This window comes from Pseudoalteromonas sp. CR1, assembly GCF_019392235.1.
GTDB lineage: Bacteria > Pseudomonadota > Gammaproteobacteria > Enterobacterales > Alteromonadaceae > Pseudoalteromonas.
Map to the genome: position 1 here is coordinate 1 of NZ_JAHXRM010000019.1, position 92887 is coordinate 92887.

The following is a 92887-nucleotide window of genomic DNA, read 5'->3' on the forward strand; positions in this document are numbered from 1 at the left end:
ATGATTGCTTTATATTGTTAAAGAACGTTTGAGCTGCCTTAGCGACTCAAGGGAAGCGAATCTTACGCTTTCCTGTGTTTTTGTCAACACTTAATTTTAAACTTTATAAAAATCTAAACCTAAGTTTTACTCGACTCACTAAGTGGTTTGCTTGGCTCGCTAAGCGTTGCCTGCTCTGCCGTCTCAGTGGGGTCGCATTATAGGGAGCCGCGAATTTAACGCAAGCCTTTTTTTACTAAAAAGTGATTTAAATTACACCCCAAGCAAGCGCACACCCTAAACACAAGTTACCCACAAAACCCTGTGCATAACTTTGCTTTTTCGGCATAAACTCCCTGCTTGCCAATTAATAACTACCAATAAAAAAGCACCTCTTGTAAAGGTGCTTCTATCTAGCCGTACTTAGAATCGGCTTTTAATATAAAATGCTGTATAGCTTTCTACGGTATTTAGCTGCGAGTGCATCTCCATCTGGTAACGAAGCTATAATGGCTAAAAAGCTTGGTTTAGCTTCATTATAATTGAGGTCCTTTTGTAATACGGTAAATAGTACCTCTAATGCTTCTTCTTTTCTTCCTGCTTCATTCAATAAAGTACTGAGTTCTTCTTTAAGTTCGAGATCGTTTGGGTACTTATCTACTTGCTGCTGCTTTAATTGTATCTCTGGTGAGTCTTTTGCATCTAGTGCTGCTTCGCACTTTGATTTGATGTTATTAAAGTATGCATCTTGATCTTGCGAGTCAATTGTTTCTATTAAGGCTTGAGCCTCATCTAATTTGTGAATTTGAATACAAATATCTGCAAGCACTAATTTAATACGTACATTAGTATTATCTATTTCGTATGCTTGCTTTGCATAATTAAACGCTGCATTGAGGTCAGACTTCAATAAAGCCTGTTTAGCTTGCTCTAATAATAAATCCTGTTGAGCGGGTAGATGTTTAGATAAGGCTTCGCGTATTTGTGATTCAGTTTGAGTACCGGCAAGCAAATCTACAGGGGCTGAGTCTTTTAAAAGCACAAGTGTTGGCAATGTTTGTAAGCCAACTTGTTGTGCTAATTGTGAAGCTAACGCTTGCTCTGCATCACAATCTAAATTCGCTATTACTATATGGCTTGTATATTCAGCCGCTATTTTATCTAAAATTGCAGCCTGCCCGATACAATCAGGACTTTGAGGTGAGAAAAAGTTAAGTAATACTAATTTTTGTTGTGATGTTTCTCCAAGGACTTGCTGAAGGTTTTGTGCATTAATACTTACTATATTGCTCATTGAATTGATTGCCATACTGATCTATTTAAGGTTTTATATGGTGATAAACATAATAAATACAAGTCGTATCACTAAATCACTCGGCGTACATAATCAATTAATGAGGCAAATCATGAAACTATCTTACCTTAGCGCTGCGCTTTTATTTGCAGCCCCGCTTTTACAGGCTAAAGGGCTCGACTTAGACCTAAGCAAAACAATGCCTAGTATTGAAAAGTTTTACCTCGATTTACATCAATCGCCGGAACTCTCATACAGCGAAAAGAACACAGGTAAAAAAATAGCCGGCAAGCTTAGTAAGCTCGGATTCGAGGTTACAGATAATGTAGGTGGATATGGCGTTGTTGGTATTTACAAAAATGGCAATGGCCCAACAGTTATGATACGCACTGATACGGACGGTTTACCTATTACCGAGCAAACAAATAAACCCTACGCTTCAACTGTAAAAGTAATTGACGAGCATGGTGCAAACGTTGGCGTTATGCATGGTTGTGGTCATGACATTCATATGAGCTCGTTTATAGGTACTTCTGAGCAACTCATTGCACATAAAAGTAAATGGAAAGGTACACTAATGATGGTTGCACAACCTGCAGAAGAGGTTGGAGGCGGAGCTAAAGCAATGCTCAGTGAGGGGTTATTTAGTAAATATGCCAAGCCTGACCACATTATTGCCCTACATGTAAGTGCTAGCGTGCCAGCTGGTAAAGTTACCATGAAAAACGAATATACCATGGCAAGTGTGGATTCCGTTGATATAAATATAAAAGGTAAAGGCGGCCATGGTGCATACCCTCACACCACTATTGACCCGGTAGTTATAGCTGCTCGTACAGTACTGGCTTTGCAAACGATTACAAGTCGCGAGCTTTCTCCTCTTGAACCATCCGTTATAACAGTTGGCTCTATACATGGTGGTTCTAAACATAATGTTATTTCTGATGAAGTGAAACTACAACTTACACTGCGAAGCTACAACCCAGATGTACGTAATGCGCAAATTGCTGCAATTAAACGAATAACCCGAGGAATTGCTCAAAGTGCAGGGCTTGAAGAGCCTGACTATCCTGCTGTTGTAGTTCATGAAGATGAATCAATTCCATCGACTTATAACAACCCTTCACAAACTAATATAGTACGAGGTGCTATTAAAAATGTCATAGGCGATACAAACGTACTTGAAACACAAGCAGTAATGGCAGGAGAGGACTTTGGCCTTTATGGCCGTACTGACGAGAACATCCCTATAACATTATTTTGGCTAGGCGGCGTTAATCAACAGCAATACGAAAAAGCAATAAAAAACAACGAAACACTTCCATCATTGCACTCAAGTAAATTTGCACCTGATTATAAAGTGGCGCTTCCTACTGGAATTAAAGCCATGAGTAACGCTGCGGTTGCGTTATTTAATAAAAGTGAATGACTTATAAACCAACAAGCCCTGCGGTTAATTTGTTACAGGGCTTTTTTTGTAGCCTGATTTTTTAAAAGGTGCTTTTTTAGCGCGCTTTGCAAAGCGCTTTTTGGCAGGCGTTTTAGGCAGCTTGGCAAATACCCGGCTGTCACAGTTAGCGGCCTGATCCACAAAATTAGTAAGATCAGCAAGTAGAGGTTGTAAAAACTGCTGATAACTCAAGGATTGTTGTGCAATATCACCTAGGCTTGACTCCCATTTTGCCGTTAAGTCAGGACTTGCTAAACCTTCAGGCAAAACACTAATTAATGCAAGACCTGTCTCTGTAGCTTTAATTGTTTTGCCTTCACGCTTTAAAAAGCGCCGTTTAAATAACAACTCTATAATGCCTGCTCGAGTAGCTTCAGTACCTAAACCATCGGTCTCTTTTAATATTTTTTTGATATGTGGATCTTTTACATAACGGCTAATCCCCGTCATCGCAGCCAACAATGTTGCATCAGTAAAATGAGCTGGGGGCGAAGTGTGCTTTTCTATTACACTTCCTTGAGTACATTTCAGGTTCATCCCTTTTTCAAGATAAGGCAACGTTGCCTCTTCTTTTAATTCTGATTTACCCATTAACACTTTAAAACCTAAGCTGACTTCTTGTTTAGCGTTGGCTTTAAATAAACCACCAGCAATTGTTACCTCTGCTTTAGTTTCGTTATAAACATAATCTGGGTAAAACTGTATTAAATAATGCCTACATATTAACTGGTATACTTTCGCTTCATCATTTGCCAAGTATGCGCTTTTTAAAAGTTTAGCCGTCGGTACTATAGCGTGGTGAGCAGCCACTTTAGAATCATTAAAACATTTACTCTTATGCTTTACGTTTGCTCCATCGACTAATTCTACTGGCTGTCCTTTGTTCTGTGCTATCGCTTTAAAGATAGCGGCGGCATCTTGGTGATGATCTTTTGGTAAATACCGATTGTCTGAACGAGGATAAGTAATTAATTTGTGACGTTCATATAATCCTTGGCAAATATCAAGCACTTGCTGGGCAGGCATGCAAAATGCTTTAGCTGCATCTATTTGTAGTGCGGATAGGTTATAAGGCAAAGGTGCACTTTGTTTTTTTTGTTTTTGTTCAAGCGCTGTTACCTCTCCTTTTTGATTAGTTATACGCGAAGCCACATTTTCGGCTAATGCTTTATTTAGCACTCGCCCTTCTTTATCTTGATAAGGTTCGCAAGCTTTACTCGGTACCCACTTGGCTGTAAATAGCTGCTGTTCAGGAGTAACTAAACTAGCTAATACCTCATAAAATGGTTTTGATACAAAATTAACTATTTCGTTATCGCGGTTAACCACTAACCCTAGAATGGGAGTTTGTACGCGACCAACTGATAGCACATTGCCAAACCCTGCTTTTTGCCCAGCTAACGTATAAGCCCGAGTGAGGTTCATCCCAAATAGCCAATCAGCACGGGAACGAGCAAGTGCTGAGACACTCAGTGGAATAAATTCCCGATTAGAGCGCATACTATTAAGCGCTTTTTTTACTGCCGCTAAGTTTAAATCACTTATAAGTAGACGCTGAATACTTTGCTTTTTAGTTTTACTTATTTTGGCTTGTTCTATCACTTCATCTACAAGTAACTGCCCTTCACGATCGGGGTCACCGGCATGTATAAGTGTTGTAGCCTGTTTAATTAACTTTTTTAAAACGCTAAGCTGCTTGCGAGTTTTTGTTTTAGCCTTTAACTGCCATTGTTCCGGTATTATCGGGAGGTGTTCTAATTGCCATTTTTTATAGCGCTCATCGTAATCATCAGGCTCAGCTTGTTCTAACAAATGACCAATACACCATGAAACACAATCACCATTAGCGACCTCAATGTAACCATCGTGTTTTTTGTGTGGTTTTGGAAGTGCATCAGCGATTGCACGCCCAAGTGAAGGTTTTTCTGCAATGTAGAGTTTCATACACTCGCCTACAACTGGTTATATAAACAGTAGTCTAGCATAGCAATTTCAAAGAGGGAGAGTTTTTAATGAATTGTCTGCATTAATGAGTATCAAGTGGTAGTGACTCGTAAAGCTTATAAGCTGGGCTGCTAATTAAGCCCAGCTTTATAATTAAAAGAGTTATCTTACATCAATAGGATCAGATTCTTTTGCCTTGCCTTGTAATATGGATATTTCAACTCGGCGATTACGGCGTCTGTCTTCATTGGTATCGTTAGGAACTAGCGGCCTTGTTTCCGCACGGCCAACGACCATCATTCGTGTTTTATCAAATCCTTGAACTGTTTGTAATTCGCTGGCAACGGCCACTGCGCGCTTAGACGACAAATCCCAGTTATTAACGTATAACTCATTCGATACTTGGAAATCATCTGTATGCCCTGAAACAGTAATTTCCCCTGGCACGTCTTTTAAAAGCACACCAATATCCTGAATAATGGGTTTAAACTTAGGCTGTAAAAAAGCACTGCCCGAAGGAAACGAACCATTCTCACGAATACGAATAATAATCTGCTGGCCCAAAGACTCAAGCTCTATTGCACCATCTATTATTTGCTTCTCTAACTGCTGCGCTATTTTTTTAACGAGTTCATTTGTTTGTTCTTGATCTGCTGCAGATGTTGCTTGTTCAGATGATTGTTCTTGCGATGTGCTTCGAGACTCACCACCGCGCTTATCACCCCGCTGCTCTTGTCTACCGCCAGCAGAACTTTCATCGCCGGCCTGAAACTCTAGCATTTGCTGGGTCATTTCAACGGTTTGCTGCTGAATGGTTTCTATTGGTGTAGGTTCTGGTTTACCTGGGGTGAATTCCATGGCGATAACTGATGTCCCTTTTGGGATATCTTTAACTTCAATTTTATTTTGTACACCAAAAGCAAACTTCATAGAGCCTGCTATTTGTTTAAATTTAAGTACATCCATTTCTGAGAATGCCAATAATAGTACAAAAAAGCACATCAACAACGACATTAAATCAGCAAATGTTCCCATCCACGCAGGTAAACCTGGGGGGGGGCATTTGCACTCTTCATCAGACATGGCTACTCCTCGGTATCAACTTTACGTTTAGACTCAGCTAAGTAATTTTTCAAAATACCTTCTATCACTTTCGGATTTTGACCATCTTGAATCCCTAAAATAGCATCAAGAATTAAACGCTGATTCATTGCCTCTTCGTCTTTACGCAGCTCGAGTTTTACCTGAATTGGAATTGCTACAACGTTTGCTAAAAATGCACCATACAGAGTGGTCAATAGTGCCACGGCCATTGCAGGCCCGATAGCTTTAGGGTCGTCCATGTTTGATAACATGGCAACTAAGCCTATTAATGTACCAATCATCCCCATTGCAGGAGCTATATCGGCAAGTGCTTTAAATAAGCCAGCACCGAGCTCATGACGGGTGGTGGTTAGGGAAATATCTTTTTGAAGTGTGGCGCGCACAACGTCAGCGTCATGCCCATCAACAAGCATGTCAACGCCTTTACGCATAAATGGGTTTGGAATTTCAGCTTCTTCAAGTGCTAAAAACCCCCCTTTACGAGCGGAATCTGCAAGCTCTACTGCTTTTTCAATTAACTCTTCAGGCGATTCAATTTTAAACATGAATGCCTTACCAACCACTTTACCTATCCCTAAAAATTGAGACATAGTGAAGTTTGATAAGACAATAAATAGCGAGCCACCAAATACAATTACACTTGAAGGTGCATCGGCAAACATGCCCATTTCACCGCTACTACTCATAAACATAGACATGACGATTAAGCCAATTGCGCCTAGGATCCCTATTATGGTTGCTAAATCCACATTTCCTCCAGAGATTTCATGTTTAAATGCCTTATCATAAACTTTTTATTATTAACTGCTTATCGGCAACATACTGAATTGCTTAAGTCGTTTTTGTAAATAAACATATAAAGTTATATTTATTATTTTATATCAAGTTAGGCACACAGCCTAATTATCGAGTTTTCCTAATAAATAACACAAACTAACACGCGATTAATCGTCCTAAATGTAAAAAACTCATATCATCCTTTGACCTAGTTTAGCATTCCCCCTAAAATTGGCTCCTAAATTTATTATGTAAGCTGAAATAAAGATGGCGACTAAAAAACCTGAAAACTTAAGTTTCGAAAAAGCACTAGAAGAATTATCAACAATTGTTAGTGAAATGGAACAAGGTGATTTATCGCTTGAACAATCATTGAAGCAGTTCGAGCGTGGTATCGCGCTCGCTGGAGCGTCATCTGAAAAACTACAGCAAGCAGAACAAAAAGTATCTATTTTAATGGGCAATAGCGAAAAGTCAGCACTTACAAACTTTAATAACGATATGGAATAGTTGTGAGCATAAAAGACTATATTGAACGTGCTCAGATAGATGTAGCCACTACACTCAACCGCTACTTTGAACAGCCGCTCGATAGCGATAAAACCATAAAAGAAGCCACTCATTACAGTTTATTTAATGGTGGTAAAAGGCTACGCCCTTTTTTGGTTTACGCTGTTGGTGAAATGCTCGGTGCTAAAAAAAGTGACTTAGACATTTTAGCTGCAGCCATAGAATGCATTCACAGTTACTCCTTAGTACATGACGATCTGCCCGCTATGGATGATGATGATTTACGCCGCGGCTACCCTACTTGTCATATTGTGTATGGCGAAGCACAAGCTATTTTAGCCGGTGATGCATTGCAAACTCTCGCCTTTGAACTTATAGCCACACACAACTTTAATTGCTCATCGCAATCGCAAGTAAAAATGATTGCTGCTCTTGCACATGCATCAGGTATTGAAGGTATGGTTGCGGGACAAGGCTTAGACATTGCCGCAACTGACACAGTTGTTTCGGTACAAGAACTTGAACGCATCCACAAGTTAAAAACCGGTGCACTAATTAACTGTGCTATAACACTAGGTGCGCTGTGCAGTGAAAACGCAGATGAACAAACTTTAGATAACTTGAGTATTTTTGGGTATGCTATAGGGCTGGCATTTCAAGTACACGACGATATTTTAGACGTGGAAGGTGACACCAATATATTAGGTAAACCACAAGGCTCAGATATAGAAGCGAATAAAGCGACATACCCAGCGTTATTAGGTATGCTAGGCGCTAAAGAAAAGGCGCAAAATTTAATAACACAAGCCCACGAAGCGTTAGCACTTATTGATGCAGATACAACGCTTCTTGCGTCGCTAGCAAATTACCTTATTGAACGTGACCATTAGTCGCAGCTTAAGCGTATTGCAAATAGCACTGACATTATTACTTAACATTCGTTATTCATTCCTAGTTGAAAACGAATGTGCTCGAAGGATATAAAAAAGCCATGACACTTGATAGTAGCAAGTATCCATTACTTAACTTGGTTGACAAACCAGTTCAATTACGAGACTTAGCGCAGAATAAACTTCCCGAGTTTAGCAATGAACTACGTGAGTATTTACTTAACTCTGTATCGCAAAGTAGCGGTCATTTAGCGTCTGGTTTAGGCACGGTTGAGCTTACAGTTGCACTTCATTACGTGTATAACACACCAGAAGATCGTGTAGTATGGGATGTTGGGCATCAAGCCTATCCGCATAAAATCTTAACGGGTCGGCGTGATTTAATGCACACCATTCGTCAAAAAAATGGCCTTCACCCATTCCCGTTTAGAGATGAAAGTGACTACGACACATTTAGCGTTGGTCATTCAAGCACTTCAATTTCTGCAGCATTAGGCATGTCAATTGCGGCGCAAAAAGAAGGCGCTGGCCGCAAAACTGTCGCTGTTATTGGTGATGGCGCTATTACTGCGGGCATGGCGTTTGAAGCAATGAATCACTTAGGTGATGTAAAATCAGACATGCTTATTATTTTAAATGATAATGAAATGTCGATTTCTGAAAACGTTGGCGCATTAACCAATCATTTTGCACGTATTTTATCTGGTAGCTTTTACACCAATATTCGCGAAGGGAGTAAAAAACTACTGTCTGGCGTACCGCCTGTTAAAGAGCTTGCCAGCAGAATGGAAGAGCACCTTAAAGGCATGGTTATACCAGGTACGTTTTTTGAAGAACTTGGCTTAAATTATATTGGCCCAATTGATGGGCACGATGTAAACATGCTGGTTGATACATTACGTAATATGCGTAATTTAAAAGGCCCACAACTTCTTCATATAAAAACGCAAAAAGGTAAAGGTTACAAGCCAGCTGAAGCAGATCCAATTGGCTATCACGGCGTACCTAAATTTGACCCCAGCACATCAAGTCTACCAAAATCAAAACCAGGCGCGCCTACTTTTTCAAAAGTATTTGGCGACTGGTTATGCGACATGGCAGAGCAAGACGACAAATTAATGGCTATTACACCGGCTATGCGTGAAGGTTCGGGCATGGTGCGCTTTTCAAAAGAGCATGCTGATAAGTATTTTGACGTAGCAATTGCTGAACAACATGCCGTCACCCTAGCTGCGGGGTTTGCTTGTGAAGGCTTAAAGCCTGTTGTTGCTATATATTCCAGCTTTTTACAACGCGCGTACGATCAATTAATTCACGATGTTGCATTGCAAAACTTACCCGTATTATTTGCCATAGACCGAGCAGGTATTGTGGGTGCCGATGGCGAAACACATCAAGGCGCATACGACCTAAGTTTTATGCGTTGTATTCCTAATATGGTTATTATGGCACCTAGCGATACTAACGAATGCCGCCAAATGTTATACACCGGTTACAAAGCTAATTGTCCGGTTGCTGTTCGTTACCCTCGCGGAAGTGCAGGTACGGCAGAGATTCAAAGCGATATGCAACTTTTCGAAATTGGTAAAGCAAATACAGTAAAACAAGGTTCAAAAATTGCCATTTTGTCATTTGGAACATTACTTGAAAATGCACAACTTGCTGCAACTGAACTTAATGCAACACTTGTTAATATGCGCTTTATAAAGCCGCTTGATACTTCACTGCTAAACGACATTATTAAAAATCACGATACCATAGTTACTCTTGAAGATAATGCCATTGCCGGAGGCGCAGGCTCTGCGGTTAACGAATACTTAGCTAGCCAACAGGCCAATGTTAAAATACTTAACTTAGGTATTCCTGATGAGTTTATTAAGCACGGCACGCAAGACGAAATGCACGATGAAATGGGCTTAGGCCAGCAAGGTATTTTAAGTTCAATTAGGTCATTTACCGCTTAGTTAATTATTCTAATTGTTTAAAGAAAGGAGCCTATTGGCTCCTTTTTCGTTTTTATTATTATTTTTTGCATCCAATTTAACTTTTTAACCGTTATTGCAGTGAGGTTAACATGTAAATAATCAGTGCTGCTTAGTATACGCTTTACGAGCAAGCCTTTATTTACCTAAATTTGATGGAATATTTAAAAGGTAAAAATGATGAATAACGTTAATTTAACAACTTACTCTGCACAAAAAAACATATTGAAACAAAAACTTAGTTTTTCAGCTTTAACACTTGCAGTATTAATCGGCATTACAGGTTGTAGCTCAGACGATGGTAAAAACGGCGTAGATGGTATTGCAGGCACTGATGGACAAAATGGTTCCGACGGTAAAAATGGCAACCCAGGTTTTGCAGCTGCAACATTTATTTTGGCTAACAATGGAGAAACCAACGCGGGTACCATTGACTTAATTAACCAAAGTGCTTCTAAATTAAAAACCTTTAATACAACAGCTAACGAAGGCGTCGCTTTTGATAGCCTAGGTAACTTATTACAAGCAAGCGACAATGAAAATGGCAGTATTAAAACTATCTGTCAGCTTGCTAACCGTGCTGACGGCGCCAGCTATGCTGCAAATACAGATCGCGAAATAACAGGTGCTAACACAACGCTAGTAAACCCTAAGGGAATTGCTACAGCACAAAAGAGTGGTCTTATTTTTATTGCTGACTTTGGCGCAATGCAGGTAACGACTTTTGGTGCTACAGCAGCCGGCAATGCAGCTCCTTTAGGTATAACCATTACAGAGGCTGCACCATGGGATGTTGATTATGATGAAACTAATGACCGCCTTTATGTAGCACTTACAAATGGTGATGTAGCCGTTTACGATAATTTTGTTAATAGTGAATTTGCCGCAATGCCAAGCCGCACAATTACCCCTGCCAATAATGATGGTACGCAAATATCTGTAAATATCCACGGTATTGTTTATGACCCAAGTACTAATAAACTTGTTTTGTCTGATGTAGGTAGTGCCTCAGATGCAACCGATGGATCGTTATTTGTAATCAATAATGCATCAACCGCAGAGGGTTTAGTAAGCGTTGCACGAAGTATTGCCGGCCCAGCAACAATGCTTGGTAACCCCGTTGATATTAGCCTTGAAGGTAGTGATTTGCGTGTAGCCGAAAAATCAAATGACGCTGTTCTTGTCTTTAGCAATATATTTTCAGGTGAAAGCGGCGATATTACTCCTGATTTAGTCACCTCAACGATTAAACCTGAGTCAATTACTAAACTGGGCATGCCAAATGAGAGGGCTGACATTTCAGATAGTGATACTGCTAATATGGGGCTTTTAGGGGTCGCTGTAAGCAGTAACCCAGGTACTGCAGGTGAAACAACTGGGCAAATTAGTCGATTAAGTTCACAACTTAATACTGAAATTGGCAATTATAACGCGAGTCAAACTATAGAAAGCACGACCTTCGACAAAGCGGGAAACAGTTATACAACGTTCGATAACAGTGCAACTTCTATTGGTGGTATTGTTATTTCAAATAAAGTAGCAATAAACCGAGATGGACAAACGTATAATACAAGCCAAGATAGTATTATTACTGGAGCGAACACAGGCCTTATATCTCCTAAAGGTCTTGATGTTGCTTCTGATAGCGGTATGATTTTAGTTGCAGAAAATAATGCAGATACGCCGAGCATTTCAATATTTTCAACGTGTACTACAGGGGATGCGTCCCCTTTGATGACACTTACTTTTGCAAACGGCGCTCGCCCTTGGGATGTTGATTACGATGCAAGCACTGACCGTGCTTTTGTAGCACTAACAAATGGAACCGTTGCTGTATTCGACGAAGTCAAAAGCAAGCTAATGGCTGGTAATACTAATATTGCCGTTGAAGATAGGCTTATAACACCTGCAAATGCTGGAGCCGCAATAGAAGCGCCAAGCAATATACATGGCATCGACTACGACTCGCTAAGCGGCTCGTTAATTCTCTCTGATGTTGGTAGCGCAGCAATTGCCGATGATGGCAAAATATACGTGTTGAATAACGTAGCAATGGCGTCGGGTTTGGTAAACATAAGCACCACTATTAGCGGTCCAAATACCCTACTGGGCAACCCTGTCGATATTATGTATACCGGGACAGATTTATACGTAGCTGAAAAATCAAATAATGTGGTTATGCGTTTTAACAATATTTTAAGCAGTGCCGGAGGCGACGTTAGCGCCGATGCAAGCACTGCATTTACAGCACCTGAGTCAGTGGCAATATTACCAGCTTGGCTTAATCAATAGAGTTAACCTCACCATACCTGATCAACAATGTTGGTCAGGTATTATCGCATCCACACTTTTATATCGGCTAAACCATTTCGCTGTAGCATACTCAGCTGCTGCTCTACATTAGAGTTTTGCTCAAATTCAAATGCATCTAGCTGCTCGTCAAAAGTAATATGGGCTACGCCATCACCACCGCGCTTTTTAACTTGATGAAGTGAAATATCAGCTAAATTAATAGAGGTTTCCCAACCAATTACCTGGCCACCGAGTAATGGTAATGGATAGAAAGACCACCCAATTGAGGCTGTTATATTTGTCATATTACCGTTAGGTAGTTGGAATGAATACTCTGCAATCGCTTTACAAAGTTCTGACGCGTAACTGTCTATTTTATTGCATTTAAAGTCACGTAATAGTAGTAAAAATTCATCACCACTCCAACGCGCTACATAATCAGAGCCTTGGGTACGCGAGTTTAGTAGAGCTGCCATTTGCTGCAAGCAGCTATCACCTGCAATTGGACCAAAGGCATCATTTATACGGCTAAAGTTATCAAAATTTATTATTACAAGCACCAGTGATTTACCCTGCGCCTGCAATGATTGCGAATTACGTTGAAAGTGTTCAATGTCTTTTGGTAGCTGATCAAACAAAAAGCGACGGCTACGCAAGCCTGTTAGCTCATCTGAGTGACTAACGAGCTTAAGCTGTGAATTAACTTGCCCTAATTTATCATTTGCTTGGCGCAGCTCTAAAGTCCGCTCTGTAATTAAACCTTCAAGCACTTTTTGTTTTCTGCGCTCTTGCGCCTTAAGCACCCAAAATACTAAATAAAGGAGTAAAATAAAGCCACTTGTGATCAGCAACCTAAAATAAATTGTTTCATCAAAACGCTCAGGCACAATAAAGCCATACTCTACATTTTGTGCCTTTGACCAATCTTCCCCTTGGCGTTTTGCTTCTAACTGAAACAGAAATGCCCCTGCAGGTAAGTTAGTATAAATAGCCTCACGACGAGTATTTGCATATCGCCAATCACTATCTAAGCCACTTAGTTTATATCTAAACTCAATACTATTTGGCGCGTAGTAATCGATAGCCGTATAAGTAAGCGTTATATCTCGTTCGTCGGTTTCAAGAGTTGGCTTATTACCCAACGCTGCTGTTGTGAGGCTTCGCTCAGGTGTGTTAATTGTTTCAATGGTCGGCTTTAACGACAGTACACCAAACAACTCTACGTTTTTAGGTATTTCTACAACACCCTGCAAGCTTGGATACCACATTGAGTTACCCATACTGACTACCGCATCATGACCCAATCCACTACAACATTGGTTTGCTTTGCCATCAAGCTGTCGGTCGAATGACGAAATCACCTCTTCTACTTTTAAGCTTTGAATATCTGTTTTAAACTGCCCTGCTGGCATTCTGTAAACCCCTTTCATGGTGCTTACCCAAACATTATTTAATTTTTCGTCGTATTCTAAGCTAAATATAGAACCATACGGCAAGCCATTTGCCGCATCAAGCTGTCGCCATTGACCCTGCGCGCTGCGGTAAAACAATCCATCATTAAGTGAACCAATTAAAATACCCACGCCATCAATATGCAAAACACTGGTGATATATGCACTTTCAAGCGAAGTTTGATCCCCTACTTTTTCAATACCACGGTCAGTAAAATAATAAGCGCCTTTACTCGTCCCAATAACACCAAAGTTTTCTTTGTCCAACACGTAAGTTATAAATTTACTGCCTAAAAACGCGTTGTAAGCAAAAGGAGTTAAACCTGCAAAATTAAGCCTATATAAACCTCGGCCTGTGCCTATCCAAAACCCGCCTTTACTTGAACGACTAATTGCAAACACAGGGTTATCACGCAGTGCACGCCCGGGTACAGTAAACAGTGTGTCGTTCTCGTAAACGAATAAACCTCGCCCTGTGGCAATGTATAAGCGGTCGCCATCAAACTGCAAATCATGTACTGAAGCACGGCCATATTGGCTGCTTGGAATTAAATTAATATAACTTTTATTTAAATCAAAATAACCAACACCACTTTTATTGGCCACCCATAACTTGCCATCGGGCGCTTGGCTAAGCGCCATAACAGCTTCGGTCATTTTTGAAACCGCCGCGTGTCTTTCGACCCGCCCTTCGTGAGCAAGCCATAGGCCTTCACTAAAACTGGCTAACCAAATATTATTTTTATCATCTCTAAAAATATCAGCAAACCAAATACTTTGATCTAACTGGCTAGGCTCTACCCATTGCCATTGACTCGCTTTATCTCTAAACAATAAACGCCCGTATGTAGAAATCCATAAGCCGCCATCGCTGTCACTCATAAATTTGTATACTGCAGAATTGTTCGCATTAGGTAATGGGAAAGGCCTTAGCTCATCGTCTAAATCTAAAAAATAAGCGCCAAGCTCTGATGCTAAATATAAATTACCATTTAAAAAAGCAAGATCATGAACAATAGTTTGAGCTAAACGCTCGGGCAAAGAAATTTTTGCAGTCAGCTCTAAACGCAGCTTAGCAAAATCAGAGGAGTTTTTAGTTAAGCGTAATAAGTGACGATCATTAACAAGCCAAATGCCTTCCGGCGAAAGTGCCATTTGGCTCACTGAGCCCACTATTTGAGTTATAACGGTTGCATTTGCTGTAGACAAAGTCCCACTGTATTGACCACGTAAATTAACTTGGCCACGGTCAACATAATATAACCCATTGGCGGCAATCCACGTGCCCCCTTTAGAATCTTCTAAAATATCTCTAACAGGGCCTTTAATATTAAATGCTTGTGCTGAAAAAGTAGCTGGGTTTATTACAACTAACCCACTTTTGGTACCCACCCACAGCAATCCGTTCGAATCGATTAAAAGCTTATTAATGCCATTACTCGGTAAAAAAGAACTATTTTGGGTGTTGTAGTTTGTGAACGTATTACCATCGAAGCGGCTTAACCCAAACTGCGTTCCAAGCCATATGTAGCCTTGCTGATCTTGCACTACGCTTTTTAGCGATTGCGATGGCAAACCATCTTTAATATTCCATTGTTTAACGACATAGTCCGTAATCGAAGCCCCACTTGGCATTGCGCACAACATAAGTACACACACCAGTAAAAATCGCATCATACGCTGCCACCTAGTTAAACTAATTAAATATAAACATTAAAACGGTAGTAAACCTGCTTTTATTAATGCTTGCAAACAAATCAATGAAAAAATACCCGCTAGCACGTCATCTGCCATAATACCAAAACCACCATGCACGCGCTTATCAAGCATTCGAATAGGGCCCGGTTTTGCTATATCAAAAAAGCGGAATAGTAAAAAGCCAACTAATAAAGTTTGCCAATTCAATGCTGCACCTATCATGGTGATGTAGTAGCCAGCGACTTCATCCCATACAATAGCGGGATGATCATGCACACCCAAATCGTCGGCTGTTTTACCACATGCCCATATACCAAACACACTGATCACAACAGCAAACACTATTTGCAACCATATTGGATAATGCATAGTTATAAATATAAATGGCAACGCAGCAAACGTACCAAATGTGCCTGGTGCTTTAGGGGCAAGACCAGTACCAAACCCTAATCCAAAAAACTGGTGCGGGCGTTTTAAATTAAATAATCGGTTTTTATTCAAACCTGCTCCTTTGTAAAATGTTCAAAGCCATGCTGCTCAAAGCTAAACATTTCACCATTGTGTAAAAGCTCAATCTTACCGTCTCCACTTTTTATTTGCCCAATGCAAGTAATATCAACACCATACTGGTTTAACTTTAAATCAAGCATACCTTTGTTGTTATCTGGAACAGTAAAAATTAATTCGTAGTCATCGCCGTAACCCAAAATAAACGGTAACTGCTTATTAAAATCAAGGCTTGCTTTCATTGCCTCTGAGGTAGGGATACTTTCAATATTTATTTCTGCATTAACTTGCGACATTTCAAGAATATGTGTTAAATCAGCAAGTAAGCCATCTGATACATCAATCGCTGATGTTGCTAGTCCTCTAAGCACTTGCCCAGCAGCCACTCGCGGGGTTGGGTAATCAAAACGCTTATTCAGGTACTCTAAATGTGTTGGGGTTATATTAAAGTCTTGCTTACGGGATTCAATAGCAAGCCCAGCATCCCCTAAAGGACCTGTAACATAGATCCAATCACCTACCTTTGCACCACTTCTTCGTAACGCCTTACCTTCAGGCACGGTACCTTTTGCACAAATAGTAATGGTAAGTGGTCCCTGCGTGGTATCACCCCCAATAATTTGTACATTAAAGTATTCTGCAATTTCATGCATGCCTTCAGTAAACTCTGCAATCCACTGTGAATCTATAGTTGGTAATGTTAATGCAACAGATACCCACGTAGGCTCTGCCCCCATTGCGGCTAAATCACTGAGGTTTACAGCGAGTGCCCTATGCCCTAAAGCGCGAGGAGAAATATCTTCAAAAAAGTGCACGCCCTCTACTAACGTATCAGTTGTGACTGCAAGTTGGCAGTTTTGTGGAACAGTGACAAGCGCGCAATCATCACCTATGCCTAGGTTAACATCACGACGAGAAATACCGCGACCTTTAAAGTAGCGGTTAATTAATTCAAATTCCTTCATACACAAAAAAGCCGACCTATGCCGGCTCTCCTTTTAACGGTTATATAAAGTAATCTTCTGATTATTTAACCAGAGAAAGTACTACTACTTGCGTAAATGCTTTACCGCTTTATCAAGTACACCGTTTACAAATTTATGGCTGTCTTCTGCGCCAAATATTTTGGCCAGCTCAATACCTTCGTTGATAGCAACTTTATAAGGTACATCTTCACGAAACTTAAGTTCGTAGCTGCTTAAACGTAAAATTGCTCGCTCAACCATATCTAAGTCATCAAACGGACGTGTTAAATGAGGTGATACCGCTTCATCAAGTTGCTTATAATTAACAGCCACACCTGAGGCTAAATCTTTAAAGTATTCAACATCAATTTTGGTAACGTCGTTCTCGATCAACATTTGTTGTTCGATATCGGCAATTGCATTGCCGCTTAATTGCCAAGAATAAACGGCTTGAAGTGCTAAGATACGTGCTTTACGTCTTGCTGCTGGTTTCACAAAAATTCCTTAAACTTAAATTTTATCTAACACATTAACCATTTCAAGCGCACCTAAAGCAGCTTCGCCGCCTTTATTACCCATTTTGGTGCCTGCACGCTCAATAGCTTGCTCGATGCTTTCAGTAGTTAATACGCCAAATGCAACCGGTATATCATACTCTAGTGATACTTGCGCAAGACCTTTGTTTGATTCGCCAGCAACTAGGTCAAAGTGTGGTGTACCACCTCTGATCACTACGCCTAAAGCGATGATTGCATCATACTCTTTTTTTGCCGCAACGCGTTTTGCCGCTAAAGGTAATTCAACTGCACCCGGTACATAAATAACAGTAATATCGTCATCAGATACACCACCAGTACGTTTTAGCTCATCAACAGCGCCTTCAAGCAGGCTACTACCAATAAAGTCATTAAAACGAGAGATGACAATGGCAAATTTTTTGCCCGGAGCGTACTTATTACCTTCAATAATTTTCATTCGATAACCCTAAAAATAAGTTCAAGCGGTTGCGATTGCGCAAAAATTGCTGCGCATCATACCATAATAATAATGAAATAGCCTAGTTTAAGCGTTTGCCTATTGTGGCTCAATGTAATCAACAACTTCTAAGTGAAACCCCGAAAGTGCATGGTATTTTTTTGGCCTGCTCATTAAGCGCATTTGCTCTATACCTAAGTCTGCAAGAATTTGTGAGCCTACACCAACGGTACGAGATGTTCCTTGAAATTTACGCGGTGTAACATTTTCACCCGCGTCTGCAGCTGCAAATGCTTTTACTGTTGCTTCAAGCTCTTCAGTACTTTCCTGCTTACCCAAAATAACGAGCACACCCTCGTTTTTAGCAATGTATGCCATTGCATCAGATAAGCCCCAGCTTCTATCCGCACTTCGATCAGAAAGTAAGATATCGTTAAACGTACTTTGCAAATGCACACGTACCAACGTTGGTTCTTGCGCTTTAATTTCACCTTTGAGTAGTACGTAATGTAACTGACCGTCGATCGTATCTTTATAAGTTACTAAATCAAACTCACCATGCTCTGTCGGTAACTTACACTTAGCTACTTTTTCAATTGTGGTTTCGTTTAAATTACGGTATTCAATTAAATCAGCAATAGTGCCTATTTTTATATCGTGCTCTTTGGCAAAAATTTCTAAATCAGGGCGACGCGCCATAGTGCCATCTGCATTTAAAATTTCAACAATAACAGAAGACGCTTCAAGGCCCGCTAATCGCGCTAAATCACACCCTGCTTCTGTATGACCTGCGCGTGTTAACACCCCGCCTGGCTGCGCCATAATTGGGAAAATATGACCCGGCTGTACTATATCGCCAGGGACAGCACCTTTAGCAATTGCAGCTTGTACTGTGCGTGCCCTATCTGCTGCAGATATACCTGTAGTTACGCCTTTTGACGCTTCTATCGACATTGTAAAGTTAGTTGAAAACGCAGCACCGTTATTTTTAACCATTAGAGGCAAATCAAGTTGTTCACAACGCTCTTGTGTCATCGTTAAACAAATTAAACCGCGGCCATGAGTGGCCATAAAATTAATTGCCTCTGCACTGATATGCTCGGCAGCAATAATTAAATCACCTTCATTCTCTCTGTCTTCGTCGTCCATTAAAATGACCATTTTACCGGCTTTAATGTCGTCTATAATTTCTTGTGCGCTGTGTAAATTCATAAATTCGCTCGTGTAAGTTGTCAGTTTCGTTATTTAATAAAGCCCGCTTTTGCGAGTAAGCTCATTGATATGTCTGCGCCGGTTGGCTGCTCAGCGCCTTTAATAAGACGCTCTAAATAACGTGCAATTTGATCGACCTCTAAATTAACTTGGGTGCCGACTTTAAAGTCGGCAATCGTTGTTTGACCACTGGTGTGCGGCACAATTGTTAATTTAAATTTATTACCCTCTACAGCGTTAACTGTCAGGCTTATACCATCAATACATACCGATCCTTTGTAAGGTATGTATTTCATTAAACTTTCATCGGTTGTAAGCCAATATTCAGTCGCTCTCGCATTTGGTGTAATTGCAGCAATGGTTGCAATACCATCAACATGACCAGACACTAAATGCCCACCTAAACGCGAAACCGGTTGCATGGCTTTTTCAAGGTTAACCGTTTGCCCTATTGAATAATGCGCAAAACCAGTTAAATGAATTGTTTCGTTAGATAAATCAGCACTAAAGCCATCAATATGTTTATCAACTACGGTTAAACATACACCATTTGTTGCAATACTATCGCCCAGCTTCACGTCACTCATATCAAGGTCGGCGCTTTGAATGCGAATGGCTAAGTCGCCTTGTTTTTTTTGTAATAAAGCAATTTTGCCTGTGGCTTCTATTATCCCAGTAAACATAGCGCTACTCTTCTTTGTTAAGTGATTTTAGTGAGTGCTTTTTTAACGCATTGATACGCAAATCGTCACCAACACGCACACACTCATTAAAGGATAAATCGATAGTATCTTGCATACTCGTCAATTCAGGGAAGTTTACTAAACTTTTAGCATCATAGCCCATCAGTTTTGGTGCGATATAAAAAACATACTCGTCAATTAAATCAAGCTCGGTCATTTTCCCCGCAAGGGTTGCCCCAGCCTCAAGCCATATATTATTAAATTGATGCTTAGCGAGTGTTTGTAATACATCGGTTAAATCAACCTTACCCTGTTGCTCACGCACCGCTATGTGCTTAACAAAATGCGGCCACAGAGTCGATTTATCAACCTCGGTGGTAAAAATTATTACTGGGTGCGCTATTTTAAATAGCGCAAGGTTGGGTGTTAACCTATTTTGCGAGTCTATTATAACACGCACTGGCTGGCGAAGCGGTAAGTTGGTCGGTAATGAATACGGTAATTCGCTTTGCCGAACATTGAGTTTTGCATCATCAACAAGAACCGTATCGGCCCCCGTTAAAATGGCACAGCTTTGAGCGCGGTATAGCTGCACATCTTTTCGTGCAGCAGGACCTGTGATCCACTTACTTTTTCCATTTTTTAGCGCTGTTTTACCGTCTATACTGGCTGCTAATTTGCAGGTTACGTAAGGAAGCCCTTGCTCCATTCGCTTAAAAAAACCAAGATTTAATGCGCGAGCCTGTTGTTCAAGCAATCCATAAGCGACTTCTATTCCAGCATCGCTCAGTATTTTAAGGCCTTTGCCTGCCACTTCTGGGTTGGTATCAACCATGGCAGCAATCACCTTTTTAATACCCGCAGCCTTGAGCCCTTCTGCACAGGGCGGCGTGCGCCCATAATGACTACAAGGTTCAAGTGTTACATAGGCGGTTGCACCCTTTGCTTTTTCACCGGCCACAGCAAGGGCATTTACCTCGGCATGCCCTTGCCCTGCTAATTGATGAAACCCTTCACCAATTATTTGATTATCTTTTACAAGTACACAGCCAACATTAGGATTAGGCGTTGTGGTAAATCGTCCTTTTTTAGCAAGCTCAATAGCACGCGCCATATATAGTTTATCATGCTCAGTAAATACGACTTGGCTGCTCACAATTATTCCCCTAAACGGGCAATTTCTTCGCCAAACTCGCGTATATCTTCGAACGAGCGATACACAGACGCAAACCTTACATAAGCTACTTTATCAAGTTTTTTAAGCGCCTCCATAATACATTCTCCCACCAAATGGCTCGAAATTTCTCGCTCACCCGTTGCACGTAATTGTGATTTAATTATATTTACCACTTCATCAACTTGCTCTGTGCTAACAGGGCGCTTTTCAAGTGCACGATTTAAGCCATTAAGTAACTTATCTTCATTAAAGGGTTCTCGGCTTCCGTCTTGTTTAACAACACGGGGCATAACCAGCTCAGCCCCTTCAAACGTCGTAAAACGTTCGTGGCAATCGTTACATTCTCGACGACGGCGAACTTGATGACCACCGCCAACAAGGCGCGAATCTATAACTTTGGTGTCTTTTGCTGTACAAAATGGGCAATGCATAAATCAAGGTATCCGTTTTAAAAACAAAAAAGCCGCTAAAAAGCGGCTTTTATAATAACATGTTTACTTATGTGATCTAAATTACCGTTTTACTTTGTTAAGCGTAAACAGGTAGTTTTGCACAAATAGCTTTCACTTTTTCTTTTACTTGTGCTTGTACAGATTCATCAGCAATATTGTCTAGTACATCACAGATCCAGCCAGCAAGCTCTTTAGATTCTGCCTCTTTAAAACCACGACGTGTGATTGCAGGAGAACCAATACGCAAGCCAGAGGTTACAAAAGGAGAACGCGGATCATTAGGTACTGAGTTTTTGTTAACCGTAATATTCGCATTGCCAAGCGCTGCATCAGCATCTTTACCAGTGATATCTTTATCGATTAAATCAAGTAAAAATAGGTGATTGTCTGTTTTACCAGAAACAACTTTATAGCCGCGCTCTTGTAGCACGCTAACCATTGCTTGCGCATTTTTAACAACTTGTGTTTGGTATTCTTTAAATTCTGGTTGAAGAGCTTCTTTAAATGCCACTGCTTTTGCAGCAATAACGTGACATAAAGGACCACCTTGGCCACCAGGGAATACTGCACTGTTAAGCTTTTTGTAGATTGCTTCGTCGCCACATGCAGAAATAATTAAACCACCACGAGGGCCCGCTAATGTTTTATGCGTTGTTGTAGTAACAACATGTGCATATGGTACAGGGCTTGGGTAAACACCCGCCGCAATTAAACCTGCAACATGCGCCATATCAACAAATAAATAAGCATCTACTTTGTCTGCAATTTCACGGAACTTAGCCCAATCAACAATGCCTGAATAAGCAGAAAAACCTGCAATAATCATTTTTGGTTTGTGCTCTAGTGCTAACGCTTCAACTTGTGCGTAATCAATTTCACCCGTTTCTTCATTTAGGCCGTACTGAATTGCATTGTACGTTTTACCTGAAAAGTTAACGTGTGAACCATGAGTTAGATGGCCACCATGCGCTAGGCTCATGCCTAAAACAGTGTCTAGCGGGCTTAATAATGCTTGAAAAACAGCTGCGTTTGCTTGAGAGCCAGCATGCGGCTGAACGTTTGCGTAATCAGTACCAAATAATTCGTTTGCACGGTCAATCGCTAATTGCTCGACCACGTCTACATGCTCACAGCCACCGTAGTAACGCTTACCAGGATAACCTTCCGCATATTTGTTAGTAAGTTGAGAACCCTGTGCTTCAAGTACGCGTGGGCTACAGTAGTTTTCAGATGCAATTAACTCAATGTGCTCTTCTTGACGTGATGTTTCTTTACTCATCGCGTCAAATAACTCTGGATCAAAGTCCGAAATATTCATGCTACGTTCTAACATTGGGGGCTCCTGGGCAACGTGTATGGTATTTTTTAGAGGCTATATTGTACGCTTAAAACCGCGCTTTGCCTACGTTCTTAAGTTGAGGATATTTAATCAGGGATTGAAACTATTTCACAGTCCTTTTAAGATGATATTTTTAAATAACTTACATAACTATTTTAAATGTTTTTCATTTATTACATTTAATTAGTTAATTGACAACGCTGTTTCACGGTTTAGAACAGACAAAAAAAGCGGCCTAAGCCGCTTTAACTTTTGCTTTTTATTTAACCTAACTTAGCCAGTATTTCTGTGCGTAACGCGTCATAATCGGCGTTTATATCGCTTGCTAGGCATGGTTTAGCCAATGCGTCACTTAGTGGTTTTGGCATATTAAGCTCGATATTTAATATATCTTCCACGCTTTCTTTAAATTTAGCCGGATGTGCAGTTGCTAAAAAGATACCCGCAGCACCTGGTGCTCGGTTATTAACTAAACCTTGGTATGCAATTGCTGTATGTGGCTCTGCAACATACCCTGTTTGATGAATATTTTTCATCACTGTTTGAGTGTTTTGTTCGTCAACACTAATTGAATAAAAGTTGTCGTAACTAAACCAGTTGTTATCCAACATAGTTTGCACTCGTGGCCAGTTGTTAGGCTTACTTACGTCCATCGCATTTGAAAGCGATTCAAGCGTTGTATTTGGTGCCCAGTTTTTGTCTAGCATAAAACGTGGAACTGTATCATTCTGGTTAGTAGTTGCACTTAGCTTTCCTACTGGTAACCCTATTACAGCACCAATCATGGCGGCGCATACATTACCAAAGTTACCACTTGGTACAGAAATATGTGCTGTTGCACGCTTTTCTTTTGGCAGTTGCGCAATTGCTTCAAAGTAATAACACACTTGCGCTACTAATCGACTTATGTTGATTGAGTTAGCAGAATTAAGGCCAAGTGTTGATTTTACCTCGTCATCTAAAAACGATTTTTTAACAAGCTCTTGGCAATCATCGAAACTACCATCAACTGCGTAACAATGAATATTACCGCCTAAAGTAGTGAATAGCTTTTGTTGAGCCAGCGAAATTTTGCCTTTAGGATAAAGAATAACCACATCGATATTTGGCTTATTATAAAATGCATGCGCTACTGCTGCACCTGTATCACCTGATGTTGCGGTTAAAATTGTAACCTTCTCGCCTTGGTTAAACTGCGCTAAACATTCAGCCATAAAGCGCCCACCAAAATCTTTAAAGGCAAGCGTAGGGCCATGAAACAGCTCCAAACAATAGATATTTTCCTCTACCTCGACTAACTTAACTGGAAAGTTGAACGCATTTTTAACCATGGCGGCAACGGTGTCACTTGGCAACTCATCACCAATTAAATGCGATAATATTTTGCCGCTACGCGTAACAAAATCCATATCAAGCAGTGCATCAACATCAGTCAATGGCGCTAAAGATTCAGGAAAAAATACACCTTGGTTACGCCCGAGTCCTGTTTTTACTGCTTCAACAAACGACACTTTTTGTGAGTTATCTTTTAAATTATGTAATTGCATGACTTCTTTTCCTATAAAACATTTAATTGACGCGTGCCGTCGTTATCTAACTTACAAATATGGCAAAAGCCTTGCTCATTTATATAATTATCTTTTAGCCATTTGGCGCATTGCTCAGCCGCTTCCAGTGTTTTACATACAGTAAATAACGTAGGGCCTGCACCTGAAATACTCACTATTTCAGCACCCAGTGCGGGTAAACTTGCTTTGGCCTCACTAAAGCCAGTAATAAGTGGCGCTCGATATGGCTCTGCTATTTCATCTTTCATAATGCTTAATGCATCGTCAAAACGTGCTGTTAGTAACAAGCTACTAAAGGCCGATAAACGCTGCGCAAACTCAATGCTTGCATGCATACTAAGCTCTTTAGGTAATACAGAGCGCGCTTTTGCCGTATTAAGCGAAAAGCCTGGAAACGCCGCGACATAATACCAATTTTCATCAACCGGAAGTTCTATCGATTTATTAGGAATTAAATCGCCAGTTAGCTGCAAGCCGCCTAAATAACATGGTGTGATGTTGTCGTAATGGCGCCCGCCACTTACAACGGCTTCAAAATCTGCCATCAACTCAATTAACTCAACTTGGTTCAACTGTGTTTTTGCAAATTTATCAAGCGCTGCAAATGTAGCAACAACCGAACAAGCACTTGATCCTAACCCTGAGCCAATTGGCAGGTTTTTTTTAAGTTCAAGCTTTACTGAAGGCATATCTGGAGCAACGTGCGCTCTGAAATGCACTAAGCACTGATATGCTAAATTCTCTTTCGCATCAATCGGTAATTTATGAGCATACTCGCCAGAACAGACAAACTCATCATTAGTCGCGGCACTTACAACCGCTACGTCACCCAATAAACTGCCATCAATTGGCGAAAGCGCGGCACCCAATGCATCAAATCCAACTGCAAAATTACCAATAGACGCAGGTGCATATACTTCAATCATTTTTCACTCCTAGCGCGATAAGGTTTTTAAAACATCTGCAAATACACCTGCAGCAGTTACTTCAGAACCCGCACCGTAACCACGAATAACAAATGGGCGTGGTTGGTAGTATTGGCTTAAAATAGCCAGTGCATTTTCACCATCACGAATAACATTAAGCGCATGTGATGAATCTACTGCTTCAATACCTACTTTACAGTGCCCTTCTTTAATTGTTCCAACGTAACGCAATACTTTTCCTTCACTTGCTGCCTGCTCTATACGGGTATTAAAGTCAGCATCTAAGCTTGGCAGTTTTGCCATAAACTCATCAATACTGTCTCCTTCGGCAAATCCTTGTGGTAATACCGACTCAACTTCAATATCGCTTAGCTCTAGTTTCATACCTGCTTCTCGCGCAATAATGAGAAGTTTACGCGCAACATCCGTTCCTGATAAATCGTCTCGAGGGTCTGGCTCTGTGAAACCACTTTCTTTTGCTTTTATGGTTGCCTCTGACAATGACAAACCATTTTGAAGTGCACCAAACATGTAAGATAACGAACCAGATAAAATACCGCTAAATTCAAGTAGCTCATCACCCGCGCCAAATAACGACTGTAAATTGTCGATGACTGGGAGCCCCGCACCTACGTTGGTTTCATATAAAAATTTGCGATTGTTTTTTTGCGTTGCTGCTATTAAATCTTGATAGTAAGTGTACGAGCTAGTTGTTGCTTTTTTGTTGGCTGCGACAACATGAAAACCGGCATTTAAAAAGTCAACATATTGCGCCGCCAGTGCATCAGACGATGTGCAATCAACCAGCACAGGATTAACTAAGTGGTTTTGCTTAACAAATTGCTCAACGAGTTTTAAGTCAAACGCCTGCTCTGATGCAGCTAATTTTTGTTGCCAATCACTAAACGCAATCCCTTCACTATCAAGGTGTAGCTGACGCGAGTTTGCAACGCCATACAAGTTAAGCTTTATATTGCGCTTTTCAAGCCATGCTTGTTGGCGCTCTAATTGAGATATAAGCTCTTGCCCTACTAAACCACACCCAAGTAAAAACACATCGATTGATGGCACATGTGTGAAAAAGTTCTCATGGCATATTTTTACTGCGTCGTTACATAACTCTCCATCAATTACAGCTGAGATAGCGCTTTCGGTAGAATCTTGTGCAATTGCCACTATATTTACTTGTGCTTGGCAAAGCGATGCAAAAAACTTAGCCGCTAAACCGCGGTGCGCGCGCATGTTATCGCCTACAAGCGTTACTATGGCTAAATTACGCTGTACTTGTACAGGTTCAATCAAACCTGCTTGTGATTCAAGCTCAAACGCAGTTTGTAATGCTGTTAATGCAAGGGTTAAATCGCTTTCATGTACACAAAAGCTAATGCTAAATTCACACGACGATTGTGTGATTAACACAATCGACACGTTGTCATGAGCCAGCGCATTGAATACTTTTGAGGCCATGCCCACTTTGCCTTTCATGCCTGGGCCCGAGACCGTTAGCATAGCAAGATCTTGCAGACTTGAAATTGCTTTTACCGGTTCTTCTGACGAATAATCATTACCGATTAGTGACCCTTGCGCGTCAGGGTTGTGCGTATTTTTTATTTCACAAGGAACGCCGGCTTTAGCGCACGGCAAAATAGTTTTTGGATGAAGAACTTTGGCACCAAAGTAAGAAAGCTCCATTGCTTCTTTGTAAGACAAAAAATCGACTTTAGTGGCTTTTTTGATATAACGAGGGTCTGCACTGTAAACACCATCAACATCAGTCCAAATTTGGCAAACATCTGCCTCTAAACAAGCCGCAGCGATGGCTGCAGAGTAATCAGAGCCATTTCGGCCAAGGGTAGTCAGCTCGCCTTTATCATTGCTTGCTGTAAAACCTGGCATAATATAAATCGTGGCTGGGCTTTCTTTTAACACAGCTTGGAAACGCGCTTTGCTTGTTACTAAATCAACCTCTGCATCTATGTAGCCACCTGTTGATGCAACACAGCTAGTCGCTTCTAAATACACTGCTTGATGTGAGCTTAATAATCGCTGCATAAGCGATACACTAACACGCTCGCCAAAACTAATAATATAAGCGCGCACCTGTTCAGGGCAGCACTTAATTAATGACACACCATTAAGCTTATTTTTTAGCGCGTCAAAATCTGGCCAACTTTCAATTGCGCCATACTTTTTTTCTACGGCTGATTTCAACTCATCACAACGTCCAGTTAACGCCTCCCATAAAGGGCCAAAGTCATGGCCTTGCTCTGCAGCACTTGCCAGTGAAACCAATGAATCAGTCATCCCACCGGGCGCAGATAAGACTAATAGCATTTCATCTTTTAATTGTGCTTTAACTAATTGAGCTACCTGCTCAAGACAAGCAAAGTCGGCAAGTGATGACCCACCAAATTTTAAAACGCGCATTGTTTATGTTCCTCATTCCATAAAACGAAAAAAGGCCTGTGTTCTAAGTGAACACAGGCCTTTAAATTTGTTGCACCGACCTATGCCACTATCCAGAAAGAATGGTGGTTGTAATAATAATGGTCAGTACGCGATTAAATGTTTTCATGGAGTAAGACTGCACTAACAAAGGCTATGCTGTCAAGCGCAAATTAAAAGATAAAACAGCCTTTTTTAACATAAAAAAACCTAGTGAATGCCAAATTTATGCAAAATACCATTCATTCGTGTTTTATCTATTGGTTTGTTTATAAAATCGATAGCGCCTAATTTAGCCACTCGCAACTTCATTTTCTCTTGTATATCAGCAGAAATAACAAGTACAAAACACTCAACCTTGTTTGCTTTTATGTATTCAAGAACGCCAACGCCGTCAACTTCAGGCATGGTTAAATCTAGGCATAACAAATCAAAACGGTTCGTTTTTAGTAGTTCAATCGCTTGTGCGCCATTTGTAGCTTGCTGAATATCGGCATCTATACATTGTTGCAAACATCTGATTACTTGTTTTCGTGCAACTGTTGAGTCATCACACACTAAAATAGAAAAATTCATATTATAAAACTACTAAATAAGCATAATTAATGTCGTTAAGGACAACGGTCGGTAGCAAGGTCGTATTTTTGTACAATGGTACCTATATTTACTACAAAATACCTGTGCTTTTTATCCACATTTTGTAACAATCTATTATTGAATAAACTTAACAAGCCAAAAGGGATAGTTTACTATTGCGAAAATGCATAAAAAACAAACAACAATTAGTTTATCAATAATATACAAACACTCCGATATAGGTAGTGTGTAATAAACAAAAACAAAAATCAGCCTTTATTTGTCATAAAATAAATCATTTATTATTTGTTTTTAAGCATTTATTGACTAGATTTTAAATAGTAGTGCAAATACTTAATTAAAGTTCAAGGAATTATTGATACCCCATGCTACAAAAAAGCCTTTCTAAAAGATTACTGACCAGTGTGTTATCGGTCTATTTTTTGCTTACCTTTGTAGTGACATGCGGGCAGGTACTTGCCGAGTACATAAATACTAAAGATTACATTAAAGATGAACTTGCCACTTTGCAAAAAACCTTTAGCCGCAGTTTAACACGAGCAATTTGGGAGCTTAATACAAAGCAAACAATAACGACCGCAGAGGGCCTGCTAGCTATTCCTATGATTGAGGGAATTATTGTGCGTGATGATAGTGGCGAGGTTATTTCACAACTTGGCCGCTCTTTAGATATCCATAAGCTCTACAGCCAGCAACTTGTTCAAGAAGAAGCCATGTTGGAAGACTCAAAATCAGGGTTATTTGGCTATACCTTCCCACTCATTTTTGAATTTTCAGGACGGGCTACGCAAGTAGGTGATGTAACGTTATTCTCCAGCAGAGAAGTGGTACTGAGTAGAATAATGGTATCAATCTACTTTTTGATTGGTAATGCCATGATTAAAACAACATTTTTAATTATTTTATTCTTAATGGCGTTTAGAAAATTACTCACCGACCCACTTTATCAACTCACCGAACAAATCGAAAACCTACAACTCGATGAGCTAGAAGGGCAACACATCGAAATTGAGACCGAAGAGCACAATGAACTTAAAGTAATGGAGCAATCTTTTAATAACCTAATCGATAAGGTTGTTCAGTACAGAAAAGAGCTCGAGCGAACTCAAAGCAAATTAATTGTGAGCAACGAAAAATTAGACCAACATAATATTCAGCTAGAGCAAGATGTTGCCCGTAAAACGTCTAATTTAAGTCAAGCAATGATGGAATTACAACAGCAAAAATATGAATTAGAAAAACAAAAAATAGTCCTTACCGATGAAATAGACTTGCGCCGAAGCACCGAGCAAGAGTTGCTCACCAAACAAACAGAATCGCAACGTTACATTGACGAGCTAAAACTTGCTCAAGAACGACTTGTTGGTACAGAAAAAATGGCCGCTTTAGGAGGGTTAGTTGCGGGGATCACCCACGACATAAATACCCCCATCGGCATTGGTGTAACCGCGGTATCATTTTTAGAAGAGCGCTTAAATAAGCTTGAAAGTGCCTATGCTGAAAAAACACTTTCCCCTAAAGCATTAGAAGAATTCATTAACGAAGCTAAGCAAAGCACAAGCTTGCTTACAACAAATTTAGATAGAGCCTCAGACCTCATTGCAAGTTTTAAGCAAATTGCTGTAGACCAAGCCAGTGAGGCTGTGCGTACCATAAACTTTAAAGATTATGTAAATGAAGTAATACGCTCGCTTCACCCTAAATTAAAAAAAACATCGCACACTATCAATCTGCAATGCCCCGATGACCTAGTATTAAATTTGCCAGCCGGCGCCATAAGCCAAATATTTACCAATCTCATAGTTAATTCACTTATTCATGGTTTTGAAGGTAAAACCAATGGTGTAATGGATATTACTATTACCAGTGACGAAAAAAACTTAACCATTGACTACAAAGACAATGGTAATGGAGTACAACCAGATCAACTTGAAAAACTGTTTAACCCGTTTTTCACCACCAAACGCGATGAAGGTGGAAGTGGTTTGGGCACTCACATAATGTTTAATTTAGTTAAGCAAACTTTAAGCGGCTCAATTGAGGCAACAAGTGAACCTGGTGAAGGGTTGCATTACTTTATTCAGTTTCCTAAAAATATGGCTAAACCACTTTCTATATTCAATTAAAGTTAATTTAAATAGTCGTTAATCAGTCATTTCGAGGAACGATTTTTATTGCTATGATTGAGCAAATTTTTCAGATGGATTATCTCCCCTATGTGGTTTAGTAACCTTATTTGTTACCGCTTTAAACAAGATGTTTCGTACACACAAGAAGACTTTGATAAAGCTCTAGAACAAGACCTATTTCGCCCTTGTACAGGCCAAGAGCTCTCTACCTTTGGCTGGACTAAAGCATTTGGAAAGCATAGCGAAGCACTTTCTCACTTCTCTCAAAAGAGTATATTAGTATGTGCTAAACGCGAAGAAAAAGTATTACCGGCTTCTGTAATAAATGAATTAGTTGCCGAAAAAGTTGACCAAATCGAAGCTGAAGAAAATCGTCCAGTTAAAAAGAAAGAAAAAGACGAATTAAAAGAAAATATTCTTCATACCTTACTTCCTCAAGCATTTAAAAAGTCGAGCCTACAGTTTGCATTTATTGACCAAGAAAATGGGTGGGTTGTAGTAAATAGTGCAAGCTTTAATAAAGCTGAAGAGCTTTTAGCACTATTACGCAAATCATTAGGTACACTCCCTGTCGTGCCTGCATTTGCAAATTATGACCTTGATGTATTTTTAACTGATTGGCTAACTAACTTTACCACACCAGAAGGCTTTGCAATTGGCTCTGACGCTGAACTTGAAGAAGCTGATGACAGTGGCGCGCAAGTTAAATTAAAAGGCCATGATCTGTCGTGTGATGAAGTTAAATCACACCTTGAAAGTGGTAAACGCGTTACTAAACTAGCCCTCGATTGGCAAGAGCGTGTTAAATTCATGTTGCAAAATGATGGTTCAATCAAACGTTTGAGTTATTCAGATACATTAAAAGAAGAAAACGCTGACATACCTAAAGAAGATATGGCAGTAAAACTTGATGCCGATTTTATTTTAGCATCTGAAGAAATTAAACAATTGCTAGAAGAGCTAACCCAAGGTTTAGGCGATGCTGACGATTTAGTTACCCCCTAAGCACGCGTTAAATAGTAATAAAAAAGCACGATATTTAATCGTGCTTTTTTATTACGCTAAATTTAAGGCTTAATTAGCTAAACATGTCTTTTACGTCTACAAGCATTTCATTGTATTCATCGCTTGAGAACAACTGCATAGATGAAATAACACCTTTATCAATATAAGTTTGTAGAGCTGCTGATTTATCAGATACCTGTAAAGTCCCCTCTAAAAGAGCCCCAATTCGAATAAAATCTACATAACTTATTTGTTCTGGTTTATAGCTTGGGTCAGCCCAACTTAATGCCACATTTGAAAACTCAACAGGGAATTCCCACGCATCCATGATTGATGACCCAATTTTGCCACTTAGCTTTTGAATAGCATGTGCTAAAAAGCTAGGATTTGCAAACACCTCAGGGTGGCGCTCAGCTTCAGTTAATATAGGTAATACACCAATGTTATAAACTAAAGCCGCTAACGTAATTGAATCTCGATTTAACGACGTACGTTTATTATTTTGTAAGTAAAACTCCATTAACGTAATTGAATGACTCGCCACCGTTAATGTTTTTTGCCACGCTTTACCCATATAGCCTTTGATAAGATCATTGTTAGAAACAAATAATTGTTCCATAGCCATTGCTGTCGCTATGTTTTTAATTTGACGCAACCCAATGCGGGTAACTGCTTGATGTAAGGTAGATACCTTAACCGCACGTCCCATAATTGCACTATTAGCTACTTTAATCATACGAGCAGATAACGAAGGATCTTGTGAAATAACCTCCGACATTTGCATTAAATTAACTTCAGGGTTGTCTGCAGCTTGGCGAACTTTAACCGCAACTTCAGGTAATGTAGGTAATACAAGTGTATCGTTATTTATTCTATCAACTAATATTGTTAATAATGCATTCTCTGTAGACATAAAGCAGTCATCCTTTTAGTTGTAATAGTACTACACGCTACAACAGTTAATTTTTATAATAATGAACTTACAATCAGTATTGCCTAACTTACCGTTAAAGTTAAGGAAATTATATAATTTTATTTTGCTCTCTTATTTTCAACAACACAATTACCATACACCGCCTAATACTTGCTATTTACTGTTTAGGTTTGCTTTAATGCTGTCACAATATAGTAGCGTGCCGCCAATGAGCCCCAAAACAAGCGTCTACCCATTATTAAATTAACTTTTAAATAGGCAAAATAATGATCTTAAATAAAATTAGCCAAGCCATTATACTCTCTGGTGTTGTTTTTCTGAGTGCATGTTCAGAACAACCGTCATCATCTTCAGAGACCACATCGCAAACACCCGTAAAAGTAATGGGGCCTGAGCTTATTAATGTTGATAAACAACGCTTAGACATATACACCGACTTTAGCTTACAAAGCGATTTATCACACTTAAGTGACAATCAAAAGGCAATGGTTGCTATTCTGATAGACGCATCAAAAATAATGGATGTCTTATTTTGGAAACAAGCATTAGGTGAAGATAAAGATGCCTTTTTAGCAAAACTAACTGATCAACAAATTCGCAAATTTGCCGATATAAACTACGGCCCGTGGGACCGTTTAAATGGCGATGAAACGTTTCTTTCAGGCTATAAAGGAAAGCCACTGGGTGCACAGTTTTACCCTGCTGATATAACTAAAGAAGAGCTTAATAACGCGGACGTAGAAGATAAAACAGGCCTCTACTCAATTATTAAACGCGACGAACAAGGTAAGCTTTACAGCGTGCCTTACTCAAAAGAGTACGCAACAGAACTTGCAAAAGCAGCCGACCTACTTCGCCAAGCCAGCAAACTTGCCGACAATAAAGAATTTGCAAATTACTTAAATCTCCGTGCTGACGCGCTTCAAAAAGATGATTTTCAGGTATCTGACTTTGCATGGATGGACATGAAAAATAACCCAATCGATGTGGTTATTGGGCCAATTGAAACCTACGAAGACCAATTATTTGGTTATCGTACTGCCTATGAATCTTATGTATTAATTAAAGATTTAAAATGGAGCGAGCGTCTTGCCAAGTTTGCAGCCTTTTTACCTGAGCTTCAAAAAGGTTTACCTGTTGATGACAAATATAAACATGAAGTCCCCGGATCAGATGCAGACTTAAACGCGTATGACGTTGTTTATTATGCTGGTCATTCAAATGCCGGCAGCAAAACCATTGCAATCAACTTACCAAACGATGAGCAAGTTCAGTTAGAAAAAGGCACGCGCCGCCTACAACTTAAAAATGCCATGCGCGCTAAATTTGATAAAATATTAGTGCCTATTTCAGAGCAGTTAATTGTGCCTGAGCAACGAAAGCACATTACCTTTGATGCTTTTTTTGCTAACACCATGTTTCATGAAGTAGCGCATGGTTTAGGTATTAAAAATACGATCACAGGTAAAGGAACGGTTCGCCAATCATTACAAGAGCACGCAAGCGCACTTGAAGAAGGTAAAGCCGACATTTTAGGTTTATACATGGTTGAGCAGTTATTAAATAAAGGCGAGATCAGCGAAGGAACTATTGAAGATTACTACATTACCTTTATGGCCGGCATTTTCCGCTCAGTGCGTTTTGGTGCGTCAAGTGCACACGGGAAAGCGAATATGATTCGCTTTAACTTTTTTGCACAAGAAGGCGCATTTTCTAAAAATGAAGAAGGCTTGTACCGCGTCAACATGGAAAAGATGAGTATTGCTATGGCTAAGCTTTCTCGTCTAATTTTAACTTTGCAAGGTGACGGCGATTACCAAAAAGTCGACCAGCTAATTGCAACCCATGGTGATATTAAAGAGTCACTCACCAAAGATTTAGAAAAACTAAGCCAAGCTAACATTCCAGTAGATGTCACATTTAAGCAAGGTAAAGACGTACTTGGTCTTAACTAAAACTAAAAAGGCGTTACAATTAACTGTGTAACGCCTTTAGTTTCATTTGCTTATAACATCTCGCACTTTAGATTCCAGGCTCTTCATTCCCCAGCGCCTTCCTTTTTCAAGCGCCTCTTCAATACTTAACCCGTCTTCATGGGCTGAAATAGCAACTAAAGCCCCAACTCGATTACTACTAGCACAATGAACCAAAACCGGCTCACCGTTTAGTTTTTTAAGTAAATTTGCTAAGTTGCGTGCATTCGCGACTGTAATATCTTGGGCACCAGAAATAGGCAATGCGTGATAATCCATACCAAGCGCTTGAACAAACTCACCTTCATCCCAATCTTGTTCATTTGTCCCACGTAAATTTATAACGTGCTTCACATCTGCTTTAGATAATTGCTTTAATTGCTCTTTGCTGGGCTGTGCAGCCGAATACACAAGGTTGCTATGAACAGCAAAGTTCTTAATATCAGCTTTTTTTACAACCTCGGTATTATTTACCTGCTCAGTAGCAGCAACATAACCGCCCGATAACGCAATAACAAATAAGCTCGTAGTCAGGGTTTTAAGTAATTTCATTTTAATCCTCACTTGTGTAAATGTTTTCGCTTTTAAAAACGTGCTTTTATTTTTTCTATTTGTTCTTCAGTGTAAGGGACTGCCGCAAACTTACCCCATATTGGCGCAGGCCATGCCTTATCAGTTTTAAATCGTGCAATATGATGAATGTGTAATTGCGGCACCATATTTCCTAAAGCTGCGACATTTAATTTATCTGGGTTAAAAACCTCAATAAGTAACTTACTCAGTTTTGCAGACTCTTTTAAATACACCACTTGATCGTCTTCAGATAAGTCGATGATTTCTTTTAAACCAGCTTGCCTTGGTACTAATACAAACCAAGGATACAGGCTATCGTTTAATAAAAGCACCTTGCAAAGAGGCCAATCGGCTAACTCGATACAATCTCGTTGAAGTTCAACAGCCAGTTCAAATTGACTCTCAGTCATTGTGTTTATCCTTGTTAATCTTTAATAATTGCTACTTTATAGCATTTAGTTGCAGTTGCACACGCTTGGCTTTACCATTCAAAATAATATTGATACTGAGCTAAGGTAACCTTGTGCTAAAAAAAATAAAACACCTCTCACTTGCTGTACCACTTATTGTTGGTGCTATCAGTGTTCAAGCAAAACCTTTATCGCTAGAACGGATTTTTGATGACCCAAGCCTGTCAGGTAAATCTCCCGTTCAACTTAAATTTTCGCCAGATGGAAGTCGTGTAACCTATTTACAAGGTAAAACTGACGACTACAACCGTTACGATTTGTGGGAATATAACCTAGACGATAACACTAATCGCGTATTAGTCGATTCAGCCGAATTATTTTCTGGCCCTGAAAACCTATCTGATGAAGAAAAAGCACGCCGTGAACGCCAACGTATTTTTGGCAAAGGCATCCTAGAGTACACATGGTCAACCGATGGCAAAGCGCTTTTGTTTCCGCTTAATGGTGATCTGTATTACTACGACTTAGCCTCAGCTAAAAGTAAAAAGCTGACCAACACAGAAGCATTTGAAACCGACGCACGCTTTTCGCCAAAAGGTAACTACGTATCGTTTATACGAGAGCAAAATCTATATGCGTTAGAACTTAATTCAGGTAAAGAAATTCAATTAAGCCAAGATGGCGGCGGCGTTATTAAAAATGGCATGGCTGAGTTTGTAGCGCAAGAAGAAATGAGCCGCATGACAGGTTACTGGTGGTCTGGTGATGAAACTAAAATCGCTTACACCCGTGTTGATGAATCCCCCGTTAAAGAAGCTATTCGTAACGAAATATATGCCGACGAAGTAAAATTATTTAATCAGCGCTACCCTTTTACCGGTACCGACAACGTAAAAATTCAGTTAGGTGTCGTTAAATTAAACGATCAAAAAGTTGATTGGATTGACTTAGGTAAAAATCAAGACATATACATTGCCCGTGCTAAATGGTTAAAAGACAGCAAAACACTTTCTTACCAATGGCAAAACCGTTCGCAACAAACACTCGAGCTTCGCTTTTATGACTCGGAGTCTAAAAAGCAAAAAGTAGCCCTAACCGAAAACAGCGATACATGGATCAACCTGCATTTTGACCTCGTTTTTTTAAAAGACAAAAAACACTTTGTGTGGGCGTCTGAGCGTGACGGGTTTAAGCACCTGTACCTTTACCGCACAAATGGACAGCTGGTTCGTCAAATTACATCGGGTGACTGGGCTGTTGATAGCTTAAAAGGCGTTGATGAGAAAAAAGGCATAGTGTACTTTGCTGGCAGAAAAGATACACCACTTGAAAGCCATTTATACAGCGCGCCTTTATTTAAAAAAGGGGACTCTAAACGAATCACTGAAAAAGGCCAGTACCACAACGTCGTACTTGCAAAAGATAGTAAAACGTTCATCGATACAAGTTCTTCAGTGAACAAACCAAACTCAGCGGCACTGCGCAAAGTTAACGGCGAATTTATTACATGGCTTGAAGAAAACAAGCTAGATAACAACCATCCACTTACTCCTTACCTTAGTAATTTAGCTAAACCTGAATACGGGACAATTAAAGCTGAAGATGGTCAAATAATGCATTACCGCCTATTCAAACCAACTAATATGAGCGCGGGTAAGAAACACCCTGTCATTGTAAATGTATACGGCGGTCCACATGCTCAGCGCGTTACAAATAGCTGGCGTAGCAAAAATTTATACTTTCAATATATGGCGCAACAAGGTTATGTGATTTTTCAACTTGATAACCGTGGTTCGTACAACCGTGGTAAAAAGTTTGAAGACGCTATATACAAAAACCTAGGTGACGTTGAAGTAGCAGACCAAATTAAAGGGGTCGAATTTTTACGTACACTTGACTACGTAGATGCTAAGCGCATTGGCATATATGGCCATAGTTACGGTGGTTACATGGCATTAATGACCATGTTTAAAGCTGGTGACTACTTTAATGCCGGTGTGTCAGGTGCGCCAGTAACAGATTGGGCATTATATGACACCCATTACACCGAGCGTTATTTGGGTCACCCTGATACGAATGCAAAAGGGTATGAAGCCAGCGCAGTATTTCCATACACCGATGGCCTTAAAGGGCCACTGATGATTTACCACGGTATGGCAGACGACAATGTATTATTTACCCATGCAACTAAACTATTCAAACAACTGCAAGACAGTGAAAAGCAGTTTGAAATGATGACCTACCCAGGTTCAAAGCATAGTTTACGCGGTAAACAGGTTCAAACTCATTTACATCAAACTATTACGAATTTCTTTAACCGTCATTTTGATGTTAAATAACAAACAGTAACTTACTTATGAAGGCTGATTTTTAATCAGCCTTTTTTATTTAAAGCCAATCTTAAACTCAGCCTTTGTTCAATGGTTCCTATAAAGATTGAAATTAACCCTCAAAAGATAAACATCCCCTAGATTAAATGCATATTTTTACTAAACTTATCTGATGCACTTTTTTGTGCAAATAAATAAAGGATACGCACATGCTTAATCTTCGACGTTTTAGTATTTTTCAGCGTTTTGCTATGTTGGTTGGCATTGTTATTTTTGGCTTAATTGTGTTGAGTGTTTCTAGCTTAAATAACCAATATAAAGCCCTTAAATACGAACAATACCTAAAAACACAAAATGTAGTGGAAACCGCTTATAGTATTATTGAACACTTTTACACACTCGAACAAAACAATACACTCACACAGCAGCAGGCACAAACGCAGGCAATAAGTGCAATACGTGCCCTTCGCTACGATAAAACTAATTATTTTTGGATAAACAACTACCAACCAGAAATGGTAATGCACCCAATAAAACCTGCCCTTGAGGGTAAAGATTTAACAAACAATAAAGACCCAGACGGTAAAGCGTTGTTTGTTGAAATGGTAAACATTACTAAAAAAGACGGCGAAGGCTTTATCCCTTACAAATGGCCAAAACCCGGCGAAGAGCAACCCGTTGATAAAATCGCCTTTGTAAAAGGGTTTAACCAATGGCAATGGATAATTGGCTCAGGTGTTTACTTAGACACCATTGATGCGGCCTTTTCCTCTCAACGTAATCTTATTATTTTAAATGCTGTGGTGATGATTGTAGCTGTTATTGCATTTAGCTACTTTATAGGGCGAAGTGTGTTACTACCGACGCGACTTGCTGCCAATATGATGAAAGATATTTCGCAGGGTGAAGGCGACTTAACACGTACTTTAAATGAAGAAGGTAACGATGAAATTTCGAAGCTATCGCATTCATTTAATTTATTTGTTTCTAAAATGCGTGAATCTTTGGAACACGTATCAAAAAGTGCAAACGATGTTAACGAACACGCCCACACCGTTGACGATTCAACAAAAACTAGCCAATCATTCATAGAGCTACAAAACGACAGCTCGACACAAGTTGCAGCGGCAATGGAGCAAATGACCCACCAAATACATGATGTGAGTAGCAACGCAGAAGCCGCAGAGCAAGCAGCTAACGATGCAGCACAAAATGCATCAACGGGTAAACATGTCGTCGCAGAAACAATAACCGCCATAGAAACACTTTCAGCAAACATTGAAACAGTAAGCCGTGTAACTGAAGATTTAGCGAATGAAAGCCAAAACATAGGCTCTGTACTTGATGTAATTAGAAGTATTTCGGAGCAAACAAACCTACTCGCACTGAATGCTGCAATTGAAGCCGCACGAGCGGGTGAACATGGCCGGGGGTTTGCAGTAGTTGCTGACGAAGTGCGCACACTTGCCAGTAGAACGGGGCAAAGCACGGATGAAATTCAATCAATGATCAGTAAGCTACAAGAAGGTACCCGTGCGGCTGTAGACGCAGTAAAAGCTAGCCAAACACTTTCTGTATCAACTGTTGAACAGGCGTCCTCTGCTAATAACTCACTTAATGAAATAGAACGACTCGTTTCTATTATCACTGAAATGAACAGCCAAATTGCACGTGCAACAGAGCAGCAAACTCAAGCTGCAGATGAGGTAAACTTACGCATAAACGATTTATCTCAATCAACTGAACAGTCGTTAGATAACACCAAGCAACTTAACAGCGCAAGTGACAAGCTCAAACAAAGTAGTACAGAGCTTTCATCTATTGTTAATCGGTTTAAATTACATTGAGTATAAAAAAAGCCCTGTTAAACAGGGCTTTTTAATCTAAGCAGTTAACTACTTATAAGCAGTAACAGGCAAATAAACTAGCAACAGAAGCCGCTGTTGGTTTGCCATGTTGCCAATCACCGCCTTCAACACCGCTACCGGCAATATCCATATGCACGTATGGCAATGGCTGTGCAGCGTCAGTTCCGTGTTTATCAAGTCCACCAACAACAGCTAAAAACGCCATAGGGAACTGGTGACCACGTGCAGTAACCGCAGAAGCGGCGTTATTACTTGAAAGTACATCATCTGCTAGGGTACGTGGCTTAATAAAATCGTAATCTTCACGGCGCGAGCGCGATACTTCAGCACCATCTGCCCATAAATCACCACAATCAGCAATTTGGCGAGACACTTTAGCAAGCCGTGCTGGGCCATTTTCTACATAGGCACCATAAGGTCCCATAGCTCGTGCAGCATGACCTGTAAGCGTTGCCACAGTAAACAGTGTAGGATTAACTTCTGTTTTAGCTAAATCTTTCATTTCGCTTAATAGGTCACCCATTGCCAAACGCCCTTCTGCATCAGTATTACCAATGCGTACGCGCACACCTTCACGGCTGGTAATTATCTCATCAGGTACAAAACAATCAGACCCAATTGAATTACGCACTACCGCTAAGTAAGCAATAACCTTTACACCTTTTGGTTGATAATCAGCAACGGCCTTCATAAAGCCTGCAACCGACGCTGCCCCCCCCTTATCACGACTCATACCAGCCATGTAACCACCCACTTTTAAATCAGCACCGCCGGTATCATAAACAAGGCCTTTACCAACAAACATAAGTGTACGGGTCACTTCGCCCTCAGGTACATACTCAAGTTTTACAACGCGTGGGTGGTGGCGTTCAACCGCATAGGATGCACGCGCAACAGTACTCAACATAGGGTAGTTTTTGTCAATGTCGGCAATATTGTCAATAACATCAACTGCTATATTTGTGCCTTTAAATAAATCAACACAATAATCTGCAAAGCGAGGGGGCGCCATACGCTCAGGCTCAGTACCACATAAATCACGAGCAGCATACTGGCCAGCCGCAATCGCATTAACGGCTTTAACTGTTTGCGAGCTCGCATTAATTAATCCAATAGCGGCTATCGGTTCAATGCCCTCGCCATGGTGCTCACGTGCTTCTAATGGCTGCCAAAGCGCTTGGCACATACCTAAAAATGCAACTTCTAGCGCATACTGATAACGGCTATCACCTGACAAGCTAGGTAAAAATAAGGCCGGGTTTACACTACCTGATAACTTAGCTTCATTAATTGCAAGTTTAGCGGCATCAAAATAACGACGCACATCGTCGTAATCTCTATTTAATGGTCCTGTTGGTGCTAAAATCACGCGCTTATTGTCAATAACAAGTAAGGTTACTTGCTTGCCAATGCGCGCATCAATTTTTGACTGAGCTAAAACTGCATCGCGTAGCGAATTATTAGGTAATTGAGAAAAGTCATCACTTATGATGATCAGTGCGTCATGTGATGCACATTCAAGGCTAGCGCTTGTTACTTGGGCTAACACGGCTTTAGGGTATGCCATAAATACAGATCCTGTTAAAAACATAGACCTTTATTATCGTCGATTTGTATATTGAAGACCAGTAAGATGCGATAAGCGTTTAATTTATCTAAAACGCTTGTTAAAAATTTTACGCATTAATCCAAAATGCTCAATTGTAAGTTACGCTCTGGCTGGCTTTTAATACCGACGCCAATACCTAATAACCTAACAGGCTGCTGCAACCCTCGTTGGTACGCCTTAGTAAGTAACTGTACAAAAATTTCGGTATTTAATTGGTGATAAGCCTGATCGGCTGACGTAACCACAAAATTAGCAAATTTCACTTTTACACTCAGTTTGTTGATACGACTTTGTAATTGTTGCTTATCAAGCCTACGCGTTAATTCATCAATTAAGCTAGGGATCTGATCCAAACATTCTTGGAGGCTGGTTTTATTGTATTCGTAGGTGTGTTCAACACTTAGCGACTTACGTATCCGCTCAGTTGAAACGCTACCAATGTATTCTCCCGCACATTTTTGATAAAGCGATACACCAAAATTACCCACATGCTGCTGCATCCAGTTCACCCCTTTTTCACGCACATCCCTTCCAATATAAAGCCCTTTAAGATTTAACCTCTCTAATGTCACTTTCCCCACACCGGGAATTTTCCCTAGCGGCAGCTGTTCCAAAAATTGGTCAACCTCATTAGGTAGTACAACAAATTGGCCATTTGGCTTATTTTCGTCACTGGCTATTTTAGCAATAAATTTAACGGGGGCCACACCCGCAGAAGCTGTTAATCCTGTAGCGTTATATATGTCAGCCCTTATTTGCTGAGCAATAAGTGTAGCACTGCCTTTACAGGCTTGGCTGTCAGTAACATCAAGGTAAGCTTCGTCAAGAGAAAGTGGTTCTACAAAGTGGGTATAGCGACTAAACACTTCGCGTATTTGGCTCGATATTTCTTTATAAACAGCCATACGTCCGGGCACAATAACCAAATCAGGACATAATTGCTTAGCATGGTAATTAGACATCGCAGAGCGCACGCCAAACTCTCTGGCTATATAGTTGGCAGTAGATAACACGCCGCGCCGACTGTTGCCGCCAATAGCAAGCGGTACATTTGCAAGCTTTGGGTTGTCTCGCATTTCTACCGCCGCATAAAAGCAATCCATATCTATGTGTATAAACTTTTTCATCACCACAATAAACACTGTTTATTTATACAGTTATTATCATGTAATCACTATTGATAATCAAGCTTAGTGGCAATTAAAAAAGACGTTTATTGTTTTCTTGCTCTTTCATGCTTCGTAGCCAAAGCAAAACTTCAAAAAAGAACCCTGCCAAAATAAGAATAATAGCACCAGAGGCGTTACCCATTGCATAACAGGTAAACGACGCTATAAAAACCAAACTAGCTAATAACCAATTAATTATACTTTGCATGTGTGTGCTCCTGTGTGTGTTTTTTAACTGTATACCAAAATCAATTGGTTACAAAGTTTTTTAAAACCACCTAATTATAAATTCCCTTGAGCTCGCTAGTTCATATTGATAACCTAAGTGCTTTAAAGTTAAGAGCTATAAGTACATGCAAAGGTTCAAAGATAATCACCCAATTCATACCGACATCACTGTAGCATGGGCCGACATGGACGCCCTCCAGCACGTTAACAACGTGGTATACCTGCGTTATTTTGAAATAGCCCGAATAGACTTTTTAAATAAACTAAACTTATTCGACACCATTAAACCCGGTGGTATTGGCCCTGTAATAAGTGAAAATGCGGTTCGCTATAAACGCCCGGTTACCTTTCCAGACACCCTAACTGTTGGCGTGACTATTTCAGATATTAAAACCGACCGATTTGTTATGAATTACAGTATATTTAGTCACGCACAAAATGCCATAACCACTACAGGCACATCAAAAGTAGTCATGTTTGATTTTAAAACGGGTGCAAAAGCGCCTATTACAGAGCCACTTTTATCAGCCTTAGTAAAATACGCCCAAGACGAGTAATAAGGAATTTTTATGCAATACAGCCCACTTGGTAGTAGCGGTGTTGATGTTTCAAGAGTCTGCTTAGGCAGTATGACCTGGGGCGTTCAAAACACCCAACGCGATGCAGACGAGCAAATAGCCTATGCATTAGATCGAGGCGTAAATTTTATTGATACAGCTGAAATGTACGCTGTTCCTCCCTCACCCGAAACCTACGGTAAAACAGAACATATTATTGGCGACTGGCTTTCTCGTAATCAACAAAAACGTAGCGACATAGTACTGGCAACAAAAATAGCAGGTAATGGCCTATCGTGGGTACGAGGTGGTGGCGATATAACGCGCCAAGCAGTTATAGAGGCGGTTGATAATTCCCTCAAGCGCTTGCAAACCGATTATATTGATTTGTACCAACTGCATTGGCCTAATCGTTCAACGCCACATTTTGCAAGGCAGTGGCCAGGAGTACTTAAATTTAGTGATGTAGATACGCACGTTCACCAAGCTGGCATGCTTGATATTTTAGAAGGCCTTAACGATTGTGTTAAAGCGGGTAAAATCAAACATTGCGGGCTTTCTGACGATACACCTTGGGGTATAAGTCAATTTGTAAGCTTAGCCAAAGAGCATAACTTGCCACGCATGGTGTCTATTCAAAATGAATTTAGCTTAGCCCATGCTAAAGACTGGCCCTATTTAATTGAGCAATGTGTACACGAAGATATTGCCTATTTACCTTGGTCCCCCCTCGCGGCCGGTTTATTAACAGGTAAATACCTTAATGGTGCTCGTCCTGAAGGTTCTCGATGGAGCTTTGCACAGCGAAACGGAATATTTAGAGATACGCCCAATGCTCAGCAAGCAACTAAGCAATATGCCGAGCTCGCATATGCAAACAACATAACGCCTGCACAACTTGCTCTTGCGTGGTGTAATCAGGTTGATGGAGTAACGTCTTCTATCATTGGCGCTACGACTATGGCGCAGTTAAAAGAAGACATAGACGCATTTAGCATTACTTTAGATGACGAAACCTTAGCAGGAATAGGAACTATTTTTAAAAACTTCCCTATGCCTTATTAGCTTAAGTTTGTACCTTAAAATTAATATTAAAGCAGGTAAATCACTACCTGCTTTTTTTTAAAACTAATAAAAATGAATGTTTATTATTGTTAATTATTACCTATAGTAAAAGTATTACTTTTTAAAAAAAGTCTGTGCAATGGCAAAACGCGTATTATTAATTAGTTTGTTACTTATATCGTTTACAGCGCTTGGCACTGCTAAGAAAGTAGAGCCCATTAAAGAAATAATTTGGCTACAAAGCTACACCCCTCCGTTTCACATAACTAAAAGCGATAAAGCGCCACAGGGTGGCCTTTGCGATAACCTGACAGAGCAACTAATTAACACTATCACTGATGTAAAGCATACACGGCTTGTTGTTCCACAGCAGCGTATTAATAAGTATTTAAATGAAGGTAAAAATGTATGCTTTCCATGTGTTATTTATAAAAAGAATAATAATCACATACTCAAACTATCAAACCCAACAACGGTTTACCCACCATTTTCCGTATTAACAACTAAAGAATTAGCCCCTAAATTGACCAAAAAATATGGCTCACCAATCAATTTAATTAATTTATTAGCCGATCAACACTACATTTACGGCCAAGCTGCTGCGCGTAAATTTTCAAATAAAATAAACACAATTATTAGCAATACAAAAAGCAATAATAGCTCGTCACTTAGTTGGAGTAGTGAAAATGAAAGCCAGGCTGTCATTGCGCGCTTAAGTCATGGTTTTATAGATTACTCTATTGATTACCCATTTATGGCAGACTACTTTAATAAACAAGAAAGGTTTAATAACATAGTTAGTCTCCCTTTGGCTGGAAACGAAACTGACTTTATACGAGGTGCTGTGGGCTGTGCTGTAAAAGCAGAAAATAACTTTGCATCTCAAGCTATAAAAAAAATTAATGACGTATTAAAGGCGACCATTTTACAATCACCTGAATACATTAAAAGCCAGCATATTTTTTTAAACTCTAATTTTGCTGACTTTAATAAACATTATCAACAGCAGGTTATTAACTTTGAACAACCTTCCATTGCTGCTCCAACAAACACTGCTCATTAGCGAATAAAGCAACGGTAAAGGTACTGTTTGCAACAACCTCACCAACTCCTGAAGGTGTGCCAGTCATCACTACGTCACCATCATCTAAGTGCATAAACTCGCTAATCTCTTGTAAAATTGCATCGGGTTTATGCAACATAAAATGAGTATCGCCTTGTTGCGTAACAACACCATTAATTTTTAGCTCAAATGTAAATTGTTGAGTGCTATCACTTAGCGCAATAAAATCACTAAAAATAACAGAGCCATCAAATGCCTTTGCGCGCTCCCAAGGTAACCCTTTATTTTTTAATTTGCTTTGTACGGTACGCTTTGTTAAATCAAGGCCTAATCCTATACCTACAAACTTTTTATTTTTTACTACAAAGCATAATTCTGTCTCGTAGTGTAAAACAGCATCATTATGAAGCGCTTTTAAAGAGTGAGTAATGGCACTATTAGGTTTGTTAAATAACACCATTTCATCGGGAGTTTCGTTATTTAACTCTGCAATGTGGGCTGTGTAATTTCGACCCACACACACCACTTTTGAAGGCGTTAATCTTTCAGAGTCTAGTGTTATAAACTGCATATAATTTAAACCTTATGCTTTAACTTATAAGTGTTTCTAATAAGCCTAAATTAATAGGTTTTAATAAAACACGATCAATATTTAAATCTTTTATATCTGTAGGATCAGGTTCTGCACCACTTACAATAACTAATCGCAGCTCAGGGTATCGTTCGTTAACCTGCTCACCTAAGTCAATTCCGCTGCCATCGGGTAAATGCATATCTAACAATACTTTATCAAATTGCTGATCGTGGTTAAGTATTTGCAAACACTGCGCACAGCTTGACGCTATAACCGTCTCTACTCCTAAGCTTTCTAAAAGCAACTGGGTTATTTGTGCAGCATCGTCATCATCTTCTACCAATAAAAAGCGCTGCCTTTTTTCATTTAACGCTTTAACTTGAATATCTTTTGCCTGAGGAGCATTTTCCGGCGACACTAAATAATCTTGAAGACATTGATATAGCGAACTGCTATCTACTGGTTTGGGTATCACATCGTTAAAACCAAGCGCGGCAAGCTCTTCGTGTATGCCTTTCATTGTGGCAGCCGTAAGCGCAATTATTGGCCCTTTGTAGCCCATTTTTCTAAGCTCGATGGTTGCTTCTTTACCACCCATTACAGGCATATGAATATCAATAAAAATGATATCGTAAGGTGCCTTGTAGGCGTCGGCTATACGTACTTTCTCAAGTGCTTGTTGGCCATGCTCTGCGTAGTCTACTCGCGCGCCGCAGCTACTGATCATGTGCCCAACCAGCATACGTAGGTCGCGTAAATCATCAACAACCAATACACGCCCATGCACTTTACTTGGTGTTAATTTACTTTGTAACTGCGGGACACTGCTAAAGTTAAGCACTTGCCGTTCAACATCACTAATGTCACCAGGGTACACCGAAATAGTAAAGGTAGAACCTTTGCCTATTTCTGAATGCAAACTTATACTACCTTGCATACGAGATAATAGCTCTGCACAGATTGCCAAGCCTAGCCCCGCACCGCCGACTGAGCGCGATTCAACATCCGCTATTTGTTCAAACGGTTTAAAAATCAGCTGTTGTTTTTCAGGGGCAATACCCATGCCTGAGTCTTTAATGCTAAAAAAGAGCATTTCTTTGTTATCAACATGCTGCGTCCATGCCTTAACAACTATTTCGCCTTTATCGGTAAACTTAACCGCGTTATTAATTAAATTTATTAATATTTGACGAACACGCGTCGCATCAAGGCGAGTAACAAGCGGGAGTGCTTGGTCGGATTCAAAGCGTAAAGTTAAGCCTTTATCAAGCACCGACACTCGCATTAACGTATATACATCAGCAAGCATGCTATCAAGGTTTACTTCACTGAGGGTAAGCTCTAGCTTATCTGCGGCTATTTTTGATAAGTCTAATACATCATTAAGAAGGCTAAGTAAGTGCTTACCATTTCGATAAATAACCCCTAGCTCGTTTTCAGCTTGCTGACTAAAGTCGCTTTGCATCAACAATTCTGTGTAACCTAAAATAGACGAAAGCGGTGTACGTAACTCATGACTTAGGTGTGCTAAAAAACGGTCTTTTGAACGGTTTTCAGCTTCCGCTTTTAATCGCTCTACCCGTTCTCCTTCAACATCTTTTCGGGCAAGGGCGTAACGAATTGCACGAGCAAAACGGCTTGAGCTCATTTCTCCTTTAATCAAATAATCAACGGCCCCGGCATCAAGTGCTGCAGAGTCTAACTCATCATCCGATTGCCCAGTTAGCATAATAATAGGCCCGCTAAAGCCATTTGCAATTGCCTCTTTTAAAACATCAAGCCCATTAGATGCACCCAAGCGGTAATCAAGCAAACAAATGTCGTGCTCGTTTTTACTGAGCGTTTCAATTGCTTGCTCTGGAGAACTTACCCATTGAACGTTAAACGTATGTGAGTCTAATTGTTCCAAATAGTCGCAGGTGAGTATGTAATCATCTTCATCGTCTTCTACAAGCAGCAATTGAGTCACTTTATCTAACATACAATCTCCATTAATCGTTAAAAGTACTTGGTAGCTCTACAAATTCAACCCAGTATTTGCCTAGTGTTTTCATTAAATCAACTAAGCCGTCAAAGGTAACTGGCTTGGTAATGTATGAAGCCGCACCTAAGTTGTACCCTTTAACCATATCTTCTTCTTGTTTCGATGTAGTTAAAATAACAACTGGAATCCCTTTTAAATTTGGGTTTGCTTTAATCGCTTCTAACGCCTCACGGCCATCCATTCTTGGCATGTTTAAATCAAGCAAGATAAGTCCAGGGCGAGGAGAAACCTCTTTATCAGCAAACTTGCCCTTTCGCTCTAAATACTCAAGAAGCTCAACACCATCTTCAACAAAGTGAAGCTCATTGAGCACTCGACTTTCCGCGAGTGCATCTTGCGTTAATAAGCGATCATCTTCGTCGTCATCTGCCATTAAAATAGTAATTGGTTTAACTTTTGTGTAGGGCATTTAAGCCTCTCCTTGCAAAGTGAAAAGCGCAGCTTCCACAGGTAATTTTATAATGAAGGTTGCCCCTTCACCGTCTTTACTTTTAGCCGTAATAGTACCGCCATGGCGTTCTACAATTCGTCTGCACACAGAAAGGCCAATACCCGTTCCTTTATACTGTGAACGACCATGTAAGCGCTGAAATGGTACAAATATTTTGTCGGCATAGTCTTGAGAAAACCCTATACCATTATCTTTTATAGTAATAACTTGAAAGCTTAATTCTGCATTGTGATCTTCATTAAAAATAGCTTCGTGTTCGTAGCTAATTTTTATATGCGGGCTCGCATCTGGGCGTCTGAATTTAACCGCATTGGACAGTAAATTTAAAAAAAGCTGCTGCATTTGGCTTTTATCTGCCTGAATAACCGGTAGTTCGGCCACTTCAATTTGCGCATCTGACTCTTTTATTGCAATTTCCAAATCGCTAAGAATGTCGTCTACTACTTCATTTAAGTTGGTATCATCAAAGTCCTTACCTCGTGTAGTAACACGCGAAAACTCTAACAAGTCGTTAATTAAGTTCGACATTCGCTGTGCGGCATTTTTCATACGTCCAATATAATCTAAGCCTTTTTCACCTAAATCATCTTTAAACATGGTTTCTAATCGGTCACTAAATGCCTGAATTTTACGAAGTGGCTCTTGCAAATCATGACTTGCCACAAAGGCAAATTCCTCCAGCTCTCGGTTACTTCGGCTTAACTCGTCTGAATACAAAGTGAGCTCTTGTGTGCGCTCAGATACCTTACTAGCCAATGTTTCGTTTTGCTTTTCAAGATCAAACCGATATTGAGCCGCATTTCTCAGGTTCATACGCGTCATTACAAACATACCAATAATCAGTATTGCGCTAGTAATCGCGGTAATTGCAAACGTAATTTTAGCTTCGTTTTTAATTTGAGCGAGTTTAGAGAAATGGCTTACCTTAAACAGTAATTCACGGTCTTGAATATCATTAACACGTTCACGAATTTGCTTATAAAGCTCTCGGCCTTTGTGGGTGTTTAAAATAGCGAGTGCACGGCGCTCTTTATCATCAAGCGCTAAATTAACGGTGTTTTTTAGCTCTTCAATTTTACTTTCTGTCAATACAAGCAGCTGAGCTATCCGCTCTGATTGGCCATCAATTTCTGAGTGCAGAGACTTAACATGATCGGTTTGCGCTTCAAGCTGCCCAACTGCATCGTAGTAAGGTGTGAGGTAATCATCTTCCTCTGTCAGCAAGTAACCACGCTGCCCAGACTCTGCCTGTACAATAGATAAGTGCAATTGCTCTATTGCCGAACTTAGCATGTTGGTGTTATCTAAGCTTTTTTGTGTTTGAGTTAACCCTTGAATGGTATTTAATGCTAAAAATGCATTACCCACAATAATAGATAACACCACAACTATAAAAGCCGCCCACGTAACGTTTGCTTTACCTTGTTGTTTTTGCATGCTTATTTTACTTTCCTGTTTGCGTATAAAACACGCATTAATTATTGAGAATCAACAATTTGCTGTAAGCTTTCACTGCATTGCTGGCAATTAACAATAATTTTATTAAGTGCCTCAAGTGCTTTTTCTTTTGGCATATCGTTTTCAAGTACCAACTTAATTAACTCTGCATTCATCGAAATGCGATTTAAAGGGGCTCTTGCGTCATGAACTAATTTATTAAGAGGCTCCGGTTGATTGCTCTGTGTCATGTTATCTCTCAACTTATTTATACTCGCCAATACCACCATAGGCATTCAGACGGTTGTAAAGTGTTTTAGTACTAATGCCCAGCATTTGTGCAGCAAGTGTTTTATTTCCTTGTACCTTATCGAGTGTTGCATGAATAAGCTCTTTTTCAACTTCTTCTATGGTTTGCCCAGCCGATACCGCGTTGTCAGTGGCTTGATTGTTCACGCGAGAGAATGGCGACTCAAGATTATCTGGTAATGTCACTTCGCCTGATTTAGGGTCACTCATGATAAAAGCACGGTGTATTGCATGGCGGATTTCACGCACATTGCCAGGCCACTCATAACTTTGTAGCTCTTTAAGCTGTGCAGCAGTCCAACTAAATGCGGTGCCATTTTCATCGTTTAACTGATCTAAAAATGCTTTGGCCAACAGTGGTATATCGTCTTTTCGGTCTCTAAGTGGCGGTATGTCAATAGGAAACACTGCTAACCTAAAGTAAATATCTTCACGAATAACGTTATTTTGTGCTAAATCTTCTAACGATCGGTTGGTTGCAGAAATGACTCGGCAATTAGTTGGAATTTCTTTATTGCCACCAACACGAGTTACTTTTTTGGTTTCGAGAACGCGCAATAAATTAGGCTGCATATCAATTGGCATTTCGGTTACTTCATCTAAAAACAAAGTACCGTCGTTTGATTGCTCAAACACCCCTTCTTTACGCGCAATTGCACCTGTAAATGCGCCTTTTTCATGGCCAAACAACTCACTGCCAATCAGCTCTTTTGAAAGTGCACCACAGTTACTAGCCACTAACGGGCCTTCGCATTGACTCGCATTATGTATTGCTTGAGCCACTACCTCTTTACCTGCGCCACTTTCGCCCATTAACATGACATTAGCGTTTGTTTTAGCCACGCGCTCAATCATATTGTACAGTTTGTGCATTGGCTCTGACTCGCCAATTAAGCTGCCAAAATGACGCGTAATACCACTGGTTTTTGCCTTTTTAACGGCTACTTTTTTAGGGCCGTTTAAAACAAGCTCTAAATCTTCGCGTTGGAGGGGTTTTAGAAGGTGCCCAATATTAGGCTCACACATATCAGCCAATATTCCCTTCACTGAAGGGTGGCCCGATATGAGTGTAATTTTTGGAGACTGGCCAATTATTTTTAAATGGTCAAGCAAATGAAGTCCGCTTCCATCAGGTAACATAAAATCAAGTAGCACGTGATCAAAGGTATTATTTTCAAACCATTGGTGTGCTTCTTTTAAACTGGTTGCGGTGCTTATATTGTGGCCGAGGAATTCGACTATGTGGCAAACAACGTCACTAAATTCAACGTCATCATCTACTAAAAGTATGTTTAACATGATAAATCCCTGTTCTTTTTTTTTATTCTACGCATCCTAAGAACTAATTTAAAGGTGCGTATTGAGCTAATCTTTTAAAATAACTTAAATGATTTATTGTCCTATTATATCAACCCTCTATTTACGTAAGCTGAAAGCATAACGATCACAATAAAAACAATTTTTATTTGCAAGTAACACTTATACAGCTGATATACTCGTATGTTAATAAAAGGAGATGAAATGCAGCAATTAAAAACCTTAATCCACTCTGGCATTAATATAAACCAAGGCACTCATTTCACACGTATTACCGCTCGTGCCATTGTAATAAAAAACAATAAAATATTACTTATGTACACAAATCGTTATGACGATTACAGCCTACCGGGCGGAGGTGTAGATGAAGGTGAAAGTATTGAAAAAGGCTTAATTCGCGAGCTAAATGAAGAAACCGGTGCGCAAAATATCACGGTAATTAAAGACTTTGGGCTCTACGAAGAATACCGCCCTTGGTATAAAGACGACTTTGATATTATTCATATAAAATCGTATTGCTATGTGTGTAACATTGCAGATGAGTTTGGAAAAGCAAAATTAGAACACTACGAACAGCAAAATGGCATGACTGCCAAGTGGGTAGATATAAACGATGCAATTGCACACAACGAGCGCACATTAGCAAATAGTGAAAAACAAGGCCTATCTATTTTACGAGAAACGTACCTGCTCAAACAAATTGCACAAACACTTTTCTAACGCTATTTAACTCCTTTATAGTTTGTAAATTTTGCACTGACCAGTATTTTTTACCTTCCCTAATTTAAAAAAGCTATAAAAAAAAATAAAACAACAATTTAAAAACAAAATAGCCATTATTAATCAGAAAGTTAACCTTAGATTATTTATTAGATTATATTGGCCTTTGTTTTGCACCTACTTGCTTACATAAATTGTAAGGAGATAGGAATGAGCAATACAGTTAAAACGATTAATCCGGCAACTGAGCAAACCATCGATACCTACACGCTACTTTCTCAACATGAGGCTGAGCAAGTAATCGAAAAATCTCACGAAACATATTTAAAATGGCGTTTGACGTCGTTTGAAGAACGTGCAAAACATTTAAATGCCCTAGCAACACTTTTTGAAGAACAAAAAGAAGCCATTGCTAAATTAATGACCGAAGAAATGGGTAAAGTGTACGAGCAAGGTTTTCAAGAAGCTGAGTTGTGCGCGGGCATTTGCCGTTATACCGCTGAAAACGGCCCACTGGTGCTTGCAGATGAAGAGCGCGACATGGACGGCGGCCGCGCCATAATTAGTTACCAACCAACAGGCGTATTGTTAGGTATTCAACCTTGGAACTTTCCGCTTTATCAAGTTATACGTTACAGCGCGGCTAACATTATGGCCGGTAATACCACCGTTTTAAAACATGCGGGTAACGTATTTGGCATGGCTGAAAAAATTGAAGCCTTATTTAAACAAGCTGGTTTTCCTGAATACTGTTTTAGTAATTTATTAATTGATGGCAAAACGGCAAGCAGCCTAATTGCACACAAAGCAATTAGTGGCGTGACCTTCACTGGTAGTGATGCAACGGGTAAAAAAGTAGCTGAAGAAGCCGGTAAACATGTCAAAAAAACAGTACTAGAACTTGGCAGTAACGACGCTTACTTAGTGTTAGACGATGCTGATTTAGAACTAGCCGTTAAAACCTGCGTAATGGGCCGAATTATTAACAACGGCGAAACCTGTGTTTCTGCAAAACGCTTTGTAGTGGTTGAATCACTTTATGATGACTTTAAAGCACAAATTAAAGAACAGTTTGAAGCGTTAAAAATGGGCGACCCAATGGCCGATGATACAGACCTTGGCCCAATGGCACGTGAAGACTTACGCGACGGTATTCATGACCAAGTCATGCAATCGGTTAAAGCAGGTGCAAATATTGTAACGGGTGGTGAAATTCCATCGCAAACGGGTTACTACTACCCGCCCACAATTGTTGATAACTTATCGCCGGGTATGCCTGCATACGACGACGAATTATTTGGCCCTGTCGCTTCACTTATTAAAGCAAAAGACAACGACGATGCCATGCGTATCGCCAACGACTCTCGCTATGGTTTAGGCGGTGGTATTTTTTCTAAAGATGAGAAAAAAGCTATCGAAATGGCTAAAAAGCACTTTGATACCGGTATGATCAACATTAACGGCTATGGTTTAGCGCAGCCAAACCTACCGTTTGGCGGTGTTAAAGAAAGCGGCTACGGCCGAGAGCATGGTGGCTTTGGGATGCGCGAATTTGTGAATATTAAATGTATTATGGTTAATAGCTAATTTAGCTACACACCTGAAATACACGTATTAAAAAAGTATTAATACGTATTTTAAAAATATTATTAAGCCTAAAGGTGAGCAATCACTTTTAGGCTTTTTTATGGGCGAATCTCCATGGTTTTATGCACGAATAGCTCCATCCTACAAGTGTATTTAAAGCCATAAACACAGTGAGAAAAATCAAAATAAATCTTAATTTTTACATTAAAAACAGATGCTTAGCTTACATTTCAGAAAGCCAGGCTTGGCAGGTAAGAGTGATGAGCAAACGGTCAGCAAACTCGTTTGTGGACAAAAACGAGTTAGAGCCGAAGGACGGCTCTGTAAAATGTATAGTGATAACAACACCCTGCTAAGCCGCAGAAACGTAGTTGATTGTTTGATAGCTGCCAGTACAATTAAGTATTTAGGAGCCTCATCACATAATTGCATTCCCCAGCCTTTATTTCTATGTAGGGCTAAATAAACTAATCAGTGTTTAAGGCTAAAGAGAATGTGATTTTTCTGTCACTAACTTCTGCACTTAATTGCGCATCAATTGCTTTACTAAGCGTTTTAGCGATTGATAACCCCAATCCAAAGTTATCATTCGATGTTCTTGAAGTGTCTTTTTGCCATAAAGGGTCAAATAATTGGTCTATATCATTATCACTCAAAGGTTCAATAAGGGAGTTAGTAACTGACAAAAGTAAAAGTTTTTCTTTTGAAATCATTGTCGAAACTAAAATTTTTGAATTTAGTGGGCTGTATTGTTTAGCGTTGTTAACTAAATTGCTAATAATTGATTCGAGGGCAAACAAGTTGCTTATAATTGCTGGTGCACTCTCATTTAACTCCAAATTTACACGCGATAAATCAGTGTTTTCTAAGACTCTGGTAATAACTTGATTTAAATCACAAGCATCTTGTTTTATTAGCTTACCATCACTGTATTTATGTAATAGCAATAAGTTCGAAACGATATTTTTAAGCCGTAAACTTATTTTCAACGCTTCTGGCTTAAAATCCTCATTGAGTTCTATCTCATTTGGAAACCTGATAGCAACTTCAGCCATATTAATCAATTCGGCAATGGGCGTTTTTATTTCATGGGCAATATCGGATGTAAGTCGCTTTTCCCTTAGGTAAAGTTGTCTATTCTCTTTAATAAAGGCGTTTAAACTTTCAACAATAGGCAAGAGTTCTTGAACTGGCTCTTGTATAAATATCTGTGAACCTTCACTGGTAATACTTAACTGACTAATATCTTGGTTGAGTTTAATTAATGGCGCAAGTGATGTATCTATCGCCTTCCTGACAAATAATCGAATAAATACAATAACTGCAATTGTGGTCACTATAAAAATAACGTCAATCAACCAAAGTACAAAATCAACTTCCTCAGAAGACGCTGCATAAGCTAAAGTCAGTGGCTCATCATTTGTTTTTTTATGTGTATCTTCTGATGTATTGTCTTTTCCTTTTGGTATAAAACGACTATAAAACACTCGACCATCTCGGCCATCAGGTAATTGTAAAAGGCGTATTTTTGATTCGCCAATCTCCAAGTCTTCAAATGGTAAGTTTTTAACCTCAAATAAATCTAAACTTTTGGAGCGAGTGAAAGTGCCTTCTTTGCTCCATATTTGAAAGTACTCAGGCTCTATTTCCCCTGCAAACTCAGGCATAAACTCACTAGAAAAGTTAAACGAAAAACCTTCATTAGTTTTATGTACTAAGGTCATTAACATACCTGCTTTTGATTGCAGGCTGCGATCAAACTCATTATCTATCCAACTATCAACAGCAATGTCGGTTGCCAACAAAATGCATAAAACAAAGCTAGTTATAGTTACCGAGAGTGTAACAACTAATTTACTGCGAATAGATTTCATTATTGTCCTTGTACAATATAACCAAAACCACGTTTGGTTTGAATTGGCAGCTCCCCTCCTGCAACTCTTACTTTTTTGCGAGCAGATGATAAATGGGCTTCAATCGAGTTCTTTGATATCAAATCATATTGCCCTGCAAGGTAGGTACTTAGCTTTTCTGCACTAAACACTTTATTTTGATTGCTAAATAAACATTCGACGATTTTGTACTCATTGGGTGTTAAGTCAATAACATTGTCAGCAACTTTTAGCAGTTTTAACTGTAAATTCAGTGCTAAATTATCAATGGTTATGATATCACTCATCATCTTCAATCCTCCACGGCGCATTAAATTTAGCAGTCGAGCGTGGAGCTCATCAAATGAAAAGGGTTTAGTCAGATAATCATCCGCTCCTGTTAAAAGCCCTAAAACACGGTCTTCAGGTTCTTGCTTAGCTGACAAAATTAAGACTTTAGAATCAAGCTGTTTGGTTCTTATGGTTTGCAATAAAGTAATACCATCGATACTCGGTAACATAATATCAAGTATTATAAGCTCATACCCACCTGTCATCGCCATACTCAGCCCTTGTGCACCATCACCGGTGTCATCAACCGCAAAGCCTAGATTTGCTAAGCCAATTCGTAAACTACGCCTTAGTGACGCTGAATCTTCAATTATTAATAACTTCATGTGTTACTCATTCACCTGAAATGCAACTTCATCATTAGGTTACGCCATATAGCTTAAGTTTTACTTAAGACTTGCTTAAGTTTCCATAGTTTAGCCAATATTAAGTTTAGACTCAGGATTTCTTAAGTTTCGGTTTTTAGTATTGCTGCAATTATTAAGATCGAGCACAACTATGACAGCAAATACTTCCGTTTTAAAACCCTTGTTGCGTTTTACTATTATATTGATATCAATCTTTATAACTTCCCGCATTGCTTTATTGTTTTGGCAACATTCAAGATTAAATGATGGTGATATTTGGCCGATCATATCAGGAGCAATCAGAATAGACTTAAGTAGCATTGGATACTTAGCAACTATTGGGGTTTTTATACTGATACTGAATGTAGTTGCACGCCATAAAACAGAGCTTTTCCAGCGTATTTTTACACTTTACGGTAGCAGCGTTGTAACTGTAGTTGTTATTGTTGAAGCATCAACACCTGCATTCATCAATCAATATGATGTAAGGCCTAACCGATTATATATTGAATACCTTGATTACCCACAAGAAGTCTTCTCAATGTTAGTGCATGGCCATCTTTTTGCAATGCTAAGTACATTGCTTTTGGCCTCGTTAACAAGCGTTTATAGCTATCGCCTTTTATGCAGGGCATTCACACAACCACAGTCACTGAAAAAAGCATCCAATTTACCCATTCTAATGGCTGCTTTAATAATCTGCTTATTTGCTGCTAGAGGTACATTGAGCCACCGGCCGCTTAATCCTGCATTAGTCTATTTTTCTCAAGATTCACTAGTAAACTCACTTGTTCTTAACTCCACTTACAGTGTTGCGTTTGCGCTGAAAAACATGGGTAACGAAAAAAGTGCCAGTAATTTGTATGGCACAATGCCTCGTCAACAAATTATAGATACGGTCAAAAAGGCTTCTTATCGAAAACAGTTTGTCACCGGAAATATTCCAACCTTGGCGCACAACAAGCCTTTTGTGTCTGGTGTTAAAAAAAACTTAGTTATAATACTTGAGGAAAGTTTAGGTGCCCGATTTGTTGGGGAACTTGGTGGGTTAGATATTACGCCTGAACTTGATGAGCTTTATCAACAAGGGTGGGGATTTGACAACCTTTATGCTACGGGCACGCGATCCGTAAGAGGTATTGAAGCAATTACCACAGGTTTTACACCATCACCATCTCGCTCGGTAGTTAAACTATCTAAATCGCAGCATAACTTTTTTTCACTAGCGGATGTATTGAGTCAAGAAGGTTACAAAACACAGTTTATCTACGGCGGTGAAAGCCATTTTGACAATATGAAAAGCTTTTTTCTAGGAAACGGGTTTAACGATATTGTTGACATCAACCATATTGAAAATCCCCAGTTTATCTCCTCTTGGGGGGTAAGTGATGAGGACTTATTCAATCAAGCAGATAAAGAACTGACTAAATTAAGTAATTCGACAGAGCCATTTTTTAGTCTTGTATTTACTTCTAGTAATCACGATCCGTTTGATATACCACAAGGCAAAGTATCGCTACCCAAAGGGCATAACCCTGAAAACTATAAGCGTGATCTTGCAATTAAGTATGCCGATTACGCACTAGGGAAATTTATAAATAAAGCAAAAACACGGTCGTACTGGGAAAACACCGTATTTTTGGTTGTGGCAGACCATGATGTGCGTGTTTTTGGCTCTGAACCTGTCCCTTTGAAGTCTTTTCATATACCCGCTGTTATTTTAAACAGCGATATGAAAAGTAAACGCGATCCAAGACTCGTTAGTCAAATTGATCTACCTGTTACATTGTTGTCACTTTTAGGAATTGACCAAGCAACCCCTATGCTGGGCTTTGATCTAACTAAAAGTTACCCAGTTGAACGTGCAATGATGCAGTACTACGACAATTTTGCATACCTAGAAAATGAACGCGCTGTCATCCTAATGCCAAATCAACAAACCAGCTATTGGCGCTATAACAAACAAACCAAAATACAAGAAAAAAATGAACAGCAAAACGCAGATCAAACGTTAGCTGAAAAGGCACTCGCTCATGTGTTATTTAGCAACTTAGCTTACACCGAGCAGCTTTATCGTTTAGCTAATAAAAATAGCGATAAGGAATAATTATGAAAATTGCTTTTAAAAGATTTTGTATTTCGTCTTGGCAAGTAAGTTACAGCCAATTTGTTTGCTTAGTTTCAATGTATATCGTTATCGCATTTAATGGCTTGTTTTTATACAATACTTTTATGGCTGCAACACAGTCAGGGCATATAAATTGGCTTTTTATCGCGTCAATCCCTCTATTGCTTTTCTCATTGACTGTTTTAGTTTTAAGTTGGTTGTCCTTAATTACTTTTGTTAAACCTATACTTCTATTTAGTGTTTTAGTTTGCTCATTGTTGTTTTATTCAACACTTAACTATGGCGTTATTTTTGACAAAAGCATGTTACAAAATATCGTTGAAACAAATTCAGGTGAAGCATTTTCATATTTAAACTTTCAGCTTGTGTTATTTATTGTTTTATTGGGAGTTGTACCTACTTACTTATTTTCCAAGTTCACAATTATAGGGAGTTTTAGAGCACGTTTAAAAAGCTTTGCAAAGCTAAATCTACTTGCTTTGCTCTGTTGTGCCTTAATAGTAGTAACTTTTTATAAAGAATACGCTTCTGTTGGGCGTAACAACCGACAAGTAACAAGTTATATCACCCCGTTTTCATTCTATACAGCGGGTTATAAATACCTGAGGGATAATTACTTTTATCCACCATTACCTTTCAAGGTACTCGATAAATTGCCCAGTTTAAAAAATAAAACGAGCACTTCGCTAACAGTAATGGTTGTCGGGGAAACAGCTCGGGCGGCTAACTTTTCACTACAAGGCTATAGTAGAGCAACGAATGCTTATACTCCCAAGTTAGGCGTAAAGTATTTTAGTGATGTTTCATCATGTGGAACTGCGACGGCTATTTCAGTCCCCTGTATGTTTTCACGACTGAACCGCAAAGAATATGATTCTCGGCTTGCTAGTAGTCAAGAGAATGCTCTAGACATAATTCAACGTAGTGGTGTTGAAGTAACATGGATTGATAATAACAGCAGCTGTAAAGGAGTGTGTGCTCGCATCAAATCGGACAACATTGAGCCGAATAAAGAAGATCCGTTATGTGATGGTCATTACTGTTTTGATGAAATATTAGTTACGAAACTAGCAGACAAGATAGCTACTAGTAACGCTAAACATAAATTGGTTGTTCTACATATGATAGGCTCACATGGACCAACTTATTATCGTCGTTACCCTGAACACGAGAGTTTGTTTAAACCTGATTGCTCTCGAAGCGATATTCAGAACTGTAGTACAACTGAACTAACAAACACATATGATAATACTATCGCATACACAGACAAGGTGTTGAGCCAGTTGATAAAAGTATTACAAACAAGTAACGAAACGAAGAAGTCACTTCTATATGTGTCAGATCACGGTGAGTCACTTGGTGAGAAAGGTTTATACCTTCACGGGTTTCCATATGCATTAGCACCAAGCGAGCAAACCCATATTCCAATGATTTTTTGGAGTAATAAACTCGCTAACTCTAAATTTAATCATTGTATTGAGTTACAACGCTCAAAAGTATTTTCACACGACAATATTTTTGACACTTTACTTGGCTTAACTCAAGTAAGCAGCAGTCAATACCAACCTGAATACGATATTTTTAACGCCTGTAAGGCCCTAAGTCTATAAAGAGAGTTTCCAATGCAATTTGATAGTGCAAATAAGCCGTCAGGTATTAATCGAGTAGTTTTAGCTTTTAAAAATTCACAGCGTGCATTTAAATGGCTTGCTAAAAATGAAGCCGCTTTTAAACAAGAGCTTTTTTTACTCGCTTTATCGCTAACTATTATTTCGATTTGGCAGATAGGTATTTACGAAAAGGTCATGCTACTAATCTCTGTTTTATTTGTGATATTCGCAGAGGTTGTTAATACAGCAATAGAAGCAACAATAGACAGAGTTGGCTTAGAGATTCATCCATTGTCAGGTCTCGCTAAAGATTTAGGCTCCGCAGCAGTATTAATTGCGCTATTGATATGTTCATTCGTCTGGATTTCTGTATTTATAAGCTATATTGGTTATTTTTAAAATTTATCCAATCTCAATGATCGCTTATCGCTCAATTGCGACCGTCGCCTAAACTCGTTTTAGGGCAGAAACGAGTTAAACCTGGAAGGCAACTCCACGCCCTGAGCCACTCGACAACATAAAATATTGATTATAACTGGCAAGGTATTTTACTGTGTCGGATGGCGCTTCGCTTGTCCGACCTACACTAGCTGATGAAGTATCATGAATCAAGCCTGAGCGTTCAAGTTAAAACGTATTCAACTAACAGCTAAAAACTAATAGCTAACAGCTAGCTCTTCTCAAACCTTGGCACCTTTCGCTTATCGGCTTTGCTCATAGTCAGTTCTGCTACTTCCTCTTGCTTTAACTTGTCGGGTTTGTCCTCTAATGACTGCTGATTGGCATTTTCATAAGAAAGCTCGGTAAGCAGCGCAAAGTGGTCTGAGCCATATTTTGCGAGGCGCTTAATACGTTTTACTTTGAACCCTTGGCTATGAAATAGATGATCGAGCGGCCAGCGCATAAAAAAGTAACCAGCATGGAATGTGTTATAAAAACCGCGACCTTTACGGGGATCTAAAAAGCCACTTATTTGCATAAATAAACGTGTGCTGCGCGACCAAGCTACATCATTTAAATCGCCCGCTACAATGGTTGGGCGAGTTGGATTTTTTACCGCTTTGGCAACCATGATTAATTCGCTATCACGCGGACGCGATGAATCTTCTTCAGTTGGGCTAGGTGGTGCGGGGTGAATAAAGTGCCCCTGCATTTTTAGGCCTTCGTCGTTTTCAAATAAAATATGAATTGAAGGAATATCATCTTCAATGAGCTCACATATTTGGGCATCGAGTAATTTAAATTTGCTGTATAAATGCATGCCATAGCGGTTGTCTTTCGGGCATTCTATATAGTAAGGGTAATCTTTTTTAAGCACCGATAACTTTTCTTCCCACCAGCTATCGCTTTCAAGGGTAATGAGTAAATCAGGTTTATGCTGATTCACCAACGTTATTAGTTGCTCGCTATTGTGATTCGACATAAGCACATTTGCCGACATTATTCTTATGCTGTGCTGGCTACTTTTACTTGCGCTTTGTACTTCTTTTTTTGCAAGCCAAGTATAAGGAAAAATCCACTTCCCTTGTAATATCATAATAATTAAGGCTACGATCGTAATAAAAGCATAGTGTGTATTACTGTTTAACCATAATAAAAATAACGCGCTAACAAATATAAAACTAGCAATATAAAACACCTGTAAGCGGACAAAGTCGCAACTTCTAACCAAGTAGTGTTGGCTGTATGACATAGGTAGTAAAGTTACCAGTAAAAAAAAGCCAGTAGTTACAGCCAACAATGTAAGCATTACTTAAATCCCTTTAAATTAATTTAGCGACTCAAAATTGATAAGATTTCTCGTGTGTCGTGTACTAAGTGAATAATTTTACGGTCGATTTCAATACTTACAGTACCATTATTTTTCGAACGTTCAACAACTCTACCACGTTTGTATATATCAACTTCTAAAATGTCACCGGTATAGTAACGCTTACTTTTACCAGGTGGGGTCCACCCTGCACGAAGTAGCTGCTTTTTCTCTTTTTTAGAAAGAGAGTTATGATCATGATGCTTGTGTTTTTTATGGCCAACCTTTTTACCTTGGTGCTGACCATAATTATTTTTGTTTGGTTTAGCCTGTGCACCAACTGATGCCAGCGCAAGTGTGATGAGTGCGGTATAAATAACTGCTTTCATGGATATCTCCAGTGCTAATAGTCATCTAAGACTAACAAGCTAGGATGAACATCAAATGAAATAGCCCTTAAATTTAAACTTACGGTGTTAACGGTGTTTATACTGAGTTTTACAGTGGCTGCGCATAATAGCGGGATAGCGTAACTTTAAGTGCTTAGTTTTACGCCCTGCGTGGCGCTTACGCCACACTTTAAAGCTTCCCTTAGAAATATGATCTCGCATAAAAACGACAAGCTGAGGGTATTTTAATCCGTATAATTGTTCAATGGCTTCGAAGGGCGTTCTGTCTTCCCATGCCATTTCTATGATGCGTGATTGCTGCTCTGCGTCAAACATAATGCCTTCCAAAAATGTTTATATACGCGTTAAAAATACGCAAAGATCATCAATTTCATGAGTCACTTTAAAATTAAAAAATAGGTTATATACTTAAAAGAAAATGGATTTGATAGTTATGCGCTTTATTTTATTAATCTTCGCTTTAACGGCGTCATCGTTAGCCTTTGCCGAACCAGGTAAAACATTGCGCTGCGTTACAACTCACTACCCGCCTTATACTATTTTCGACGAGCAAAAAAACACATTTACAGGCTCAGACATTGATCTGATAAATTACTTAAAGCAAAGCTTAGGTTTAAACATTAAAGTAATACACTTACCCTGGGCACGTGTAAAAAAAGAAATGATCCTAAACTATTACGACTGTTATTTTTCCTTGGCGACAAATACACTGCGCGAAAAACATTTAGAGTTTACTCAGCACCCTACACATGTCACCAAGTTGGGACTGTTTGCTTTAAATAAAAACTCGCTAAATAACGAAGACTTTTCTCACACTAGAATAGCTATGCTCCGAGGCGTTGCCTTACCTAATGAAATAGCTGATAAGTACAAAATATTGCCTAAAAATATAATACATTCACTTTCAACATCAGATTCATTTAAATTATTAGAAAAAAAACGCGTCGATTATGTAATCACCAATTATCAGGCTGGTCTTTGGTTTGCTAAAAATAATACAGGCATTTATGCTCGCCAGTTTGATGAATCTAGCTTGCCTGTTTATATTGCATTCAAACCAGGTGTCGTCGATATAAACATAATTAATGAGCAAATTAAACGCTTTAATGGCCGCTAATTGGTTAACGTTAGTATGTGCTTTAACGCAACAAGTTTAAATGCATACAAAAACCACATATCATCAACCTAAGCTATTTTCACAACGTTTTAGGTATGTATGAAATATTATTGTTTACCGCTGATTTTGCCGTTTAGCCAAGCTGTTTTTGCCGATCAGAAAAGCACAGACCCAATTGAAGTTATTACCACTACAGCATCAAGGGTAGAAGCACTTTCTACCCCCCTTCCATTGTCGATCTCTACATTAACCGAGGCGCAACTTAATAGTATTGCACCTACTCATATTGAAGAAGCCCTACAACGCGTTGCTGGCGCTAATATACAACGCGGCAATGGCCAAGAATATTTACCTGCGCTTCGCTCCCCGGTTTTATCAGGTGCCGGCGCATGTGGTGGTGTGTTAACTCTAGAAGATGGTATTGCCCTTCGGGCTGCGGGCTTTTGTAATATAAACGAGCTATTTGAAGCGCATAGCGAAATGGCAAAGCGTATTGAAGTATTAAAAGGCCCGGGGTCTGCGCTTTATGGCTCTAACGCTGTGCATGGTGTTATTAACGTAATAACGCCCGATACCACCCAGGGTGACGGTTTATTAGGCTTAGATTATGGCTCATACGGTTACGCACGCGTTAAATTACGCGCAGGAAAAGACTATGGCAACAGTGGTATTGGCATAAACGCTAGCATTACTGACGACACCGGGTATCGTGATGATGAAAGTGTTAAGCAGCAAAAAGTAAACATTCGTCATCGTTTAGAGCGTGATAACGTATTGCTTACGTCGGGTATCACATACACACATTTAGACCAGCAAACGGCTGGTTTTATTACAGGGTTCGAAAGCTATAAAAATGAAGATATAGCACAGCAAAACTTTGACCCTGAGGCATTTAGAAAGGCAACCTCCTTGCGTGCATGGAGTAATGCAACATGGCAATTAGCCAATAACGATGTGCTTTCTACCACTGTGTATATGCGCGACCAAAACATGGACTTTTTTAAGCACTTTTTGCCGGGCACGCCGCTTGAAAAAAACAGTCAAACAGGTATTGGAATTCAATCGCTTTATCAGCACCCTATAAATAATAACGTAACTATAAACTTAGGCTTAGATGGCGAGTATACCCAAGCCTCATTTTTACAAAGTCAAAATGAGGCAACGCAAGGATCTGCATTTTTAGTCGCTACCGTGCCACAAGGTAAGCATTATGATTACGATGTTAATGCGACCCTCTATGCACCATTTGCATCACTAGATTGGCAATTAAATAAATGGCTGATAACCGCAGGGGTGCGTTACGAACACATGCAATACGACTACACAAACAATATGCTTGCGGGCAGAACAAAAGAAGACGGCAGCGAGTGTGGGTTTGGTGGCTGTAGGTACAGCCGCCCTGCCAGCACTGAAAATAGCTTTAGCAATGCCTCGCCTAAGCTTGGAATAAGTTACCAGTACAACACTAATAACATGTTTTACGCTAACTTTTCTCGTGGTTACCGAGCGCCACAAGCTGCAGAGTTGTACCAACTACAACGTATGCAAACCACGACTGATTTAAATGAAGAAATAGCCAACAACGCCGAATTTGGTTTAAAAGGAATATACAGTAAACTTAGTTACGGCTTATCTATCTATGCCATGAGCAAACACAATACTATTTACCGCGATAGCGACTTTTTTACTGTAAATGATGGCAGCTCTCGCCATAGAGGGGTTGAACTTGAGCTTGATTATCAATTAACAAATAATGTGTCGGTTAACTTTGCAGGCACACATGCCAAACACAGTTACACAAATGATCAGATAATTAGTGGCTTAAACATAAATGGCAACGACATAGATACGGCGCCTCGCAACATCGCAAACCTCGATGTTACTTGGCAAGCGCTTAGTAATGCACGGTTTGCATTACAGTGGCATCATGTTGGAAACTATTACACAGACCCCGAAAACTTAAATAAATACGAAGGCCACTCAGTTTTAAGTTTTAGAGCCCAATGGCAAGTAACTAAAAATGTTGAGGTTTTGGCTCGCATTATTAACCTAACCGACGAAGACTATGCTGAGCGAGCTGATTACACCAGTTTTACTGGCGATAGATACTTCCCGGGTAAACCACGCAATGCAATGTTATCGGCATCGTATACTTGGTAAATAAAGCTTATTTAAACAAAGCGACTTATATACGCTGTAAGTCGTTTTGTTTTTTTATTACAAGCATACGTTTAATCAAGCATTTACAGGACTAATTTTGTGGAGTGCTATCAAATGCATCAACATGATGTAAATCATCAAGCCAAGGCAGTGCTGACTTCGTCCAAATTTGTATTGAAGGTTTAAATAAATCACGTTGAGCAATCGCCCCTATGCGTAGCCCATATATGCGATCGATAGGTGACTCATTTGTTGCATAAAGTGATGTGCCGCAATTGGCACAAAAACCTTGCGCTCGCTTATTGCCACTTTGCGCTGTTTTTATATACTCTTTAGGTTGCCCTTTTGTAAAATTAACCGAATTAAGCTCTGCAATTACAACGGCTCTAAATGGGCCACTCGACATGCGTTGGCAATCACTACAGTGGCACACTACTACATTATTATTTTGTGACGTGGCCTCGTAAGTTATATCGCCACAAAAACAGCTTCCTGTAATTTTCATATAGTAACCCTCTAACTTAGTTCTATAAAACCTTCACATATATTTACGTACTGTACTTAAAGTACATTGAGTTAGCTTATGACTTTCACTAACTCAATTCTTAGGAGTCTACTTTTTACTTTCTAAGTAATCGACCGCTAACTGGCTCAATGCTTTAGTGCCTACTTTAAATGATGACTCATCAGCATAAAAATAAGGTGAGTGATTACTTGGTACCGTTTTTAAATCTTGGCTATTTGGCGTACCACCTAAAAATACAAATACACTGGGGATTTCTAATGCATAAAACGAAAAGTCTTCTGCACCAGTAATTTTATCCATTTCCACTACGTTACTTTTACCCGCCGCTTTTGCAAGGGTTGGTAGCATCTGTGCAGTAAGGGCCGGGTTATTAACCGTTACCGGGTAGCCTTCGTGAATATGTACATCGGCTGTTGCTCCCGACGACTTAGCAATATGTGTAGCCGTTGTTTTTATTTTTTCAAAAATCTGTGCTCTATTATTCATGTCAAAATTGCGAATAGTACCTACCATTTCAACTTTTTCAGGAATTATATTGTTACGCACCCCACCTGCTATTTTGCCAAACGAGACTATTGCTGGCTCTTTGGTTATGTTTACTTGGCGGCTCACAATATGATTAACGCCCGTTACTATTTGTGCAGCTGCTGCAATAGGATCTACACCCGTCCAAGGAGCTGATCCATGCGCTTGTCGGCCATTAACCGTTATTTCAAACCGGTCAGAACTTGCCATAGCTGGGCCGCTTCGATAACCAATTTTTCCCGTATGTAGGCTCGATGTTATGTGAAGACCAAATGCCACGTCGGGTTTATATTTAGTAAATATCCCCTCTTTTAGCATTAACTCTGCACCACCTTCTTCACCTATGGGTGCGCCTTCTTCTGCAGGCTGAAACAAAAACATAATATTACCGTGAAGCTCGCTTTTCATATCGGCCAATACTTGTGCTGCCCCCATCAACATGGCGACATGCGTGTCATGCCCGCAGGCATGCATAACCCCCACATCTACACCGCGGTAGTTTGTTGTTTTTGTTGATTTAAAGGGTACATCTGTTTTTTCGGTTACAGGCAGTGCATCCATATCAGCACGTAACATTACTGTAGGCCCCGGTTTTGCGCCTTTTAAAATACCCACTACGCCGGTGTAAGCAATGTTAGTTTGTACTTGCATACCCAACGACTTCAAATGTTTAGCCACAATACCTGCGGTACGCGTTTCGCGGTTACCCAACTCTGGGTTTTGGTGAAAGTCGCGTCGCCATTCTATTACTTGCTGCTCTACATTTTCAACGTGCTGATCAAGGTTTGCCTTTGCGTTAAATGCACCAAACGCAGCAAGACCCAATGCCACTGAAAGTAGTGATTTTTTCATCCTATTTTCCTTTATTATTATAATGAAACCCAACAACCGATTTAGTGTTATCGAGGAATGCTGTTGAGTTATAGCCTACACCATTTTAAATACACTATCCTTAAACCGCACAGACGACATAGATTTACTCTGCGATACTAAAATTGAATTTAAATGTTAAATGTAATTAAAACAAAAAAACCAATCGCGCATACAATTGGTTTTAATAATCAAACTCAGGCTTTTTGTATTAACTAGCTTGAGGGTCGTAAGCATTTGCATTTTTTATGCTGTTAAAATCGTTAAACCGTACATTGTGCTGGCGCATTACGTCGAGGATTTTTTTGCTCAGCATTTGGCGCAGGTAAAAAGGTTGGTTTGGTACAAAGTGGTGAATAGTGTGCGTTTTACCAAAATTGAAGCAAAAAAGGTTAAACGGCATAAACAAACGGCTTGTAATTACGTGTGTTTGCTCAAGCATATTATTTACGCCGCCATAATAGTGCATGCTTGAGGTAACAAAGTTAAGCGAGCTTGAGCGCACTATATTTGGCACAATTAACACAATCATCATAAATTCAAACACATTTAAAACCTCTAACGCTAGAGCCGGGGTGCTTGCTTCAATGGGTACAAAAAAGTTAATTGTATGGAATATAATTACACTATACAAAATAATAAAATATGTAGTTGTTACTGGAAAGCCCGCATTAAACACGCTTAAAAAACTAAATCCTTTAATTTCTTTACTAAAACGTTTAGTATTAATAACTAAACTGAGTAAACCGTCCACAATAACAAGCGCACGCACAAATGGATTTTTAATGCCATTACCCACTAGGCGCTCTTCGAGATCTTGCTCCGTACCTGATGTTTTATGATGATGTAAATGCATTTTGCGGCGATACCATGGGCTAATGGTGTTTGGCCTCATTAACCAAACCGTTAACATCATAAAATTGTGAATTAAAGGCTGATTACTAAAATACTGTTTATGAATGAGGTCATGCTCAAGTTCGTGAGAAATCGAAGCCGCCATAGCTGCCAAAATAATACAAGCCCATGCAGGTATAATGGCAAGGTAATACAAAACCCCAACACCAATTAAAGCACTCAACGAGAGCAATAATATAACAAGCCCAATGGTATTTTGATGAGCAAGCAAAGGGTATTTTTGGCGAAGTACTGCCTCTTCGGCTTTTATAGCTTTAACAATTGCTTGAATATTTCGTTTGGCACTTAGCTGAGTCATATGAACGTTCTTAAAACCGTGTTGTAAACATGATACTTAATTACATTATACGCTAAAACATTTAAGTTGGATTTCATTGTATTTAAGCAAAAAATCAATTTTTAAATGTTAAGCCTAATTTCCTATCTAAAAGGGTTAAATATTTAATATATAAAATGGTAAGCACTTCAAAAGAGCGTTAATTAAACGTAACAAATGTGGATTTACCTGCATTTACCCTATAATCTATATTATAAATAACATAGTTGTACGGGAAAGCCCTTAAATTATGAACACTTTTCAATCTATTTATAAAGAAGGCAAATGGCAAACGTCGCTACCTAAAAAATCTGATGCTGCATTAGTATTTGCTTTTGGTGACAGACATGCCATGGCAACATCACACATGTTGTCTCAATTAAAATCATCTTTTCCTGAGGCTGAAATTGTAGGGTGTTCTACCAGCGGAGAAATTCAAGGTAGTGAAATACACGACGAAAGTATAGCGCTGACCGCCGTCCACTTTGAGAAAAGTCATGTTGTTGCCAAGTCAGATAATATTAGTAACTATGCCGACTCAAGCTCTTTGGGCACCGCACTTGTAAATCAATTAGATCATAATGGCTTACGTTATGTGTTTGTTGTTTCTGATGGGCAGCTTATAAACGGCAGCGAACTCATTGAGGGTATTACTGGCGCATTACCTAAAAACGTACTTGTAACTGGTGGCTTAGCGGGTGATCAGGCTCGCTTTAAAGAAACCATAGTATGGCACAACGATAACGTTACTAAAGGCCTAGTTGTTCTTGTCGGGTTTTATGGCGAAAAGTTAAATATTAGCCATGGCACGATGGGGGGGTGGAAACCATTTGGCCCTATACGCGAAATTACCAAATCAACTAAAAATACCCTTTATGAAGTAGACCACAGTCCTTCACTGGAATTGTACAAAACGATGCTAGGTGAATACGCTGACGGGCTGCCAAGCTCTGCTTTGTTATTCCCGCTATCTATGCAAGAAGTTGGTGAAGAACAATCCGTAGTCAGAACCATTTTAAGTATTGATGAAGATAAAAAAAGCATGACCTTTGCAGGTAATCTTCCTGAAGGGGCTAAATGCCAATTAATGCGCGCAAACTACGAAAATCTAATTGATGGAGCACAACAAGCGGGTGAAGCCGCCATACACATGATGGGCAGTAACCAGCCTACTCTTGCGCTTTTAGTGAGCTGTGTTGGTCGACGAATGATACTTGACCAATTAATTGAAGAAGAACTTGAAACAATCGCAGACTTACTTCCCGAGAACTGCACTAGAACCGGGTTTTACTCTTACGGCGAGTTATCGCCTCATGTTCCTTTTGGCCCGTGTCATTTACATAATCAAACCATGACACTCACCTTGCTAACTGAAGACTAAGAGGTTTACAAGTTGCATAAACTGCTAGCACGCCAGTTAAAACGGAGTAAGGTTGATGAAAGCTTCGTTCAAGAGTATACCGATATTATATCGCGGGTATCTGATGCTTATGAACAGAATGAGCGCGAAATTAATATTTTAGAGCGGTCATTATTTATTACGTCCAATGAATTAAATGAACGCAATGATTTACTTAAAAACCAGCTTAATGAGCTTTCAGATACACAGCAACAATTAGAACATTCAATTAGTGTGCTCAATGCAACATTTGACGCTATAGGCGAACAAGTTACTGTGCTAGACCTAAAAGGTAACGTTGTGAGCGCCAATATAATGGCCAGAGAGTTCTTCGAGCGCTTTAATTTAGACGCATATAATTACTTTAGCCAAATAGATAAAGTAATAAAAAAAGGCAACAAAAGCGCCGACATTATCGCGCAATTAAAAGCAGACTCAAAACAGACATTGAGTGGCGAGTTTGAATCTATCGACGACAAACATTATAGTTACCGCTCACTCCCTCAGCTTAAAAATGGCCAACTTATTGGTCGTGTTTTTTGTATTCGTAATATTAGCGTTGAAAAAGAACATGAAGAAATCATTCATTTTCAAGCCTACCATGACGCCCTAACTGGATTAGCAAACCGTCAATTATTTATGGACCGCCTTGAGCATTCATTAACGCTTGCTAGACGTGATGACTCGATGACCGCAGTGCTCTTTTTAGACTTAGACAACTTTAAGCGAGTTAACGACACTGAAGGACATAAGGGCGGGGACGAACTACTAATTAAAATGGTAGAGCGTATTAACCACCGTTTAAGAGAGCAAGACACACTTGCACGAATAGGTGGAGATGAGTTTGTAATACTTGTTGAGCTTGTTAAGTCAAAAAATAATATTGAAAACCTTTGTGACGCATTGTTAGAAACAATAAGTAAAGAGTTTATTATAAATGGGCGACCTCAATATGTATCATCAAGCATTGGAATTGCACTGTACCCACAAGATGGTATTACGCCCGACTCCTTACTGAGTAACGCCGATATGGCGATGTATGATGCAAAAAATAATGGCAAAAATGCATACCGTTTTTATCACAGAAAACTAGAAGCGCATGCCCGTGAACAAATGGATATTGAGCGCGAACTTCGTAAAGCGATAAATAACCAAGAATTAGAAATATATCTTCAGCCTAAAATAGGTTTAGACTGCAATCAAATTTTAGGAGCAGAAGTTTTGATGCGCTGGTTTACGGCTAGCGGAGAGTCTGTACCGCCCGATTTATTTATTCCTATTGCTGAATCAACCGGGTTAATAAAAAAAATAGGTGAATTTGCTATTAGCTCGGCTATATCGCTATTAGAACAATGGCAAAAAGAGAACATAACGCCTTTAAAACTTGCGGTTAACTTATCAATTATTGAGTTTCAGGATGAGCACTTTATTGATTACATTATTGAAAGCATCTCGAATTCAACAATTAGTGGCAATCAATTAATTATTGAGTTGACTGAATCTATTTTTATGGAAAATAAAGAGAAGATGAGTAAAACCATGCATAAGCTAAAACACTATGGTGTTGCGTTTGCGCTGGATGACTTTGGTAAAGGTTACTCCTCTTTTAGTTATTTACAGTTATTACCTATCGATTATTTAAAAATAGACAAATCGTTTTTACAAAATGTAATCACTGATGAACAAAGCGCCGCCATTGCCAAATGTATTATCGATATCGGTCATAATTTGGATTTAGCTATTATTGCAGAGGGAATAGAGGATCAAGAAACGCTCGATTACGTATCAAAGGCACAATGCGAAATGGCGCAAGGATTTTTTATGTACCGCCCTATGCCTTCTGATTCATTTACAAAACTAATACAAAAACAGCCCACTCAAAGCGATATGACCATTTAAAATTTAATGCATCATATTTTAAAATATCATCTTGAGTGCCGAGTCCGTAATCACAAATTTCAGACATAAAAAAACCCCTGCTAAATCTAGCAGAGGTTATAAAAAGTGGTACCAGCGGCCGGACTCGAACCGGCACTCCTTTCGGAAGGGGATTTTGAATCCCCCATGTCTACCAATTTCATCACGCTGGCATCATTTTTCTTTAACCTTCTAAACACGAGAAGATAAAGAAAAACCACTTTAGAGCTTAGGATTATTTATGTTTCCTCGTCTCTATGCCAAGCATTATACAAACAATAGGGTTAGCAGCAAGCCTTTTATTACATAAGCATGATCAACCGCTTAACATTTAGGCAACTATTAACATTTAAAAATTAAAGCACCATGCAAATAAAGTACTTTTAAAAATACGGATATTGTTTAAACCTAGAGTTAAATGATACCAACATACTATAGCACTTAGTATTTTTGCGCTTTTTTGCTAAACTAGCCACACATTAACAGTGAGAGTATTTTTATGTCGGGTGAGTTTCCACGTGCTGGTTTTTGGCGCCGTTTTGCGTCGCTTATATACGACTCTTTAGTCGTCATTTCGTTATCTATGCTAACCGCTATTTTGTACTTTGCTGCAATCCAAGTGTTAATTTCAACGGGTCTTATTGAGCAAACAGAAGGCCAAGACCCTGCTGCATTTATAGAAAATTCGCCTTTACTAGATGGCATTCGCAGTGCGTTATTTGTGGGCGTTAATGTTATCTTTTTTAGTTACTTTTGGACCAAAAGTGGGCAAACAATTGGTATGCGAGCATGGCGTTTAAGAGTGCAAACTAACGACGGTAATTTAATTAGCTGGTCGCAATCCGTTATTCGCTGTCTTGCCGCGTTACTTGGTTTAGGCAACTTAGTCGTGTTAGTTGATTTTAAAAATAAAAAAGCATTACAAGATTACTTATCTAAAACAGAGGTTGTTGCGCTTTCAAAAGAAGAGAATAAACGCATATACCGCGAGCTCGATTAGCCTGTAAATACATAATGATATAATCATTTAAAAACAAAAAGGGTGACTAATAGTCACCCTTTTTGTTTTTAAATATGAGCGCTTATACCCGTTTATTCATCAAGTAAGTCGCAAAGCCTATAAAAATAACACTAGGCAGCACGGCGCCGATTATGGCAGGTATTTGGTAAACCATTACCACAGGACCAAATATCTCGTTTGTTAAATGAAATACAATGCCTGTAACCACTCCCATGATTATACGTGCGCCCATAGTTACTGTACGTAATGGGCCAAATATAAACGAAAGCGCAACCAGTAACATAACCGCAACCGACACAGGTTGCATAAACTTACGCCAAAGAGCGAGATCGTAAGTACTGGTATCTTGCTCGTTTTGCTCTAAATAACTTAAGTACGACCATAACCCTGTAAACGATAGCGACTCGGGCTTTACAGATACAACCCCTAACTTTTCGGCGGTTAGTTGCGATGGGTAAAACTCTTCTGAATGTAGCTCAGTAGTAATTAACTCATCCGTAATAATGACTTTGTTTACATCACGTAAAAGCCACCCATCTTTTCGGCTAATTGCTTCTTTAGCTTTAGTAATTTGAGTCAGTTCAAGCGAATTATCAAAATAGTACATGTGCAAACCGTTAAGCCTACCGCTTTCGTCCACATCTTCTATATTTATAAAGTTATTTCCATCTTTTGCCCAAACCCCTTTTTGTGCGCTAAACACATCACCGCCATGTATCGCTTGGTTTCGCATTTCTTTTGCACGTAACTGTGCCTCTGGCGCGCCCCACTCGCCAAGCGCCATCATACAAATGGCCATAAACATGGCGGTTTTCATCACCGAACCAATAATTTGCAACCGCGACATACCCGCAGCTTGCATAACCACTAATTCACTATTTGAAGCAAGCGCACCAAGCCCTGTTAAGCCACCAATCAATGCAGCCATAGGAAAAAACACCACTAAATCACCAGGAATACTGTATAACGTATACAGCATGGCTGTGATCAAATCGTAACTACCACGCCCTACCGATTTTAACTGCTCAATAAATTTAATTAAGGTGCTGATCCCAACTAAAACCAACAAGGCAAAGCCTGTCGTTTGTAAAATGCTGCGCCCTAAATACCAATCGAGTGTTTTCATCATGAGCTTAGCTCCCGCTTAGTAACAACAGCTTTAAGCAAAGCACCAATTGGTCGACCTTTAATAATTAATAAGCCACCAATAAATAACGCGCTCAAGTGAATCCACCAAAGCCCAATTGACGGCGGTATTTTGCCATCTTCTATCGCAAATTTAGCGGCATTTAATAAAATAAAATACCCAAGATACAAACTGATAGCAGGTACTAATTTAGCAAATTTACCCTGACGAGGATTAACCACACTTAGCGGCACTGCTAGCAAAGTAAGAAGTGGTATAGAAAGGGGTATAGCGATACGCCACTGCCATTGAGCAATAGACTCAGGGGTGTTAATGGCGAGTAACTGATTAGTTGGCACGGCTTCTAATTTACGGCGTTGATGTTCTATTTCTTGTTCGCGAATTTGCACACTGTAGCCATCAAACTCGGTCAGGTTTAATGCAGCCGTTGTGCCGTCGGTTTCGTATCGTTTTCCATCGGTTAACACTAACTGTTGCTCACCGTTTTGCGCTTCAATTACCACGCCTTGCTCTGCGTATACTAGTCGAGCTAACTCATCGTTATCACTATTTGGCAGCTGTGCAACAAACACTTTGTTTAACTCTTTTCCACCATTCTCAATGTTATGGATAAACACTACGGCTTTTTCGTTACCTGTTTCTTGGAAACGACCAGCCCTTAGTGCTGATAGCCCTGCGTCAGCTTTAGCTTGCTCTTTTAATTGATATTCTTGTTCACTGGCCCATGGCGCTAGGTACATAGTTAATGCGCCAGCCAAAAGCGCCAAACCTGCGCTTGATATTAAAGTTACACGCACTACATACCATTCGCTCACACCACATGCTTTTAATACCGTCATTTCGCTATCGGCATAAATACGGCTATAGGCTAAAATAATGCCTAGAAATATACTCAATGGAAGAATCAGCGAGGCAAGCTGTGGTAACTTTAACGCAATCATCGACAGCACTAACTGGGCAGGAATGCTCCCCTCTGATGCGTCACCTAAAATAACCACCAGCTTTTGTGATAAAAAAATGGTCATTAAAGTTAAAAATACGGCGACCTGCGATTTTAAAACCTCAGCGGTCAAATAACGAAAAATAAGCAATGCTCGCCCCTGTTAAACTTAGTATTTCACCACAATAGTGAGTGTCGAATAGTTAAATAGCTATTTTGAACAGTTTATACCGACAAATAGGGTATTATTATAAGCCATCAAAATTAATTATCCTACCTAAGTGCAAGATATAATGTTGCATTAGTAGCCCTTAAGCATATAAAGTTCAATTACACAGTAAGAGTCGGTAAAAATCAGCTAAAATGAGTATTATCTCTACATAAGCTGAGCAGCTAATACTAGAAAATATTATTTTTGGTCTTATTTAATAGCTTAAATGACTCACAACCAGGAGCAACAATGGAATTTAGCGTAAAAAGTGGTAGCCCAGAAAAGCAACGCAGCGCATGTATAGTCGTTGGCGTTTACGAGCCACGCAGGTTATCCCCCATTGGTGAACAACTCGACAAAATCAGTGATGGTTATATTTCAAATCTACTTCGCCGTGGTGACCTAGAAGGGAAACCTGGACAAGTTTTATTATTGCATCATGTCCCTAACGTATTAAGCGAGCGTATTTTACTTGTAGGCTGTGGTAAAGAGCGCGAGCTTGATGACAAGCAATATAAACAAATTATCTCTAAAACAATAAATACCTTAAACGATACAGGCTCTATGGAAGCAGTATGCTTTTTAACAGAGCAGCACGTTAAAGGCCGAGATACTTACTGGAAAGTACGTCAGGCCGTTGAAACAACGCAAGATTGCCTATACACGTTTAATCAGCTTAAAAGTAAAAAAGTAGACCCGCGTCGTCCACTTCGTAAAATTGTATTCAACGTACCCACACGCCGCGAACTCACTATTGGCGAAAGCGCTATTGAGCATGGCTTAGCAATTGCAGCTGGCAGTAAACTATGTAAAGACGTAGCAAACATGCCACCCAATATTTGTAACCCAGCTTACTTAGGTGAACAAGCTCAAGAGCTGGCTACCAATTTTGATAACATCACCGTTGACATTATTGGCGAAGAAAAAATGGCTGAGCTTGGTATGAACTCATACTTAGCGGTTGGCCGTGGTAGTGATAACGAATCAGTGATGTCGGTTATTAACTACAAAGGTGCAAGCGATGATCAAGCGCCAATAGTACTTGTTGGCAAAGGTTTAACGTTTGACTCAGGCGGTATTTCATTAAAACCTGGCGAAGGCATGGATGAAATGAAATACGACATGGGGGGTGCCGCGGGTGTTATTGGCGCAATGCGCGCACTGGCACAAATGCAGTTGCCTATAAACGTAATAGGTATTTTAGCGGGTTGTGAAAACATGCCAAGCTCAAATGCTTATCGCCCTGGTGATATTTTAACAACGATGTCGGGGCAAACGGTTGAAGTACTTAACACCGATGCTGAAGGCCGTTTAGTATTATGCGATGCGTTAACTTACGTTGAGCGTTTTGACCCAGATACAGTCATTGACGTAGCAACACTAACAGGTGCATGTATTGTTGCATTAGGTGCGCATGCAACGGGTTTGCTTGCAAACCATAACCCCCTTGCCCACGACTTATTAAAAGCGTCTGAGCAAAGTGGCGACCGTGCATGGCAACTACCGCTATGGGACGACTATCAAGATCAACTAGAAAGCCCATTTGCTGATTTTACCAATTTAGGTGGCCGTGCGGCTGGCACAATTACTGCGGCGTGTTTTTTATCTAAGTTTACCAAAAAATATAATTGGGCACATTTAGATGTAGCAGGTACTGCATGGCGAAGTGGTGCAAATAAAGGCGCTACTGGCCGCCCTGTTCCTATGCTAACTCAGTATTTATTAAACAGAGCGGGTGTAAGCGAAGCAGCGCAAGATTAATTACCTATTTAACTAAAAATAAGGCGCCACACGGCGCCTTATTTATTTGTGTATTAATTGAAGCAAACCCCGTTATATGGCAAAATCTGCCTCTTAATTTATGTGTATTAACCTAGTACACATTCAATGTCATGGGAAAGCCCGATACAATGAACATGAACGCTAAATTTTTCGTTCTAAAGCAACAGGATGAGTCTAAAGCTCAGGCTGATGATCATTTTGCTTTGGCTGCACAAGTTGCAGCCGATCAGTATCGAAATGGGCAACGTGTTTTTATTTGTGTAAACGACAACGAAACCGCCTGCGCCATTGATGAAATAATTTGGGCATTCGACCCAGACAGTTTTGTACCACACAATTTACAAGGTGAAGGCCCCAAAGGCGGAGCCCCTGTAGAAATTGGTATTACGCCACCTGTTGGCAACCGAAAAGTTTTAATAAACTTGGCTACCCAATTACCGGATTATATTCGTCGATTTAACCAAGTTTTTGATTTTGTCCCCGTAGAACCTGCTGCTAAACAAGCAGCCCGCGAGCGTTTTAAAAAGCTACGCCAACTCGGTGCCAATCTCACCACGCAAGATATTAATAGCTAGCCACTCTGGCAAACTAACCAACTAATTTAAGTACTTATTTAAGGTTCTGTGTAATGGATAAAACCTACAATCCGCAAGATATTGAACAGTCTCTATATCAAGACTGGGAACAAAAAGGCTACTTTAAGCCATCTGGCCAAGGCGTACCGTATTCAATTATGATCCCGCCGCCAAATGTCACGGGTAGCTTACACATGGGCCACGCCTTCCAAGATACAATAATGGATACCTTAACGCGTTTTAAGCGCATGCAAGGTAACAACACATTATGGCAAGTAGGTACTGACCACGCAGGTATTGCAACGCAAATGTTGGTTGAGCGTAAACTGCATGCTGAAGAAGGTAAAACACGCCACGATTTAGGCCGCGAAGATTTTATTAATAAAATCTGGGAGTGGAAAAACGAATCTGGTGGCACAATTACCAAGCAGCTTCGTCGTCTTGGCGCATCGGTTGATTGGGACCGTGAACGTTTTACTATGGACGATGGCCTATCTGAAGCAGTTAAAGAAGTATTTGTTCGCCTTCATAAAGAAAACCTAATTTACCGCGGTAAGCGCTTAGTAAACTGGGATCCTAAATTACACACTGCTATTTCAGACCTTGAAGTTGAAAACAAAGACAAACAAGGCCACATGTGGAACTTACGCTACCCACTAGCTGATGGCGTTAAAACACAAGACGGTAAAGACTACATTGTAGTGGCTACTACGCGTCCAGAAACCATGCTAGGTGACTCTGGTGTTGCAGTAAACCCAGATGACGAGCGCTACACAGATTTAATTGGTAAAGACATTTTATTACCTATCGTTAATCGTCGTATTAAAATTGTTGCTGATGAACATGCCGATAAAGACAAAGGCACGGGTTGTGTAAAAATAACCCCAGCACACGACTTTAACGACAATGAAGTAGGTAAGCGTCATCAAATGCCGATGATAAACATTTTCGATAAAGACGCCGCAATTTTAACGCAAGGTGAAACATACACCTTTGACGGTAAAGAGCTTGAACTTGATGCGCCAATTCCTGAGCGCTTTCATGGCCTTGACCGTTTTGCTGCACGTAAAGCAATTGTGGCTGAATTTGAAGAACTTGGCCTACTTGAAAAAATTGAAGACCATGGCCTAACCGTTCCTTACGGCGACCGCTCTGGTGTAGTAATTGAGCCACTACTAACCGACCAATGGTATGTACGTGTTGCGCCACTTGCTGAACCTGCAAAAGACGCAGTTAAAAACGGCGACATCCAATTTGTACCTAAGCAATACGAAAACATGTACTTTTCGTGGATGAACGACGTACAAGATTGGTGTATTTCACGCCAGCTTTGGTGGGGTCACCGCATTCCAGCCTGGTACGATAGCGAAGGCAACGTATTTGTTGGTCGCGACGAAGCAGAAGTGCGCCGCGATAACAACATTGCAGATGATGTTGCGCTAAGCCAAGACGAAGATGTACTTGATACGTGGTTCTCATCTGCACTGTGGACGTTCTCAACGCAAGGTTGGCCAGAAAATACCGATGATTTAAAAACCTTCCACCCGTCTGACGTGTTGGTAACGGGCTTTGATATTATCTTTTTCTGGGTTGCGCGCATGATCATGATGACGCTGCACTTTATAAAAGATGAAAACGGCAAGCCACAAGTGCCATTTAAAACCGTGTATGTAACGGGCTTAATACGCGATGACAATGGCGATAAAATGTCTAAGTCAAAAGGTAACGTGCTTGACCCGCTAGACATGATTGACGGCATTGAGCTTGAAGACTTAGTACAAAAGCGTACTGGCAACATGATGCAGCCAAAACTTGCTGCAAAAATCGAAAAAGATACCCGCAAAGTATTCGCAAATGGTATTGAAGCACACGGTACTGACGCACTGCGCTTTACCTTAGCGGCAATGGCTTCAACCGGTCGTGATATTAACTGGGATATGAACCGCCTTGAAGGCTACCGTAACTTCTGTAACAAATTATGGAACGCAAGCCGTTACGTATTAATGAACACAGAAGAGCAAGACTGTGGTTTTGCAAGCGATGCTGAAAAAGAGTACTCACTTGCTGATCGTTGGATTTTAGGCCAATACGAAGCAACCGTTAAAACCTACACAGAGCACCTTGATAACTACCGCTTTGACTTAACCGCTAACACGCTTTACGAATTCACGTGGAATCAATTTTGTGATTGGTACTTAGAGCTAACTAAACCCGTATTATTTAAAGGCAGTGAAGCACAACAGCGCGGTACGCGTAATACACTAATTACCGTGCTAGAAAGCTTACTGCGCTTAATGCACCCAATGATGCCATACATCACAGAAACAATTTGGCAACGTGTTGCACCACTTGCAGGCCTTGAAACTACGGGCACTAGCATTATGGTACAAGGCTTCCCTGTTTATAATGAAGCAAGTGTTGATGCACAAGCGATGGACGATTTAGAGTGGGTTAAGCAATTCATTTTAGCGATTCGTAATATTCGTGGTGAAATGGATATTAGCCCAAGTAAACCGCTTAGCGTGTTACTTGCCAACGCATCAAGCGATGATGTACGCCGCATTGAGCAGAACAAATCATTCTTAGCATCATTGGCTAAACTTGAAGAGTTTACAATGCTTGAAAACAAAGACGGGGCACCTGCGTGTGCAACCTCTTATGTTGGCAACCTTGAAATTATGATCCCCATGGCGGGCTTAATTGATGTAGAGGCTGAGCTTGCACGTATTAATAAGCAACTTGAAAAAGCTGAAAAAGGCTTAGCACAAGTGCAAAACAAACTAGCGAACGAAAAGTTTGTAAACAATGCACCTGAAGCGGTACTTGCTAAAGAAAACGCTAAATTAGCTGAATTCACCGATGCTAAAACTAAGCTACTTGAGCAAAAAACTAAAATAGAAAGCTTATAAACTTTCATAAAATGCCTATTAACATCATTTAATGGGCATTAAAAAAGCCGCTCACTTTAATAAGTGAGCGGCTTTTTTGTGCCCTGTGATTAACCACAAGGCACTCCTACATTAAAACGTGTAGTTGTACTGCGCGCCAATAAGCGTAGCATGACCTTTAGACTCAAAAGACCACTGCGAGCCTAAGTTGTCTTTTTCAGTGTAGTTTTGTGTTTTACCACGAATAATACTTACGCCTAGATCAACGTTTGAGTTTTTATCGATGATATAGTTACCACCAAAAGAGAACCAAAAACGGTCTGTATCAGGAATAGAGATTGATAAATGCTGTTGTGATACAGGTGACTCGTCAAACGCAATACCTGCACGCAACAATAGGTTTTCGTTGTACTGGTAGTCAGTACCTACTGAGTAACGAAGCGCGTCAGAGAAGTCTTCTGTTTTTTCAAATGCGCTAAACTTATCACCCGTAGGCGCAGTTACTTGCGCTTCTAATGAATCAAAGCTGCTCCAACCAGTCCACAATACACTGTAGTGTAGGCCTAGCTTTTCATCTAACTGGTGCGAACCAGAAAACTCAGCAATAGCAGGTAGCGTGATTTCAACCGAACCAGGAAGTTCAAGTTGTCCGTCTAATCCACCAGGAATAAATGCAGAAGGTAGCTCGTTTGAGTATTCACCTTCAAACGTGATATCAGTTTCTGTGCGGTAGTTAAAACCAAAACGGCTGTTTTCGTCTAATTGGTACATTACACCAACATTTAAGCCGTAACCAATATCGTCACCTTCAAGGTTTACTGCATCTGTTGAGGCAGGGATTGGTAACGCAGATGCACCAAACTTACGAATAATTTTAGCTTCTGCATAAATTGCATTTAAGCCAATACCAAAGCTGAACTGCTCGCTTACTTTGTAGGCAACGCTTGCATTCATATTAACGGTAACAATTTCTGTCTCACCGGCAATTTGACCTGCCGCGTAATCGTCATCAAATTTTGTCGCTAGACCAAAGTTAGCAAATGCACCAAAACCAACTGATACTCTGTCGTTTACTGGCATAGTGAAATACGTTGCTGGAATAACAGCGCTAGGAGCAATGCTGTCGTCATCTAATGCGTTCACGTCAATGCCATTGTTTGTGCCGGTGCCTTCAAGGCTCACATCTGGAACAACGGCAATAGCAGCAACACTTAGTTGCTTATCTTTAAATACAGTCATTAAAGCAGGATTACGTGCAACAACAGACGCGTCGTCTGCAATAGATGCTTCACCAGCATAGGCACGGCCTAAACCTGATGCGTTTTGCTCAGCTAGTTGAAACGCAGCTGCAAAAGAGTCAGCTGAAACAAATGCAAGCGAGGCTGCGATAAGCGTTTTAGAAAATTTCATTGTTGTGTCCTTAACCAAACTCACTGTTTGGGTAGCTATGTGTGTTGTTACTTATGTTCAAAACCCGGCTACACTACATTAATTTTTATAAAAAAACTTCATGATCACACCAAAAACACCTAAAAAACACGTTTTTTAACTACATTTTAACAACTATTTAAAACTCATCGGACAAGAAATATGTTATTAGAGCAATTACTCTAAATGTAATTAATTATCATTTAGATTGACATCAAATACACTGCATTTTAAACTCTTTTTAAAATAACCAAAGGTTTAAAACTGTGCTGATTGTTCTAATTATGGTGGGTCTTCTTTTTTGCGGAGCCAGTGTATTTTTCTTTTATAAGGCAAATTACTGCGCATGCACACAGGCCGGGCAATGCGATAACCCTGTTAATCGTTACTGGTTGGGGGCTATGTTAAGTGCTGCTGTATCGCTCATATTTTGCTGCTTAGCCCTTCACGTAGAGCTTGGCACTTTGTTGTGGTTGGTACTAATGGGAAGTTGTTTTTTAGGCGCGTTTATATCGGCTCAGGCAAACCAAAAACGCCAATGCACTAAAACTAAACGAGCAGATGATCTTTTAGTAAACGAGATAAATTAATTTGATAATCCATCGGCTTTACACTCGCTAAAATTTTAAGCTCTTGATTGTCAGTACTCAAATCTATATCTTTAGGCGTTACGTGATGATTATGCTTTGCATTGTAAAATAATTTAACTTTTGGCTTTATAGGGTTTTGGGTGTTTCCCTCTAACACGATAGCCAAACGCTCGTTAGTTAATTTCACAATACTTCCCACAGGGTGGACTCCTAAACACTTTATAAAGCGCTGCACTAATTCAGCATCAAATAGCGTGTTATTAGCCAACAAATGGCGTAATGCATTAATAGGTTCATCGCCTTCTTTGTATAGCTTATCAGCCGTCATCGCATCATATACATCAACAATAGCCATGATACGCGCAGCACGACTCAGCTTTTTTTCGTCAACACCTCTGGGGTAACCAGAGCCATCTAATCGTTCATGATGATTTACTATCATGTCCAACATGACTGGCGTTACACCTTCCTCCTCTTTTGCTAATATCAGCCCTTGCGATACATGCTTTTTTACCGCACTCATTTCAAAATCAGTTAATTTAGAAGGCTTTGAAAGTATACCTTGCGGTATTTTAGCTTGGCCTAAATCATGGAGTAATGCGCCCATTGCCAACTGCTGAACAACCCCTTGCTTGTACCCTAAGTATTTAGCAAACACCGCGGTAAAAATGGCGCAGTTAATCATGTGTCGCCAGTTATAATTATGCTTGTCTTTTACGCGAGTAAGTATGGTCATAGCGTTAGTATTACGAAAAACAGAGCTAACTATCTCATTAGCTATTTCATCAAGTACTTTTACATTGACGGCCATGCCTGCAGTTATATCACCATATAACGATTTTAATTTTTTGCTGTGGCGCTCGTAACCTTCGCTTGCTGAAGCAAACTCTTGCTCAAGGGTTATACTTGCAGGAGTATTTACAGGTTTTGATTTAACCTTGGTAGACTTTGTATTTGTTTGGTCATTTAGCTTTGTAGGCGCTGAGTTTTTATTTTTTGCAGGCGACTTGGGAGTTGGCTTGTACTTAGCAGGAATGGCTGCATCGCCTTTAGTAAAATCAATTAATAGCTCAAGCACACCTTCTGTTGCTAAACGTTTTATTATTGATTTTTCACGAACCAAACCACTGGTTTTTATTTTTATTCCATTAACACCTTCATGCTGCTTAGTTACGCTATCGACATACATGCCGGGAACAAGTTCAGTGATAGGTAAAGTAATAAGCATAGAGGTTTTTAAAATAGGTAATTAAACACCATAGATAGCATTTTACACCTCTAAAAGTCTAACATTTGTTTCATTTACGTTAATAAATGACTATAAAGGATTGCTTATAACCCACTTAAAAAACACATTTAAATAAATATATAACACAATAAGATAAGTGGTTTTGATCAAGCTGCTCGAAGTTAAATGTGTTTATAACTTAGAAGAGTTTCTCAATTGGCTGCGGTTTATGCACTGCATAACCCTGTGCGTAATCTACACCCATTTCTAATAGGATTTGCTTAATTTGTGAAGTTTCGACAAACTCAGCAATGGTTTTCATACCCATAACGTGGCCAATTTCGTTTATTGATTTTACCATTGCATGATCAATCGGATCGACCGCTATATCTTTAACAAAAATCCCATCTATTTTAAGGTAGTCAACCTTGAGATTTTTCAGGTACCCAAATGATGATAACCCACTACCAAAGTCATCTAGTGCAAAGCGACACCCTAGCACTTTTAATTGGGTAATAAACTTACTAGCAAGTTCAAGGTTCGAAATTGCGGCTGTTTCGGTTATTTCAAAACAAATTTTTACACTGTGCTCCCCCAATAGCTTGAGTTGCTCTGTAACGAATTTTAAAAAGTCCTCATTAGTAAGTGACTGCCCAGAAAGGTTAATAGACAAGAAATTAACCCCTTTGAGAAAGTTAGGGTTATTTAGAATCATCTTAAATGCGTTTTCAATCATCCAACTATCTACTTTAACAATCAGTTGATAGCGCTCTGCAGGAGGTAAAAAAGCGCCGGGTGGAATTATACCTCCTTGCTTATCGACCATGCGCAATAGCAATTCATAATGTTTATTTTTATCGCAAGCGAGTGGCTCAATTAATTGTGCGTATATTTTAAAGCGGTTTTCATCTATTGCATCTTGAACTCTATTTACCCACTGCATCTCGCCTTGGCGCACTGCGAGCTCTTCGTCATCATCATAATGAACATGAATTCTATTTCGTCCCTTCTCCTTTGCTATATAACAAGCAACATCAGCTAACTTTAGCACCTCTGTAAAATCCACATATTTATCGGTAATTTGGATCAACCCCATGCTTACACCTATACGAAAGCTGCGACCTTCCCAAACAAATCGATAATCCTCTATTTCCTTTTGAATTAAGCTAGTTACACGATGGGCGTTATCAAATGAGCAATTTTCCATTAACACGGCAAACTCATCCCCTCCCAAGCGAGCTACCACATCTGTTTTTCTCACTACTTTTTGCAATAAAGACCCGAGCTGACGCAGTAACTCATCGCCAGCTAAATGACCACAGGTGTCGTTAACCACTTTAAATTGATCAAGGTCCATGTAACATAAAGCATGATCAACTCGTTTTTCAGCCGGTACTGATAATAAAAGCTCAACGCAACGCTTAAACTCTCTTCTATTTGCTAAACCAGTGAGTGAATCATGAGATGATTGGTAACTGAGCTTCTCTTCTGATTTTTTCCTTGCCGTTATATCTACATGGGTGCCAACTAAACGAGTAATTTCACCTTCCTCACTTTCAACAACAAAAGCACGAGATAAAATATTTACATAGCTACCGTTTTTATGGCGCATTCTAAACTCAGCTTCATAGTGCTTAGTTTTAGATTCCATAAATGAATGGATTTTAGCAACTGTTGGAGCTAGATCGTCAGGGTGAACAAGCATTTCCCATGTAGCAAAACTATTTGTAAGCTCGTCCTCTTCATAGCCCAACATCGATTTCCATCGCGGTGAGTAATACATTTTTTCGTTAGCTATATCCCAATCCCAAAGCCCATCGTTAGCGCCCTTCATGGCTAAACTTAACCGCTCTGTGTTTGCTGAGGCTTTTTGTTTTTCGCGTATGAGCTCTTTTTTTTGCTGCTCTAGAGAAAGGGTTAATTCAGTAATGACATTGGATAAATCTCGTATTTGGTCATTTTGATGCTCAAGTTCAGTAATATCATAAAAAATATTTAAAATAATACTGGCTCCCCCACTTTGTAAGGGGACGGCACTGCCAAGTACAGTACGTTTAAACCCATTTTTGCACTGTATAGTTAGCTGCATTGGCTCAAAACGAGTATTCATTTTTTCTGAATCGATACGTTTTTTTTGCCACGAGCGGAGCACACACTCACGATAATGATTGTTGGGAAGTACTTTGACCCACCATGCATCTAATGTGGAGGTTTCGCTTGCCCCATAACCATACAAATTAACGAACGCATCATTGGCATGAATTATAGTGCTTTTAACGTCACTCAATACAAATGGAACCGGAGAGGTGTTAAATATAGTTAAAAATAAATCATTAAAACACGTATTTTTTTCTAACTCAGATATTTTGGCATATGCCTTTTCTAGATCAAATTTAAGCTGCTCAATACTATCCATTTACTGTATTTCCCAAAAATACGAATGTATTAATACACCTTTGCCTGTTGATGTATTTGAATAGCACAAACACAACGCACCAATGGCATAATTAGATATTTATAATAATCAAAACAATAGGCACTAAAGCCTATTTAAGCAAGATAGCTAATACTTAGAGAGGGAATATAAAAATGCAGGTAACGTATTGAGCAAGGTTAAATAAAAATCAAATGGCGCTCTCGGTAGGGATCGAACCTACAACTCAGCCTCCGGAGGGCCACGTGATATCCATTTCACCACGAGAGCACATTTGCTGCCACTACATCAACTCGCGATATCAATGTATTAGCATGCGCCAATAATAAAGCCATCTTTACACAAATGCTAGCGACATTAGTTTATATGATTATTAATTAGGCACTTTTACAGAAAACATGTGACTATTTTATAAAAACGCGTTATTTATTAATATTCGATAAAAATAGTTACGCTTTAGCAACATTTTAACTATCATTGTCACAGAAATAAAAATATTTAATGAGAGGAAGTAATAATGAGTTTGATGTCTACTGAGCAAGTTGCTGAGTTTTTAGGTGTTAAAGAAGAACGCGTAAAACGTCTTGCACGTGAAAGTTTATTAATCGCTAAGTCAGAGGATGAAAACGGCGAACCGCAGTTTGATGCAGATGAAGTAGCAAAATATAAAGAATTAGCAGCGCGTTTTGGTGGCCTTTAAAAGCCACATGCTGCACTAAATTTTAGCAGCTGCGCGCGTAATTTTTTCGCTGGAGCTCTTATGTCGCGCTGCTCATACCAACCAATACTTAAAACCAAAAACAAAAGCTTATAACAATTAAGCTTATCCGTTGATTTCACAAACCCTACTTGTTCATCTTTATATTTAACGTAACTATCTAATAGCGCGTTATCAACCTGCTCATTGAGCTCAAAACTAATACTTAGTGCGGCCAAATCAAAATACACGTCGTTTGTTTTCGCGTACTCAAAATCAATTAAGTATGCGCCTGACTCATTCACTATTATATTGTCTTTAATTAAATCATTATGGCAAAAGCCAAGTTCAATAGGCATAGCTGCAATAAAGTTAACCGCTGCATTAATTTTTTGCTGATACTCAATATACACAGATGAGCATTTATAGCCGTTTAGCTCTTGGGCTATATCCATAGGCTCAGTGACAATCGAGTAAGCATGAACAGCAGCAAGCTTTTTAATAACATCATCGATTAATAAGTCAGTTGCGGTGCTACCGTCAAAGTAATGAAATACAGCAAGTTGGTTTTGTTTATCAAGCCATACCGGGGAAGGACATATATTTGACGCACTCAGAATACGCTGCGCCTCTAAGGCATTTTCTGGCCAATGGTCTTTGTAACGCTTTAATAAATACCTCCCTTGAATGGTGTGTATTAAGACGTTTTCGTTGCTTAAACCTTGTGATAAAGGCACATGTGAAATAACGTCCCTTGGCGCTATAAACGCACGACATTTGTTTATAAGCCCAGTGTAATCACTCATAAATTAAAGCTGTGCGAGTGGCTTAGCTTGGCTTTGCTCGTATTCTTCGTACCAAGTTTTAAAGCCCCACCCTGCCATAATGGTGTAGAACACAAAAAGCGCTAACGTTGGGTAATAGCCTTTCTCGTAATATAAATACATAGAGGCTGCGTCTATGACTATCCAGTACAGCCAGTTTTCAAGAATTTTTTTCGCAACTAAATAAGTGGTCACAACAGCAAAACAGGTTGTAAAGCTATCTAAGTAGGCAAAATCAGCATGCGTATAGTTAGTCATAAAATACCCTATGCCTGTTGCCGTAATAGAGGTTAGTATAATTAACAGCGCATGACATTCCATTGACCAAGAACTAATACTCAGATTGTTATTATTAGCTTTACCTTTTCGCCATACTACCCAGCCAAATACCGCCATATACATGTAATAAAAGTTAAGTAACGACTCCATTAGTAATGCGCCATTCCAATACATGATAGTGTAAATTAGTGTACTAAAAAACGCCGCCGGCCAGCACCAAAGGCTCTCTTTTATAGCTAACAATAAATAAGCAATTGATAGCACAACCGCAATATATTCCCAATGCGACATAGCAGTAAAACCGCTTAAGGTTTTTGTTATAAATTCCATAGTGTGCTGTTACCGTTAAATTGTGGCGAAAAAACTACTGAGGCGATAAATCGCCAGACAAAAACTTACACACAAAAATAGCTTTTCCAAACTCTTCGTATGAACGTTTAATTTCGGTATTGAGTACTTGCATTACTAAATCATAATCGCCAAAAATTTGTGTCGATAGTGTATTTGTAATCACTTTTAAACCATCGTACTCGTTTAATCGATCAATAAAGCCTTTAATAAAAGGAATGTAATCTTGATGAAGTGGGTACTTACTAATCTCTACTGATAATTTCATTATTAACCCTATGGTTTAGGTGCCTAGTTATATCGTGTCATTCAATGCTAGAGCCGCTACTAAATACAGTGTAAAATCGCTGTAATACTCAATTACAATGAGCTTAATATGGCACGCAGAATAACCTACAAATTTAAAAACCAACCGCGCGAAATAAATTTCGCTAAAGACAAATACCACGACATGTATCAAGCAATTGCTGCTGCCGAAGGCATTGATTTAACCAATTATTTAAGCATGGTACAACAAATAGAAATGACCTCTAAAGGGTCGGCTTCTGTTCGTAACTTTCGTGATCAAGAATTTGCCCGCATGGGCTTTAGTGATATTTACTTTATTAAAGAGTAATTACCACTGTTTAATTACGCCTGATACTCATAACTTACGCGCGGTGTAATATTACATAAAAGCTCGTAAGGAATGGTATCGGCGCACTGTGCTATTTCTTCTACTGGTAGCTCAGGGCCCCACATTGTGACTCTGTCGCCTACTTTAATGTTGTGCTCGTTTTGGCCTATGTCTACGCTAATCATATCCATTGCCACACTGCCCACAATACCGTAGCGCTGCTTACCAATAACAACCGGTGTGCCCTCTTTTGCGTGACGCGGATAACCGTCACCATACCCCATAGCAACCACGGCTAACTGAGTCGCTTTATCGCTTTTCCAGCGCCCACCATATCCCACGGCCTCGTTAGCTGGAATATGGCGCACGGCTATAACACGTGTCGTTAATCGCATAACGGGTTTAAGCTGATGCTGCTCACCCAATGCGTTAGCCATAGGTGATACACCATAAAGCATTAAACCAGGGCGTACCCAATCACCATGGCCATTCGGCCACGCAATAATGCCTGCCGAATTTGATAAACAATGTGCTTGGTTAATATTATTTACTAGGCAGTCAAACTGTGAAATTTGCTGTGCTGTTTTAGTGTTATTCACATCGTCCGCGCAGGCAAAGTGAGTCATTAAATTAACGGTGTTATTGGCATTAGGCGTATTTTGCAAGCGCATATAAAATTCATCGAACTGCGCGGGGGCAATACCCAGGCGGTGCATGCCTGTATTTACTTTAAGCCAGCACAATAACGGCGCTTCAAGCTCGGCTTCTTCCAAAGCGGCAAGCTGATACTCATCATGAATAATAGTTTGAAAGTTATTGGCCAATAGAATAGGTAAATCGTCTTTATTAAAAAAGCCTTCAAGTAACACAATCGGTTTTGTTAACCCGCCGGCTCGAAGCGCTAAAGCTTCATCTATACGGGCTACTGCAAATGCGTCTGCATCATTTAAATGTTGAGCAATTTTAACCAAACCATGGCCGTAAGCATTGGCTTTTAATACCGCCATAACTTTACTGTTTGGTGCAAAACGCTTTACCTGCGCTAAATTATGCGCAAGTGCCGTTAAATTAATTTCAGCAGTGGCTAAACGCATTAATATTCGTCATCCATCGCAGGACCTGCGTAATTATCAAAACGAGAAAACTGTCCTTGGAACGTCAGGCGCACTTTACCAATTGGGCCGTTACGTTGTTTACCTATAATGATTTCGGCGATGCCTTTTTCAGTGCTGTCTTCGTTGTACACTTCATCACGGTATATAAACATGATTAAATCGGCATCTTGCTCTATTGAACCTGATTCACGTAAATCAGAGTTAATTGGGCGTTTATCAGCACGTTGCTCAAGCGTACGGTTTAGCTGCGAAAGCGCAACAACCGGACATTTAAGCTCTTTTGCAAGTGACTTTAGAGAGCGCGAAATTTCTGCAATTTCAAGTGTTCTATTATCCGATAAGCTCGGTACACGCATTAATTGTAAGTAATCGACCATGATCATGCTAATACCACCATGATCGCGCGCAATACGACGTGCACGAGAACGTACATCAGTAGGTGTTAGGCCTGATGCATCATCTACGTACATTTTGCCTTTTTCCATCAATAAACCCATGGTTGATGAAAGGCGCGCCCAATCGTCATCATCTAGCTGGCCGGTACGTACCTTAGTTTGGTTAATACGACCAAGTGATGCAAGCATCCTCATCATAATTTGTTCTGATGGCATCTCTAATGAGTAAATAAGCACGGGCTTGTCTTGAGTCATAGCTGCGTGCTCTGCAAGGTTCATCGCAAAGGTGGTTTTACCCATAGAAGGACGCGCGGCTACAATAATTAAATCAGACGGCTGTAAACCTGTGGTCATTTTATCAAGGTCAGCATAGCCAGTACTTACGCCGGTTACACCATCTTGCGGAGATTGGTATAGCTCTTCTATTTTATCAACGGTTTTTTCGAGTATGTTGTGTATGCTTTGCGGGCCTTCGGTGCTTTTTGAGCGCTGCTCTGCAATTTTAAATACCTTACTCTCGGCAAAATCTAATAAGTCGTGGCTGGTGCGCCCTTCGGTATTAAAACCGGCCTCGGCTATTTCGTTTGCAACACCAATCATTTCACGAACAACGGCACGTTCGCGTACTATGTTTGCGTATGCATCGATATTGGCAGCACTCGGTGTGTTTTTGGCTATTTCGGCTAAGTAAGCAAAGCCACCAATACCAGCAAGTTTATTATTTTTTTCAAGGCTTTCAGAAATCGTGATTAAATCGATTGGATCACCCAACTCTGCAAGCTCTGTCATTGCTTCAAAAATGAGCTTGTGCGTGCGAGTATAAAAGTCTTGAGATACAACAAGTTCGGCTACGCGGTCATATGCTTGGTTATCAAGCATTAAGCCACCTAAAACAGATTGTTCAGCTTCTATTGAATGGGGAGGAACTTTAAGGGTATCGACTTGCTTATCTGGTTTGGCCATAACTTCACAGTACTAAAATTGAATGGCTCTATTCTATCGACTTGCCGGGGTTGTGCAAATAGCAAAGCAGGAAATCTTTTCCTGCTTTTTGTAACTCAAAAGTTTACGATTTACTTTTTAAGCTCAATACGACCACTTATGGTATCCATTTCAATGTCGGCATTGCCGCCATTAATAATAAACTCAAGCTCGCTAGCTGGGCCATATTTGGCTTTTTTTACTTTATCGCTGCTAAGTTTATTAATAATTTTACCATTAGCATGGGCTTCAATCTCAAATTTAGCCGATACATTAGCAGGAAAGAAAAATTCAGCATCGCCGCTTACGGACTCAAAACGTACATCGGCACTGTCTAACAATTCACTAATACGAACCTCAGCTTCGCCATTAACAGTATTAATGCGTAAGTTTTTGATGCTATCTAAGTTAAAGTTTATGTCACCGTTCACATTTTCAAGTCGAACATCGTTCGCGCTTGTTGTTGACTTAATATCACCATTCACAGCGCTAAAGCGTAACTCACCACTTGACTGTTCATCATTAATTTCGCCGTTTACCGTTTCAAATTGAATATTACCGCTCAGGCTTTGTGCATTCACATCACCGTTAACACTAGTTAGCTTAATATTACCGGCTAAATCTTGCGCGGTAATTTCACCGTTAACCACATTAACTTCTGCACCATTTTTAAGTGCTTTAGCTATCACCGATACATTAACACCACGAAAGTCTAGTGCGCTGCTGTGCGGCATATAAATAGTTAACTTAGAGCCGTCGCCATTGCTGCCCCAGCCCATTTTACGTGGCATTTTTACAACAAAATATGTATTGTCGCCTCTCGTTTCGAGTTCATAGCCTTGCGCCTTATCGTCAAGCTCGCCCACTACTTTAAACTCGCTTTTATCCCACCCAGCAATACTTACATCACCGCGCTGATTTTCAATAAAAACGGTACCACCTTTTGAAACCTCTATTTGTTTATCAATTTTTTCACCTGCAAATGCAGCAAGTGGAAATAAGCTTAATCCTAGTAAAATTGCTTTCATGTTAATCTCCTAAATACTTTGCCAACGAGGTGCATGCACCTTATTAATCAAATCGAGTTGTTGTTGATAAATCTGCGCTAACATTGTTAGCAATGCTTGGTTTTCGGGTTCGTTTTTAAGTGCTTGCTTAATGGCGTACTCTGCCTCTTCAAGCTCTTGTAATTGTGTTTGCCAATTATCGGTCAAGGCATCTTGATTTTTATATTGCACCAGCAAGCTTTGCTTTTGCTGTGCAAAATAGTCACTTATAGCCACAACTGGCTGTGGTTTAGGGTTTATTACAAACATATTGAGTGCCACTAGTGCGGCAAGGGTACAGGCCGCAATTGCGCTTAACTTTGGCCATAAAGTAGTAGCTGATTGCTTAGGTTCATGAGTATTTACAATGGCTCTTTCTATGCCTGCCCACAAATCTTTTTGTGGGGCTATTTCTTTATCAAGCGTGTTTAATGATTTATCTAAAAAGTCGTCAAAGTTTGGTTTATTCATTTTCATACCACTCTTGTAATAACTGCCTTGCTCGATGATATTGCGATTTGCTTGACCCAACGGCAATACCCAACTGATCTGCTATTTCTT

80 protein-coding genes and 2 tRNA genes are annotated in these 92887 nt (G+C 39.8%); 29 read left to right on the top strand and 53 right to left on the bottom strand.

Annotated features, from left to right (window positions below; all coding sequences use genetic code 11):
• Window positions 1-415: 415 nt before the first annotated feature.
• On the bottom strand, window positions 416-1273 hold the full coding sequence (locus KZZ04_RS15325) for a tetratricopeptide repeat protein (protein WP_058551600.1): 858 nt from the start codon (window positions 1271-1273) through the stop codon (window positions 416-418).
• 112 nt (window positions 1274-1385) lie between these two features.
• Here KZZ04_RS15325 and KZZ04_RS15330 point away from each other — a divergent pair, with 112 nt between their 5' ends.
• Entirely contained in the window at window positions 1386-2702 is a 1317-nt protein-coding gene (locus tag KZZ04_RS15330; protein WP_219423107.1) for a M20 family metallopeptidase, read from the top strand.
• 24 nt (window positions 2703-2726) lie between these two features.
• Here KZZ04_RS15330 and KZZ04_RS15335 read toward each other — a convergent pair whose 3' ends face one another.
• The 3 genes from KZZ04_RS15335 to pomA all read right to left on the bottom strand — a co-directional run bounded on the left by KZZ04_RS15335 (window position 2727) and on the right by pomA (window position 6520).
• Window positions 2727-4667, bottom strand: coding sequence for a DNA topoisomerase III (locus tag KZZ04_RS15335; protein ID WP_219423108.1), 1941 nt, complete (start codon window positions 4665-4667; stop codon window positions 2727-2729).
• A 162-nt stretch (window positions 4668-4829) separates the two neighbouring features.
• Window positions 4830-5750: a flagellar motor protein MotB gene (locus KZZ04_RS15340; RefSeq protein ID WP_058404268.1), complete on the bottom strand. Its 921-nt coding sequence runs from the start codon at window positions 5748-5750 to the stop codon at window positions 4830-4832.
• A gap of 2 nt (window positions 5751-5752) precedes the next feature.
• Window positions 5753-6520: a flagellar motor protein PomA gene (pomA, locus tag KZZ04_RS15345; RefSeq protein ID WP_008132143.1), complete on the bottom strand. Its 768-nt coding sequence runs from the start codon at window positions 6518-6520 to the stop codon at window positions 5753-5755.
• Window positions 6521-6815: 295 nt separating this feature from the next.
• Here pomA and KZZ04_RS15350 point away from each other — a divergent pair, with 295 nt between their 5' ends.
• From KZZ04_RS15350 to KZZ04_RS15365, 4 genes are all read left to right on the top strand, one after another.
• Entirely contained in the window at window positions 6816-7058 is a 243-nt protein-coding gene (locus tag KZZ04_RS15350) for an exodeoxyribonuclease VII small subunit (protein WP_006794260.1), read from the top strand.
• Window positions 7059-7060: 2 nt separating this feature from the next.
• A complete protein-coding gene (ispA, locus tag KZZ04_RS15355; RefSeq protein ID WP_219423109.1) occupies window positions 7061-7948 on the top strand; it encodes a (2E,6E)-farnesyl diphosphate synthase in 888 nt (295 codons plus the stop codon).
• A 101-nt stretch (window positions 7949-8049) separates the two neighbouring features.
• On the top strand, window positions 8050-9912 hold the full coding sequence (gene dxs / locus KZZ04_RS15360) for a 1-deoxy-D-xylulose-5-phosphate synthase (protein WP_219423110.1): 1863 nt from the start codon (window positions 8050-8052) through the stop codon (window positions 9910-9912).
• 198 nt (window positions 9913-10110) lie between these two features.
• Window positions 10111-12222 carry a hypothetical protein gene (locus KZZ04_RS15365; protein ID WP_219423141.1) on the top strand — a complete coding sequence of 704 codons (2112 nt, stop codon included), beginning with the start codon at window positions 10111-10113 and terminating at the stop codon, window positions 12220-12222.
• A gap of 41 nt (window positions 12223-12263) precedes the next feature.
• Here KZZ04_RS15365 and KZZ04_RS15370 read toward each other — a convergent pair whose 3' ends face one another.
• From KZZ04_RS15370 to KZZ04_RS15435, 14 genes are all read right to left on the bottom strand, one after another.
• Window positions 12264-15350 (bottom strand): ligand-binding sensor domain-containing diguanylate cyclase, encoded by a 3087-nt coding sequence (locus KZZ04_RS15370; RefSeq protein WP_138529732.1) that lies wholly within the window; start codon window positions 15348-15350, stop codon window positions 12264-12266.
• 36 nt (window positions 15351-15386) lie between these two features.
• Complete coding sequence (locus KZZ04_RS15375; RefSeq protein WP_006794265.1) at window positions 15387-15872, bottom strand: phosphatidylglycerophosphatase A; 486 nt, start codon at window positions 15870-15872, stop codon at window positions 15387-15389.
• Window positions 15869-16843, bottom strand: coding sequence for a thiamine-phosphate kinase (gene thiL / locus KZZ04_RS15380; protein WP_138529734.1), 975 nt, complete (start codon window positions 16841-16843; stop codon window positions 15869-15871). Before thiL ends, KZZ04_RS15375 begins: the two co-directional genes overlap by 4 nt.
• An 84-nt stretch (window positions 16844-16927) precedes the next feature.
• Window positions 16928-17338 (bottom strand): transcription antitermination factor NusB, encoded by a 411-nt coding sequence (nusB, locus tag KZZ04_RS15385; RefSeq protein WP_058404262.1) that lies wholly within the window; start codon window positions 17336-17338, stop codon window positions 16928-16930.
• Window positions 17339-17353: 15 nt separating this feature from the next.
• The gene (ribE, locus tag KZZ04_RS15390; protein WP_006794268.1) at window positions 17354-17818 is read right to left on the bottom strand and encodes a 6,7-dimethyl-8-ribityllumazine synthase; all 465 of its coding nucleotides are present in this window, start codon (window positions 17816-17818) and stop codon (window positions 17354-17356) included.
• 99 nt (window positions 17819-17917) lie between these two features.
• Complete coding sequence (ribBA, locus tag KZZ04_RS15395) at window positions 17918-19030, bottom strand: bifunctional 3,4-dihydroxy-2-butanone-4-phosphate synthase/GTP cyclohydrolase II (protein ID WP_058551590.1); 1113 nt, start codon at window positions 19028-19030, stop codon at window positions 17918-17920.
• Between the two features lie 29 nt (window positions 19031-19059).
• Complete coding sequence (locus tag KZZ04_RS15400) at window positions 19060-19713, bottom strand: riboflavin synthase (RefSeq protein WP_058404260.1); 654 nt, start codon at window positions 19711-19713, stop codon at window positions 19060-19062.
• A 4-nt stretch (window positions 19714-19717) separates the two neighbouring features.
• Window positions 19718-20869, bottom strand: a complete 1152-nt coding sequence (gene ribD / locus KZZ04_RS15405; RefSeq protein ID WP_058404259.1) for a bifunctional diaminohydroxyphosphoribosylaminopyrimidine deaminase/5-amino-6-(5-phosphoribosylamino)uracil reductase RibD — start codon at window positions 20867-20869, stop codon at window positions 19718-19720.
• A 2-nt stretch (window positions 20870-20871) separates the two neighbouring features.
• The gene (gene nrdR, locus KZZ04_RS15410) at window positions 20872-21321 is read right to left on the bottom strand and encodes a transcriptional regulator NrdR (protein ID WP_006794272.1); all 450 of its coding nucleotides are present in this window, start codon (window positions 21319-21321) and stop codon (window positions 20872-20874) included.
• Window positions 21322-21418: 97 nt separating this feature from the next.
• Entirely contained in the window at window positions 21419-22675 is a 1257-nt protein-coding gene (glyA, locus tag KZZ04_RS15415; protein WP_058404258.1) for a serine hydroxymethyltransferase, read from the bottom strand.
• Between the two features lie 269 nt (window positions 22676-22944).
• Window positions 22945-24228, bottom strand: coding sequence for a threonine synthase (thrC, locus tag KZZ04_RS15420; RefSeq protein ID WP_058404257.1), 1284 nt, complete (start codon window positions 24226-24228; stop codon window positions 22945-22947).
• An 11-nt stretch (window positions 24229-24239) separates the two neighbouring features.
• Entirely contained in the window at window positions 24240-25175 is a 936-nt protein-coding gene (thrB, locus tag KZZ04_RS15425) for a homoserine kinase (RefSeq protein ID WP_058404256.1), read from the bottom strand.
• Window positions 25176-25184: 9 nt separating this feature from the next.
• On the bottom strand, window positions 25185-27602 hold the full coding sequence (thrA, locus tag KZZ04_RS15430) for a bifunctional aspartate kinase/homoserine dehydrogenase I (RefSeq protein ID WP_219423111.1): 2418 nt from the start codon (window positions 27600-27602) through the stop codon (window positions 25185-25187).
• A 228-nt stretch (window positions 27603-27830) separates the two neighbouring features.
• Window positions 27831-28196, bottom strand: coding sequence for a response regulator (locus KZZ04_RS15435; RefSeq protein WP_219423112.1), 366 nt, complete (start codon window positions 28194-28196; stop codon window positions 27831-27833).
• 386 nt (window positions 28197-28582) lie between these two features.
• Here KZZ04_RS15435 and KZZ04_RS15440 point away from each other — a divergent pair, with 386 nt between their 5' ends.
• A complete protein-coding gene (locus KZZ04_RS15440) occupies window positions 28583-30343 on the top strand; it encodes a sensor histidine kinase (protein WP_138529747.1) in 1761 nt (586 codons plus the stop codon).
• A gap of 90 nt (window positions 30344-30433) precedes the next feature.
• The gene (gene rdgC, locus KZZ04_RS15445) at window positions 30434-31351 is read left to right on the top strand and encodes a recombination-associated protein RdgC (protein WP_058404252.1); all 918 of its coding nucleotides are present in this window, start codon (window positions 30434-30436) and stop codon (window positions 31349-31351) included.
• A 73-nt stretch (window positions 31352-31424) separates the two neighbouring features.
• On the opposite strand, the gene KZZ04_RS15450 is transcribed toward rdgC, so the two are convergent.
• Window positions 31425-32264 (bottom strand): HDOD domain-containing protein, encoded by an 840-nt coding sequence (locus KZZ04_RS15450; protein WP_219423113.1) that lies wholly within the window; start codon window positions 32262-32264, stop codon window positions 31425-31427.
• Window positions 32265-32551: 287 nt separating this feature from the next.
• Between KZZ04_RS15450 and KZZ04_RS15455 the strand changes: the two genes are divergently transcribed.
• On the top strand, window positions 32552-34240 hold the full coding sequence (locus tag KZZ04_RS15455) for a Zn-dependent hydrolase (RefSeq protein ID WP_219423114.1): 1689 nt from the start codon (window positions 32552-32554) through the stop codon (window positions 34238-34240).
• A gap of 42 nt (window positions 34241-34282) precedes the next feature.
• Here the strand turns inward: KZZ04_RS15455 and KZZ04_RS15460 are convergent, their stop codons facing one another.
• Together KZZ04_RS15460 and KZZ04_RS15465 are read right to left on the bottom strand one after the other, a co-directional pair.
• Window positions 34283-34810 carry a protein tyrosine phosphatase family protein gene (locus tag KZZ04_RS15460; RefSeq protein WP_219423115.1) on the bottom strand — a complete coding sequence of 176 codons (528 nt, stop codon included), beginning with the start codon at window positions 34808-34810 and terminating at the stop codon, window positions 34283-34285.
• Between the two features lie 32 nt (window positions 34811-34842).
• Window positions 34843-35241: an HIT domain-containing protein gene (locus KZZ04_RS15465; RefSeq protein ID WP_058404248.1), complete on the bottom strand. Its 399-nt coding sequence runs from the start codon at window positions 35239-35241 to the stop codon at window positions 34843-34845.
• Window positions 35242-35354: 113 nt separating this feature from the next.
• Between KZZ04_RS15465 and KZZ04_RS15470 the strand changes: the two genes are divergently transcribed.
• Both KZZ04_RS15470 and KZZ04_RS15475 read left to right on the top strand, forming a co-directional pair.
• On the top strand, window positions 35355-37580 hold the full coding sequence (locus KZZ04_RS15470) for a DPP IV N-terminal domain-containing protein (protein WP_219423116.1): 2226 nt from the start codon (window positions 35355-35357) through the stop codon (window positions 37578-37580).
• A 200-nt stretch (window positions 37581-37780) separates the two neighbouring features.
• Window positions 37781-39418: a methyl-accepting chemotaxis protein gene (locus KZZ04_RS15475; protein WP_058404246.1), complete on the top strand. Its 1638-nt coding sequence runs from the start codon at window positions 37781-37783 to the stop codon at window positions 39416-39418.
• A 52-nt stretch (window positions 39419-39470) separates the two neighbouring features.
• Here the strand turns inward: KZZ04_RS15475 and KZZ04_RS15480 are convergent, their stop codons facing one another.
• From KZZ04_RS15480 to KZZ04_RS15490, 3 genes are all read right to left on the bottom strand, one after another.
• The gene (locus tag KZZ04_RS15480) at window positions 39471-41006 is read right to left on the bottom strand and encodes a leucyl aminopeptidase family protein (protein WP_219423117.1); all 1536 of its coding nucleotides are present in this window, start codon (window positions 41004-41006) and stop codon (window positions 39471-39473) included.
• Between the two features lie 116 nt (window positions 41007-41122).
• Window positions 41123-42175, bottom strand: a complete 1053-nt coding sequence (gene dinB, locus KZZ04_RS15485) for a DNA polymerase IV (protein ID WP_138529753.1) — start codon at window positions 42173-42175, stop codon at window positions 41123-41125.
• Window positions 42176-42248: 73 nt separating this feature from the next.
• Window positions 42249-42425 carry a hypothetical protein gene (locus tag KZZ04_RS15490; RefSeq protein ID WP_219423118.1) on the bottom strand — a complete coding sequence of 59 codons (177 nt, stop codon included), beginning with the start codon at window positions 42423-42425 and terminating at the stop codon, window positions 42249-42251.
• 145 nt (window positions 42426-42570) lie between these two features.
• On the opposite strand from KZZ04_RS15490, the gene KZZ04_RS15495 reads away from it, so the two are divergent.
• The 3 genes from KZZ04_RS15495 (at window position 42571) to KZZ04_RS15505 (ending at window position 45130) form a co-directional block, all read left to right on the top strand.
• Entirely contained in the window at window positions 42571-43002 is a 432-nt protein-coding gene (locus tag KZZ04_RS15495; RefSeq protein ID WP_219423119.1) for a thioesterase family protein, read from the top strand.
• Between the two features lie 12 nt (window positions 43003-43014).
• Window positions 43015-44067 (top strand): aldo/keto reductase, encoded by a 1053-nt coding sequence (locus KZZ04_RS15500; protein WP_219423120.1) that lies wholly within the window; start codon window positions 43015-43017, stop codon window positions 44065-44067.
• Between the two features lie 139 nt (window positions 44068-44206).
• Window positions 44207-45130 (top strand): hypothetical protein, encoded by a 924-nt coding sequence (locus KZZ04_RS15505; protein ID WP_058404242.1) that lies wholly within the window; start codon window positions 44207-44209, stop codon window positions 45128-45130.
• Here the strand turns inward: KZZ04_RS15505 and KZZ04_RS15510 are convergent.
• The 6 genes from KZZ04_RS15510 to KZZ04_RS15535 are packed head-to-tail and all read right to left on the bottom strand — an operon-like array spanning window position 45081 to window position 51244.
• Complete coding sequence (locus KZZ04_RS15510; RefSeq protein WP_219423121.1) at window positions 45081-45701, bottom strand: fumarylacetoacetate hydrolase family protein; 621 nt, start codon at window positions 45699-45701, stop codon at window positions 45081-45083. The two genes, KZZ04_RS15505 and KZZ04_RS15510, sit on opposite strands and share 50 nt — an antisense overlap.
• A 19-nt stretch (window positions 45702-45720) precedes the next feature.
• Window positions 45721-47685, bottom strand: a complete 1965-nt coding sequence (locus KZZ04_RS15515; protein WP_219423122.1) for a response regulator — start codon at window positions 47683-47685, stop codon at window positions 45721-45723.
• 10 nt (window positions 47686-47695) lie between these two features.
• Complete coding sequence (locus KZZ04_RS15520) at window positions 47696-48157, bottom strand: response regulator (protein ID WP_008126515.1); 462 nt, start codon at window positions 48155-48157, stop codon at window positions 47696-47698.
• Complete coding sequence (locus KZZ04_RS15525) at window positions 48158-49642, bottom strand: ATP-binding protein (protein WP_138529761.1); 1485 nt, start codon at window positions 49640-49642, stop codon at window positions 48158-48160. It lies immediately after the preceding gene.
• Window positions 49643-49677: 35 nt separating this feature from the next.
• On the bottom strand, window positions 49678-49887 hold the full coding sequence (locus KZZ04_RS15530; RefSeq protein ID WP_058404238.1) for a histidine kinase: 210 nt from the start codon (window positions 49885-49887) through the stop codon (window positions 49678-49680).
• 13 nt (window positions 49888-49900) lie between these two features.
• Window positions 49901-51244, bottom strand: coding sequence for a sigma-54 dependent transcriptional regulator (locus KZZ04_RS15535; protein WP_138529763.1), 1344 nt, complete (start codon window positions 51242-51244; stop codon window positions 49901-49903).
• A 222-nt stretch (window positions 51245-51466) separates the two neighbouring features.
• Here KZZ04_RS15535 and KZZ04_RS15540 point away from each other — a divergent pair, with 222 nt between their 5' ends.
• A complete protein-coding gene (locus KZZ04_RS15540) occupies window positions 51467-51982 on the top strand; it encodes an NUDIX hydrolase (protein WP_219423123.1) in 516 nt (171 codons plus the stop codon).
• 210 nt (window positions 51983-52192) lie between these two features.
• Entirely contained in the window at window positions 52193-53569 is a 1377-nt protein-coding gene (locus KZZ04_RS15545; RefSeq protein WP_219423124.1) for an NAD-dependent succinate-semialdehyde dehydrogenase, read from the top strand.
• Window positions 53570-54036: 467 nt separating this feature from the next.
• Here KZZ04_RS15545 and KZZ04_RS15550 read toward each other — a convergent pair whose 3' ends face one another.
• Entirely contained in the window at window positions 54037-55443 is a 1407-nt protein-coding gene (locus KZZ04_RS15550; RefSeq protein ID WP_219423125.1) for a HAMP domain-containing sensor histidine kinase, read from the bottom strand.
• On the bottom strand, window positions 55443-56117 hold the full coding sequence (locus KZZ04_RS15555) for a response regulator transcription factor (protein WP_058404233.1): 675 nt from the start codon (window positions 56115-56117) through the stop codon (window positions 55443-55445). Before KZZ04_RS15555 ends, KZZ04_RS15550 begins: the two co-directional genes overlap by 1 nt.
• Before the next feature lie 172 nt (window positions 56118-56289).
• On the opposite strand from KZZ04_RS15555, the gene KZZ04_RS15560 reads away from it, so the two are divergent.
• From KZZ04_RS15560 to KZZ04_RS15570, 3 genes are read left to right on the top strand one after another with little or no spacing between them, the layout of a single operon-like run.
• Complete coding sequence (locus tag KZZ04_RS15560; protein WP_138529771.1) at window positions 56290-58245, top strand: LTA synthase family protein; 1956 nt, start codon at window positions 56290-56292, stop codon at window positions 58243-58245.
• A 2-nt stretch (window positions 58246-58247) separates the two neighbouring features.
• A complete protein-coding gene (locus tag KZZ04_RS15565) occupies window positions 58248-59876 on the top strand; it encodes a phosphoethanolamine transferase (RefSeq protein ID WP_138529773.1) in 1629 nt (542 codons plus the stop codon).
• A 12-nt stretch (window positions 59877-59888) separates the two neighbouring features.
• On the top strand, window positions 59889-60275 hold the full coding sequence (locus KZZ04_RS15570; protein ID WP_058551568.1) for a diacylglycerol kinase: 387 nt from the start codon (window positions 59889-59891) through the stop codon (window positions 60273-60275).
• Window positions 60276-60546: 271 nt separating this feature from the next.
• Here KZZ04_RS15570 and KZZ04_RS15575 read toward each other — a convergent pair whose 3' ends face one another.
• From KZZ04_RS15575 to KZZ04_RS15585, 3 genes are all read right to left on the bottom strand, one after another.
• The gene (locus KZZ04_RS15575; protein ID WP_138529777.1) at window positions 60547-61626 is read right to left on the bottom strand and encodes an endonuclease/exonuclease/phosphatase family protein; all 1080 of its coding nucleotides are present in this window, start codon (window positions 61624-61626) and stop codon (window positions 60547-60549) included.
• Window positions 61627-61649: 23 nt separating this feature from the next.
• The gene (locus tag KZZ04_RS15580; RefSeq protein WP_058404229.1) at window positions 61650-62015 is read right to left on the bottom strand and encodes a hypothetical protein; all 366 of its coding nucleotides are present in this window, start codon (window positions 62013-62015) and stop codon (window positions 61650-61652) included.
• Between the two features lie 87 nt (window positions 62016-62102).
• Window positions 62103-62351: a TIGR03643 family protein gene (locus KZZ04_RS15585; protein ID WP_219423126.1), complete on the bottom strand. Its 249-nt coding sequence runs from the start codon at window positions 62349-62351 to the stop codon at window positions 62103-62105.
• 118 nt (window positions 62352-62469) lie between these two features.
• On the opposite strand from KZZ04_RS15585, the gene KZZ04_RS15590 reads away from it, so the two are divergent.
• Window positions 62470-63153: an ABC transporter substrate-binding protein gene (locus KZZ04_RS15590; protein ID WP_219423127.1), complete on the top strand. Its 684-nt coding sequence runs from the start codon at window positions 62470-62472 to the stop codon at window positions 63151-63153.
• A 99-nt stretch (window positions 63154-63252) separates the two neighbouring features.
• On the top strand, window positions 63253-65313 hold the full coding sequence (locus tag KZZ04_RS15595; RefSeq protein ID WP_219423128.1) for a TonB-dependent receptor: 2061 nt from the start codon (window positions 63253-63255) through the stop codon (window positions 65311-65313).
• A 91-nt stretch (window positions 65314-65404) separates the two neighbouring features.
• Here KZZ04_RS15595 and KZZ04_RS15600 read toward each other — a convergent pair whose 3' ends face one another.
• From KZZ04_RS15600 to KZZ04_RS15610, 3 genes are all read right to left on the bottom strand, one after another.
• A complete protein-coding gene (locus tag KZZ04_RS15600; protein ID WP_219423129.1) occupies window positions 65405-65818 on the bottom strand; it encodes a GFA family protein in 414 nt (137 codons plus the stop codon).
• 108 nt (window positions 65819-65926) lie between these two features.
• Window positions 65927-67216, bottom strand: a complete 1290-nt coding sequence (locus KZZ04_RS15605) for a M20 family metallopeptidase (RefSeq protein ID WP_219423130.1) — start codon at window positions 67214-67216, stop codon at window positions 65927-65929.
• 229 nt (window positions 67217-67445) lie between these two features.
• Window positions 67446-68447 carry a fatty acid desaturase gene (locus KZZ04_RS15610; RefSeq protein ID WP_219423131.1) on the bottom strand — a complete coding sequence of 334 codons (1002 nt, stop codon included), beginning with the start codon at window positions 68445-68447 and terminating at the stop codon, window positions 67446-67448.
• Between the two features lie 268 nt (window positions 68448-68715).
• On the opposite strand from KZZ04_RS15610, the gene KZZ04_RS15615 reads away from it, so the two are divergent.
• Both KZZ04_RS15615 and KZZ04_RS15620 read left to right on the top strand, forming a co-directional pair.
• On the top strand, window positions 68716-69846 hold the full coding sequence (locus KZZ04_RS15615; RefSeq protein WP_219423132.1) for an FIST signal transduction protein: 1131 nt from the start codon (window positions 68716-68718) through the stop codon (window positions 69844-69846).
• A 12-nt stretch (window positions 69847-69858) separates the two neighbouring features.
• Window positions 69859-71763, top strand: coding sequence for an EAL domain-containing protein (locus KZZ04_RS15620; protein ID WP_138529789.1), 1905 nt, complete (start codon window positions 69859-69861; stop codon window positions 71761-71763).
• A 106-nt stretch (window positions 71764-71869) separates the two neighbouring features.
• On the opposite strand, the gene KZZ04_RS15625 is transcribed toward KZZ04_RS15620, so the two are convergent.
• Window positions 71870-71954: transfer RNA gene (locus tag KZZ04_RS15625), tRNA-Leu, on the bottom strand.
• Between the two features lie 326 nt (window positions 71955-72280).
• Between KZZ04_RS15625 and KZZ04_RS15630 the strand changes: the two genes are divergently transcribed.
• The gene (locus KZZ04_RS15630; RefSeq protein ID WP_058405107.1) at window positions 72281-72781 is read left to right on the top strand and encodes an RDD family protein; all 501 of its coding nucleotides are present in this window, start codon (window positions 72281-72283) and stop codon (window positions 72779-72781) included.
• A gap of 82 nt (window positions 72782-72863) precedes the next feature.
• Here the strand turns inward: KZZ04_RS15630 and lptG are convergent, their stop codons facing one another.
• A complete protein-coding gene (gene lptG / locus KZZ04_RS15635; RefSeq protein WP_219423133.1) occupies window positions 72864-73931 on the bottom strand; it encodes an LPS export ABC transporter permease LptG in 1068 nt (355 codons plus the stop codon).
• Window positions 73928-75040, bottom strand: coding sequence for an LPS export ABC transporter permease LptF (gene lptF / locus KZZ04_RS15640; RefSeq protein ID WP_058405109.1), 1113 nt, complete (start codon window positions 75038-75040; stop codon window positions 73928-73930). The genes lptG and lptF overlap by 4 nt, the downstream gene beginning before the upstream one ends.
• 309 nt (window positions 75041-75349) lie before the next feature.
• Between lptF and pepA the strand changes: the two genes are divergently transcribed.
• The 3 genes from pepA to KZZ04_RS15655 all read left to right on the top strand — a co-directional run bounded on the left by pepA (window position 75350) and on the right by KZZ04_RS15655 (window position 80366).
• Window positions 75350-76861, top strand: a complete 1512-nt coding sequence (gene pepA, locus KZZ04_RS15645) for a leucyl aminopeptidase (RefSeq protein ID WP_058405110.1) — start codon at window positions 75350-75352, stop codon at window positions 76859-76861.
• A 149-nt stretch (window positions 76862-77010) separates the two neighbouring features.
• Window positions 77011-77457: a DNA polymerase III subunit chi gene (locus tag KZZ04_RS15650; RefSeq protein WP_058405111.1), complete on the top strand. Its 447-nt coding sequence runs from the start codon at window positions 77011-77013 to the stop codon at window positions 77455-77457.
• 53 nt (window positions 77458-77510) lie between these two features.
• Window positions 77511-80366 (top strand): valine--tRNA ligase, encoded by a 2856-nt coding sequence (locus KZZ04_RS15655; protein ID WP_219423134.1) that lies wholly within the window; start codon window positions 77511-77513, stop codon window positions 80364-80366.
• A 111-nt stretch (window positions 80367-80477) separates the two neighbouring features.
• Here KZZ04_RS15655 and KZZ04_RS15660 read toward each other — a convergent pair whose 3' ends face one another.
• Entirely contained in the window at window positions 80478-81755 is a 1278-nt protein-coding gene (locus KZZ04_RS15660; protein ID WP_219423135.1) for an outer membrane protein transport protein, read from the bottom strand.
• A gap of 284 nt (window positions 81756-82039) precedes the next feature.
• Here KZZ04_RS15660 and KZZ04_RS15665 point away from each other — a divergent pair, with 284 nt between their 5' ends.
• A complete protein-coding gene (locus KZZ04_RS15665; RefSeq protein ID WP_082653626.1) occupies window positions 82040-82363 on the top strand; it encodes a hypothetical protein in 324 nt (107 codons plus the stop codon).
• Here KZZ04_RS15665 and KZZ04_RS15670 read toward each other — a convergent pair.
• The 3 genes from KZZ04_RS15670 to KZZ04_RS15680 all read right to left on the bottom strand — a co-directional run bounded on the left by KZZ04_RS15670 (window position 82323) and on the right by KZZ04_RS15680 (window position 86295).
• On the bottom strand, window positions 82323-83591 hold the full coding sequence (locus tag KZZ04_RS15670) for an HD-GYP domain-containing protein (protein ID WP_058405115.1): 1269 nt from the start codon (window positions 83589-83591) through the stop codon (window positions 82323-82325). The genes KZZ04_RS15665 and KZZ04_RS15670 overlap by 41 nt on opposite strands.
• Before the next feature lie 199 nt (window positions 83592-83790).
• Window positions 83791-86007 (bottom strand): EAL domain-containing protein, encoded by a 2217-nt coding sequence (locus tag KZZ04_RS15675; RefSeq protein ID WP_219423136.1) that lies wholly within the window; start codon window positions 86005-86007, stop codon window positions 83791-83793.
• A gap of 213 nt (window positions 86008-86220) precedes the next feature.
• Window positions 86221-86295 (bottom strand) — tRNA-Arg (locus KZZ04_RS15680).
• Window positions 86296-86542: 247 nt separating this feature from the next.
• Between KZZ04_RS15680 and KZZ04_RS15685 the strand changes: the two genes are divergently transcribed.
• Window positions 86543-86725 (top strand): hypothetical protein, encoded by a 183-nt coding sequence (locus tag KZZ04_RS15685; protein WP_006793710.1) that lies wholly within the window; start codon window positions 86543-86545, stop codon window positions 86723-86725.
• Here KZZ04_RS15685 and KZZ04_RS15690 read toward each other — a convergent pair.
• From KZZ04_RS15690 to KZZ04_RS15700, 3 genes are read right to left on the bottom strand one after another with little or no spacing between them, the layout of a single operon-like run.
• A complete protein-coding gene (locus tag KZZ04_RS15690) occupies window positions 86722-87528 on the bottom strand; it encodes a phosphotransferase (protein ID WP_219423137.1) in 807 nt (268 codons plus the stop codon). The genes KZZ04_RS15685 and KZZ04_RS15690 overlap by 4 nt on opposite strands.
• Window positions 87529-87531: 3 nt before the next feature.
• The gene (pnuC, locus tag KZZ04_RS15695) at window positions 87532-88155 is read right to left on the bottom strand and encodes a nicotinamide riboside transporter PnuC (protein WP_219423138.1); all 624 of its coding nucleotides are present in this window, start codon (window positions 88153-88155) and stop codon (window positions 87532-87534) included.
• Window positions 88156-88189: 34 nt separating this feature from the next.
• Window positions 88190-88441, bottom strand: a complete 252-nt coding sequence (locus KZZ04_RS15700; protein ID WP_006793713.1) for a YkoF family thiamine/hydroxymethylpyrimidine-binding protein — start codon at window positions 88439-88441, stop codon at window positions 88190-88192.
• A 108-nt stretch (window positions 88442-88549) separates the two neighbouring features.
• Between KZZ04_RS15700 and KZZ04_RS15705 the strand changes: the two genes are divergently transcribed.
• Entirely contained in the window at window positions 88550-88789 is a 240-nt protein-coding gene (locus KZZ04_RS15705) for a DUF2960 domain-containing protein (protein ID WP_006793714.1), read from the top strand.
• 14 nt (window positions 88790-88803) lie between these two features.
• Here the strand turns inward: KZZ04_RS15705 and alr are convergent, their stop codons facing one another.
• The 5 genes from alr to KZZ04_RS15730 all read right to left on the bottom strand — a co-directional run.
• Entirely contained in the window at window positions 88804-89883 is a 1080-nt protein-coding gene (gene alr / locus KZZ04_RS15710) for an alanine racemase (RefSeq protein WP_219423139.1), read from the bottom strand.
• Complete coding sequence (gene dnaB / locus KZZ04_RS15715) at window positions 89883-91262, bottom strand: replicative DNA helicase (protein WP_006793716.1); 1380 nt, start codon at window positions 91260-91262, stop codon at window positions 89883-89885. The genes alr and dnaB overlap by 1 nt, the downstream gene beginning before the upstream one ends.
• A 110-nt stretch (window positions 91263-91372) precedes the next feature.
• On the bottom strand, window positions 91373-92308 hold the full coding sequence (locus KZZ04_RS15720) for a DUF4097 family beta strand repeat-containing protein (protein WP_219423140.1): 936 nt from the start codon (window positions 92306-92308) through the stop codon (window positions 91373-91375).
• A 9-nt stretch (window positions 92309-92317) separates the two neighbouring features.
• Window positions 92318-92803, bottom strand: a complete 486-nt coding sequence (locus KZZ04_RS15725; protein WP_058405121.1) for a hypothetical protein — start codon at window positions 92801-92803, stop codon at window positions 92318-92320.
• The coding region (locus KZZ04_RS15730) for a sigma factor-like helix-turn-helix DNA-binding protein (protein ID WP_306430587.1) at window positions 92790-92887 on the bottom strand (98 nt) is incomplete at its 5' end. The genes KZZ04_RS15725 and KZZ04_RS15730, both read right to left, overlap by 14 nt.

Excerpts from the sequence above, each read along its gene's own strand:
- KZZ04_RS15725 (WP_058405121.1), bottom strand. The coding sequence starts at position 92,803 with ATGAAAATGAATAAACCAAACTTTGACGACTTTTTAGATAAATCATTA.
- KZZ04_RS15690 (WP_219423137.1), bottom strand. The coding sequence starts at position 87,528 with ATGAGTGATTACACTGGGCTTATAAACAAATGTCGTGCGTTTATAGCG.
- KZZ04_RS15660 (WP_219423135.1), bottom strand. The coding sequence starts at position 81,755 with ATGAAATTTTCTAAAACGCTTATCGCAGCCTCGCTTGCATTTGTTTCA.
- ribE (WP_006794268.1), bottom strand. The coding sequence starts at position 17,818 with ATGAAAATTATTGAAGGTAATAAGTACGCTCCGGGCAAAAAATTTGCC.
- KZZ04_RS15400 (WP_058404260.1), bottom strand. The coding sequence starts at position 19,713 with ATGTTTACTGGGATAATAGAAGCCACAGGCAAAATTGCTTTATTACAA.
- KZZ04_RS15335 (WP_219423108.1), bottom strand. The coding sequence starts at position 4,667 with ATGAAACTCTACATTGCAGAAAAACCTTCACTTGGGCGTGCAATCGCT.
- KZZ04_RS15330 (WP_219423107.1), top strand. The coding sequence starts at position 1,386 with ATGAAACTATCTTACCTTAGCGCTGCGCTTTTATTTGCAGCCCCGCTT.
- KZZ04_RS15595 (WP_219423128.1), top strand. The coding sequence starts at position 63,253 with ATGAAATATTATTGTTTACCGCTGATTTTGCCGTTTAGCCAAGCTGTT.
- lptG (WP_219423133.1), bottom strand. The coding sequence starts at position 73,931 with ATGATGAAAACACTCGATTGGTATTTAGGGCGCAGCATTTTACAAACG.
- KZZ04_RS15465 (WP_058404248.1), bottom strand. The coding sequence starts at position 35,241 with ATGACTGAGAGTCAATTTGAACTGGCTGTTGAACTTCAACGAGATTGT.
- alr (WP_219423139.1), bottom strand. The coding sequence starts at position 89,883 with ATGCGTTTAGCCACTGCTGAAATTAATTTAACGGCACTTGCGCATAAT.
- KZZ04_RS15685 (WP_006793710.1), top strand. The coding sequence starts at position 86,543 with ATGAGTTTGATGTCTACTGAGCAAGTTGCTGAGTTTTTAGGTGTTAAA.
- KZZ04_RS15370 (WP_138529732.1), bottom strand. The coding sequence starts at position 15,350 with ATGATGCGATTTTTACTGGTGTGTGTACTTATGTTGTGCGCAATGCCA.
- KZZ04_RS15630 (WP_058405107.1), top strand. The coding sequence starts at position 72,281 with ATGTCGGGTGAGTTTCCACGTGCTGGTTTTTGGCGCCGTTTTGCGTCG.
- KZZ04_RS15585 (WP_219423126.1), bottom strand. The coding sequence starts at position 62,351 with ATGTTTGACGCAGAGCAGCAATCACGCATCATAGAAATGGCATGGGAA.
- KZZ04_RS15555 (WP_058404233.1), bottom strand. The coding sequence starts at position 56,117 with ATGAAGTTATTAATAATTGAAGATTCAGCGTCACTAAGGCGTAGTTTA.
- KZZ04_RS15365 (WP_219423141.1), top strand. The coding sequence starts at position 10,111 with ATGAATAACGTTAATTTAACAACTTACTCTGCACAAAAAAACATATTG.
- KZZ04_RS15490 (WP_219423118.1), bottom strand. The coding sequence starts at position 42,425 with ATGCAAAGTATAATTAATTGGTTATTAGCTAGTTTGGTTTTTATAGCG.
- KZZ04_RS15670 (WP_058405115.1), bottom strand. The coding sequence starts at position 83,591 with ATGCTTATTACTTTACCTATCACTGAACTTGTTCCCGGCATGTATGTC.
- KZZ04_RS15650 (WP_058405111.1), top strand. The coding sequence starts at position 77,011 with ATGAACATGAACGCTAAATTTTTCGTTCTAAAGCAACAGGATGAGTCT.
- KZZ04_RS15705 (WP_006793714.1), top strand. The coding sequence starts at position 88,550 with ATGGCACGCAGAATAACCTACAAATTTAAAAACCAACCGCGCGAAATA.
- pnuC (WP_219423138.1), bottom strand. The coding sequence starts at position 88,155 with ATGGAATTTATAACAAAAACCTTAAGCGGTTTTACTGCTATGTCGCAT.
- pepA (WP_058405110.1), top strand. The coding sequence starts at position 75,350 with ATGGAATTTAGCGTAAAAAGTGGTAGCCCAGAAAAGCAACGCAGCGCA.
- KZZ04_RS15535 (WP_138529763.1), bottom strand. The coding sequence starts at position 51,244 with ATGTTAAACATACTTTTAGTAGATGATGACGTTGAATTTAGTGACGTT.
- KZZ04_RS15460 (WP_219423115.1), bottom strand. The coding sequence starts at position 34,810 with ATGAAATTACTTAAAACCCTGACTACGAGCTTATTTGTTATTGCGTTA.
- KZZ04_RS15675 (WP_219423136.1), bottom strand. The coding sequence starts at position 86,007 with ATGGATAGTATTGAGCAGCTTAAATTTGATCTAGAAAAGGCATATGCC.
- KZZ04_RS15605 (WP_219423130.1), bottom strand. The coding sequence starts at position 67,216 with ATGAAAAAATCACTACTTTCAGTGGCATTGGGTCTTGCTGCGTTTGGT.
- KZZ04_RS15350 (WP_006794260.1), top strand. The coding sequence starts at position 6,816 with ATGGCGACTAAAAAACCTGAAAACTTAAGTTTCGAAAAAGCACTAGAA.
- KZZ04_RS15440 (WP_138529747.1), top strand. The coding sequence starts at position 28,583 with ATGCTACAAAAAAGCCTTTCTAAAAGATTACTGACCAGTGTGTTATCG.
- KZZ04_RS15510 (WP_219423121.1), bottom strand. The coding sequence starts at position 45,701 with ATGCAGTTTATAACACTAGACTCTGAAAGATTAACGCCTTCAAAAGTG.
- glyA (WP_058404258.1), bottom strand. The coding sequence starts at position 22,675 with ATGTTAGAACGTAGCATGAATATTTCGGACTTTGATCCAGAGTTATTT.
- KZZ04_RS15590 (WP_219423127.1), top strand. The coding sequence starts at position 62,470 with ATGCGCTTTATTTTATTAATCTTCGCTTTAACGGCGTCATCGTTAGCC.
- KZZ04_RS15475 (WP_058404246.1), top strand. The coding sequence starts at position 37,781 with ATGCTTAATCTTCGACGTTTTAGTATTTTTCAGCGTTTTGCTATGTTG.
- KZZ04_RS15565 (WP_138529773.1), top strand. The coding sequence starts at position 58,248 with ATGAAAATTGCTTTTAAAAGATTTTGTATTTCGTCTTGGCAAGTAAGT.
- KZZ04_RS15570 (WP_058551568.1), top strand. The coding sequence starts at position 59,889 with ATGCAATTTGATAGTGCAAATAAGCCGTCAGGTATTAATCGAGTAGTT.
- KZZ04_RS15610 (WP_219423131.1), bottom strand. The coding sequence starts at position 68,447 with ATGACTCAGCTAAGTGCCAAACGAAATATTCAAGCAATTGTTAAAGCT.
- KZZ04_RS15455 (WP_219423114.1), top strand. The coding sequence starts at position 32,552 with ATGATCTTAAATAAAATTAGCCAAGCCATTATACTCTCTGGTGTTGTT.
- KZZ04_RS15325 (WP_058551600.1), bottom strand. The coding sequence starts at position 1,273 with ATGAGCAATATAGTAAGTATTAATGCACAAAACCTTCAGCAAGTCCTT.
- KZZ04_RS15450 (WP_219423113.1), bottom strand. The coding sequence starts at position 32,264 with ATGTCTACAGAGAATGCATTATTAACAATATTAGTTGATAGAATAAAT.
- KZZ04_RS15540 (WP_219423123.1), top strand. The coding sequence starts at position 51,467 with ATGCAGCAATTAAAAACCTTAATCCACTCTGGCATTAATATAAACCAA.
- KZZ04_RS15530 (WP_058404238.1), bottom strand. The coding sequence starts at position 49,887 with ATGACACAGAGCAATCAACCGGAGCCTCTTAATAAATTAGTTCATGAC.
- KZZ04_RS15655 (WP_219423134.1), top strand. The coding sequence starts at position 77,511 with ATGGATAAAACCTACAATCCGCAAGATATTGAACAGTCTCTATATCAA.
- KZZ04_RS15505 (WP_058404242.1), top strand. The coding sequence starts at position 44,207 with ATGGCAAAACGCGTATTATTAATTAGTTTGTTACTTATATCGTTTACA.
- KZZ04_RS15515 (WP_219423122.1), bottom strand. The coding sequence starts at position 47,685 with ATGTTAGATAAAGTGACTCAATTGCTGCTTGTAGAAGACGATGAAGAT.
- KZZ04_RS15550 (WP_219423125.1), bottom strand. The coding sequence starts at position 55,443 with ATGAAATCTATTCGCAGTAAATTAGTTGTTACACTCTCGGTAACTATA.
- ribBA (WP_058551590.1), bottom strand. The coding sequence starts at position 19,030 with ATGAATTTACACAGCGCACAAGAAATTATAGACGACATTAAAGCCGGT.
- KZZ04_RS15340 (WP_058404268.1), bottom strand. The coding sequence starts at position 5,750 with ATGTCTGATGAAGAGTGCAAATGCCCCCCCCCAGGTTTACCTGCGTGG.
- KZZ04_RS15520 (WP_008126515.1), bottom strand. The coding sequence starts at position 48,157 with ATGCCCTACACAAAAGTTAAACCAATTACTATTTTAATGGCAGATGAC.
- KZZ04_RS15615 (WP_219423132.1), top strand. The coding sequence starts at position 68,716 with ATGAACACTTTTCAATCTATTTATAAAGAAGGCAAATGGCAAACGTCG.
- thrC (WP_058404257.1), bottom strand. The coding sequence starts at position 24,228 with ATGCAATTACATAATTTAAAAGATAACTCACAAAAAGTGTCGTTTGTT.
- rdgC (WP_058404252.1), top strand. The coding sequence starts at position 30,434 with ATGTGGTTTAGTAACCTTATTTGTTACCGCTTTAAACAAGATGTTTCG.
- KZZ04_RS15545 (WP_219423124.1), top strand. The coding sequence starts at position 52,193 with ATGAGCAATACAGTTAAAACGATTAATCCGGCAACTGAGCAAACCATC.
- KZZ04_RS15575 (WP_138529777.1), bottom strand. The coding sequence starts at position 61,626 with ATGCTTACATTGTTGGCTGTAACTACTGGCTTTTTTTTACTGGTAACT.
- thiL (WP_138529734.1), bottom strand. The coding sequence starts at position 16,843 with ATGAAGGAATTTGAATTAATTAACCGCTACTTTAAAGGTCGCGGTATT.
- nrdR (WP_006794272.1), bottom strand. The coding sequence starts at position 21,321 with ATGCATTGCCCATTTTGTACAGCAAAAGACACCAAAGTTATAGATTCG.
- KZZ04_RS15495 (WP_219423119.1), top strand. The coding sequence starts at position 42,571 with ATGCAAAGGTTCAAAGATAATCACCCAATTCATACCGACATCACTGTA.
- dinB (WP_138529753.1), bottom strand. The coding sequence starts at position 42,175 with ATGAAAAAGTTTATACACATAGATATGGATTGCTTTTATGCGGCGGTA.
- KZZ04_RS15480 (WP_219423117.1), bottom strand. The coding sequence starts at position 41,006 with ATGGCATACCCTAAAGCCGTGTTAGCCCAAGTAACAAGCGCTAGCCTT.
- thrB (WP_058404256.1), bottom strand. The coding sequence starts at position 25,175 with ATGATTGAAGTATATGCACCTGCGTCTATTGGTAATTTTGCAGTTGGA.
- KZZ04_RS15435 (WP_219423112.1), bottom strand. The coding sequence starts at position 28,196 with ATGAATTTTTCTATTTTAGTGTGTGATGACTCAACAGTTGCACGAAAA.
- dxs (WP_219423110.1), top strand. The coding sequence starts at position 8,050 with ATGACACTTGATAGTAGCAAGTATCCATTACTTAACTTGGTTGACAAA.
- KZZ04_RS15700 (WP_006793713.1), bottom strand. The coding sequence starts at position 88,441 with ATGAAATTATCAGTAGAGATTAGTAAGTACCCACTTCATCAAGATTAC.
- thrA (WP_219423111.1), bottom strand. The coding sequence starts at position 27,602 with ATGCGCGTTTTAAAATTTGGTGGGTCATCACTTGCCGACTTTGCTTGT.
- KZZ04_RS15720 (WP_219423140.1), bottom strand. The coding sequence starts at position 92,308 with ATGAAAGCAATTTTACTAGGATTAAGCTTATTTCCACTTGCTGCATTT.
- KZZ04_RS15500 (WP_219423120.1), top strand. The coding sequence starts at position 43,015 with ATGCAATACAGCCCACTTGGTAGTAGCGGTGTTGATGTTTCAAGAGTC.
- KZZ04_RS15600 (WP_219423129.1), bottom strand. The coding sequence starts at position 65,818 with ATGAAAATTACAGGAAGCTGTTTTTGTGGCGATATAACTTACGAGGCC.
- dnaB (WP_006793716.1), bottom strand. The coding sequence starts at position 91,262 with ATGGCCAAACCAGATAAGCAAGTCGATACCCTTAAAGTTCCTCCCCAT.
- KZZ04_RS15580 (WP_058404229.1), bottom strand. The coding sequence starts at position 62,015 with ATGAAAGCAGTTATTTATACCGCACTCATCACACTTGCGCTGGCATCA.
- KZZ04_RS15560 (WP_138529771.1), top strand. The coding sequence starts at position 56,290 with ATGACAGCAAATACTTCCGTTTTAAAACCCTTGTTGCGTTTTACTATT.